Origin of the sequence: Levilactobacillus yiduensis (assembly GCF_024718525.1) — a bacterium.
Classification (GTDB): Bacteria; Bacillota; Bacilli; order Lactobacillales; family Lactobacillaceae; genus Levilactobacillus; species Levilactobacillus yiduensis.
The window spans coordinates 57,672-165,621 of sequence record NZ_JAMXAZ010000005.1; the positions used below are offsets into that span (position 1 = coordinate 57,672).

Annotated in this window: 92 protein-coding genes and 2 riboswitches (1 of these 94 running past the window's edge); of the genes, 26 read left to right on the forward strand and 66 right to left on the reverse strand. The window is 51.8% G+C overall.

Going from position 1 to position 107,950, the window contains the following annotated elements; genetic code table 11:
- Window positions 1-1,703, forward strand: partial view of a carbamoyl phosphate synthase preATP-grasp domain-containing protein gene (locus NGM66_RS04325; protein ID WP_208909680.1) — the 3' portion only. Its footprint begins 874 nt before the window's first position; only the last 1,703 of its 2,577 coding nucleotides appear in the window; its start codon lies off the left edge, out of view; its stop codon occupies window positions 1,701-1,703.
- Window positions 1,704-1,850: 147 nt separating this feature from the next.
- Here NGM66_RS04325 and NGM66_RS04330 read toward each other — a convergent pair whose 3' ends face one another.
- Window positions 1,851-3,557, reverse strand: a complete 1,707-nt coding sequence (locus tag NGM66_RS04330) for an NFACT RNA binding domain-containing protein (RefSeq protein WP_208909679.1) — start codon at window positions 3,555-3,557, stop codon at window positions 1,851-1,853.
- A gap of 208 nt (window positions 3,558-3,765) precedes the next feature.
- Between NGM66_RS04330 and NGM66_RS04335 the strand changes: the two genes are divergently transcribed.
- From NGM66_RS04335 to NGM66_RS04360, 6 genes are all read left to right on the forward strand, one after another.
- Entirely contained in the window at window positions 3,766-4,194 is a 429-nt protein-coding gene (locus tag NGM66_RS04335; protein ID WP_125576953.1) for a MarR family winged helix-turn-helix transcriptional regulator, read from the forward strand.
- Between the two features lie 77 nt (window positions 4,195-4,271).
- Complete coding sequence (locus NGM66_RS04340) at window positions 4,272-5,576, forward strand: alkaline phosphatase family protein (protein WP_258115415.1); 1,305 nt, start codon at window positions 4,272-4,274, stop codon at window positions 5,574-5,576.
- Entirely contained in the window at window positions 5,563-6,810 is a 1,248-nt protein-coding gene (locus NGM66_RS04345) for an MFS transporter (protein WP_258115405.1), read from the forward strand. The genes NGM66_RS04340 and NGM66_RS04345 overlap by 14 nt, the downstream gene beginning before the upstream one ends.
- A gap of 61 nt (window positions 6,811-6,871) precedes the next feature.
- Complete coding sequence (gene fakB, locus NGM66_RS04350; RefSeq protein WP_208909672.1) at window positions 6,872-7,738, forward strand: DegV family protein; 867 nt, start codon at window positions 6,872-6,874, stop codon at window positions 7,736-7,738.
- A 50-nt stretch (window positions 7,739-7,788) separates the two neighbouring features.
- Window positions 7,789-7,886, forward strand: a riboswitch (THF riboswitch).
- A gap of 24 nt (window positions 7,887-7,910) precedes the next feature.
- Window positions 7,911-8,453 (forward strand): folate family ECF transporter S component, encoded by a 543-nt coding sequence (locus tag NGM66_RS04355; protein ID WP_208909671.1) that lies wholly within the window; start codon window positions 7,911-7,913, stop codon window positions 8,451-8,453.
- Between the two features lie 273 nt (window positions 8,454-8,726).
- Complete coding sequence (locus tag NGM66_RS04360) at window positions 8,727-9,167, forward strand: GtrA family protein (RefSeq protein WP_208909670.1); 441 nt, start codon at window positions 8,727-8,729, stop codon at window positions 9,165-9,167.
- Window positions 9,168-9,262: 95 nt separating this feature from the next.
- On the opposite strand, the gene NGM66_RS04365 is transcribed toward NGM66_RS04360, so the two are convergent.
- The 3 genes from NGM66_RS04365 to tnpA all read right to left on the reverse strand — a co-directional run bounded on the left by NGM66_RS04365 (window position 9,263) and on the right by tnpA (window position 12,930).
- On the reverse strand, window positions 9,263-9,769 hold the full coding sequence (locus tag NGM66_RS04365; protein WP_208909669.1) for a VanZ family protein: 507 nt from the start codon (window positions 9,767-9,769) through the stop codon (window positions 9,263-9,265).
- A 982-nt stretch (window positions 9,770-10,751) separates the two neighbouring features.
- Window positions 10,752-11,900 (reverse strand): WxLIP family cell surface protein, encoded by a 1,149-nt coding sequence (locus NGM66_RS04370; RefSeq protein ID WP_208909668.1) that lies wholly within the window; start codon window positions 11,898-11,900, stop codon window positions 10,752-10,754.
- Window positions 11,901-12,465: 565 nt separating this feature from the next.
- The gene (gene tnpA, locus NGM66_RS04375) at window positions 12,466-12,930 is read right to left on the reverse strand and encodes an IS200/IS605 family transposase (RefSeq protein WP_208909667.1); all 465 of its coding nucleotides are present in this window, start codon (window positions 12,928-12,930) and stop codon (window positions 12,466-12,468) included.
- A 106-nt stretch (window positions 12,931-13,036) separates the two neighbouring features.
- Between tnpA and NGM66_RS04380 the strand changes: the two genes are divergently transcribed.
- From NGM66_RS04380 to NGM66_RS04395, 4 genes are all read left to right on the forward strand, one after another.
- Window positions 13,037-14,296 carry an RNA-guided endonuclease InsQ/TnpB family protein gene (locus NGM66_RS04380; RefSeq protein WP_208911031.1) on the forward strand — a complete coding sequence of 420 codons (1,260 nt, stop codon included), beginning with the start codon at window positions 13,037-13,039 and terminating at the stop codon, window positions 14,294-14,296.
- 158 nt (window positions 14,297-14,454) lie between these two features.
- On the forward strand, window positions 14,455-15,246 hold the full coding sequence (gene nudC / locus NGM66_RS04385) for an NAD(+) diphosphatase (protein WP_208909665.1): 792 nt from the start codon (window positions 14,455-14,457) through the stop codon (window positions 15,244-15,246).
- Window positions 15,247-15,418: 172 nt separating this feature from the next.
- Window positions 15,419-16,948 carry an endonuclease MutS2 gene (locus tag NGM66_RS04390; RefSeq protein ID WP_208909663.1) on the forward strand — a complete coding sequence of 510 codons (1,530 nt, stop codon included), beginning with the start codon at window positions 15,419-15,421 and terminating at the stop codon, window positions 16,946-16,948.
- Between the two features lie 178 nt (window positions 16,949-17,126).
- Window positions 17,127-17,975 carry an alpha/beta hydrolase gene (locus NGM66_RS04395; protein WP_208909661.1) on the forward strand — a complete coding sequence of 283 codons (849 nt, stop codon included), beginning with the start codon at window positions 17,127-17,129 and terminating at the stop codon, window positions 17,973-17,975.
- 72 nt (window positions 17,976-18,047) lie between these two features.
- Here NGM66_RS04395 and NGM66_RS04400 read toward each other — a convergent pair whose 3' ends face one another.
- Window positions 18,048-18,209, reverse strand: a complete 162-nt coding sequence (locus NGM66_RS04400; RefSeq protein ID WP_258115406.1) for a hypothetical protein — start codon at window positions 18,207-18,209, stop codon at window positions 18,048-18,050.
- Complete coding sequence (locus NGM66_RS04405) at window positions 18,206-18,628, reverse strand: SRPBCC family protein (protein WP_208909659.1); 423 nt, start codon at window positions 18,626-18,628, stop codon at window positions 18,206-18,208. Before NGM66_RS04405 ends, NGM66_RS04400 begins: the two co-directional genes overlap by 4 nt.
- 320 nt (window positions 18,629-18,948) lie before the next feature.
- On the opposite strand from NGM66_RS04405, the gene NGM66_RS04410 reads away from it, so the two are divergent.
- Window positions 18,949-19,599, forward strand: coding sequence for an endonuclease III domain-containing protein (locus NGM66_RS04410; protein WP_208909658.1), 651 nt, complete (start codon window positions 18,949-18,951; stop codon window positions 19,597-19,599).
- Here NGM66_RS04410 and NGM66_RS04415 read toward each other — a convergent pair whose 3' ends face one another.
- On the reverse strand, window positions 19,600-20,103 hold the full coding sequence (locus NGM66_RS04415; RefSeq protein ID WP_208909656.1) for an LURP-one-related/scramblase family protein: 504 nt from the start codon (window positions 20,101-20,103) through the stop codon (window positions 19,600-19,602).
- A gap of 167 nt (window positions 20,104-20,270) precedes the next feature.
- Here NGM66_RS04415 and NGM66_RS04420 point away from each other — a divergent pair, with 167 nt between their 5' ends.
- From NGM66_RS04420 to NGM66_RS04435, 4 genes are all read left to right on the forward strand, one after another.
- The gene (locus NGM66_RS04420; RefSeq protein ID WP_208909654.1) at window positions 20,271-21,071 is read left to right on the forward strand and encodes a metallophosphoesterase; all 801 of its coding nucleotides are present in this window, start codon (window positions 20,271-20,273) and stop codon (window positions 21,069-21,071) included.
- A gap of 326 nt (window positions 21,072-21,397) precedes the next feature.
- Window positions 21,398-21,673 (forward strand): type II toxin-antitoxin system Phd/YefM family antitoxin, encoded by a 276-nt coding sequence (locus NGM66_RS04425; protein ID WP_208909653.1) that lies wholly within the window; start codon window positions 21,398-21,400, stop codon window positions 21,671-21,673.
- Window positions 21,673-22,017 carry a type II toxin-antitoxin system YafQ family toxin gene (locus NGM66_RS04430; RefSeq protein ID WP_208909652.1) on the forward strand — a complete coding sequence of 115 codons (345 nt, stop codon included), beginning with the start codon at window positions 21,673-21,675 and terminating at the stop codon, window positions 22,015-22,017. Before NGM66_RS04425 ends, NGM66_RS04430 begins: the two co-directional genes overlap by 1 nt.
- Before the next feature lie 170 nt (window positions 22,018-22,187).
- On the forward strand, window positions 22,188-22,685 hold the full coding sequence (locus NGM66_RS04435) for a cysteine hydrolase family protein (RefSeq protein WP_208909651.1): 498 nt from the start codon (window positions 22,188-22,190) through the stop codon (window positions 22,683-22,685).
- 59 nt (window positions 22,686-22,744) lie between these two features.
- Here the strand turns inward: NGM66_RS04435 and NGM66_RS04440 are convergent, their stop codons facing one another.
- Complete coding sequence (locus NGM66_RS04440; protein WP_208909650.1) at window positions 22,745-23,278, reverse strand: TetR/AcrR family transcriptional regulator; 534 nt, start codon at window positions 23,276-23,278, stop codon at window positions 22,745-22,747.
- A gap of 95 nt (window positions 23,279-23,373) precedes the next feature.
- On the opposite strand from NGM66_RS04440, the gene NGM66_RS04445 reads away from it, so the two are divergent.
- The 6 genes from NGM66_RS04445 to NGM66_RS04470 all read left to right on the forward strand — a co-directional run bounded on the left by NGM66_RS04445 (window position 23,374) and on the right by NGM66_RS04470 (window position 27,622).
- Entirely contained in the window at window positions 23,374-25,098 is a 1,725-nt protein-coding gene (locus NGM66_RS04445; RefSeq protein WP_208909649.1) for an MFS transporter, read from the forward strand.
- Window positions 25,099-25,279: 181 nt separating this feature from the next.
- On the forward strand, window positions 25,280-25,594 hold the full coding sequence (locus tag NGM66_RS04450; protein ID WP_208909648.1) for a MazG nucleotide pyrophosphohydrolase domain-containing protein: 315 nt from the start codon (window positions 25,280-25,282) through the stop codon (window positions 25,592-25,594).
- On the forward strand, window positions 25,591-25,989 hold the full coding sequence (locus tag NGM66_RS04455; RefSeq protein ID WP_208909646.1) for a nucleoside 2-deoxyribosyltransferase: 399 nt from the start codon (window positions 25,591-25,593) through the stop codon (window positions 25,987-25,989). Before NGM66_RS04450 ends, NGM66_RS04455 begins: the two co-directional genes overlap by 4 nt.
- Window positions 25,990-26,062: 73 nt before the next feature.
- Window positions 26,063-26,341: a helix-turn-helix domain-containing protein gene (locus NGM66_RS04460; RefSeq protein ID WP_208909644.1), complete on the forward strand. Its 279-nt coding sequence runs from the start codon at window positions 26,063-26,065 to the stop codon at window positions 26,339-26,341.
- 337 nt (window positions 26,342-26,678) lie between these two features.
- Window positions 26,679-26,990: a PadR family transcriptional regulator gene (locus NGM66_RS04465; RefSeq protein WP_208909643.1), complete on the forward strand. Its 312-nt coding sequence runs from the start codon at window positions 26,679-26,681 to the stop codon at window positions 26,988-26,990.
- Window positions 26,991-27,007: 17 nt separating this feature from the next.
- The gene (locus NGM66_RS04470; RefSeq protein ID WP_208909642.1) at window positions 27,008-27,622 is read left to right on the forward strand and encodes a DUF2812 domain-containing protein; all 615 of its coding nucleotides are present in this window, start codon (window positions 27,008-27,010) and stop codon (window positions 27,620-27,622) included.
- Between the two features lie 70 nt (window positions 27,623-27,692).
- Here the strand turns inward: NGM66_RS04470 and NGM66_RS04475 are convergent, their stop codons facing one another.
- The gene (locus NGM66_RS04475) at window positions 27,693-28,670 is read right to left on the reverse strand and encodes an aldo/keto reductase (RefSeq protein WP_258115407.1); all 978 of its coding nucleotides are present in this window, start codon (window positions 28,668-28,670) and stop codon (window positions 27,693-27,695) included.
- Between the two features lie 78 nt (window positions 28,671-28,748).
- Complete coding sequence (gene xerS, locus NGM66_RS04480) at window positions 28,749-29,813, reverse strand: tyrosine recombinase XerS (RefSeq protein ID WP_208909640.1); 1,065 nt, start codon at window positions 29,811-29,813, stop codon at window positions 28,749-28,751.
- Window positions 29,814-29,996: 183 nt separating this feature from the next.
- On the opposite strand from xerS, the gene NGM66_RS04485 reads away from it, so the two are divergent.
- Complete coding sequence (locus tag NGM66_RS04485; RefSeq protein WP_208909639.1) at window positions 29,997-30,176, forward strand: hypothetical protein; 180 nt, start codon at window positions 29,997-29,999, stop codon at window positions 30,174-30,176.
- Between the two features lie 696 nt (window positions 30,177-30,872).
- On the opposite strand, the gene NGM66_RS04490 is transcribed toward NGM66_RS04485, so the two are convergent.
- The 8 genes from NGM66_RS04490 to parE all read right to left on the reverse strand — a co-directional run bounded on the left by NGM66_RS04490 (window position 30,873) and on the right by parE (window position 39,722).
- Complete coding sequence (locus NGM66_RS04490; RefSeq protein WP_208909638.1) at window positions 30,873-31,322, reverse strand: NUDIX hydrolase; 450 nt, start codon at window positions 31,320-31,322, stop codon at window positions 30,873-30,875.
- 47 nt (window positions 31,323-31,369) lie between these two features.
- Window positions 31,370-31,891: a peptide-methionine (S)-S-oxide reductase MsrA gene (gene msrA, locus NGM66_RS04495; RefSeq protein ID WP_258115408.1), complete on the reverse strand. Its 522-nt coding sequence runs from the start codon at window positions 31,889-31,891 to the stop codon at window positions 31,370-31,372.
- A 15-nt stretch (window positions 31,892-31,906) separates the two neighbouring features.
- On the reverse strand, window positions 31,907-32,350 hold the full coding sequence (msrB, locus tag NGM66_RS04500) for a peptide-methionine (R)-S-oxide reductase MsrB (RefSeq protein ID WP_208909635.1): 444 nt from the start codon (window positions 32,348-32,350) through the stop codon (window positions 31,907-31,909).
- A 152-nt stretch (window positions 32,351-32,502) separates the two neighbouring features.
- On the reverse strand, window positions 32,503-33,081 hold the full coding sequence (locus tag NGM66_RS04505; protein WP_208909634.1) for a matrixin family metalloprotease: 579 nt from the start codon (window positions 33,079-33,081) through the stop codon (window positions 32,503-32,505).
- 145 nt (window positions 33,082-33,226) lie between these two features.
- Window positions 33,227-34,156, reverse strand: coding sequence for a manganese-dependent inorganic pyrophosphatase (locus NGM66_RS04510; protein WP_208909633.1), 930 nt, complete (start codon window positions 34,154-34,156; stop codon window positions 33,227-33,229).
- A 33-nt stretch (window positions 34,157-34,189) separates the two neighbouring features.
- Window positions 34,190-35,149: a LysR family transcriptional regulator gene (locus NGM66_RS04515; protein WP_125576877.1), complete on the reverse strand. Its 960-nt coding sequence runs from the start codon at window positions 35,147-35,149 to the stop codon at window positions 34,190-34,192.
- Window positions 35,150-35,274: 125 nt separating this feature from the next.
- Entirely contained in the window at window positions 35,275-37,677 is a 2,403-nt protein-coding gene (gene parC / locus NGM66_RS04520) for a DNA topoisomerase IV subunit A (protein ID WP_245155347.1), read from the reverse strand.
- 71 nt (window positions 37,678-37,748) lie between these two features.
- The gene (gene parE, locus NGM66_RS04525) at window positions 37,749-39,722 is read right to left on the reverse strand and encodes a DNA topoisomerase IV subunit B (RefSeq protein WP_208909631.1); all 1,974 of its coding nucleotides are present in this window, start codon (window positions 39,720-39,722) and stop codon (window positions 37,749-37,751) included.
- 280 nt (window positions 39,723-40,002) lie between these two features.
- Between parE and plsY the strand changes: the two genes are divergently transcribed.
- The gene (gene plsY / locus NGM66_RS04530; RefSeq protein ID WP_208909629.1) at window positions 40,003-40,629 is read left to right on the forward strand and encodes a glycerol-3-phosphate 1-O-acyltransferase PlsY; all 627 of its coding nucleotides are present in this window, start codon (window positions 40,003-40,005) and stop codon (window positions 40,627-40,629) included.
- Between the two features lie 476 nt (window positions 40,630-41,105).
- Here the strand turns inward: plsY and NGM66_RS04535 are convergent, their stop codons facing one another.
- The 14 genes from NGM66_RS04535 to fakB (NGM66_RS04600) all read right to left on the reverse strand — a co-directional run bounded on the left by NGM66_RS04535 (window position 41,106) and on the right by fakB (NGM66_RS04600) (window position 57,638).
- On the reverse strand, window positions 41,106-41,981 hold the full coding sequence (locus NGM66_RS04535) for an aldose 1-epimerase family protein (RefSeq protein WP_208909627.1): 876 nt from the start codon (window positions 41,979-41,981) through the stop codon (window positions 41,106-41,108).
- A 129-nt stretch (window positions 41,982-42,110) separates the two neighbouring features.
- Window positions 42,111-43,523, reverse strand: a complete 1,413-nt coding sequence (gene hslU / locus NGM66_RS04540; protein WP_258115409.1) for an ATP-dependent protease ATPase subunit HslU — start codon at window positions 43,521-43,523, stop codon at window positions 42,111-42,113.
- A gap of 17 nt (window positions 43,524-43,540) precedes the next feature.
- Entirely contained in the window at window positions 43,541-44,083 is a 543-nt protein-coding gene (hslV, locus tag NGM66_RS04545; RefSeq protein WP_011667574.1) for an HslVU peptidase proteolytic subunit, read from the reverse strand.
- 16 nt (window positions 44,084-44,099) lie between these two features.
- Entirely contained in the window at window positions 44,100-45,035 is a 936-nt protein-coding gene (xerC, locus tag NGM66_RS04550) for a tyrosine recombinase XerC (RefSeq protein WP_208909623.1), read from the reverse strand.
- A 265-nt stretch (window positions 45,036-45,300) separates the two neighbouring features.
- Window positions 45,301-47,412 (reverse strand): type I DNA topoisomerase, encoded by a 2,112-nt coding sequence (topA, locus tag NGM66_RS04555; protein ID WP_208909621.1) that lies wholly within the window; start codon window positions 47,410-47,412, stop codon window positions 45,301-45,303.
- Window positions 47,413-47,545: 133 nt separating this feature from the next.
- Complete coding sequence (gene dprA / locus NGM66_RS04560; RefSeq protein ID WP_208909619.1) at window positions 47,546-48,439, reverse strand: DNA-processing protein DprA; 894 nt, start codon at window positions 48,437-48,439, stop codon at window positions 47,546-47,548.
- Between the two features lie 40 nt (window positions 48,440-48,479).
- Entirely contained in the window at window positions 48,480-49,253 is a 774-nt protein-coding gene (gene rnhB / locus NGM66_RS04565; RefSeq protein ID WP_258115410.1) for a ribonuclease HII, read from the reverse strand.
- Entirely contained in the window at window positions 49,246-50,109 is an 864-nt protein-coding gene (gene ylqF, locus NGM66_RS04570; protein ID WP_208909615.1) for a ribosome biogenesis GTPase YlqF, read from the reverse strand. The genes rnhB and ylqF overlap by 8 nt, the downstream gene beginning before the upstream one ends.
- An 821-nt stretch (window positions 50,110-50,930) precedes the next feature.
- Window positions 50,931-52,751, reverse strand: coding sequence for an ATP-binding cassette domain-containing protein (locus NGM66_RS04575; protein ID WP_208909608.1), 1,821 nt, complete (start codon window positions 52,749-52,751; stop codon window positions 50,931-50,933).
- Window position 52,752: 1 nt separating this feature from the next.
- Window positions 52,753-54,444 carry an ATP-binding cassette domain-containing protein gene (locus tag NGM66_RS04580; protein WP_258115412.1) on the reverse strand — a complete coding sequence of 564 codons (1,692 nt, stop codon included), beginning with the start codon at window positions 54,442-54,444 and terminating at the stop codon, window positions 52,753-52,755.
- A gap of 496 nt (window positions 54,445-54,940) precedes the next feature.
- Window positions 54,941-55,162, reverse strand: a complete 222-nt coding sequence (locus NGM66_RS04585) for a YozE family protein (protein ID WP_208909600.1) — start codon at window positions 55,160-55,162, stop codon at window positions 54,941-54,943.
- A gap of 10 nt (window positions 55,163-55,172) precedes the next feature.
- Window positions 55,173-55,772 carry a YpmS family protein gene (locus tag NGM66_RS04590; RefSeq protein ID WP_208909599.1) on the reverse strand — a complete coding sequence of 200 codons (600 nt, stop codon included), beginning with the start codon at window positions 55,770-55,772 and terminating at the stop codon, window positions 55,173-55,175.
- Window positions 55,773-55,785: 13 nt separating this feature from the next.
- Window positions 55,786-56,718 (reverse strand): GDSL-type esterase/lipase family protein, encoded by a 933-nt coding sequence (locus NGM66_RS04595; RefSeq protein ID WP_208909598.1) that lies wholly within the window; start codon window positions 56,716-56,718, stop codon window positions 55,786-55,788.
- Window positions 56,719-56,786: 68 nt separating this feature from the next.
- On the reverse strand, window positions 56,787-57,638 hold the full coding sequence (gene fakB / locus NGM66_RS04600; protein ID WP_208909597.1) for a DegV family protein: 852 nt from the start codon (window positions 57,636-57,638) through the stop codon (window positions 56,787-56,789).
- Window positions 57,639-57,880: 242 nt separating this feature from the next.
- Here fakB (NGM66_RS04600) and trhA point away from each other — a divergent pair, with 242 nt between their 5' ends.
- A complete protein-coding gene (trhA, locus tag NGM66_RS04605; RefSeq protein ID WP_208909596.1) occupies window positions 57,881-58,522 on the forward strand; it encodes a PAQR family membrane homeostasis protein TrhA in 642 nt (213 codons plus the stop codon).
- A gap of 94 nt (window positions 58,523-58,616) precedes the next feature.
- Here the strand turns inward: trhA and NGM66_RS04610 are convergent, their stop codons facing one another.
- Genes NGM66_RS04610 through NGM66_RS04625 form a run of 4 tightly spaced genes read right to left on the reverse strand, consistent with a single transcriptional unit; the run spans window position 58,617 to window position 63,207 of the window.
- Window positions 58,617-59,108 carry a dihydrofolate reductase gene (locus NGM66_RS04610; RefSeq protein WP_208909595.1) on the reverse strand — a complete coding sequence of 164 codons (492 nt, stop codon included), beginning with the start codon at window positions 59,106-59,108 and terminating at the stop codon, window positions 58,617-58,619.
- Window positions 59,109-59,125: 17 nt separating this feature from the next.
- Window positions 59,126-60,076 (reverse strand): thymidylate synthase, encoded by a 951-nt coding sequence (locus NGM66_RS04615; protein WP_208909594.1) that lies wholly within the window; start codon window positions 60,074-60,076, stop codon window positions 59,126-59,128.
- Window positions 60,077-60,088: 12 nt separating this feature from the next.
- On the reverse strand, window positions 60,089-61,984 hold the full coding sequence (locus NGM66_RS04620) for an ABC-F family ATP-binding cassette domain-containing protein (RefSeq protein WP_208909593.1): 1,896 nt from the start codon (window positions 61,982-61,984) through the stop codon (window positions 60,089-60,091).
- 23 nt (window positions 61,985-62,007) lie between these two features.
- Window positions 62,008-63,207 carry a CCA tRNA nucleotidyltransferase gene (locus NGM66_RS04625; protein ID WP_208909592.1) on the reverse strand — a complete coding sequence of 400 codons (1,200 nt, stop codon included), beginning with the start codon at window positions 63,205-63,207 and terminating at the stop codon, window positions 62,008-62,010.
- A 274-nt stretch (window positions 63,208-63,481) separates the two neighbouring features.
- On the opposite strand from NGM66_RS04625, the gene NGM66_RS04630 reads away from it, so the two are divergent.
- The gene (locus NGM66_RS04630) at window positions 63,482-64,372 is read left to right on the forward strand and encodes a YitT family protein (RefSeq protein WP_208909591.1); all 891 of its coding nucleotides are present in this window, start codon (window positions 63,482-63,484) and stop codon (window positions 64,370-64,372) included.
- 120 nt (window positions 64,373-64,492) lie between these two features.
- Here the strand turns inward: NGM66_RS04630 and NGM66_RS04635 are convergent, their stop codons facing one another.
- From NGM66_RS04635 to NGM66_RS04780, 30 genes are all read right to left on the reverse strand, one after another.
- Window positions 64,493-65,752 carry a tetratricopeptide repeat protein gene (locus NGM66_RS04635; RefSeq protein ID WP_208909590.1) on the reverse strand — a complete coding sequence of 420 codons (1,260 nt, stop codon included), beginning with the start codon at window positions 65,750-65,752 and terminating at the stop codon, window positions 64,493-64,495.
- A 196-nt stretch (window positions 65,753-65,948) separates the two neighbouring features.
- On the reverse strand, window positions 65,949-66,224 hold the full coding sequence (hbs, locus tag NGM66_RS04640) for a non-specific DNA-binding protein Hbs (protein ID WP_011667553.1): 276 nt from the start codon (window positions 66,222-66,224) through the stop codon (window positions 65,949-65,951).
- A gap of 238 nt (window positions 66,225-66,462) precedes the next feature.
- Window positions 66,463-67,770, reverse strand: a complete 1,308-nt coding sequence (der, locus tag NGM66_RS04645) for a ribosome biogenesis GTPase Der (protein WP_208909589.1) — start codon at window positions 67,768-67,770, stop codon at window positions 66,463-66,465.
- A 98-nt stretch (window positions 67,771-67,868) separates the two neighbouring features.
- Window positions 67,869-69,167 (reverse strand): 30S ribosomal protein S1, encoded by a 1,299-nt coding sequence (rpsA, locus tag NGM66_RS04650; protein WP_208909588.1) that lies wholly within the window; start codon window positions 69,165-69,167, stop codon window positions 67,869-67,871.
- A gap of 81 nt (window positions 69,168-69,248) precedes the next feature.
- The gene (gene cmk / locus NGM66_RS04655) at window positions 69,249-69,926 is read right to left on the reverse strand and encodes a (d)CMP kinase (protein WP_208909587.1); all 678 of its coding nucleotides are present in this window, start codon (window positions 69,924-69,926) and stop codon (window positions 69,249-69,251) included.
- 35 nt (window positions 69,927-69,961) lie between these two features.
- A complete protein-coding gene (locus tag NGM66_RS04660) occupies window positions 69,962-70,603 on the reverse strand; it encodes a LysM peptidoglycan-binding domain-containing protein (RefSeq protein WP_208911030.1) in 642 nt (213 codons plus the stop codon).
- A 182-nt stretch (window positions 70,604-70,785) separates the two neighbouring features.
- Complete coding sequence (locus NGM66_RS04665) at window positions 70,786-72,201, reverse strand: RecQ family ATP-dependent DNA helicase (RefSeq protein WP_208911029.1); 1,416 nt, start codon at window positions 72,199-72,201, stop codon at window positions 70,786-70,788.
- Entirely contained in the window at window positions 72,201-73,238 is a 1,038-nt protein-coding gene (locus NGM66_RS04670; RefSeq protein ID WP_208909586.1) for a helix-turn-helix domain-containing protein, read from the reverse strand. Before NGM66_RS04670 ends, NGM66_RS04665 begins: the two co-directional genes overlap by 1 nt.
- Window positions 73,239-73,652: 414 nt before the next feature.
- Window positions 73,653-74,246, reverse strand: a complete 594-nt coding sequence (locus tag NGM66_RS04675; protein ID WP_208909585.1) for an ECF transporter S component — start codon at window positions 74,244-74,246, stop codon at window positions 73,653-73,655.
- 112 nt (window positions 74,247-74,358) lie between these two features.
- Window positions 74,359-74,476: riboswitch (FMN riboswitch) on the reverse strand.
- A gap of 59 nt (window positions 74,477-74,535) precedes the next feature.
- Window positions 74,536-75,258 carry a pseudouridine synthase gene (locus NGM66_RS04680; protein WP_208909584.1) on the reverse strand — a complete coding sequence of 241 codons (723 nt, stop codon included), beginning with the start codon at window positions 75,256-75,258 and terminating at the stop codon, window positions 74,536-74,538.
- Window positions 75,259-75,260: 2 nt separating this feature from the next.
- Window positions 75,261-75,860, reverse strand: a complete 600-nt coding sequence (gene scpB, locus NGM66_RS04685; protein ID WP_208909583.1) for an SMC-Scp complex subunit ScpB — start codon at window positions 75,858-75,860, stop codon at window positions 75,261-75,263.
- Window positions 75,838-76,626 (reverse strand): segregation and condensation protein A, encoded by a 789-nt coding sequence (locus NGM66_RS04690; RefSeq protein WP_208909582.1) that lies wholly within the window; start codon window positions 76,624-76,626, stop codon window positions 75,838-75,840. The genes scpB and NGM66_RS04690 overlap by 23 nt, the downstream gene beginning before the upstream one ends.
- The gene (locus NGM66_RS04695; RefSeq protein ID WP_208909581.1) at window positions 76,580-76,975 is read right to left on the reverse strand and encodes an N-acetyltransferase; all 396 of its coding nucleotides are present in this window, start codon (window positions 76,973-76,975) and stop codon (window positions 76,580-76,582) included. The genes NGM66_RS04690 and NGM66_RS04695 overlap by 47 nt, the downstream gene beginning before the upstream one ends.
- Before the next feature lie 36 nt (window positions 76,976-77,011).
- A complete protein-coding gene (xerD, locus tag NGM66_RS04700) occupies window positions 77,012-77,908 on the reverse strand; it encodes a site-specific tyrosine recombinase XerD (protein WP_208909580.1) in 897 nt (298 codons plus the stop codon).
- A 244-nt stretch (window positions 77,909-78,152) separates the two neighbouring features.
- Window positions 78,153-79,052 (reverse strand): CvfB family protein, encoded by a 900-nt coding sequence (locus NGM66_RS04705; protein WP_208909579.1) that lies wholly within the window; start codon window positions 79,050-79,052, stop codon window positions 78,153-78,155.
- A 728-nt stretch (window positions 79,053-79,780) separates the two neighbouring features.
- Window positions 79,781-81,538: a pyruvate kinase gene (gene pyk / locus NGM66_RS04710; protein WP_208909578.1), complete on the reverse strand. Its 1,758-nt coding sequence runs from the start codon at window positions 81,536-81,538 to the stop codon at window positions 79,781-79,783.
- A gap of 342 nt (window positions 81,539-81,880) precedes the next feature.
- Complete coding sequence (locus NGM66_RS04715; RefSeq protein WP_208909577.1) at window positions 81,881-82,597, reverse strand: transaldolase; 717 nt, start codon at window positions 82,595-82,597, stop codon at window positions 81,881-81,883.
- A 93-nt stretch (window positions 82,598-82,690) separates the two neighbouring features.
- Window positions 82,691-86,041, reverse strand: coding sequence for a DNA polymerase III subunit alpha (gene dnaE / locus NGM66_RS04720; protein ID WP_208909576.1), 3,351 nt, complete (start codon window positions 86,039-86,041; stop codon window positions 82,691-82,693).
- A 159-nt stretch (window positions 86,042-86,200) separates the two neighbouring features.
- The gene (gene clpB, locus NGM66_RS04725) at window positions 86,201-88,813 is read right to left on the reverse strand and encodes an ATP-dependent chaperone ClpB (protein WP_208909575.1); all 2,613 of its coding nucleotides are present in this window, start codon (window positions 88,811-88,813) and stop codon (window positions 86,201-86,203) included.
- Between the two features lie 200 nt (window positions 88,814-89,013).
- Window positions 89,014-90,255 (reverse strand): peptidase T, encoded by a 1,242-nt coding sequence (gene pepT, locus NGM66_RS04730; protein ID WP_208909574.1) that lies wholly within the window; start codon window positions 90,253-90,255, stop codon window positions 89,014-89,016.
- 56 nt (window positions 90,256-90,311) lie between these two features.
- Window positions 90,312-91,118 (reverse strand): Nif3-like dinuclear metal center hexameric protein, encoded by an 807-nt coding sequence (locus NGM66_RS04735; RefSeq protein WP_208909573.1) that lies wholly within the window; start codon window positions 91,116-91,118, stop codon window positions 90,312-90,314.
- Window positions 91,105-91,812: a tRNA (adenine(22)-N(1))-methyltransferase gene (locus NGM66_RS04740; RefSeq protein WP_208909572.1), complete on the reverse strand. Its 708-nt coding sequence runs from the start codon at window positions 91,810-91,812 to the stop codon at window positions 91,105-91,107. Before NGM66_RS04740 ends, NGM66_RS04735 begins: the two co-directional genes overlap by 14 nt.
- 817 nt (window positions 91,813-92,629) lie before the next feature.
- Entirely contained in the window at window positions 92,630-95,902 is a 3,273-nt protein-coding gene (locus tag NGM66_RS04745) for an MMPL family transporter (RefSeq protein WP_245155345.1), read from the reverse strand.
- A gap of 52 nt (window positions 95,903-95,954) precedes the next feature.
- Window positions 95,955-96,476: an RrF2 family transcriptional regulator gene (locus NGM66_RS04750; RefSeq protein WP_208909570.1), complete on the reverse strand. Its 522-nt coding sequence runs from the start codon at window positions 96,474-96,476 to the stop codon at window positions 95,955-95,957.
- A 342-nt stretch (window positions 96,477-96,818) separates the two neighbouring features.
- A complete protein-coding gene (gene rpoD, locus NGM66_RS04755; protein ID WP_373418466.1) occupies window positions 96,819-97,949 on the reverse strand; it encodes an RNA polymerase sigma factor RpoD in 1,131 nt (376 codons plus the stop codon).
- A 10-nt stretch (window positions 97,950-97,959) separates the two neighbouring features.
- Window positions 97,960-99,807 (reverse strand): DNA primase, encoded by a 1,848-nt coding sequence (gene dnaG / locus NGM66_RS04760; protein WP_208909569.1) that lies wholly within the window; start codon window positions 99,805-99,807, stop codon window positions 97,960-97,962.
- An 803-nt stretch (window positions 99,808-100,610) separates the two neighbouring features.
- Window positions 100,611-102,686: a glycine--tRNA ligase subunit beta gene (gene glyS, locus NGM66_RS04765; RefSeq protein WP_258115413.1), complete on the reverse strand. Its 2,076-nt coding sequence runs from the start codon at window positions 102,684-102,686 to the stop codon at window positions 100,611-100,613.
- Window positions 102,686-103,615, reverse strand: coding sequence for a glycine--tRNA ligase subunit alpha (glyQ, locus tag NGM66_RS04770; protein WP_208909567.1), 930 nt, complete (start codon window positions 103,613-103,615; stop codon window positions 102,686-102,688). Before glyQ ends, glyS begins: the two co-directional genes overlap by 1 nt.
- 439 nt (window positions 103,616-104,054) lie before the next feature.
- Window positions 104,055-105,020, reverse strand: coding sequence for an aldo/keto reductase family protein (locus NGM66_RS04775; RefSeq protein WP_208909566.1), 966 nt, complete (start codon window positions 105,018-105,020; stop codon window positions 104,055-104,057).
- Between the two features lie 171 nt (window positions 105,021-105,191).
- The gene (locus NGM66_RS04780) at window positions 105,192-107,825 is read right to left on the reverse strand and encodes a leucine-rich repeat domain-containing protein (protein WP_208909565.1); all 2,634 of its coding nucleotides are present in this window, start codon (window positions 107,823-107,825) and stop codon (window positions 105,192-105,194) included.
- Between the last annotated feature and the right edge of the window lie 125 nt (window positions 107,826-107,950).

Genomic DNA, 107,950 nt, shown 5'->3' on the forward strand with positions numbered 1-107,950 from the left:
AACTCTTTTACATTACCAAGATTGCCCCGTACTTTTCTCGGGGCGTGGCGTTGGCGGCCCGGACGTCGGGTTACCCGATTGCACTGGTGACTGGGGCCTTATTGCTTGGGCAACGGCTAGTCGACGTGAAGTTGCCCAGTCGCTTCACCAAGCAAACGGCCATCATGGAACCCACGATTGACCACGTCAGCGTGCGGATTCCACTATGGCCGTTCCAGGAGGTTCCGGATGCCGATCAACACCTCGACACCGTGATGAAGGCGGTCGGCTCCACGGTCGGCATTGGCCGGTCCGTAGAAGAAGCCATGCTCAAGTCGGTCCGCAGCTCGCAGTTCTCACCACGAGACGTCTTGCCATCCGTCAGCAATTTAAGTGACGGCGAAATGATCCGCCAGCTGATCCACCCGTTGGCCAACCGCATCTTGGTCCTGATTGAAGCGCTACGCCGGGGATACGCGCCCGATGAATTAAGCGAATTGACCAAGATCGATAATTACTATTTCGTCAAATTACGCCACCTCTTGACGATTGAAAAACAGATTCAAAGCCATCCTATGGACGTCGAGGTGCTTCAACGCGCCCGTTACTTTGGTTTTGGGGATGGGATGATCGCCCGCATTTGGCAGACGGACACGGCCGCGATTCGGCAGCTCTCCGCCAGTGCCAAGATCATGCCGACTTATAAGATGATCGAACCGACTGCGGGTGAGTTCCCGGAAGACTTGAGCGGCTACTACAGTACCTTTGAGTACGAAAATGAAAGCCAGCCGTTAGGTGACCGGACCGCGTTGGTTCTGGGACGTGGCGGCAACCAGCTGGGGCCTAATTCCGCGGCAGAATATTTCACCACGGAAATGCTCAAACAGTTGAAACGGGCCGGGTACCACACCATCTTGATGAACACCAACCCCAACGCGGTGGGCGTGGCACCGGAATTCTCCGACAAGCAATACGTCGACCCGATTCAGCTAGGGGATGTCCTCAACGTGATTCAAGTCGAGCACCCAGACATCGTCATCGTACCCGGCAACCGGCACTACCTGACCCGCGAATTGGGCAAGCTCGACGACGTGAACCTCCACGTCTTACCGCCGGACCAGGAGACGGGCGAACCCGCCCCAGAAATGGCGACGATTGGCGTGAGCCTGTTCGTCCACGGCCAACAGAAGGTCGCAGCGGGGGTCATGGACATGATCGCCCCAGGCATGAACAAAGCGCTGTCACAGGTCACGGCCTTTCGGATGCCGGCGGAATTGCCCAAGGCCAAGCGGCAAAACTTGGTCGAAGCGGCGAAGCAGGCTGTGAGTGAGCGTCAGGTAACGGGGATGATTCAGGTCCTCTTTGCCCCTAAGAGCGCTGATTCCGCCCAACTAAAGGTGGTTGGCGTCCGGCCCACGCGGCTGACGGAGATGGCCTTCTTGAGTAAGGTCACCGGCGTCAACTGGGTCCGCATGTTGACGCGGCAACACATCGGCACGCTGGATGATGATGAGCTGGCGAAGATCACCATCGACATCAACAGTAACCGGGTTGCCTTGATGAACGCCGCCTTCCCATTCCGGCAGTTACACGTCTTGAACCGACCAGGGAGTACGGACCAAGAAGTCGGGGCGACGATTGCCTTTGGGTCGAGCGAGGCGCTAACGCTGACAAACCTGAGCGATACCGCCGAGTTGGACCAGATCATTAACCGGACGATTTAAACGTGAGTGTCAACGGGTATTTCCCGGTTGATTTGCGACTGGGTTTACCAATAAAACAAGTTGTTACTAACAAAAACGCGTCACACCAACATTCTGGTGTGACGCGTTTTTAGCTTTTAAAAGTAGTTGTATCTAGCAATTAACGGACTAATCTGCCAATTTTTCGACCAATTCGCTCTGCGGCGTCACGTAAACGGTCCGTTGCCCCGTGAAAATAACGTAGCCGGGTTTGGCCCCGTTGGGCTTGTGCAGCCGCTTGACGGGCAGGTAGTCGACGGGGACGTTACTGGATTCACGGCCCTTGGAGAAGTAAGCTGCCAAGTTGGCCGCTTCCATGATGGTGGCATCACTGGGGTGGTCGGCGTGAATGATCACGTGAGAGCCCGGCATGTCCTTGACGTGCAACCAGATGTCGGTACGCTTGGCCGTGTGCAGGCTCAGCTGATCATTTTGCAGGTTGTTTTTACCGACCGAGATCTTGGTGCCGTCGCTTGCCGTGAAGCGGTCAGGCTTGCTGACCTTTTGACGACGTTGCTTCTTACTCTTCTTTTGGTGGTCATGGTCGCGCAGGTAGCCGCCTTGTTGGAGTTCGAGGCGAATGTCGACCAGGTCCTTAGGGGCGGCCAGCTCGATTTGGGCCATGATGTTGGTGAAGTAATCCACGTCGGCCTGGGTGATCTTGAGCTGTTCATTCACATAGGTGACCGCGTTTTTCGCCTTCTGGTACCGCTTGAAGTACTTCTGGGCGTTTTGATTGGCGGACAACTGGTTGGACAGCTTGATCTTGAGGGGCTTGTTATCATCGTAGAAGTTGGGAAGAGAAACCTCGGTTTGGCCCCGCTGGACCTGATTGAGGTAGGTCGTCAGGATCTCGCCCTTGATGCGATACTCATCGGCGTTTTCGGTGGCGGCCAGGGTCTTTTCCAGCTTCTTGAGCTTGGTCCGATTCTTCTTGAGTTCGTTGCGGACCACCCGGATCAAGACACTCCCTTGTTGCTGGACGCGGTCCCGTTCGGCCTTGTCCTGATAGTAGGTGTCCAGTAGCTCGCTGAGGGTGTCACTGGCCTGTTGCGTCCCCGTAGTGGGGTATGGAAAGGCCGTGAAGCTGGTCTTGTTCTTGGACGAGATCTCTAGCGTCGGCCGTGGCTGATCGAAGCCAGCAAAGAAGGCGGCAAATTGGTCGGCGTGGGTGCCAGGTTCGTGGAGCTTAGCTGCCAAGGCCGCCGCCGTATCCTTGCCCAAACCTTGATACTGCTGCTGGAGGGTGTGGGCCAAGACCTCTTGGTTCGGAAATTCCCGAATCGTTTGGTCCAAGTCAGGCCGAGCACCGTCAAAGGGATTGGTGAGATCTTGCTTGGGTGGCTGAATGTACTGGGCGCCTGGCAACAGGAGTCGGTAGCGGTTTTGATCAGAGCCAACGTGCTTGATCGCGTCTAAGATCTTCATGGAGGCACTATCGACCAAGATGACGTTACTGTGCCGAGCCATGATCTCAATGATCAAGAGTAATTCTTGTTGGTCACCCAATTCGTTGCGAGACGTGAAGTGGAGGTGGACGACCCGGTCATTAGCGACCTGGCTGACCTCCTTGAGAATAGCGCCCTGCAGGTATTTACGCAGGATCATGGTAAAGTTCGTGGGAACCGGGGGATTCACGTACGGAATCTGGGTGACTTGGATCCGCGCGTAAGTCGGATTGGCCGACAACAAAATTGGGTAGTTGTGGCTATTGGCCCGAACCGTCAACACAATTTCGTTGGCGTAGGGTTGATTGATTTTACTGACCCGGCCGGTCGTGAGCGTTTGACTGAGCTCATGGACCATGGCGTGGGTGAAAGAACCATCAAATGACATCGCGGAACAACACCTTTCTATAAATGGATTTATTTTACGTTCAAAAAAGCAGTACAGGTTAAAGTATACCGGCCTGGCCGCTGAAGTGCAAAGAAGTTCCTCCGAAATGGCCAGAAATCCCGGATTAAATCCGTGAAATTCTTGGTTTTTTCACTTGTGGTCGACAACCAAATCGTTGTACAATACAACCAAAAGGAGTGAGGACCCCATGAAGTCAAGTTTAGCAGCCTTGATTGGCATTAGTAAGGTTCAACAAACGTTGCTCCAGCGCATGACTAAGCAACATCACCTGACCGTTTCTGAGTGGCAGCTTTTAGACCACATCGGGGGCGGTGAAAACACCCAAGAAATTTTAGCAGCTAAAACCAATTTAGACACGTCAACATTAAGTCGGCAACTCAAGGGGCTGGTGACCAAAAACATGGTCACGAAGAAAGCCATTGGCCGGGATAAAAGACAGTTGGTATATACAATAACGGACCAGGGCACGGCTACGGCCGAAGACATCAATTCGGCCTTTGAGTCGTTGTCCGATGACGTCTTTGAACACTGGTCGACCGACGAACGCAATTTATTGCAGATACTATTGAACCGGTTGGACAAGAGTATGGACCGGCAGCGCATGGTCAAGGGCTAACCCTGAGGCATTGTCCCGAGTTGGTCGGCCCCGGCCGTCACAGAGACGTCGGGGCGGAAGCAAAGGAGTGAGCACGTATTCAGCACAGACTAGTCATTATTTCGTTAGACGCGATGGGCAGTCGTGATCTCGATGAACACCTAGAGGAGTTACCGAATTTACGGCGACTGGTGGCGACCGGGTCGCGGGTCAAGCAGGTGCGCGGTATTTACCCGACGTTGACCTACCCGTCGCACACGACGATCATCACGGGGCAGTATCCGCGGGTACACGGCATCATCAATAACACCAAGCAACAGTCACAGCGGCCGTCACCCGATTGGTACTGGTACCAACGCGACGTGAAGGTCCCCACACTGTATGACCTGGTGCGGCAACACCACCAAAAAACGGCGGCCTTTCTGTGGCCCGTGACCGCCGGGAGTAAGATCACTTACAACCTAGCCGAGATCTTTCCCAACCGCATTTGGACCAACCAAGTCCTGGTCTCCTTAAAGGCCAGCAGTCCGGCTTTTCTCTTACGGATGAACCGGAAATACGGCCACTTGCGGCGCGGCATTCAACAGCCCGAGCTAGATGACTTCATCACGGCTTGTGCGGTGGATACCCTACAGAATCGCCAGCCGTGGCTCACGCTGATTCACCTGGTCGACATGGACAGTATGCGTCACCGCTACGGCGTGCGTTCTGCCGAGGCGATGGCCGCCTTGAAACGACTGGATGCTCGGGTGGGTCAACTGATCGACGCCACGATTGCGGCGGGCACCTTTGGTGAGACCAACTTTGCCATCTTGGGGGACCATTACCAGATAAACGTAGACCACATGATCCATTTGAATCAGGCCTTTGCCAAACGCGGGTGGTTGACGCCCACGGCCAACGGGACGGTCAAGGCCGACTGGCACGTTTGGGCCAAGTCCTGTGATGGCTGTACGTACATTTATACCCGTAACTTCGCCGACTCGCGGACGCTAAAGCAGCTATTGGCGGATACCGAGGGCGTGGAAAAGGTCATCGACGGTGCGGCTGCGGCCAAACGCGGGGCGGACCCCCACTGCCAGTTCATGGTGGAGGCTAAAGCCGGGTATTACTTCACCGACGAGACCAACCGCCCAGCCGTAGTTGAAGCCGTTGATCCCGCCAGTCTGGGCCAACCGGACCGCTACCACGGGGTCCACGGGTATGACCCTGACAAGCCCGATTACTTCACGACACTGGTCTTAAACGGACCGGACGTGGTGTCTGGGCAAACGCTTGCGTCGGCCCGTCTGATCGATGAGGCGCCGACATTTGCCAAGCTCTTAGGCGTTCAGTTCCCCGAACCACTACCGGGTCACGCGTTGACCGCGGCATTGAAGGGGGCTCCTCATGAAGTTGACTAAGGAACAGTGGAGTTGGGTCTTCTACGATTGGGCCAATTCCGGGTACGGTATCATCGTCACCACGGCGGTCTTGCCCATCTACTTCAAGGGCATCGCCGAAGCCAGTGGGGTCACCGCGGCCAACGCGACGGCTTACTGGGGCTACGCCAATAGTGTGGGCACGTTGCTGGTGGCCTTGTTGGCGCCATTTCTCGGAGCGTTAGCGGACTATCAGGGGTTTAAGAAACGCCTGTTGACGGGGTTTGCCTCGCTGGGGATGATCATGACCTTGGGGCTAGCCATCTTGCCTGCCAATCAATGGCAATGGCTGCTGGTGGTCTACATCTTGTCGGTGCTGGGCTATTCCGGCGGGAACCTCTTTTACGACAGCTTTTTGACCGACGTCAGTGATAACCGGCAAATGGATCGCTTATCCAGCGTCGGCTACGGCTTTGGCTACCTGGGCGGGGTGATTGCCTTTATCCTGTTCATGGTCCTCCAATTGACGCACGGGTTCGGTCAGCTATCGAGTACGGCCGTGGCGCGCTGGGGCTTTGTCCTGGCCGCCATTTGGTGGGTCGTCTTCTTTATTCCGATTCAAAGAAATGTCCACCAACGGCACGCCCTGACCGTGACCCAAGCCCCATTGAAACAAAGTTGGCAGCGGGTCTGGCACACGTTGGGCCACATTCGCCAGCACAAATACTTAGCCTGGTTCTTGATCGCCTACTTCTGTTACATCGATGGGGTCGATACCATCTTTACCATGGCAACGTCAATTGGCCTGGACATTGGGATCAGTAGTACCACGCTGATCGTAGTGTTACTGGTGGTCCAGCTGGTTGCCTTTCCGTTTTCGATTCTATACGGTTGGTTGGCGGACAAGACCAGTACCCGTTTCGGCATTTTATTAGCCATTATCATGTACCTCTTGATCTGTGTCGCCGCCTTGAACCTCAAGACGGTTGGCAGCTTTTGGGTATTGGCTGTGTTAGTCGGGACAAGTCAGGGAGGCATTCAGGCCCTGTCACGGTCCTACTTTGGCCGGTTGGTCCCTAAGGAACGGTCCAGTGAGTTCTTTGGCTTCTATAACATTTTAGGCAAATTTTCAGCGGTCTTAGGGCCAGTATTAGTCGGCCTGGTCACACAATGGACCGGGCAATCGCGGATCGGGGCAGCCTCGTTATCGCTCTTATTTGTGTTAGGTTTGGTTATTTTCTGGCGAATTCCCAAGTCCGCGGTGGACAATGCCTAGGCGTTCCGCCAGTTTTATGGTATCCTAGGTGAACGAATGAAAAGATAAAGTAGGTGTAAAAATGAAGATTGCTGTGGTCACCGATAGTACCAGCTATTTGTCCGCAGAAGAGGTTGAGCGGTATCACATTCACGTTGTCCCAATTCCGGTGATCATGGATGGTCGCTCCTACGATGAAGATGTTGATATTACCACCAGTGAATTCTACGAACGGTTAAGAAATTCCAAGTCGTTTCCCAGCACGTCCCAACCACCGCTGGGAGAAATGATCAATCTCTACAATGAATTGGCAGACGAAGGATACGATGCGGTGATCAGTATCCATTTGGCCAGTACCATTTCCGGCTTTGTGAATCAGTTGAAGAACATTGCCCCGACGATTGAAAACATCCGGGTGATCCCGTACGATTCCCAAATCACGGTCAAATTGATGGGTTATTTGGCCATTGAGGCCTCGCGGATGGCAGCCAAGGGTGCAGAGCCCGAAGCCATCCTTGCGCGCTTAGACGACTTGCGGTCGACGATTGGCGAATACTTCGTGGTCGACGATCTGCAAAACTTGGTCCGCGGCGGGCGGCTATCGAACGCTTCTGGCTTTATCGGCAGCGTGTTACGGATCAAGCCGTTACTGACCTTCGATGACGAGACCCACGAAATCGTGGCCTTTGAAAAGGTCCGTTCCCGTAAAAAGGCGTTGGCACGCGTCGAACAACTCTTTGTGGAGGCGCAAGCCAAGGTCGATTATCCACTAAGGGCATTGGTGATCAACGCCAATGATCCGGAGGGCGGCCAGAATTGGGCCAACAAGATTGCGGCACAGTATCCCGCGATTCCGGTCGAACAATCCTACTTTGGCCCAGTCATTGGGGCCCACTTGGGTGAAAAGGCGTTGGCCTTGGCCTGGATCAAAGATTTTGATCGCGCTTAACGCGTGCAAGTCGGCAGTGAGTATGGTATGCTATTTTCTGTAATTAAATTTACGGAGTAGGAAATAGGGCGTCAAGTGCTGGTGGAACGCAATGTGAACACCGGACGAAGGGAATGTGTCCCGCGATCTTATTTCCGCATTGACCGCAGCAATGTGGCAACTCCCTTAGGAGATGTCTGAATTGAAGACGATAGCAAGAACCCAGCTGCCCAAGCTGGATACGTTGAGTGTTGTGACGATGGGCCTGTTGATGGCCCTGCAGCTGGTGATCAGCCGCTTTTCAATCGGGAATAACTTCATCAAGTTTAGCTTTACCTTCCTGATCGTGGCGTTACTGGCCAAGTGGTTTGGCCCCTGGTGGGGGATGATGACCGCCGCCGTGGTCGACGTGGTGGGCACCCTGATGACTGGGGGACCTTACTTTGTGGGCTTTACGCTCTCGGCTATCTTGGGCTCGTTGATCTTCGCGCTGTTTTTGTACCGGCAAAAGGCGACCTGGGTGCGGGTCGCGTTAGCCGCCATCGTGATTGCGGTGGTGGTCAACGCCTTACTGAACACCTTGTGGGTCACCATCATGTATCAGACGCCGTTTTGGAGCCTGTTACCGATCCGGGTCCTCAAGCAGCTGATTGTCACGCCGATTCAAATTGTTTTGCTGTACTGGCTATTGAATAGCCGGGTGATCCAGCAAATTCAGGAACGTTTAAATCGTTAATGTGATGCGCACCGTTTCGGAGAAATCCGGGGCGGTGTTTTTAAATGACTTGTATTAGGCGATATTAAATTAATTACTTTAACTTATAGTGACTTAAAATATTCCCACACCAACTTTCCAACACAAACCAATCACTTCTAGTCAAACTGGTCCCCAGGGTAAGGGCAGTGGCCAAACCATTAACTTTTTCTTCGAAATCGGCCAATTGTCTTGCGTCCACGCTAATTTTCGCTTATAACGAGGAAAGATAAGTATCCAGGGAGGAACAAACACATGCAACGACTTATGCGATTATATAAAAAATATCAGGACATTTTGGCCTACCTGATTTTCGGGGGGCTGACCACAGTGGTGAACCTGGTGGTCTTCTACGTGACGGTGACCCTCTGGGGCTGGAACTATCAGGTCGGTAACGTGTGGGCGTGGTTTTTGTCCGTCCTGTTTGCGTACGTGACCAACCGGGTGTGGGTCTTTCATTCCCACTTCACGACATTCAAGGCGCTGGTCAACGAGGCCGTATCCTTCTTCTTGGCCCGGGGCGCCACGCTGATCATGGACATGGCCATCATGTGGATCGGGGTGTCTTTGCTTCAGCAAAACGAGATGTTAACGAAGCTGGTGGACCAGGTCGTCGTGGTCTTGGCAAACTACTTCTTCAGTAAATGGTTCGTGTTTAAAAAGAATAAAGCCACATCGGCGGACGAGCAGGATTAAACGATCGTCTGGCCGACACAAAACTCCCAGTACAACCTCAGCCTTTAGGGCAGGTCGTGCTGGGAGTTTTGTTATTGCTGGGTGCTAATCAGACTTTATGCCGTCACGCGATTGGCGTGCTGCTTATTGGTGAGCCAGTAGTAGGCGGCGACCGCTAAGCCACCGACGAGGATACCAATGGCATTGGCCAAGACGTCGTTGATGTCACTGCTGCGGTTGATCAGCCAGTGATGGGAAAGGATGTACTGAATCGTTTCCACGCTACTGCCGACGAAGAGGCCACTTAGTCCGACGCCCACGAGGGACAGCTTGGGCAGTGCCCATTTGATCAGGAGTCCCAACGGAATTGTCAGGACGATATTTTCTAAGAAACCGAGGTTGAAGACGTCTAAATTCGTCAGATTCACGCGGCCAATGCCTACGGGCATGATGTAGATGGCCGTGCCGTCAAATGAGATCGGCGTGAAGAGGATAGCGGCTAGGCCAGTGAAGTAGCCCAGCACCAAGAGGGCCAGCCAGCGGCGTTTACCGCCAGTCGCAACGATGAGCAGGCCACTTAGTCCCGCCATTAAGATAATCAGTAATAAGGGTTCCCAACGCATCGAACCACCTCCAGTAGTGTGTGATCAGTTGTTCTGTCGCTTAACATGTTTCTAGACTACACCCAAAATCCCGGTCATGGGGGATTTTGCCGTGAGCTTTAAGGTTTCTTGGCGGCTTTAGGAAAACCCTAAGAACTTCATCGCAAAATCGTCACACTTTGACGGGGAAATGACTTAATCAGATTTTCAAGATTTAACTAAATATTGCAAGACGAAAACCGGTCAGAATCACTGTCACTATACGGTTCATAGCGTTAAAATTAGTTGCTTACAGCTTCGTAGTAGAAGCTGTCCGCCTACCGTCTGCCAAATATGGGTCGGAACGCGGTGGGCGGACCGGACCGAGCCTGAAAAGCGGTCTCGGCCTCGCTTTGAGCCGTGGGTCGCGTCTCAAAGACGCCAGTTTCCTAACCGGCATGAATCGCGCCGCTAAGGAAATTCCCACGGCTGAACCCATATTTGGCAGACTCTCGGCTACAAGAGTACTTGCCAGTAACAATTGGTGTAGCCCCAGGTAGTAGCCACTTTGCCAACTAACGCTACTGGGTCCAACATGGGATTACTGATAAGCAGTAACTTGCTGGAGACAGCCAGGGTGTAGCCAGCGGTGTTGACGGTGTTGGCTGAGGTGCTTTCTCAGCCTACAGCGTGGGACGACTTGGAAGACTGACTGGTTCTGTCAGGCCTTCAAGCGAACCGGAAGACCGTTTTTCAGGCTGGAGGTGTTCCCCATAGCAGGCGGAACCCTGGCTGCCGCAGGCTCCTGGTTTCGCTAATCTTAATGGACAGAACACTGTCGTTCTGGGAATCAACGCGTTAAGTCTACTTTCAATTTTTGGTTTTAATCTAAGGCAAAACCAAGCGACCAGCTAAGTGAATCATCATCTTACTTGGTCGCTTGGTAGTTCCTGATTGTTTTCTAAATATTGGCAACTCGCTCATCTGAGCGCATTGCTTAGCTAGTTGAGAATGGTACGCACTGTTAGGATTTTGGTGGTGTCGGCTTTTCATCCGTTGGCTTGGACGCAGTCGCATCGGGCGTTGTGGTCGTTGCTGACGGCGTTGTCGTTTGATCATCATCAGTGTCATCATCATCGTCATCGGAGCCCCGCTTGCCTAACCAGTAGGCCAGTAGAAGCAGCAGAATGACTAATACGATGGCGAGTAATAACCAGATCCACCAGTAGTTAGGCTTCTTGGAATGAATCGTGGCGTTGTGCGTCCGGACCGTTTTGCCCGATAGACTGAAGTCACGACTAAAGTTCCAAACCCGCTTGCCACTAGTCGCGTGCAGCTTCAAGACGTATTGGCCGGCACTCAATGATTTCTTACCTAGGCCAATCTCAAAGTTGAACCAACTGTTGGGCGCCATGGAACCGTTCTTTAAGGTGTTTGTCAAGACCTGTTGGCCATTGCTTCTACGCAAGACTCTGGCCTGTACGTTAAACTTACCGAAGAGCGTTGGCGACACGTTACGCAATTTAGCCAAGATTTGTGGTTGCCCATTTTGCTTTTTTACCGTAACGTTGGCTAATTTAAGATCAATCGGTAAGATCTGGTTGGGGTGACACCACAAGGACACGGCAACGACTTCGGCATAACGGTTTTCCAGCGTAAAGGCACTGCTGGAAGATGAGCGCCGTGCCTTGGGATCCGTCACGAAGAGGCCACCTAAGACTTGGCCGGTGAAGCCAGATGCGGGAATCCGAGTCGCAAACGTGATGGTCTTGCCTTGGTGCGCCGCCAAATGGACGGTGACCGCGCCAGAAGTCATTTTCGTAAAGGTTGTTTGTGCGGAAGGGTCCGTCCGGTTAGACGGAATGTATACGGCCTGACCGGCATCAGAAGTCGTGGCGTTGACAGGCATGACCTTTAGCGTTTTCGACGACTTGGTTGGATTGATCACAGATACCTTAAGCGATTGATTATCACCGGGCGTTACCTTGAGGTCAAAGTAACTGACCTTAGTTGACAGCTGATTCTTAGGTAACAGTGGGGTTATCGTGAAGTCTGAAGCTGGCGTTGGTGCAGCCTTGGTTGCGGCGCTCGCGGAGATCAGCGAGCCACTACCCAAGAGGCCAATGACTGCCAGAAGTGCGATACACCACCCTTTAAGCTTATTCAAATTCATTGTAAGCACCACCCTTAATTTTAAAAATGTGAAACTGTTCGTGCAGTTGGGAGATTGGCCAAGCTAGTTGCGCTTTCGTTTCAGTAAGCACGCCAACCGCAAAACTACTTTAAAGTTAATTAATTTAACCGTTACCCGCTTCACAACTCTATAGTAGCAGGTCTTTTCGATGAGATAGACCGTTTAGCTTGTTTGATGATGTCTGTATACTAACTGCAAATAGTGAGATTTCTAAATTGACTTAACCACTGGGATGTTACCACTGGTGTGGCGGCTCACTGATTTGGTGGGTCGAGTGGTCCGACAGATTGGCTGGTGGTGTCTATTAGCTGCGCCAGCCTCAATGGCCACCTCGCTCCGTGTCTGTGATACTCATAGGTAAGGAGCTTGGCTTGTATTTCGACGACTCCCCGATTATGATAAAATTTATATGACAAAAAATTAGCTGTCTGCCTGAGTATAGGCGGGCAGTTTTTCCGTGAACATTAAGAAGGGAAGGCAACTCATGATTCAAGACATTGCGCCTCGTATATTCAATGATAGCTAAGGCAGGAATCTTCTGATTTCAATCAGGAGAGGAATGCCGGTCACTGTTTTTTCGAAGGTTCTTGGTAGGTTGGTTTTTGATATATTTTTCGACGATTTCTTTACTCATATTACCTAAGGTGCTCATGTAATAACTATTTGACCAGAGATGGCCGCCCCAAAGTTGTTGTTTGGTTTCAGGATGTTTCTCGAAAAACATCCGCGCAGAAGCGCCCTTAAAGGCCTTGACGATATTTGTAGGTGCGTATTTAGGTTTGAAACTGATTAGTAGGTGAACATGATCTGGCATAATTGCCATTGTTTCCACGGTGACTTCATTTAGTTGGGCAATTCGTGTCAAAATTTTCTTCATGTCAGACACCAACGTTGGTGTCGTAAAAATAGGCTTTCGGTATTTTGTGACCCAAATTAGGTGAAAATGGAAATTGTAGACATAACCTCGTTCGTAAATTGCATCCAGTAACCGACTATCTTCTTTACTCATCTGCATTCTCCTATGAATTTATTTATAAGTGTATTCAGTATGCTCTAATTAACTTATATGATATCATAATTTCATAGTGAAAGGAGGAAGTGACTTGCGTAAAACGATGGCCCAGTTACCGTATCATTACGGTGTAAAATTAAGAGTTTTTCCGTCTAATGAGCAGCAACGCTTGATCAAGCTGAACAGTGATGCTAGTCGATTCATTTACAACGAGATGAACGGCATGAACCGAGAGTTATTTGCGTTGCGCCAAGTTAAAACGCCCATTAAGCTAGTTCAGACACGGATTGAGACGTTGAAGCAACGATTAAAGCACCCGGCTATTAATATTTCTAATATTCACGGCTGGTTGAACGATCAAGCGCTCGACAGCGACATGAAGGCGAATGCCATCAAGAATTATCGCACCGCCTGGAAGAATTTTCGGAAAGTTCATCAAGTAGGGACGCCCGTGTTCCACAAGAAACGAACCGAACAAAAATATCAGACTTCCAATCACTATGCCAGTAAGGTTGAGACGCCCAACATGCTTAATGGGAGTGTTCGCCTATTAGATCATAAACATATCCAGCTATCCAAGCTGGGAAGATTACGATTTAAAGGCATGCCAGCTAAGTTAATTACACGTAAGTCCGAAATCCGTATTGGTACAACAACTATTTCAATGGACGCGACGGGCCGCTACTACGTTTCCTTGCAGTTGGCATCCGACCAGCCATTTGTTAACTTAGTAACGTCCAAGTCTGGGGCAGCCATTGGCATTGATTTAAACACGGATAATTTTCTGACGGATTCTAGCGCTAATGTGATTGCTAATCCTAGATTCTACCGGTCAATCAAGGGTAAGTTGGCTAAGGCCCAGCGGACACTATCTCGACGGGCGTTACGTGCCAAGAAGGCTCATCGGCCCTTGCGCGAATCTAAAAACTATCAGAAACAACGGCAACGGGTAGCCACTATCCAACGCAAAATAGCCAATCGACGGAAAAACTTCTTACATCTTGTTTCGACAGCACTGATCAAGAACCACGATTTGGTTGTCGCCGAAGAGCTAAGAAGCAAAAATCTTTTGCGCAACCATGCCCTGGCCATGAGTATTGCCGATGTTGGGTGGCGGACACTCCTAGGTATGCTTGCATATAAGGCTGATTTGTATAAACGCCATTTTGTGATCGTGGACCCACGAAATACTACACAAACGTGTAGTACTTGTGGCTTCGTCATGGGCACTGAGGCAACACAAAAGTTGACTCTGGCCAATCGACAATGGACCTGTCCGCGATGTGCAGCTTACCACGTTCGTGACCATAACGCAGCTAAAAATATTTTAGCTAAGGGATTAGCAGACTTAGAAGAACAGTAAGAAACATCAGTCCGTCTGGCAACCTGCGGACACTAAAGGCTTTGGTAATTAGCCCGTAAGACCTGCATGCAGGCAATCGCTGTATCTAAGCAAATTGTGGTCGTAACATTTTAGGATGTTGTTCCCACAAACCTCTGACTTTTAGTCAGGGGTGGTTGATGAACCAATTCGATCAGCAACGTGCCCCGCGGCCTACTGATGTGGTGTTTAGCTACCACGACGGCCAGATTCTCGTGGTTGATCAGCAAACCATCCCCCGTGTCAGTGACCTGACCCAGTGGGGCTTCGCAACCAGCCAGTTGATCTATTTATTTACGATCGACGAAACGGCCTATTACTTGACCCTAGAAACCGTTGCGCCAACGACTCGTCGCCAGTATCAACCCGTTAACACACTGCGACACCTACAACCGCAGTCACTGGCCTTCGCCAGCGCTACAGCCGCGCATTTGGGCCACTGGTATGCCAGTAACCAATTTTGCGGGCGTTGTGGCCACCGATTGACGGCTAGTGACACGGCGCGAAAACTGGTTTGCGATAATTGTGGCAATCAGCTGTTTCCCACCATTTCGTCAGCCATCATCGTGGGCGTGACCCATGGTGAGCAGCTCCTCTTGACGAAATTTTTAATGGGCTATGACCGCTATGCCTTGCTGTCAGGATATGTTGAAATCGGTGAGATGCTGGCGGATACGGTGCGACGCGAGGTCCACGAAGAGGTTGGTCTGAGCGTCCACAACATCCGCTACTATGGCAGCCAGCCCTGGGGCTTTTCGGGGTCGTTGCTGGTCGGCTTCTTTGCGGATCTGGATCAGGTCCATGCGATTGACCTAGAAGAAGACGAACTGGCTCAGGCCAAGTGGTTTGACCGCCACGCCATCCCCCACGATGACACGACCACGAGTCTGAGCTGGCAAATGATCGAGGCATTTCGCCGCGGTGACGCATAGTTGGCCGGTCTTGCACCAGGCACGAGCGTTGTGGTAGAGTGGATTTTACGAGGAGTGACGTTAATGAGTGTAAACCATTGCCGTGGATTGTCCGGCACGTATCAGTGCAAGTATTAGCCAGCAGCAGGACTCCCACCAACGGGGATTCCGGGCTGTTGACGCAAGGAGAAAAATGGATTTAAAAGAAATTACGCAATTAGATCAAATCTTGGCTACCGTCGCAACCTACACCCATAGTCAGCGCGCGGCCGATGACTTGCAGGCTGCGCCTAACCAGACGGACCTGTCGACGGTCAAACGCAACCTGACGCTCACCGCAGAGGCCCACCGGCTGTTAGCGCACAACGTCTTGTTCACGTACTTTGACCTGGACCAGCTGACGGCTTTGCAGACCAAGCTCGACCAAGGGCTGCTGTTGAATGCGGCGCAACTGGGCCTCATCAGTGAGTTTTTGACCAACTTGCAGCGGTTAAAGACTACGCTACACACGCACCAAACGCTGGCGCCACAACTGGATGAGTTGCTACAACCAGCGAGTCAACTCGGTGATTTGCAAGGGCGTTTAGCCCACGTTATCGTCCACGGCAAAGTCGCCGACGATGCGACCCCCAAGCTAGCGGATATTCGCCGGCAGATGGCCAAGCAACGGAAACAGGTCCAAGCCGCATTGACGCAGTTTGTCCAAAAACATGCCCATTCCGTTCGCAGTACGCGGTTGATTACGCGCAATGACCGGGTGACCGTGCAGCTCAAGGCCAGTGAAAAGCACCGCTTCAGTGGACAGGTCATTGACCAGTCATCGACCGGGTCCACGGTTTTCTTTGAACCGGCCACAGTCGCCAAGAAGAGTGCCGTGTTAGCGGGTTTGGTCGCCGACGAGAGTGCCGAGGTCTATCAATTACTGGTCACCTTGACGGGCGACGTGTTGAACAGCTGGGACGACTTGACCAAGAACCAGGAACTGTTGAGCCACTTTGACCAGATCATGGCCCGCGGGCAATACGGGCTGGAGACTGACAGTCGTTTACCAGAATTGAATACGGATCAGCACGTCAAAATCGTGGCGGGACGTCACCCGCTCTTGAAAGATGCCGTGCCATTGGACATTGAACTGGCCCCGCAACAGGGACTCATGATCACCGGGGCTAATTCCGGTGGGAAGACCGTGGTCTTGAAGACCATCGCATTGTTTGCCCTGATGGTTCAGGTGGGCTTGGAACTGCCGGCCGCGGCTGGGACGCAAATGGCCGTCTTCAGTCAGTTCTGGATCGATATCGGTGATAACCAAAGCATCACGGCCCAGCTGAGTACGTTCGCTGCCGAGATGACGACGCTGGTCGACATGACCGACCACATCCAGGCCAACGCATTGGTTTTACTGGATGAAATCGGGAGCGGGACGGACCCAGAAGAAGGCTCGGCCTTAAGTATTGCCATCATTGAATACCTGCGACAGCAGCACGCCACCATCATTGCCACGACCCACTTCAGTGCAATCAAGGAATACGCGGTGGACTGTCCGACCTTCATGACGGCCACCATGGCCTTTGACCCCAAGACGCTGCAGCCAACGTATCGCTTGTTGTTGCATCAAGTTGGGGCCAGCGAGGCCATTTGGCTGGCTGAACGGTTGGGATTGTCGCAGTCGATCATCGCCGCCGCACGACACCGGTTGGCAGATCAGACGACATCTACTGAGTAAAACGAAAAGAGTGGGACCGGCTGACTTTTGGGCCCAGGCTTCAGCAAGTTAAATTCACAGATACCAAAGAGTTTGGGCATTTGTTCCAAACTCTTTTATTTTGGCGAGCGTTTTACTTGCCTTAGGGCTACCCGAAGCTAGTATGATGAAGGCATCATCGATACTGGGGGGAGCACATATGCAAGTTAAATCAAGCAAGTTGTTAGTCGTACTCTTATTACTTACAGGGCTGTTGACGGGGTGTACGCACCGGGTGGCCACGCATAAATACGTGCAGTCGGCGACACCGACATTGTTTTTCCACGGTGGTGGGAGTAGCTACCGAGCCGAGGAGCACATGGCGCAGGCGGCAAAGAAGGCCGGCGTTACGAATACGATCATTCGGGCCATGGTCGACCGGCGTGGGCAGGTCCGACTGGCTGGCCAGATCAAGTCAGGGGCCGTCAATCCCATCGTGGAGGTCAACTACGCGGACAATCGCCAGCTGAATTACCACAAGCATGGCATCTGGGCGACGCACGTGGTCCAAGCCCTGCAGCAGCAGTATCACATCAAATCAATCAATATGGTCGGTCATTCATTGGGCAACATTTCACTGATTTATTATTCATTGGAAAACAGTGGGTCGCAGAAATTGCCAAAACTGCGTAAACAAGTCGATATCGCCGGCCACTTTGCGGGTCTGAACTTCCGGGACGTCCCGGCGGCGGTCAGACAACCAGCAGGTCTCAAGCTTAACGCGGCGGGAAAGCCCAATCACATGAACGCCACCTACCGTGAGATGACGCGGTTGCGCCAGGTACTGCCGAAAGATCAGGTTCGAGTGCTCAACTTATACGGCAACATTGGCCATCACACGGACGGCACCGTGCCCAACGTGTCCAGTCTGTCGCTCAAGTATTTGGTGGCGCCCCGCGCCAAGTCCTACCGAGAACATGAATTCACAGGCAAACTAGCGCGCCACAGTAAGCTCCATGATAATCCGCAGGTGGACCGGGTACTGATCCACTTCTTGTGGAGCCGGTAAACGTTCACTAAAATCACTGAAAAATGCGTGCGGGATAAACTTACCCTGAACGCATTTTTAATCGGTTACGGTTTAACGCAAATGCTTACGCCAGAACCAATAGGCGCCACCCAGTATTAGGCCCATGAGAACCGCGCGCAGGCCCCAACCGATGGCCCACAAGATCACTAGCTGATGCAAAATCTGTTGCCAGTCGGTCGCTGAGTCAAGGGTCAGACTGAGAAGCATCGTCACTTCACCTCCTGGGGCGTGTCCTGCGCAACTAATAGCGCCAGGTTGCGGGCAAATGCGGCTTGCGCAACGGGTGCTAGTAACCGTAGTGGGATGGTTAAGGCGGTCGGTTCAATCACCGTTAAGGTTTCTGTAATTTGGGTACCCGTTGTCATGACGGTGAGCGTGAACGTCAGCGTGTACGTCAGTCGGTCGCCCGTACTGTGATAGTCGACCTGCGAAGCCGTCGCTGTGACGGTAACGTCTTCACTGAGGTTCAAAGCCGGTTGCTGGCGGGTGAGGTGCACACCAGTCTCAGTGGGTGTGACCTGCGTGATGGCCGGGTTCCAGCGGGGGAGATCGGTTAGATCCAGTAGGCGGGTGCGTACCTGAGTTGGTGTCAGAGTTGTGTACAGGGTGTTTTGAAATAGTGGTGTGTTCATCTAGTTTGCCTTCCTTCATTGGGATGGCTTGAGCATACCCTGGATGCGGGGTTACGGGTAATCAATATCTTGATAATTCATGGTTAAGTGCCTGAATGGGTAAAGGAGCCGATACGATTTTTCGCTAACAGGGGGTGACAAATTCCCGGTGGATTTCGTTAGTAAGGGTAGAGGGAGATTTTTAACGACTAGCTAAAAAACGACTAACGGCTGTCTTCGGGGCAGCTGCTAGTCGCATTTAGGGATAACGTCAATTTTTTGCCCATTTTGGCACCAACTCGGGTATCATAAGGGTAACGACACTAACGGAGGCGGAAACGATGTTAAAAGACGAGCAGATTGTTTGGGCGATTCATCAGATGGAAGCAGAAATGGGACCGGTGGGGCCGTCACTGGACTCACGGACGCCATTTCAGTATTTGGTTTCGGTGATTTTGAGTGCTCAGGCCACGGACGTTTCCGTCAATAAGGTCACGCCGATGTTATTTACCAAATACCCGACGCCCAAGGACCTGATGGCGGCTGAGGTTACCGACGTGGAGGCCATCATCAAGAGCGTGGGTCTCTTTCACAACAAGGCCCGCAACATCATCAAGACGGCCCGCATCGTTCACGAGGAACTCGATGACGTGGTGCCTACCGACCGTAAAGGCATCATGGCCTTGCCGGGCGCGGGGCGGAAGACAGCCAATGTCGTCTTGAGTGACGTCTTTGCCCAACCGACGTTTGCGGTGGACACTCACGTTTCAGCAATCTCTAAACGACTACACTTCGTCGACCAGGCGGCATCCCCGCTACAGGTCGAAAAGCGCATCGTCGGCGTCCTAAAACCGGCAGAACTGCACCAGGCGCACCACACGATGATTGAATTTGGCCGGAAGTATTCCATGAAATTGACACCGGAAAAGGAAGTTTGTCAGTTGATCAAGGATTGTGACCAACTGAATGAGGAAAATGAGGCGTTGGGCTAACTAGTTGCCCGTATTTGATGAGTTGGCGGCCGCTTGAGCTTGGCGTTTGACGTAATCAATGGCCAGCACCAGACCCACTAACAGAAGACTGTCGGTCTCATCTTGAATCGTGATCTCGTACTTGTCGCCCACGCTGAACCAGCGCTTGTCCACGGTACCAACGACTTGACCGTTGCGTGAGACAGAGAAATTCATATCCCAAAAGTCACCGGTTACCGTGAGTCCAGCCGCAACCAACTCATAACGCGGTTTAACCAAACTGAATTGTTTTTGAATCGTCGCCACCGACTGGCCGCCGATTGCTAGGTCAAAGCTGGCTAGCCAGTGCAACGGTCGTTTGGTCACGCTGGCGACCACGTGATCCTGTAAGTCGAAGATATCAAAGCGCTTGGGAATCTTAAATAGGCTACCTTGAGCGCGGTAGACCGGCTGTTCGCGGTCGTCATAGATGGTGAATTTTTCGCGAACGGACCAGACTTTTTGATCCAAATAGAGTTTACGCATGTCTCGTTCTCCAATCTTGTTGCGGTATTGGTTTCTATGATACCGGAGTTTTGACCAACTGGATAGCCTTCGTGCTAAAAATTGCTGGCGATTCAGGTTTGGTGCATTGAACGTGGTTAGTAACAGGTAGCACTTAGACAATCTACTTTTAAAGGGGCGTGTGAGAATTGCAGTACACATTTATCGGTGACATTCATTCAGCGGCCGACGATCTGGCGGTGCTTCTACAGGCCGATGCGCTACAGGATAGTCGTCTGATTTTCCTAGGCGATTACATCGATGGCCACGCGATGCGGATGGGGGCAGACCAGCCGAGTCCTATCGTGCCACTTGCGGTGCTGGATATGATTATGGACCGTGTACAAAATCATGGCGATTGCGCTCTGCTAGGTAATCACGATGACTTTTGGGTCCAAACGTCGCGCGGTGACGACCTGAGTTATCAGACTTGGCGGCTTAACGGCGGTGCAAAAACTTGGCATCAATTGGGGATTCATTCCAGTAATCCGCGGGCAGTCGCCGCAGCGTTAAACCATGAGCCGCTCCAACGCTATACACAGTTTTTGACCGGACTCCCGATTGCTTGGAAGAAGCCCCACATCCTTGCTGTGCATGCGGGAATCGACTGGGAACGCCCGCTTAACCAACAGTTACGTGACGACTTGCTCTGGATCCGTGATGATTACTATTTTGATCAAAACCGGTCGTGGCATCGCAATCTGACGGACAAGGTTATCGTGACCGGGCATACACCGGTCCAGACGTTGACGGCGTCGGGCTACGGGTTCATTAAGATGCAGGCAGATGCGCAGGACATACCGCGGTACCTCATTGATGCGGGCAGTCGTTCGGGCGCTCGCAACGGCGGGATTTTTGCCCTCACGTTGACTGAACAGGGTGAGGTCGTCGCGATGAATTGGGTGATTAAGGGCCAACTCTATGATGGTGCGGAGGCACATTTGATGTGATGCTGAATTAGTGTTTGGTTACGATGCCAACCACACAAAACGACAATTAAAGCTGGTGCTCGGCCGGTCAAAATGGTTGTTAAGCATGGGGTTTTTATGTTGAATGCAATTACATTAGCCTTGAGTTGAAGACAGTGATTAGGAGTGGTGGCATATGGAAACGACTATTCAAAAAATTGGTCATTCAGTCGGTCAAGAAATTTGCGAAAGAAGTTCACCACAAAGAGATCTGGAATTCATTTGAAAAGATTGCCATAGAACAAGCAGATTTGTCGCTTTTTCGTACGTAATCGCGTACAATATGAGTACGAAATGAGGTGCTAAAAATGGCTTTAGCTGCGACACAAAGTGCATTTAGAACACATATGAAAGACTATTTGGATCAAATCAACGATGAAGACGAGACGGTTTATGTCGCCCGCTCTAATAATCGCGCTGTGGCAATTATTTCACAGGAGAAGATGGACTGGATGGAACGGGCACTAAAAGCGAAAGAAGACTCCCTGGAATATGCAGTTGCCCGTGACCAGCTGATTCGGCGGGGAGTCTTACCCGATGATGAGGTCGTCACAGCAGACGATCACTACTGGAGCCAGTTTTAATGGTGGAGCGAAAGTTAAGATTTAAACCCAGAAAAACGTTTAATGCCGATCTTAAGCACTTAGCAACAATTGACCATCAGATTGTTGATGAAGTTCGTGCGGCTATCGAAGTCTTACTAACAGGACATGCGTTACCAGCTGAGTTTGGTGATCACCAATTACAACGCCGTTTGGCGGGCTACCATGAATTTCACTTACGCGATACGCCAAAAGGACAACAGCCCAATGAACGCAACGATATCGTGGTTATTTACGCGGTAGACGAAGATGACCTCATCCTAATTGGGATTCGAATAGGCACGCATGATAAGCTGTTTTTTAAACAGAATCACGCTAATAAGTGAGTTGTAAAAAGGCGTTGTGTGATTAAGGCAGCGTGATCTAGACAAAGTCGTCGGCATCCCCTTGAACTAGAAGTCGGTCAACGTCAGCATATTTTTTAGTAATAGGTTCCATAAATAGGGTATGATATGATAGGAACTGAGCTAAAAGATTCCTGAAGGAGGCCATCAACATGGCAGACGTTTTACTAGTCATTGATCTTCAAAACGGGGTTTGTTACGGTGAACAGACCGCCGCAAACATGTCCCACGTCCTTACCGGCATCAATGCCCGGATTGCGGCGTATCGCAAGGCGAAAAAGCCGATTGTTTTTATCCAGCATTCGGATGAAGACCTGGTCCAAGGCACGCACGATTGGGAATTGATTCCCGACCTGGATTATCGCGACACGGACCCCTTAGTCTCAAAGCACCATGCTAACGCCTTTTACCATACTAATTTACGGCGGGTACTGACGAGTTTCGCTGCTGAATCATTGGAAATCTGTGGTGCCCAGGTTGAATACTGTGTGGACACCACGACTAAGGTCGCTCATGGTATCGGTTACGACCTACAAATGACCCGCGGGTTAACGACCACAGTGGATAACAAATTCATGACGGCTGACCAAACCATTGCCTTTTTCGAGGGTATTTGGGATCATCGATTTGTCACAATGCTAGAGGCTTAATGCAAGCAAATTCAGAAGAATCGGCATGCTTTTCCCAATCTGGGAGGCATGCCGATTTTTTATGGTCGATTTGCTGAGGCAAAGCGGGCCACTAAGTCTCCCAGATATCGCGGTGATTCCACGAAACCGTGGGTGACCCAGGTGACGGCCACGTTGATGACAGCTCCGGAAAAGAATTCCAGGTAGTACGGTTCATTGATTCGTGAGCCGTGGAGCCGATGCTGCTTCTTCAGGAGCTGGAAAACGGTTTGAAAGGTTTGCAGCAAGACAGCCAACTGACCATTTTTAATCAGTAGCTGATAGGTACCAGCTTCAGACTGGACCAACTCGAAGTAGTGCGTCATTAGGTCGGCCAGACTAACCTGTGCGGACCGCGGCAGTCGCCGGAGGTAGCGCAACATGTTCTGCGTTTGATAGCGCGTGATGATTTGATTGAAGTCTTGATAGTTGCGGTAGAAATAAGTTCGTGAGACCTGGGCGTGCTGACACAACTCGGTGATGGAAATTGTGGCCAGTGGTTTTCGGGCCATTAGCGTTAGCAAGGCATGGTAGATGGCTGCTAAGTTTTGTTGCTTACGGACTTGTGGGTTCATGGGTCACAACATCCCCCTTTCTGTAACCTAAAGCTAGTGTATCTGAATGACAATCGATAAACTAGCGATAACACTTGAGGAGGGGATCTTTGATTATGAAGCGAGCAACAAAACTAGTGGGGACCATGGCCATCGGCATTTTTCTGTGTATGTTAGACACCACGGTCATGAACATTGCGCTACCGGCAATTCAAACGGGGCTGGGCACCGACTTGACACAGTTATCTTGGGCCCTTAACCTGTACACCATTCTATTTGCAACACTGACGATTCCACTGGGACGGCTAGCCGATATTTATGGGCGGCACCGGGTATACCTGTTGGGATTGGGGCTGTTTTTAGCGGGCTCATTGGTCTCGGGATTGGCCAGTAATGTCGCGTGGCTAATCGGTGGTCGGGGCATTCAGAGCTTGGGAGCGGCAATCGTTTTTCCGGCTAGCATGACGATTGGCATCAACAGCGTCCCTTTGGCTAAACGAACGCGGGTCATCGCCACGTTGGGCATTACGCAGGGGCTGGCCGCGGCGTTGGGACCAACGATTGGGGGTATGGTGACCCAGTTTCTGGGCTGGCGCGGGATTTTCCTGATGAATGTGCCATTGACGCTGTTGTCAGTGGGCGTGGGCCTTTGTTGGCAGCTATTTGACCTGCACGAACGGCGCCGTGCGTCTGAACGTTTAGACCTGGGTGGCGCGGTTCTGTCGATGACGCTGCTCTTTAGCTTGACGCTATTGCTAGTTAAGGGCAACGACTGGGGGTGGACGAGTCTGCGTTGTCTAGGGTTAGGCGGGCTGAGCAGCTTGGCACTGGCAAGTTTTCTTCTCGTCGAAGCCCATGCGAAACACCCCATGGTCCCTTTGGTGCTTTTCAAAGATCGGCAGTTTGTAGGGGCAGCCATTATGACCGTGATGTCGGGAATCTTTCTAGTCGCCTTGCTGGTGTTGATGCCGAGCTTCTTTACAAGGGTACAACTAAAAGGCACATTGTTGGCCGCGATGATGGTAACGCCAGCCTCAGTCATGATCTTTGTCTGGTCGCCGCTCAGTGGCTTACTATTGGCTAGACTGGGACCGCGGTTGGTGATTTTGACAGGGAGCCTGACCATGATTGGCGGATACATTGTATTGGCTCGCATGAACCCCAATCAGTATTGGCAAGTCTTCGTGGCGACAGTTCTGATTGGGGCGGGTTACGGCATCATCATTGGCCCAATCACGGTACTGGCGGCTGGCGAGTTCACCGGTAAGCTCCTAACGGCATCGCAGAGCGTGATTGGGGTCTTTCGCCAAATTGGGACATCGCTAGCGGTCGCCATCTTCGTCTCTGCGCTGTCGGCGAATTTAGCGGTTGCCAAAACTAATGTATGGACATTTGCGCAAAATGAAATTGCCATGCTGCCAGTGACCGCGCAAGTCAAGCGAGAGGCGCTTGCTCAGGCCAACAACCAGTTAGCTACAGGCTCGCTGCCGCAGCACCCGCAAACGACCTTCATTGGTCAAGCAAAAGCCAACCAGTTGAGCCAACGTTATTACCAGCAGGCACTCGTCCAGCACGGGTTGACACAGGCACCAGTGCCGACTAAACGGGCGATCTACCAACGCGTTAAACAAACCGTCACGCAACAAGTAGCTCATGACAATCGTGTCTTAGCGAGACTGGCAGCGACCATTTACCGCAAAACGAAGCGTCAACTGATCAGGGCCTTTATACGGCCATATCGAGTTGCGATGCCGTTTACGTTGGTCATGCTGCTGCCGATTTTTCTGTTTAGAAAACAGCGAGATTATCTGGAACGTGAATGTATTGAAAACAATGAGTGATTGACGACGGGTGAAAAATTTTAAAAATAGCAAAAGCACGGATTGCTGTCTCCGGTCTGTGGTTTTTTGAACGCTGGTTAAATTCGCAGTTCTACTTCGCGAATTTTGTAAGCGGAGTTGGTTGCGTCATTAAGCGAATCTGGTAAAGTTGTACTAACGAGATAATGAGGAGGCAGTGTCAGTGACAATTACAGCGCATCAAGATTGGTTGGTCAATTTCTACCAGCAACGAAATTGGTATCAATATTCGCCCTTTGTTCACTTAAATTTTCTGACTGAAGAGACGGGTGAAGTTTCTCGAGCAATTCGGGCGATTGAGATAGGTCGTGACCATCCGGGAGAGAAGACGACGACCCCTGAAGAGTTACGGGCAAATCTGAAGGAAGAATTAGCGGATACTTTGGATCAGGTGTTAGTCATTAGTAGTCTCTATGATATTGATGCGAAAGACCTCTTGCAAGCAAGCGAACAGAAGTTGAAGCGGCGATTTAAATGACAGGGACAAAAAAATTTTACGTGGCCGGTTCCTTTAAAAGGATGTCACTAGTCAATGGGATTGCAACGCAACTTGAAACTTCTGGCTTCAAGCAAACCTATGATTGGACTAAGCATGTAGCAGAACCTAGCCTAGCAGATCTTCGGAAAATTGCTCAAGCTGAATATGCTGGCATCGTCGACTGTGACTTCTTTGTTTTCGTTTTTCCTGGTGGCAAAGGGGCCAATGTTGAATTTGGAATTGCAACCGCGTTACATAAGCCAATCTACGTTTTGGATACAATTAACCAGATTAAGAATCCAGCAGAGACGAGTACCTTTTACCTCATGGATCACGTTCATGCGTTTCACGGAACAGTTGCTGAGTTTAAAGTGTTTATTCTGAGTCGTGAATGATTTGTTAATTCGGTGATCTACAATCATGGTTTGTTTGTCCTATGAATGGCTTAGTCAGTGGGAGGTAAGTAGTATGGCAAAGAACATTCTTTTCGATGATTATCTTGCTGAGCAACTTAAAGACCCCAAGTTCAAGGTAGGATTCGATGCTGGATCCGCCAGGCTAGAGAACGCAGTGGCCTTAATGAATGAGCGTGAACGCGCTGGCTTAACGCAACGTGAGTTAGCCAAGCGTGCAAATGTTCCGCAATCAACTGTCGCGCGAATTGAACGTGGGCAAAATACCAGCTTTGATACAATGAGTAAGATTGCCTTTGCACTTGAAAAGAAACTTAAGGTCGAATTTACCTAAGATAGCGCCTTTCATGCAAGTGAGAGCCAGTCCCAAGTTGATTTAGATAACACGCAAAAGCGTTCAGAACTAGGATTCTGGGCGCTTTTTGTCGTGTATGTAGGTTGATATGACCATTGAAGATTATTAAAACAAAAAAATAAGTTGCCCATCAATTTGCTTAGTGACTAGAGACGAAAATGTTGGTTAAGCCAATTTGCTCGTGATAAGTTTAAAGGACAGGTAAGACCACCATCAGAAACCCAAACGACCTCCGGCTTGCAAAATGATCACTATACAGTTATTCTATATATAGTTGGACTGTATAGTGTACGATTGCTAACCACTGGAGGAAAAAATGAAACGAGATAAAAATTTGCCCTTAACCGAGACCACCTACTATATTTTACTGGTCTTAACCCAGCCGCTACACGGTTATGGCGCGATTCAAGAGATTGCCCGCATCAGTCAGGGGACAGTAAAGGTGGCCGCGGGGACCATGTATGGGGCGACTGAGAATCTGCTGAAATTAAAATGGATCAAAGAAGTGCCGGGGCCGGATAAGCGACGGCGCGTCTATCAAATTACACCCGCTGGCCGAAAAATCATGACGTTGGAAACGGCGCGGCTGCGCCAACTGGGGACGTTAGCGCAGTCATTTGGGTATTAATTGGGGAGGATGATGACATGAAAAAATTTCGCGTATTTTTAAATCTTGACGAAGAAGAAAATTGGATTAATGGCGTGCAGGCTGCGGGCTACCGCTTGACGTTTGTGAATCATATCTTGCATAGCTATACCTTTGTACCGTTGACAGTTGCAGATGAATTTACACCGACAGTGCGGTTGGACTTTCGCGATCACGGGCTGAGCTGGCGGAACTATCAGGATTATCGGCAACTCTTTAACGATAGCGGTTGGCGTTTGATTGGCGGCAGTCGTCACGGTGGTGTACAATACTTTCAGCAACGCAGGGACTCGGTCGACAACGCCATCTTTTCGGATGAACGATCAAAGCAGGACAGTCGTCGCCGTTACAGTCGGATGGGTTATTTCTATGGTGTCTTGTTTCTCACCGTGTTTTTCGGTTTGACTCACCTCAGCTCAGGTGTGAATGTTTTTAATTTTCAGAGTTGGTATTTAACACCCGGATTGTGGCAAATGCAGGGTAACCGGTTTTGGCAAGCCTTTTGGTTCGAGACGCCTTGGGCACTACTGCGGGTCATCCCCGTCTATGCGTTTGGCGTGGCCAGTTTCGTGTACTTGGGACGAGCCTATTATGGTGCTGGGACACGCAATTAAATCTCTGTCTAAAAAGCTCTCAAGACTACGCAAACTAGCCTTGAGAGCCTTTTAATTTAAAATCTACCGATTACCACAAATAGTCAACTGGATTCTTAATATACTGATCATAAACATCCTGCACGACCGCCATTTGATCCGCCGTCAATGGTGCTAGGTCAGCGGCTGCGGTGTTGCGTTCAATTTGAGTCGGGTTGCTGGCGCCGGGAATCACGGCGGAAACGGCATCGTACATTAAGATGTAGCGTAAAGCCGTGGCTGCTAATTGGTCTGTCCCCAGGCGTTGCTTGAGTTCGTTCGCTGCCTTGACGCCGGTGAGGTAATCCACACCAGAGAAGGTTTCACCTTTATCAAAATGTTGGCCATCGCGATTGTTTGTCCGGTGGTCTTCGGGTGCGAACTTGGTATCAGCCGTGTATTTGCCGCTCAATAGGCCACTAGCCAGCGGTACCCGGGCCAAGATGCCGACATCATGTTGTTGGGCCAGTTCAAAGAATAACTTGGCTGGGCGTAACCGGAACATGTTGAAGATGATCTCGATACCAGCCACGTTGTAATCAAGAGTCTTGATGCCTTCTTCAACTTTTTCCACACTGACGCCGTAGTTGCGGATCTTACCTTGTTGCTGCAGGCGGTCGAGCTCAAAGAACGTTTCGGGTTGGTAGAGCACTTGGGTTGGTGGGCAATGGAGCAGCACCATATCCAATGTATCGAGTCCCATATTCTTCAAGGACTCTTCGACATACCTGTCAATGCTAGCGGGCGTAAAGTGGTCGGCCGTTAGCGGTTCTTCTTTGCGGCCGATTTTAGTGGTGAAATGAACGTCGGGGTGGGTCTTAATAAATTGTCCCACGGCACGTTCGCTGGCCCCGTTTTGATAGCCGTCAGCGGTATCAAAGAAATTGACGCCCTGTCCGTAGGCCTCGGCTAACGTTGCTTCGGCGTCCTGTTGACTAAAAGGCAGTCCCCATTTGCCGCCAAGTTGCCAAGTGCCAAGCGAGACCTCGCTGATGTTAAAGCCAGTTTTACCAAATTTACGATAGTTCATCTGTTCGTTAACTCCTTTAATGGGTGATTAATGATTGTCATGTATCTATAGTGTACTACTTTACTTTAATGACCTGAACTACATTTTCTCCAGTCCATGGCGCTGTTCTTCGTCAATGATATGCGTGTACAGCCCCGTGGCACTAGTCGAGTTCTGACCGAGTTGGGTGGCCACTAGCTGTTCGTTTTTGGTGGCCAGGTAGAGTTTTGAGGCTAAGGTGTGCCGCAGCTTGTGGGGCGTGATACGGACCTTAAACGCGGCCGAATACTTAGCCACCATTTTTTCCATCGAATTGGCCTGCATCCGTGAGGCCTGACCGCGATAACTACTGAGAAAGAGGGCGCGGTCGGCGCTGGTCGCATGATAGATGGCTTCACGGTGATCAACGTAGGCCTGGATGTATGGCAGCGTCCAGGGGGCAATGGGCACGGTATCACGCTGACCACCCTTACGGACAACACCGATCGTACCGGTCTTGAGGTTCAGATGCCGCAGGTCGGCGTTGGCTGCCTCGGATACCCGCAGGCCACTGCCTAGCAGCAAGGCGTTGATGGCCAGATCCCGGCGTTTGTCCCGATGAAAGTAGCGTTTCTTGGCTGGCGACAAGAGAGCCTCGTATTTCTGGTCAATGAAGTCTAGGTACTCATGGTCGGTGTTGCCCAGCATCAGCTTGGTCTTGAGGTTGGCCGCCCGGGTGGCATAGGTCTCGCTGGTGCGGACCAGGGCAATCTTATGCATGACGTTGCGGTCGAAATACGCCTCACCGTTGTCGTCCTCGGTATCTTCAGTCAGGTACTTGAACAACGAGGACAGGGCGTTTAGCGAGCGATTGATGGTCGGATGAGTCCGGCTACCGGGAGCGCCAGTTAATTTGGTCTGGTTCAGCAGGGCGGACTTGTACAGTTCTACGGTTTCCTTCTTTAATGTCGCTAAGACCTGAATGTCAATATCGGCGGGGCGTGTAGCAGAGGTCAACCCCTCACTGATCAGCCAATTAAAGAAGCGGCGGAACTCCGTCAAGTATTGGTATAGGGTAGCGGGTGACAAGGGAATGGTCGCTTTAGCCTGGTAGTATTCCTGCACGTACCAGGGCGCAGTGGCCAATTCTTCGTTGATGAGTTTTAGGTAATGCTGCTTTTCCATAGAAGTGGCCTCCAAACGTATGTTCTCATATGACTCTATGATACCGGTGAACGCCAAAATTAGCAAGCCCCCCGCCTGTTTTTCTGTATACTACTATCTTTAAAATATTTGTTTTAATGAAAGTAATCAGCTAAAGATCGATGGTACTACTGGAGACAGCTAGCCAACTACTGGATTTCAGCAATGCCATTGCAAGTCATTAAGTCCGCTAAAACGCTGTTGTTTCGCGGTTTGACGGATAATTTGTTGTTTAACGTGGGCAGCTGCTGGCACAATTCAATGATAATTGTGCAATCTGACTTTCCAGGAACTGAAAACGGCTTGATCACTGATGTGACGGCATTTATCAGCATTTTGGACTAGGAATATTTAGCTACAATTTGACCTGATCCGTAGCGCATCTGTCAGCGTCAGCAACTGAATACCACAGCCGTCAAAACCAGCTATCCGCTAAGCACTTAACGATAAGTCCAATCAGAGCGGCCTCGGCAAGTTCACCAGCAATCTAAATTATCGGTGTATCTCGGCCAAGGCTATTTCAACTGATGCGAGTCATAGAACCAGCCAGCACCAGCAGTAAATCGCAATACCCGCAAAAACGACGTTGATTCTGAGCACACGTTCAGGTGTTAGCTGATCAAGTGTATCATGAAAATTCCGTAGAATCCGCCTGCAAATTGGCGTTTTTGACGAGCCAATGGCTGATAGGTTATTGACGCTGACTGACAGCTTGAACCTGACTAGCAGTGCTGTTGAATCTAATGAACGTCGCGGTCAGCAGTTCGTTGGCATTTGTCAGAGCACTTGTCGAACGGTTGGCGTTTGCTGGCGATGCTATTGAAAAGTTAAAGAACTCGCTGACGAACCGAACCAGTCAACTGAATTGCTAACAACGGTAGCAACAGGGAACCGGCACTTTTCAGGTCAAAAGCTTTTCTCTATTCTACTTTACATAATATATATTATCGAAAGTAGTAGTGCAATCGTCACCAGCCCCGAATTCAAGCCAATTAAAAACCAGTTCCCAAGTTTTTAACAACTCAAGAACTGGTTTTTAATTTAGTTCAGTTGACCCACGCCCAACGCGGTTAAAATCTTTCGCGTTAACGGCGTCAGTTCTGTTGGCAACTGATCCAGCGGAAAAAATTTGGCGGCGTTGGTTTCGTCATTATCGCCATTGGGTTCACCAGTCGCGGCAACTTCGTAAACCACCGTGACCGAATCAATCTGATCACCATTGGGATATTGATATTGCATGCCAGCGCCACTTACGACCGTCAGCAATTTGGCGGTTTGTGCCGTCATGCCGGTTTCCTCATGAAGTTCGCGTTTGGCCGTCGCAACCGTACTTTCGTTGAGTTCCTTTGATCCCGCCGGCAAGCCCCAGAAATGGTTGTCCGTGCGGTGCACCAATAAGAGCGCTGATTGCCGGTAAACTACCGTTGCAGCGCCCACGACGATTAGCGGTGCGGCGCCAACTTGCTGACGTAAATTTAGGACATAGCCCATGTGCGTTCACCCGTCTTTTCCTATGATTGTATCATACAGAATGGGTATTAACGCCATTTATTCTGAATGAAGTCTTGACGACCGCCCATCTCTTCGATTTGATAACGAAATGGGTTCTTGCGGTAAAAGTCCTGGTGTTCAGTTTCTGCCGGATAAAATGGTTGGGCGTCTTCAATGGTCGTCACGATGGGCTCATCAAATCGGCCACTGGCAGCCAATGCGGCCTTGGATTTCTCCGCTGCGGCCCGTTGTGCGGGACTGTTCACGAAGATGACCGGCCGATAACTGTCACCGCGGTCCTGGAACTGGCCACTGGCATCAGTAGGATCCGTTTGCCGCCAGTAGATTTCGACCAACTGGGCATAGCTGATGATGCTGGGGTCAAAGGTGATTTTAACGGCTTCTGTGTGACCCGTGGTATGGCTGGCGACTTCCGCATACGTCGGATTGACTGTGTGACCACCGGTGTAGCCGGAAACGACCGATTCGATGCCGGGCTGCGTATCAAAGGGCTGAACCATGCACCAGAAGCAGCCGCCCGCAAAAATCGCTGTATCTTTCTCTGTCATGCGGTGCCCCTCCTTTTACTTGTCGAAAAGTTGTTCGAAGTCGTGATAGCCATTTTCTTCAAGCTTGTCAGCGGGAATAAACTTTAATGCCGCTGAATTGATGCAGTAGCGCAAGCCACCCTGGTCTTGTGGACCGTCAGTAAAGACGTGGCCCAAGTGAGACCCGCCGTCCGTGCTCCGGACTTCCTGGCGAACCATGCCAAAGGAGTGATCCGTGTTTTCCTTAACGTTGGCGGCATCAATGGGTTTGGTAAAGGATGGCCACCCACAGCCCGCGTCGTATTTGTCGGTTGAACTGAATAGTGGTTGGCCGCTCACCACGTCCACGTAGATACCGTCTTCGTAAAAGGCATCGTACTTACCGGTGAACGCGGCTTCTGTGGCCGCATGCTGGGTGACAGCGTATTCCTCCGCCGTCAGCCGTTGCTTCAAGTCTTCCTGGTTTTCTTGCTGCTTCATGCTAATTCCTCCAATCAGTTGTACGCAACTTAATCGTTACTACTCTTAGTGTAAAACTTTTCGGCGGAAACACAAGGAATTTGGCAGCTCCAACCGAAAAAACTGATTCGCCACGACACAGCGAACCAGTTCTTTCAAACGGTACATACCTTCTATTTTGCTGATTGCCCAGCGGGTGTGCGATACCGCAATTGAACGCCTTCAATATCCACCTTCTGAATACCAACGGCCCGGTTCCGGTAATACATCACACTTTGCTTGGCTGGGTTGTGCGCCAATCCCATTGTGTGGCCCAATTCGTGTTCTGCCACGTGCAGGTCATCGGAATGAGAGTAGCCGTACGTCTGCAGCAGACTGGGATTCAACATTGCGGTAACCTTGGTCAAATAATCGTTTTGCGCGGTGTATTCGGTCAAGCCAACGTCTTCGCCTAATCTTGCTGCCTGAGATTTAGAGGCCGTTTCCAAATCAATCTGAGCATCTCGCTTAGTGCCCGCCTTGAAGTGAAAGGCCCCCGTCTTATTCCAGGCTGAAATGGCTGACTGCCAGATCTGACGATAATACCGAGACTTGGTCGTAATCACGTATGTGGCATGGGCGTGGGCAAAGCGTTCTGGCCCAAATGGGGTCACGCCTGCTGCTGCCAACGCCGCACTGCCACCAACCTGTGTAAAGAACAAAACCAACGTTGTAATAATGGTTAAAATCCCTCGGTACCAACCTTTAATCATGCAAAGTCCCTCTCTCTCGAAGGAGGATGCCCGACGGCTACCATCGTTCCGTATTATACGGGAACCCGTATTCAGAAGCGACAAAAAACGCCCAGCACACTAGAAAAACTAGCAGTTGGACGTTGATCATCGTAAATTTAGCTAATTAAGCCTCGAAAGCAGCGGTCAATGGTGGCACCACTTGCTTCTTCCGGGAAACGACGCCAGGTAAACTAGCGCGGTTGTTTTCCAGCTTGGTGTTGAAGGCCTTTTCGACGGCGCTCTTTGGTTCACCGGCAACGATGAGTTCGGAGTCGCTGTTCAAGACGTTGGTGGCTAAGGTAATGAACAAGTCGTAGCCATCAGCGGCCATTTCAGCTTGCATTTCCTTTTCCAAACCAGCTTGACGGTCCAACACTTCGTTCAAGTCGACCGTGTTGATTTGGCCGATCCGAACGCTCTTGCCAGCCATGTCAAAGGACTTTGCGTCACCGTCGATCAATTCCTTGTCGCTCTTAGCGGCCAGGTTCGTCCCGGCTTTTAACATCGCAATGCCGTAGCTTTGAACGTCGATGTCGGCGATTTCAGCCAAGGCGCGAACGGCTTCCTTGTCGGCATCGGTCGTGGTTGGGCTTTGGAGTAAAAGCGTGTCAGAGATGATGGCAGATAGCATCAATCCAGCCAACTTAGCTGGGATTTCAATCTTAGCTTCGTCAAACATTTCCGTTAAGATCGTGCTCGTGCAACCCACTGGTTCTGCCCGGTAGTACAGGGGTGAATCGGTGTGGAAGTTGGCAATTCGGTGATGATCAACCACGTGGCTGACCGTGACCTTGTCCAAGTCAGCGACACTTTGTTGGGCTTCGTTGTGGTCGACTAACATGACCGTGTCGACTTCGTTAGCCACCGTCTTAACGACCCGTGGTGCTGGTTCGTCAAAATGGTTCAAAACGTAGTTGGTCTCCATGTTTGGTTCGCCTAAAGCAACGGCTTCAACGTCGTAACCTTCTTGTGTTTGGAAGTAAGCGTAAGCCTTTGCGGCAACGATTGCGTCCGTATCAGGATTTTGGTGACCAAAGATTAATGCTTTACTCATGTGGTAGAACTCCTTTAACAAAAAATTTTAAGTTTATTGGTTCCGTAGTTGCTTGAGCCGCGAGATATAATCGTCGGTATGCAGGTAACGGTCGAACTGTGCCAAGAAGTGACTGATCCGCGGAATCTCTGCCTTACCTTTACGGAAGACGAAGGCCAGATCGAAGCGAATGTTGGGATCGAAATGGGCCGTCCACGTATTCGGCAGGTCATCCTGTCCTATCATAAAGGAATTTGGCAACGCTGTCGAGGCCTGCGTCTGCATTGAAAAATGTAACAACTGGGTGGGCGTCGTAAAGTTCGCGACGCTCTTAGGAAAATCAGCCAGTTGGTTCTTGTAGGCTTCGTGCAGCGTCTGGTTCAGGTAGTAGCCATCGGGATACATCGCCCAAACGCCCGCCGTCGTATCCTTGAACTTGATGCGGCGTTTCTTCGCTAGCTGTTCATCGTGGTGGATGAACAACAGGTCATCTGAAATGATCTTCTTGGATTCATAAGGCTTCCAGTTCTTGATGGAATCGTCCGGCAGATACATGATGGCCAGGTCGATCTTGTTGTTTTCCAAGCGTTCCCAAATTTCCTTCCGCGTTAACATGTGAAAGGAAATCTTGAGCTCAGGATTGTTCTGGTAAGACAGAATGGCAAAATCCTCAAAGACCGCATCTTCCATCGAGGCCAGAAGCCCAATGTTGATCTCACCTTGCGTTGCACTGGTCGACTGCTGGATTTCGTCTGTCGCCGTGTTTAAAATGCCATAGATCTTGTGAGTGGCGTCGAGCATCGTGTAGCCTGCGTCGGACAACCGCAACTTCTTCCCCACTGAATAAAAGAGCGGGGCGCCCACCGTGCGTTCCAGCTTCTTGATCTGTTGGGTCAAGGCTGGCTGGGTAATCCCCAGAATTTGCGCGGCTTGGGTGTAGTTCATGGTTTCCGCTAATTGTAAGAAATACGTCAGGGTTTTGGAAGAAAAGATACTTTCCTGTTTCGTCTTCATCCGTTTTTTCTCCTTATGATTGGCCTAGTGGTTAAAATTACCAGGTCTACCTAATGGTTACTATTAATCTATATAATAGGCCGTTTACGGTAAAAGCGCAACGATTTCTCCTCGCAAATTCCTGATTAGTCGAGAACCAGTTCGGTTGGCTTGACCCGCAGTTGGACGGGTTGCCCTTCAGCGTCGACGTCGACCACGAACGAGCCGTTGGAGTAACGTCCGCTCAACGGGTGTTCCGTTGGCATGACGTCATGGGTCCGTTCGCGACTGGTGATGATCTCTAGGGCTGGGTTACCTGCTGGAATCGTTAAGAAATCAACGATACGGTGTGGATCGCGTTTCAATTCTCGCAGAACGATGACCCCACGCCGGGCACGACTGGTAACGGACAATTCCTTCATCGCTAGGCGTTTGAAGGCCCCACGTTGGGTCACCAGTGCAATGGTATCACTGTCGGTGACCAGGGCTAGGTTAACCACCTCATCGTCGTCACGAAGGTCCATCGCACGGACACCCGTCGTTCGTGCGCCGTTGATGGAGACTTCGTCAACCGGATAACGCAGTGCGTAGCCGTTCTTGGAAAGCAAAAGAATCCCTTGTTCGATCGGTTCAGTCAAGTAATGGACAGAGACGACATGGGCCTCCGGATTCTTCAGTTTTTCGTAAGTGGCCGCGCGACTCTTGTAGGTCCGGCCTGGCGTCAAGTCAGCAAAGGCTGTCTGCTTGATGTAGCCGTCGCTCGTCGCAATCAAGAAGCGTCCTGGTTCCTTGAGCGTCTTGAACGCATAGGTCGCCACGATTTCTTCATCAGGTGCGAGCCCAATGGTTTGTGAAATGTGTTCGCCGGTTTCCTTCCACTTCACGTCGCTGATTTCGTGGACCGGCCGGTAGATGAGGTTCCCCTTGTTGGTAAACATCATCAGGTGATCCAGTGTGCTCAGCTTCTTCATGAAGATCGGGTAATCCTCATCCTTCAGACCGTTGTCATCGGGATCAGACGCCGTGTATGAGCGAACGCCGGAACGCTTGAGGTACCCGTCGTGACTGACCAAAACGACCACGTCTTCGTCGGCCACGGTCACGGTGGTCTTGATCTTAAGGTCTTCGATTTGGTCTTGAATCTCGGTCCGTCGGGGATTGCGGTAATCCTTGGCAACGGCCTTCAATTCCTTACGCAAGACCGCATTCAACGTCTTGGGTTCATCCAAGATCTTATGGTATTCAGCGATGTCCGCGGATAATTTAGCGGATTCCGCTTCCAGTTGGGTCACGTCGGTGTTGGTCAATCGGTACAGTTGTAAGGCAACGATGGCGTCGGCCTGCTTTTCGGAAAAGTCGTAGGTCTTGACCAGGTTGTCACGGGCATCACGCCGATTTTGACTGGCCCGAATCGTCTGAATGACTTGGTCCAAAATGGACAGTGCCTTGATCAACCCGACCACGATGTGTTGCCGGTCTAACGCCTTTTGGAGGTTGTATTTCGTCCGGCGAGTGATGACATCGCGTTGATGCTCCAGGTAGGCGCTGAGAATCGTCTTCAGCCCCACGTGTTCTGGGCGCATATGGTTGATGGCCACCATGTTGAAGTTGTAGGTGATCTGTAATTCCGTATTCTTAAATAAGTAGTTCAAGACGCCTTGGGCATCCGCGTCGCGCTTCAGCTCAATGGCGATCCGTAACCCGTCACGGTCGGTTTCGTCCCGTACTTCAGCCAGGCCTTCAACCTTCTTGGTCAACCGAATCTCATCGATCTTCTTGACCAGTTGGGCCTTGTTGACTTCGTAGGGAATCTCCGTGACCGTGATCTGACTCTTGTTGCCGCGAAGGGGTTCGATGGCCGTCTTGGAACGAACGACCACGCGGCCGCGACCGGTTTGGTAAGCCTTGACGATGCCGTCTTTCCCCTGAATGATGCCACCGGTTGGGAAATCGGGGCCTTGGACAAAGCCCATCAATTCCTCTAGGGTCGCCTTGGGGTGGCTTAGCAGGTAGACCAAGGCATCGACCACTTCACCTAAGTTGTGCGGTGGAATCTCCGTGGCGTAACCGGCAGAAATCCCTGTGGCCCCGTTGACCAGTAGGTTGGGAATCCGGGCGGGCAAGACGGTCGGTTCGTATTCGGTGTCATCAAAGTTGAGCACCATGTCGACCGTGTCCTTGTCGATGTCTCGGAGCATTTCCCCCGCTAGCTTGCTCAGCCGGGCTTCGGTATACCGCATGGCAGCGGCCGGGTCACCATCCATGGACCCGTTGTTCCCGTGCATTTCGACCAGGGGTTCGCGGACCTTCCAGTCCTGGCTCATCCGGGTCAGGGCTTCGTAGATGGAGCTATCGCCGTGGGGGTGAAAGTTCCCCATGACGTTTCCGACCGACTTGGCGGATTTCCGGAAGCCCTTGTCGTAGGTGTTGCCGTCCTTGTTCATTGAGAACAGAATTCGGCGTTGAACGGGTTTTAAGCCGTCGCGGATGTCGGGCAAGGCCCGTTCTTGAATGATTGACTTGGAGTAGCGGCCAAACCGGTCGCCCATGACTTCTTCCAAAGTCAGCTCTTGAATCTTTTGTCCTTCACTCACAAATGTTTACTCCTTTCGCCAGGCTCCTAGTCGTGGGACTCGGAAGCTTTCTCGTTTTCTAGCAGGCTCGCATCGTCGTCTTCCAACGTAAACTGGACGTTGTTTTCAATCCATTTCCGTCGGGGTTCGACCTTGTCGCCCATTAACGTCGTCACGCGGCGTTCAGCCAAAGCGGCGTCGTCGATCTGCACGCGAATCAGCGTCCGGTTGTCGGGATCCATGGTCGTGGCCCAGAGTTGTTCCGCGTCCATTTCCCCCAACCCCTTGAACCGTTGTAAATGGTAACCGCGGTTCGGAATCAGCTTCGTCTTGCGACTGAGTTCGTCGTTGGTCCAAGCGTAATCGGTCGTGGCCTTTTTACCGGTCGTCTTGATCTGATACAGCGGTGGTAAGGCGATGTAGACGCGCCCAGCGTCGATCATGGGCCGCATGTACTTGTAGAAGAAGGTCAACAGTAAGATCTGAATGTGGGCCCCATCATCATCGGCATCGGTCATGATAATGATTTTATCGTAATTGGCGTCTTCGATGTTGAACTCGGCACCGACACCGGCCCCAATTGTGTAGATCATGGTACTGATTTCTTCGTTTTTCATGATATCAGGTAGCTTGGCTTTTTCGGTGTTCAGCACCTTCCCCCGGAGTGGCAGGATGGCCTGAAATTTCCGGTTACGGCCCTGCTTGGCAGAACCACCGGCGGAATCCCCTTCGACTAAGAACAGCTCGTTTTTGGCCGAATTCTTGGATTGCGCGGGGGTCAGCTTCCCGGATAATAGGCGTTCATGCTTCTTGTGACGCTTGCCATTCCGGCTTTCGTCCCGGGCCTTACGTGCGGCCTCTCTGGCGGAACGGGCTTGGGTCGACTTTTTGATCAACATCTTCCCAAAGTCCCCGTTTTCCATCAGGTAGTAGCCCAGTTGCTCACTGATGATGCTGTCGACAATGGTCCGAGCTTCTGGCGTGCCCAATTTTTCCTTGGTCTGCCCCTCGAACTGCAACAGGTTTTCGGGTACCCGCAGTGAAATAACGGCAGACAACCCTTCCCGGACATCGGTGCCTTCCAGGTTCTTGTCGCGTTCCTTGAGGAGACCAACCTTACGTGCGTATTCGTTGAATGCCTTGGTCCAGCCACTACGCATACCGGCTTCATGGGTCCCACCATCTTTGGTACGGACATTGTTGACGAAGGACAGGAGGTTTTCCGTGTAGCCGTCGTTGTACTGAGCGGCGACCTCGACCTCAATGCCATCCTTCTTGCCGTCAAAGTACATGACGTCGCCTAAGGTATCCTTATCTTCGTTCAGGTAGCCGACGAATTCCTTGATACCGTCTTCAAAATGGTATTCTTCAGCGCGTTCTTGGCCCTCGCGTTCGTCGGTCAACGTGATCTTCACGCCCTTTAGCAGGAAGGCCGATTCACGTAACCGTTCGGCCAGGGTCCCAAAGTTGTAGACCGTGGTCGTGAAGATGGTACTGTCAGGTTTGAAGTTAATGGTCGTCCCGTTGTGTGCCCGGGTATTGCCCAATTTCTTGAGGGTTCCCTGGGGATGACCACCCTTGACAAATTTTTCTTGGTAACGGACGCCGTCACGCACGATGGTGACCGTTAAGGCACTCGACAGGGCGTTGACGACAGAAGCGCCGACCCCGTGCAGCCCACCGGACGTCTTGTAGCCGCCCTGGCCGAATTTCCCCCCGGCATGGAGCACCGTCAAGATCACTTCTGGCGTGGGAATCCCGGACGCGTGCATACCGACTGGCATACCCCGCCCGTGATCGACAACGGTAATGCTGTTGTCCTGGTGGATGGTAACGTTGATTTCCTTACCGTAGCCGGCCAATGCTTCATCGACGGCGTTGTCCACGATTTCGTAGACCAAGTGATGCAGCCCGCGGCCATCGGTTGACCCGATATACATACCAGGACGTTTACGAACAGCTTCCAACCCCTCCAACACTTGGATGGAGGAATCGTCATATTTTGGTTTTGCTTTCGCCATGCGTAAATCCCCTTTACTTTTACGATTTTTAACAAAAAATGTGTACGTGCAGAATACCCTTATTCTACCGCAAAGCGAACGTATGTTCAAATAAACAGTCAAATACGCTTGGGCTGGGTATCCAGTAACTTCATAATCATACCACAGGAAGCCAAAACCTGGCTAGAATTCTCTAGATAATTGGCGTTCTCGTGAAAACATGCTAAAATATAGACCAGCTTATCTGCGGTGAGCGCCAGTTTGGCGGTTCCCGCTGCGAGAAAGAGCGGAGGAATAACTTGTGAAATTATTTGGTTTACTCATCGTGGCGTACCTCTTGGGGGCCATTCCGAACGGCGTCTGGGTCGGCAAAGCCTTCTTCCAGACGGATATTCGCCAATCAGGGTCCGGTAATATCGGCACGACGAACACGTACCGGGTGCTGGGGCCTTACGCTGGAACGGCGGTCATGGTCTTAGACATTGCCAAAGGCTCGGTGGCCACGCTCCTACCCACCCTGTTCCATGTGACCACGATTCTAGGAAGCGCAACCCCCTTGTTATTTGGGTTATTTGCGATTCTAGGGCACACGGTCTCGGTCTTTGACCACTTTAAGGGTGGCAAGGCCGTGGCTACCTCAGCGGGGATGCTACTGGCCTACAACCCGTTGATGTTTGTCATCGCGGCCGGTCTGTGGGTCAGCTTGATCTACTGGACCAGCATGGTCAGCTTGGCCAGCATGATTGCGTTTAGCCTGATCACGTTGATCTCGCTGGCGTTTCAGGATTGGTATTTGACCGGCATTGCGCTGGTCTTGACCATCTTCGTGTTTTACCGGCATCGCAGCAATATCCAACGCATTCGTCAAGGAACGGAATCCATGGTCCCGTTCGGCCGCGGCTACAAGCGGCGTCAGGCACAGAAATAGCACTTATTTTTAAAATTTAGAGACACCGAGGGCTCTCAATGACTATAGGTCGTTGGGAGCCCTTTTGGTTAGATAATTAAAGCTTGCAAGTACAAAAACACCTGATAATACTCAGCTGACAAGGATTGTGAACATTAAATGAATCCACACCGCCATCTGCGGCTGTCAGAGATTACCCGCAAAATTTACAGGAAAATCACTGAAATAGCAACGTACATCTACATTAGTGGACAACCTGTCACGTAGCCGAGAGTGAGCTAAATTTGGACTCAGCCGTGGGAGTTTTCAAGTGGTCTTCTTGGAAACTGGCGTCTTCGAGACGTGATTTTCGGCTCGAAGCGAGGTTGAAGACCGACTTTTGGCTTCGACCGGTCCTTCCCACAGCGTCACGGTCCAAATTTGGCGAACGGTAAGGCGACCAGCACCGATCGCATGACATTCAAAGACTAATTTTATCCCTGTAAGCTCTAGTATCATCAGAAATAAGTAATCTGATAACTTGCCTGGAAACTGTCGTGGGCGGCCAGCTGGTGGATAGCCACCTTGGTCTCCAGATCACCGGTCGCCTCGACGTCGTCAGCTAGTCCCCACCAAGGTTCGAAGCACACGAATGGCGCTTGCTTGGGATATGGTGACCAGATGCCCACGTATGGTGCGCTGAGCGTTAAAGCAACACCGTGGTCGTTGACGCCACTGCTTAGCATCAGCGTCGTTTCCTGGTTGTCCAGGGTCAAGACCTTGGCGTCGTGGTCGAATAAATCGTGGTCCAAGACCATGGGTTGGGTGAGATCCATGGGTACGCTGTGTTGGGTATCACTGTACGGCCCCACTAACGGCACGCGTTGGTAGACCTTCTTGGGTGACACGGTGACTTGATAATCGCTGAAGTCGGCGGTTGGATCGCCCAGTGGCACGTTGAAGCCGGGATGGGCGCCAAATGAGAAGGTCAACGGCGTCTCTGCGGGATTATCAACGGTCGCCGCAAATTGTAGCTGGTGGTCCTCTAAGGCATAGTGCACCGTCAAGACGAAGTCAGATGGAAACAGCGCCTTGGTCTGGTCGTCAGCGGTCAGCTGTAAGGTCACGCTGGTTGCCGTCTGGTCCAACACCGTGAATTCACGGTCGCGGGCGAAGCCGTGTTGCGTCATGTGATACGTCGTGCCGTTGAGGCGGTACTGATTGTCCTGTAAGCGGCCGACGATGGGAAACAGTAGCGGTGCGTGACGGCCCCAGTAGGCTTTGTTCGCCTGCCACATGTATTCCATACCACTGTCATTGTCCTTTACACTGCTGAGTTCTGCGCCCAATGAGTTGATTTGGACTGTGAGATAGTCATTTTTTAACGTTAACATTTGCCGTGCCTCCAACTTTTACAGAAAATTCTGGGTCAGACAATTCTCAAGTTGTCTAGGCCATTTCCTCTATCATACCCTAATTCACCAAAAAGGACCAAGACAAATCGTCTCGGTCCCGCGAATCATTTATAGGATGTAGCGTGATAAATCCTTGTTTTGAACGATATCGCCAATCTTATCGTTGACGTAGTTTTCGGTGATCGTCACGTCACCAGACCCCATGTCAGGGCCTTCGTACAGCAGGTCTTCCAGGAGCTTTTCCAAGACCGTCTGTAACCGCCGTGCGCCAATGTTTTGGTTCTCGTGGTTCAATTCAAAGGCCAGTTCAGCAATGCGTTCGATGGCTTCCATGGTGAAGGTCACCTTGACGTTGTCCGTCCCAATCAAGGCAATGTATTGCTTGATCAGCGCGTTGTTGGGTTCCGTTAAGATCCGCACGAAGTCTTCCTTGCTCAGATCGTTTAACTCGACCCGAATTGGAAAACGCCCTTGCAATTCAGCAATCAGGTCGCTTGGCTTGGATTCTGCGAAGGCCCCGGCCGCGATGAATAGGATGTGGTCGGTGTCGATCGACCCGTACTTGGTCTTGACCTGGATTCCTTCGACGATTGGTAAGATATCGCGTTGGACCCCTTCACGGGAAACGTCGCCGCTATTTTGGCTACTGCCCTTAGCAATCTTATCAATTTCGTCCAGGAAGATGATCCCGGTATTTTCGGCACGCTTGATGGCATCGTGGTTGATGTCGGCGTTGTTGACCAGCTTTTCGGATTCTTCAGCGACCAAGATTTCGCGCGCTTCCGTTACCGTGACGGTCCGCTTGATACGCTTCTTGGGCATGATGGCGCCCAGGGTGTCGTTCAAGTCGATGCCCATTTGGCCCATCATGTTGTTGTCCGTGGCGTTGGCTTGTTGTGGATCATCCATTTCGATTTCGACCATGTGGTTTTCTAGCAAGCCCTTGTCCAGTTGGTCGGCAATCGAAAGCCGTTCGTTGCGGATCTCGTCAGTAACTTCTTCGGTGTCGCTTGGTGCAGTCGGCGTCTGGCCGTTTTGCATCTGCGTGAACATGTTCATCATGTTGGCGAAGTCGTTGTTGTTCTTGTTTTCCTTCTTCTTCGCTGGTGCCAGCAGTTTGACTAATCGTTTGTTGGCCGCTTGAATCGCGTCGTTACGGACGTTTTTAAATTGGTCCTGTTTTTCCATGTTCACGGACACTTCGACCAGATCGCGGACCATGGATTCTACATCACGACCAACGTAGCCAACTTCGGTGAACTTGCTGGCTTCGACCTTGGTAAAGGGTGCGTGCACGATCTTAGCCAACCGACGGGCGATTTCCGTCTTCCCGACCCCAGTCGGTCCGATCATCAGCATGTTCTTTGGTGAGATTTCTTCTTGCATCGCGGCATCGAGTTGCATGCGGCGGTAACGGTTGCGCAGGGCAATCGCAATGGCTTTCTTGGCGTCGTCTTGGCCGATCACGTATTGATCAAGTAAGCCGACGATTTCTTTAGGCGTTTTATTAATGGCGTCCATAGGATTCCTCCGTTCGATTAAAGTTCTTCTGAAATGACGTTTTCGTTGGTAAAGATGTCGATGCCCCCAGCAATGTGGATGGCGCTTTCGGCAATTTCCTTGGCGCTCATGTCCGTGGCGTGGTGGTGCAAGGCCGTGGCAGCGGCTAACGCGAAGTTCCCACCAGAACCGATGGCTAAGATGTCGTCATCGGGGGCAATCACTTCACCGGAACCGGAGACCAGCAGCATTTCGTCCTTGTCCATGACAATCAGTAAGGCTTCAAGCTTTTGTAAAGCCTGGTCGGAACGCCACTGTTTGGCGAGTTCAACGGCAGCCCGTTGCAGGTTCCCGCTGTATTCGTTGAGTTGGGCTTCGAATTTTTCTTCCAAATTAAAGGCGTCGGCCACACTCCCGGCAAAGCCAACAACGACTTGGTTGTTGTAGATCCGCCGAATCTTGTGGGCGGTCCCTTTCATGATGACCTTTTCGCCCATGGTGACTTGACCGTCGCCGGCCATGGCGTTATGACCGTTGTGCCGAACTGCACAGATGGTCGTGGCTTCAAATTTTACTGGCATAATTTCATCATTCTCCTTACGATGTTGGGTTGCGTTTCGTTTTATCTTCGGTTGCCCGCGGGAAAAACTGGCGGTAGTCCCGTTGCAGATGTTCGCGGGTCACGTGGGTGTAAATTTGGGTGGTCGACAGACTGCTGTGGCCCAGGAGTTCCTGAACTGACCGCAAGTCAGCGCCGTGATTCAAGAGGTGCGTGGCAAAGGTGTGCCGCAGCATGTGGGGATGGATATCCGTGGTCAACGTGCTGCGCTTGATGATCTGATTCAACAGGTAGGTCACCCCCGCTGGTGTTAACTGTTGCCCGCGGTGATTAACGAACACGTAGGTGTGGGTCAGCTGGTATTTCGCCAGCAGTGGCGTCCTGGCAGCGGTAAAGTACTGTTGCAAGGCGTCACTGGCGTAATGGCCAAACGGCACATAGCGTTCCTTGTTGCCCTTCCCGTGAATCAGCATGATGCGGTTGTCAAAGTCAATGTCTGGCAGCGTCAAGTTCACGCACTCGCTGACCCGGATGCCGGTGCCATACAAGACTTCCAGCAAGGCCGAGTCCCGGGTGGCAAGTTGGTCATTGGGATTGGCCGCCGCAGCCGCAAACAGCGCGGTCATTTCCCGCTCATAAAAGAAGCGTGGCAAATGATTCTGGTGGTGCTTGAGCTGAACGTAGGCAAAGGGATCATCCTTGGCCTGGCCGTTACTCATCAAGAAGCTATACAGTGATCGCAACGTGGACAGCTTGCGGGCAATGGTCGTCCGCGCATAGTGGCGGTCGTACAACTCGCTGAGGTAGACCTCCACGTCCAACTGGTCAATGGCCGTCCAGGCTTTGGTGCCGCCGTTATTGGCCAAAAACTGCGTAAACTCCTCGAGGTCTTCACGATAGGCCTTGACCGTTTCCGGAGAATACTGCCGCTCACCGCTTAGATACGTCATAAACGCTGTAATCGCTGCGTCCACGTGAATCCCTCCTTTGTACCTGTTCTCAATGCTAGCAAACGGACCGAAAAAACACAACTAACTCATCAAATATTGTGGACTGGTCGAGGCTGGCCGCCTTACCGGTCGTCGAAGCATGGTGGGCAGATTAGGTTGCGCCTAAAAAGCGGTTGCGGCCGTGCTCTGACCGGCAAGGCGACCGGCCAAGCCCCGATTTCTGAAAACAGCAAACAGGTTTGCCCAGCCATCCAACGATGACCGCGCAAACCTGTTTTGCTGATAAGTTTTATTTTTGTGGTGCTTCTTCGTAATCGCCGTTCGGGCAGACGATTTGCACGCCGCCACGAATCTTCTTGGCGACCAAGTAATGGCCGTCCTTCGGGCAATCACGGCCGACTGGCTTGTCCCATGAAACAAAGTCACAATCGGGATAGCGTGAACAGCCGTAGAAGATCCGGTTCTTCTTGGACTTGCGTTCGATGACCTCACCCTTGTGACAAACCGGGCAGGTCACGCCGATTTCCTTCACGATTGGCTTGGTGTTGCGGCAATCTGGGAACCGGGAGCAGGCGTAGAACTTGCCGTAGCGGCCCATCTTGATGACCATGGGTGCGCCACAGATGTCACAGTCAAAGCCGGCGGGTTCGTCGCGAATCTGAATCTTTTCGATGGCGTCTTCCGCGTGAGCGACTTCGGTCGAGAATGGCTTGTAGAAGGTGTCAATGACCTTGACCCAATCCTGCTTGCCCTCTTCGATACCGTCCAACTCGTGTTCCAAGTTGGCCGTGAAGTCAACGTTGACCACGTCAGGGAAGTATTCATTAATGATGCCATCAACGATTTCGCCCAGCTCAGTCGGTTCAAACCGCCGCCCGACCAACTTGACGTAGTAGCGCCGTTGAATCGTATCCAGCGTTGGCGCATAGGTCGATGGCCGACCCACACCGTTTTCTTCCAGCGCCTTGATCAGGTTGGCTTCGGAATACCGTGCAGGCGGCTGGGTAAAGTGTTGGGCCGGATCGGTCTTGGCCAAGTTGACTTGGTCGCCGATTTCTAGGTCAGGCAACAGGTTATCCTTTTCCTTACTGTCGTTATAGATCTTCAAGAACCCATCGAACTTCATCTTGGAACCGTTGGCCCGGAATGTCACGCCGTTTTGTTCCAGCGTCACGGCCATGGTATCCATGATGGCGTTGGTCATTTGACTGGCCACAAACCGGTTCCAGATCAATTGGTACAACCGGAATTGGTCGCGGTTTAACCGGTCCTTTAAGCTCGCGGGCGTCCGGAACACAGAGGTTGGCCGGATGGCTTCGTGGGCATCTTGGGCCCCTTCTGGCAACTTGCCCTTGATGGGCTTCGTTGCTGCGTATTCGGCACCGTACTTTTCGTGTAAGAACGTTGATGCTTCGTGCTTGGCAATGCTTGAGATCCGCGTGGAGTCGGTCCGCATATAGGTGATTAGCCCTTGCGTCCCTTCCTTGCCCAGGTTGATCCCTTCATAAAGCTGTTGGGCGGCCATCATGGTCTTCCGTGTCCGGAAGTTCAGCTTCCGGTTGGCGTCTTGTTGCATGGAACTGGTGGTAAATGGTGGTTGTGGCGAGCGCTTACGTTCCTTACGTACCACGTTGGTGATGTCAAATTTACCCTTGCGGTCCAGCTTGCCCAAGACGTCTTGCACAGCCGCGTTGTCCTTCAACCCGGCCTTCTTGCCGTTGAGGCCATAGAAGCTGGCCTTGAATGCGTGGCGGGCCTTCTTGAAGTCAGCGTCAATAGTCCAGTATTCCTCGGGGATGAAGGCCTTAATTTCCTTTTCTCGTTGAATGATCAAGGACAAGGCAATGGATTGGACCCGGCCGGCGCTCAGGCCCTTCTTGACCTTTTTCCAAAGTAATGGCGAGATGGAATAGCCCACCAACCGGTCTAAGATCCGCCGCGCCTGTTGGGCGTTGACCAGATCCATGTCGATGGTCCGTGGCGTCTTAAAGGCTTCCTTGACGGCGTCCTTGGTAATTTCGTTAAACGTGACCCGGTTCTTGTCAGTTACGTCTAGGTTTAAGACGTGGGCCAAATGCCAGGCAATGGATTCCCCTTCACGGTCGGGGTCAGATGCCAGGTAGACGGCTTTGGCCTTCTTGGCCTCTGAACGCAGGCCCTTGATGACGTCACCCTTACCACGGATGGAAATGTAGTGCGGATCGTAGTGGTTCTCCGTGTCGACCCCCATCGAACTTTTCGGTAGATCCCGTACGTGACCCAGACTAGGCATCACTTTGTAGGTGCGGCCTAAATATTTTTCAATCGTCTTGGCCTTGGCCGGTGATTCCACGATGACTAACTTTTTTTGTGGTTTACGCCGCTTTTTGGCTGGCGCTTTGGTTTTTGCTTTCGTCGGCAACTCACATTACTCCCTCATTTGACGACCAGCCGGCCCCCAAATATCGGGGATTCGGCCGCCGTCGATTTAATTTTTACGACGAACCAGTAGTTCGCTAATTTTTTCACTATAATCTCCCACATCTTATTTCAACTTAGGGCAGCTTGTCAACTAAAACTTCTTCTATTATATGTTCCGGCTGCAAGATCGGTTTGGCACCGGCAAGGATCAATTCGTTGGTACCAACCGAGTTTGGACTGTCGACGCGCCCCGGAATTGCCAAAACATTACGATTTTCTTGCAGGGCAATGTTCGCGGTGATCAGGCTCCCCGAATGATGGGCGGCCTCAACCACTAAAGTACTGGTGGTTAGCCCGGCAATGATGCGGTTGCGCTCCGGAAAATGGTGACGGGCCCCGCTAGTCCCCCAGGGGTATTCGGATAGGACCAAATGGTGCTGGGTCAGCTCGGCCATTAGGTCGCGGTTGGCCGCGGGGTAGCAATGATCCAGCCCGGTGCCGATGACGGCGATGGTCGGTCCACGATAGGCCAAGGCCACCTGATGTGCCAAGGTGTCGACGCCCTGCGCTAACCCAGAGACGATGCCGATGTGGTGTTGGACCACCCGCGGCAATAGCAGGCGCATGGCATGTAAGGCGTAGGTACTAGGCTGCCGGGAGCCAACGACCGCTAGTAGCGGGACTTGTAGTAAACGTAAGTCGCCGAGAAAAAATAACGCCACGGGCGGCGCGTAAGTCTCCTTCAAAGCTACCGGATAGGCCGCGTCGGCGATGGTGAGACATCCACTGTGGGTCAGGTTGGTCTGGAGTCGCTGCGTGACGGCCGCCGAGAAGAGTTGTGTCTGGAGCGCGGCGGTCCGGTTGGCGGGGATGGCCATTTCCAAGCACAACTGGTCTAAAATAGCCGGGGTCACCGCGGTTAGGTCGTTATGTTGCTCAAGCCAATGCCAGCAGGCCGTGGTCGTCTGTAGGCCGATGCCGGAGAGTAGTGGTAAACGCATGAAAAAATCACGAAGTGTCAGTTGCAAGTCTGCAACCTCCTTTGCCCTTTTAGGGTCAACTCCGTGATTAAGCGTTGATTATTTTTTGAACCGGTGAAAAAGTTTTGCGGTGAATCGGGGTGACGCCCCTGTCAGCCAAGCCCGCCAAGTGTTCAGCGGTCCCGTAACCGGCGTTTTGCGCAAAGCCGTAGCCTGGGTACAGTTGGTCATAGGTAGCCATCAAATGGTCGCGGTAGACCTTGGCCACGATACTGGCCGCCGCCACACTGGCCGATTTGGCATCGCCCTTGATCAACCGCGTCTGTGGCAGGTTAACCGGAATCTGCATGGCGTCGACGATCAGCTGTTGCGGGGCGACCCCCAGGCCCAGCACCGCCCGCTGCATGGCGACGCGGGTGGCTTGATAAATGTTGATCTGGTCAATCAATTGCGGACTACCGACACCAATGCTGACGGCGGTCGCCTGGGCTAAGATCAAGGGGTACAGGCGCTCGCGTTCCTTGGGGGTCAGCTGTTTGGAATCGTTGACCAGGGGGATGTCAAAGCTCTCGGGTAAGATGACTGCGCTGGTGACAACGGGTCCAGCTAATGGGCCACGCCCCACTTCATCAATGCCGGCGACCAATTTCCCCTGTTGCCAGAATTGGCGTTCGTAGTGCAAACGGTGTTGAAAGGCCCGTTCTGCCGCCTCAGCCTTTGCTAGCCGGCGTTTGATCTGGGTCAGGAGTAATTGGGCCCCCTTCCGCGAATCGGCGGCTAAAGACGCTAAACGGGGGTCGTCGACCGTGGTGACGTTTGCAAGGTCGGCTTTTAAACTGGCTAGACTGGGTGCCTTAGTCATGGGGAGTCGCCTCAGCTTGAGGTGCGCGGTCCAGGGTGAAGCCCCCCATCTTCTTGCGTCGGGCATCGAGGATGACGCGCTCGCTGGCCCGTTCGTAATCGTCGCGCATGCCAACCTTTTGGGTGATTTTGAGTAAGAGATCCACGTCGCTCAAGTCGAGGTCGCCGTCAGCCAAGTGGTAGCGGTCGATCAAGGCGTCGCGGTGGTACTGCCGGAAGAAGTTCAAGGCAAACAACGCCACGTCATCGCTGGCGTAGAGCTTTTCTTTGATGGCACCGGTCAGTGCTAACTTTTGAGCAGTCTCTTGGTCCTTGAACTTGGGCCACAAGATACCTGGCGTGTCGAGCAATTCCAAATGTTTACTGGAATGTAACCACTGTTGTCCCTTGGTGACCCCGGGGGTATCGCCGACTTGGGCGGCCTTGCGTTGGACCAAGTGATTGAGCAGTGTGGACTTCCCCACGTTAGGCACACCAACAGTCATGGCACGCATTGGCCGTTCTTTGAGGCCCTTGGCCTTCTCGGCGGCCAGCTTGTCAGCTAAAATACCCATCGCAATCTTGGTGATCTGCTTGGGGGTGACGTTGGCCCGGGAATCGATGGCAATAGCCGGCTGCTGTTGGGACCGGTAGTAGGTCAGCCATGCGGCGGTCTGTTGCGGATCGGCCAGGTCTTTCTTAGTCATGATGATCAAATGTGGCTTGTCCTTAGCAATCCGCTTGACCTCGGGATTGCGGGATGCGGCGGGAATCCGCGCATCGACTAATTCAAAAACAATGTCGACCAGGTGAATATTTTCCTCCATCTGCCGAATGGCCTTGGCCATGTGACCTGGGAACCATTGAATAGTTGCCATAGTGCTCTCTCCTTTGTTATATCAACGTTTGTAGCGTGTCGAAAATTTAAATTCACTAGAATGTGCCCATTTTGTGCCCTGTGTCCTGTATGAATTACGGCAAATTCTAATTCCAGTGTCTTCAGCGAAGCTCTCAATTGCCCGTTAGGATTGAAATATGAATATACCGAAAGCTGTGTGGGACTGCATTCTAGTCCACTTAAGGCCGTATTTTTGTTGGCCGTGTTTACGCAGGCTGATGTTGACTCGGCTCAGAATCGGCCTTCCGTTTCTCTTGCGTCTGATTTAGATCAGAAAGAATAGTGGTAATAGCCCATAAAGAATTCAGAATCAACCTTTTTCTTTCGATTTTCGAAATGCATGATTTTACCATTACTCGTTTTAGAAAGAAAAAAGATAAAATGGAATTCCAATTAACGAATTCCATTTTACCATTTTCTCTACTGTTTTAGATAGACTTGTTGCTTTCGAAGCAGAAATTCGCTAAATGCTGCGAGGTTGATTCAGACCAGCTTATGCGTGAGAATCCATCTTTTAATCTTTAAGAATATCACGGGCACGTTGCTGATAATTTGCACTTAATTGTGCAACGTCCAACTTATTCAGATAATATTTTGAAATGCCAACGTCCTTAGCCTCACTGGTTGTAAAGTTTGCGTTTAATTTGAAGAGCCTTGAAATCAGTGACTCAACTCTCAATCTTTACACCTCATACAATATTTTTTAATTGTTATAGTACGAGGTGTAAAAAATCGTTCAGGATTAGCACCTTTTTTGGCGAGGCCCGGTTAAACCAATTATTTTTTGAAGCCAACTGACTATCAATGATAAAGTGAAGCTTGGCTATCCCAGAGTTTTCTAAAATACGCAGAGCTCCTGAGTAGGTCTTCTTTGGTCCCGACTCCGACAATCTTTCCTTTTTTTAACAAAATGATGGTATTTGCCAGTCCCACTACCCCAATACGATGGGTAATGAAAAGTGATGGCGTTTTATTCGAGAGCGCTGCTATTTTTGAAAAGACCGCAACCTCTTGGATGGGATCTAGCTTAGACGAGGGTTCATCTAAAATTTGATAAATGCCGTTTTTAAAATTGGCACGGGCGATGGCCATTTGTTGCTTCTGACCGCCACTGGGCTGCAGATTATGCTCACTGTACATACCCACTGAGGCGTCTTCATGCTTTGGCAAAGCGGCGATCCACGCGCTTAGGTTTTGGTCAGAAACAGCGCTTTTCATTCGTTCATGATCATACTTGACTGATGCCGCAATATTTTCGCCAATTGTGATGTCGAAGACTTGAAAATCTTGAAAGACGACTTTGAACAAATCAAAGTACTCGTTAGGGCGGATTTTTCGTATATCCTGTCCATTCAAAGAAATACGTCCGCGGGTTGGTTGTAATAACCCCAGCATCAACTTTACCAGAGTCGTCTTGCCACTCCCGTTCTCGCCAATAATTGCACTAATTCCGGAAAATTCAAAATTAAAAGATAGGTCATGAATGACGTCATTATCAGAATCGTAGCCAAAACTCACATGGTCAAAGCTAATGACATTATGCTCTTTGAGTACTGGGGGTTCTTTTCCAAAATCTTCTTGGGAACCAGAAATTGGGTTTTCGTTCAAAATATCATTAACGTACGTCATTTGGTTTTGAAACCTTAATGCCCTTTGCCAAGTTGACGCAATCGTTGCTATTGCCGCTGAAATTTGAACGATTCCACCAAATAAGGTATTTAATTGTCCCACAGGTAAAAGTCCCGTATGGATTTTTAAAAGCACGAGACCAAACAGCCAGAGCACAATGTTTGCGGTCATTAGGGCAGAGACAATCTGGGAAACGTAATCGTTCCAGACCAACTTATGATTGTATTTTCTCTCTCGTTTCCAAGATGCCAAGTATCTTTCTTGTATTAATTCAGCCGTCCCCCACATCTTGACAGATTTCAGTATTTCATATTTGTTGATGATACTCATCAAAAAATAATTCATTTTACGCTCGATAATCATTAGGCTGCCAAACAACGTTATATTGCGACTGGTTAAATGCTGAAACACTTTTAGTAGAAATATCTCGAATACGAGCAACAAGAGTAATGTCGTCATTGTTGCGACTGTCATTAGTGATGATGAAAGAAACCCAATCGTAGATAACCAAACTAAAAGTCCCAGGCTACCCAAGACAGTCACCAGTCCATTGACCAGACTTTGCATTTGATGACAGAACACCGTAATCCCCCCGGAATACCGAAATGAAGACTCACTCTTCATCATTTTGCTGAAATAGTCTGCTGTAACCAAGGATTGGAAGCTCACTTTTTCCCAGGCCTCATGAATTGATATTCTTAACATTTCGTTGGCTCTGACGGCATGCGTATTGCTAACTTTTTGGATCAGAGACGAGATGATATACAAGCAAATTGAAACGGCATAGATGGTAATCGTAATGGACTTTGCATGCGGTAGTCTCCCCTGGACGATGGCATTGATAATTGCCGTATTTCCCAGCACAAGTACCAAAGGGACTACGGCGTTGATCACACTTACAATAAGTGAGGCTGGCAGAACAATCTTATCAAGGTGCGCAACCAATTTTGTTGTTTTTACTATGTCACTAACGTTTCCTTTTAAGTTGTCCATATTAATCACCTACAGTATACAGTGAGCGTTGTGCTTGCCACATTTCCCTATAGAGCTCGCAATTTACTAATAAATCGTCGTGCGTCCCGATTGCGATGATTTTTCCCTTGCTCATGACAGCAATTTTCCCCTTCTTAACAAAAGATCCTAATCTATGGGTGACAAAAATCACGGTTTTTGTGGCTAGTTCATTTTGGATCAACTGATAAAAGTTCTTCTCACTTATTGGATCTAATGCCGCCGTTGGCTCATCTAAAATAGTCAAGTCGGCTTGCTTATAAAGGACTCTGGCGAATAATAGTCGTTGCTTCTGTCCCCCTGATACCAGTACGCCATTTGCGCTTAACTCGTTGCCAACATAGGTTTCAATGCCATTGGGTAATGCGTTGACGAATTCAAGTAAATGGACTTGCCGTAAAACTTCATTAACCTTTTGATAATTGGTCCTTTTTAGATCCGTGCAGGAAATGTTTTCTGCAATTGTAAAATGTAACAGGATATCATCCTGAAATTGAACCGTCATCTGCGCTTGCAACGATTGGGGATTAATTGAGTTTAACGCGATGCCATTTAGTTTGGCTGTCCCACGCGTTGGACCATACAGACCACTTAAGACTTTCACCAGCGATGACTTGCCGGCACCGTTCTCGCCGACGACAATAAGGTGGTCGCCCTTACTAACTGATAGGTTAATAGATTTTAAGATGGTGTTGTTTTCAAGCTTCAAAAAAACACGGTTAAGCGTTAATTGCTTAAAACCACCTATCACATTTTGTTTATTCTCAGTGGCCAGGTCTAATTCTGTGTCCATGAATTTTCTGAAGTTGGGGACAAAAGTTAGATTCTTACTGGTCAAGGTGTAGGCATTTCTTAAGTTGGCAAAGTTTGTATTCATTACCTGAATTGCGGTCAGGAAAAAAATACAGTTGGCGATGGTTAGGCTTTTCTCGCTAATTAAGAATAGCAGCGTAAACATAATACCCGCTAAGTTGAACAGTTGCTGCAAGATATTAACACCAGCAAGGACTGTCGAATAATGACCTTCCCAACGGACCAACCTTTTCGCTAAATTTTTCTGGTAGTGATGAAACAAAGGCACCATGCCAAATAGCCGAATATCCTTGCCGTTCTCACGTGCCATTAGCGTTCTAGAAAAGTATTCTTGGTAACTGGTAATCCTATTTTGTGCATTCTTATGGTTTGCGTACCAGCGATTCCCTAGGCTTTGCATTAAATAACCGAATATATTTAAAGAAAGGACAACAATCGCTGGCCAAATACTGAGAAGTCCCATTAATACTAATAGAGAAATGATTTGTAGCGAATATCTTAAAACTAATATGGTTTGATCAATAACTGCTTCGATCCCAACGTTTGCACCGTTATAGATAGACTCGTAAGCTTGATCAATGATCATCTTTCCCTCGACAGAGTCAATCTTCTGCTGGGGCCAAGAAAAAATTCTTTTTGAAAAAATAGGAACATAATCAAAGCGAAAGTCAAAAGTCAGTTGGGCAATCTTCCCCTGAAAATAAATTCCGACAACGTGAGCCCCATAAATAAGCAAGCTTAAAATCGCTATGGTGGTTAGAACCCTTACGATACTAGAGCCTGGGTGAACAACGATCCTTGCAGCGTATGCTGGTAGTGTTGTAATGCCAATTGTGTATAGAATATCAGTAATGATTACCACTAGAAATAAGGCATAAAAGCTTCGAGAAAACCTCTTTAAAAAATAGTTAAAATGAATTTCCAATTATCTGTTTTCTTCATGACATCACCCTATTTGGCAAGGAAGTTTTGTAGGATACTATTCCAATTTTTTTAGAACTTGATTTTCACGCAGGTTACCAGTCTCCGTTCACCCATAATTAAATCAGATTGTTTCCCTTCAAAATAAAAGAAATTAACAGTAAAATCTACAAATATCATCAGATATAAAAGCACTGTTAACTAACGATGTCAGTCCCTAGTAACTAACCAGATTGAAATATAGCTCAAAAAGAAGATGACATCCTCGTTTTTTTCAGGACGTCATCTTCTTTTCGTGACGAATGCGTCTGTTACCTAACCCTACTATCCCGCCAATTAAATAACCACACAATCTTCCGCAGCTTTGAATTTTTCGTACTCCGGCCCCAAACAAAAAACAGGCACCCGCAGCTCATCACCACGGATTCCTGTCTCAGTTAAGCCAATGAAGCCAAGTACATCTGCCAAGCGTCATCGAAAATCGTCATCGATGGCAGATATGGCGCGTTTTCTTCCAAGTACTTGGACAACGGATCAAAGTTCGTTTCCTGCTTGGGAAAGGCGCTGTCCAGAAAGGCGTTGTTGGCGAAGGTTGCCACCGGATCGTAGCTTTCTGGGTTGCGTTGGGTCATTAAAAATTGATAAAACGTTTTGGGCATTAGTTGCCTCCTAATCCTTGGGGATGCGGGCCTGGAACACGAACTTCCCGGCGCCGGATAAGTCAATCTTCTTGGCCGCAAAGGATAGCTTCTTGCCATTGCCGATGGCGGTCAAATGTAAGGTGATGGTCTCTTGCTTGGTGTCCATGGCGACCCAATTAGGCAGCGGGTAATTCTTGGCGATGTAGCCCATTACGAAGCTAATCGGTACGGGTAAGGCCCCCACTGATAATTTCTCCGCCTTTAATTGGACGTCTCCTGAGGATAACACGGTCGGCTTCAAGAGTAAAACGAAGTTCACGTTGGCGCCCAAGACTTTCGTCGAGCCGGAGATCAAGGCGTGATCCGTGACCTGAAAACGGTACTTGACCGCTGAGTTTTGTAGCGACTTATTGACGTAGTAGTCTGCCAAGGCGTTGACCTGTTTCTTGTTCAGGCTCACGTTGATGTTGGTCGTGTTCTTGGTCACCTTCGCTGTGGATGGGACCTGTGTCGGCATCAGGGCCTTGACCCCGACGGTAACGGTCGTGACCAATAAGACGGCCACGAGCGCGATGAACCCCCATTTCCACCAGTTACGGGTAGGCTTTGGGGCTGAGTGACGTTGCATAGTTTGTTCCTCCTTATTTCAGTAACCACTGTTGCTGGTGCGCTTGCATTTGCTTGAAGGCGTAGCGGGTCATTAACCGGTAGCCCTTGGCGTTCGGGTGAAAATGGTCGGCCGGGGACAAGTAGTTGTTGAGCTCGTCACTGGCATTGCTGGCCAAGATCAATTCCTGCAAGCTAGCACTTGAAATCTTACCGTCATTAGATTTTTGCGCATTACGCTTAAGCTGGGCCTGTTGGGTCACGGACTTGTACTGGCCGTCCGACAACGCCTGGTTGATGTCGACCATGTGAAGTCGTTTGAAACTCGTCGCAGTATGCGTCGTGGCGCGGTTCCAATTGTCCACGGCTGACGTGATCTGGTCCAGGTTGGCGAAGTACACGTAAACGGGATTGTAAATGCTGTAGAGGAAGATCGGTGCTTGCGGGTTGTACTGGCGAATCGTCTGAATCAAGTGCTTGAGCTTCTGTTGGTAGGCCGCTTCAGCCGTGTCCAACTGGCTGTCCAACTTGGTTTGCTGGTTGATGGTGACGTTTTTGGTCAGCGTCTGCAGTAAATCGTTTCCCCCGACCGTCAACGTGATGGCCTGAGCGCGCTTCACTTGCGCTTGTTGGGTCTTACTGTCGACCAGGCGTTGTTCGATCTGGTCGCTTCGGTCGCCGGATTTACCGAAATTGTGCATGACGACCTTGACGCGGTCACGCCGGTGAATCATGGTCTTGAGTCGCCCGGTGTAGCCGCCTTGCTTGGCCTTTTGCGGGTCACCGACGCCTTCCGTCAATGAATCTCCCAGAGCCACGATGCGCACGGTCGAGCGGCGATTGCTGGGCATCTCCTTAGTCGACAGTGTCGTTCGCGCACCTGGATGCCAGTACGTCAGTGCCGCTAGAACGATCAATGCAAGAAGTAAGGTTACCCCAATAATCTTACTGATATTTTTGAATTTCATTTTAAAAGTTCCCCCTCGGGATAAAGAAAAAGCGGTGGCGTGCGGCCACCTCTTCCTCGATTAGCAATTTATTTGGTTGGGTCCGTGTAATACATTAAGGCAAATGCCCCAGGGCCCCCATGCGTCGCAATAATGGGGACCGTCTCGCGAACCAGGACGTCTTGACCCGGCAACAGTTCCTTGAGGTGACTTTGAATCTTGTCGACGGAGTCAAACGCCTCAACATGGGAGATTCCAATGGCTTTGATGTTGGGTGTTTGTTTGATCTGGTCGTAAACCTTGTCAAAGTAACGGTCGATGGTCTTCATGCCCCGGCCCTTGGCCCGAATCTTCAGCTCGCCACCGGTGACCTGCAGCACGATCTTAATGTTCAAGAGCGAGGTCAACATGCCTGCCGCGCGACTTAAGCGGCCGCCCTTGAGGATGTTTTCCAAAGTCACGATGCCCATGAACAACTTGGTGTGGTCCCGGACGGCTTCGGCCCGTTTCAAGATGGCATCTTTGTCGGCACCTTCGGCCGCTAGCTTTGCCGCCTCGACGACTTGGAAAGCCAGTGCTTGGTCGGTATATTGGCTATCGACTACGGTCACGTCCGTTTTGGACAGCTGTGCGGCTTGTTCAGCCGTGTGGACCGTTCCGCTGATAGCGGCTAACATGTTGAAGCAAATGACGCTACTACCGTCTTCGCCCAGCTTGTCAAAGGTTTCCACAAATTTACCCAGTGGTGGCTGGCTCGTCTTAGGCAACGTCTTTGCCGTTTTCATTTTATCAATAAATTCTTTATTTGTGATGGATTCCCGTTCAACGTAAATCGTGTCATTAATCATGACCGTTAACGGGATAATGGTGATGTCATAATCCTGAATCTGCTGCTCGGTAAGGCCGGCAGATGAATCCGTGACAATCTTAATTTTCGCCATGGTTATCCCACTCTTTCTGACCAGAAATTTTGGTTTGTGCTGCAAAGTGCGTAATGAAACATACGGTAATAGTATAGCAGAATTGCCAGTATTTTTCAGTAAATGTTGTTGAAGTCGCACGGGCTTTTAAAGAAAACTAAACTTGCCACCGCAAAAATTGGGCGCCGTCACTGGCAATCACCACTTGCGGCGGGCCGCGCCAACGTGGTACGCTAACTAAAAAGTCGAAGGAGACATGTTGTGTGATTAAAGAACGAAGCCACACCTACCAAATCGTCAATGAAGTCCTCAACGCCGCCACCCACGGCATCGGCGCGGCACTGAGCATCGCCGGCTTGGTGATCTTGTTGCTACAGGCTCACGCCAAGGGCGGTGCGCTGCGGATGACGACCTTTGCCATCTATGGCGCCATCTTGGTGCTCTTCTACCTGGCGTCTACCCTCTTCCACAGTTTGTACTTTACCCGCGGGCGCCACGTATTTCAAATATTTGACCATTGTGCCATCTACTTGTTGATTACTGGTACCTATACGCCCTTTAGCCTCTTGGTCGTGGGTGGTGCCCTGGGATGGACCATGTTCGGCATCATCTGGGCCATGGCCGTCTGTGGCATCATCTACAAGGCCATCTGGCTGGGGAAAATGCAAAAGCTATCCACCGTCATCTACGTCATCATGGGCTGGATGTGCCTGATGGGCATCAAGCCGCTGTACGTGGGCTTAGGGCCAGTGGGGTTCACCCTCTTGTTCTTCGGCGGAGTCGCCTTTACCGTTGGCGCCGTGATCTACAGTTTCAAGGGCGTACCGTTTGGCCACGTCATTTGGCACCTGTTTGTCATGCTGGGCACCGCTTTAATGTACTTTTCCATCTTGTTTTACGCTTAAAACGGAATCGCAAACTAAACGACGTCACAATCCCAACTGGTATAGGATTGTGACGTCGTTTTATTGTCCGCAGCCAACGTCTGTGACGGATAGCTTACAGACGTTGGTACTGTTCAAACGTAAAGTCGTACGGGTTCTTCTCGTTGCGACGCCCAGGTTGGCGGTCGATCAGCTGAAACTTGCCGTAGTCGATAGCCGGCATCCAGGTGTCGCCGTCAAAGCCAGCATCGATGTCCGTGCGGTACAGGTAGTCAACGTCATCGACCAGTCCCGCAAAGATCTGTGCCCCACCCACGACGAAGATTTTTTCCGTCGGTCGTTCAGCGGCGTATTGCCGTACGGCGTCTAGTGAATTTAAGACGACCGCATCGGCCGGAAAATTACTGGCTGGTCGGTGGCTGACGATGACGTTGGTCCGGTTGGGCAATAAGCCCGGGAAGGACGCAAACGTCTTCGCGCCCGCCACAATCGTATTGCCCGTCGTGACAGTCTTGAAGTAGTGCATGTCGGCTGGTAAATGCCAGGGCAGATTTCCCTGAAACCCAATAACGCGGCCGCGACTCTCGGCCCATAAAAAGATTAACATCGTGACGCCTCCTTCAGCTAAACGGCCACGGGGGCCTTGATTGCGGGTGCCGGATTGTATCCCGTCACCTTAATATCCTGCATGTCGTAATCAAAGATACTGGACTTTTCCGGATTCAACCACAGCTGTGGGGCCGCACTAGGCGTCCGTGACAGCTGTGTCTTCACCTGAGCAATGTGGTTCTTGTAAATGTGCGCATCACCTAGCGTATGCACGAAGTCACCCACTTCTAGGCCGACCTCTTTGGCAATCAGTGACGTCAACAGGGCATAGCTGGCGATGTTGAACGGCACTCCTAAGAAGATGTCGCCACTGCGTTGGTACAGCTGGCAGCTCAGCTTACCGTCATTGACGTAGAACTGATACAGTGTGTGGCACGGTGGCAGCGCCATGGATGGCACGTCGGCTGGGTTCCAAGCCGAAACGATCATCCGCCGAGAATCTGGGTGGGTCCGCAACGTGTCGATGACGTTGGCCAGTTGATCGATCGTTTCGCCGTTGTGGCCCTGCCAAGCGCGCCACTGACTTCCGTAGACCAGGCCGAGGTCACCGTAGTGTTCAGCGAATGCCTGGTCATTGACGATCTTGTCACAGAAGGCTGTCTTCTCGGCTTGATACTGCTGATTAAAGTCCGCATCGACCAAAGAACGCCGCCCAAAGTCCGTCATGTCAGGCCCGTGATAATCGGGGCTCTCAACGTAGCGTTGGAAGGCCCACTCGTCCCAAATGTGGTTGTGGTGTTGCAGGAGAAACCGAATATTCGTATTCCCACGCAAGAACCACAATAGTTCAGATTTGATTAGACCGAAGGGCACCTTCTTCGTGGTCAGTAACGGGAACCCTTCCTGCAGGTTGAACCGCATTTGGTAGCCAAACAGGCTGATGGTCCCCGTGCCAGTGCGGTCCGTTTTTTCGTGGCCCTCAGTCAACACGGTTTTTGCTAAATTCAAATAAGCCTCTTCTAACACGCCATTGCCTCCCTATTCTGCGTACTCACTGAGGTATTCCCAGCGAGTCATCTTGTCATCAAGTTGGTGGTCCAGGTCATCGAGTTGTGCCTGGAGATCGGCCAGCTTATCATAGTTGGCGCCGTTGGCGTTCATGTCGGCTTGGACCTTAGATTTCTTGTCCTCTAGGCCGTCAATTTCGCCTTCAATGCCTTCCCATTCTTTTTGTTCCGCGTAGGTCAGCTTGACCTTCTTCTTCGGGGCGTCGGCCTTCTCCGCCGGTTTTTCGGCTGGCTTCGGCTTCTCCGCCTTGGTCGCGTGCTTGCTTTGCGCTTGCGCGTCGGCCAGGTAGCTACTGAAGCGCCCGGAATACCGTTTGATCTGCCCGTTGCCGGTAAAGATCAACAGCCGGTCGGCCACCTTATCCAGGAAGTACCGGTCATGAGAAACCGTGATCACGGTGCCGGCAAACTGAGAAATGTAGTCTTCCAACACGGTCAGTGTGCTAATGTCTAAGTCGTTGGTTGGTTCATCCAGCAATAAAACGTTGGGCTGTTCCATTAGGAGCTTCAAGAGGTAGAGCCGCCGCTTTTCCCCACCGGAGAGCTTGCGAATCAGCGTACCGTGCATGAACCGGGGGAACAGGAATTGTTCCAGCAGTTCGGTAACACTCACGGAATTGCCAGCCTTATCGGTCACGTTTTGGCCGACTTCGGACAGATAATTGATCATGCGCTTGTCTTCAGGGATTGGCTCAATCTGCTGGGTGTAGTAGGCCACTTTAACGGTCTCACCCACCGTCACGATGCCGGAATCCAGTGGCAGGCGTTGGGCAATCACGTTGAGTAGGCTGGACTTGCCGGCCCCGTTTTCCCCACTAATTCCGATGCGCTCGCCACCCTGAATCAGGTCATTGAAGTCCTTTAAAATGACGTGGTCGCCTAACTTGAGGTTCGCGTCCTTGAGTTCGATGACCTTCTTGCCCAGCCGTTGTTGGCCCAGCGAGATGGAGACGTTGCTTTGGGTCTGCCGGGTGCCCACGTTGCTAGCGAGGTCGTTGAACCGGTTGATCCGGGCCTGTTGCTTGGTGGACCGGGCCTTGGCCCCCGCCTTCATCCAGGCCAGCTCTTTTTTGTACAGCTGTTGTTGCTTCTGGTCAGCTTCGGCCTCTTGGCTAACGCGTTCGGCCTTTTCTTGAACGTAGGCTTGGTAGTTGCCGGGGTATTGGTAGAGCTTACCGAAGTCCAGTTCCCAGATTTGGTTGGCAATTTGGTCCAGGAAGTACCGGTCATGGGTCACGACCAGTAAGGCCCCCTTGTAGTTGGCCAGATACTGCTGGAGCCAAGCAATAGAGTCGAAGTCCAAATGGTTGGTAGGTTCGTCCAGCAAAAGGAGGTCTGGCGATTGAATTAAGACTTGGGCCAAGCCCACCCGCTTGATTTGTCCCCCAGACATGGTCTTGATGGACTGGGACAGGTCGGTGATCTTCAACTGCGTCAGAATGGTCTTAACATCGCTTTCGGCAGTCCAGGCCTCTTCTTCATTCATCTGCGCTTCGGCGTCCAAATACCGCTGTTGCGCCTTGGCATCATCCGGGTGCGCCCCGTAAGCCGCCAGCGCTGCTTCGTACCGGCGAATCGTCACGAAGACCTTTTGATCTCCTGAGAATACAGCATCCATGACGGTCAGGTTTTGGTCGAGGTCAGGGGCCTGCGTCAGGTAGCCAATCGTATAGTCCTTGGGGGTATTGATCTCCCCAGATTGTTCATTGCTGACGCCGGCTAAGGTATTCAGCAGCGAGGTTTTCCCACTGCCGTTGACCCCAATCAGACCGATGCGGTCGTGTTCGTTAATAATAAAATTCAAATTATCAAATAGCGTTTTTTCACCGTAAGTTCGGTGTAGATTTTCCGCGCGTAAGGTTTGCATAGCTTCACTCTCTTATTCTAAAATTACTGTTTGGCGTTGATGTGTGCCACTAGGGTCGCTGTTTCGTTGGGCAGCTCGCCGGTCACCACGCGATATTCTAAGTCGCCTAAGATGGCGCCCAACTGCGGTCCCGGCTGCACACCAGCCTGCATCAGGTCGCGACCCGTGGCGGCCAGTTCCTTCTTCTGATGAATTGGCAATGCCGCCAGCGCCGCCTGTAACTGCTGGTGGCGGTCTGGGGCGCCCAAGATGACGGCGACCTCGTTGGCCACAGGAGCCAGGTCAGCGCCACATTGATAGAGCTGCCAGGCATTTAACTCACCCGCCAGTAGTAATGTGGCGGCGCGACTCGCCGTCTGCACGGCTGTGATCGTCTGGTTGGCAGTCTTCCAATGTTTCAAGAACGACGTGATGGCGGTACTCGTCAGTCCAAATTTTGTCGCCAACAGCGTCCACGCAGCCGTTTCACTAGAGACGCCCCGTGTCAATTGCTGCGTGAGCTCTCGTAACGCCGCCTCATGATCCGCAAAGTCTGGACAATGTTGCCACAGACCTGTATCCATGAAGTCCGCCAAGCCGCGTTGTGGTGCGCGGCCCATCAGCATCTTTAACAATTCTACCTGAGTGCGTTCAACCGCGATTTTGGCCAACAGCTGCGCGTGATCTGTAATGGCGTCGCGGGTTGCTGGCACGATTTGAAAGTCTAACTGACTGGCAAAGCGGACCGCTCGCATCATGCGCAAAGCGTCTTCGTGGAATCGCTCTTGGGCGTCACCCACGGCGCGAATCTGGTGGTGTTCCAGGTCAGCCAGACCGTCAAATAGGTCAATGACCTCGCCGTCTTCCTTCATGGCCAAGGCGTTGATGGTAAAGTCCCGCCGCTTCAGGTCCTCACTTAACGAGCGGACAAACGTCACCTGGTCCGGCCGCCGGAAATCGGTATAGGTCGACTCTGAACGAAACGTCGTGGTCTCGTAGCCGGTGCCGTGGTCAAGGATCATGACCGTGCCGTGTTCAATACCAGTATCAACGGTCCGTTTGAATAGGCCTTTAATCTCATTAGGATACGCGCTGGTGGCGATGTCCACGTCATGGATGTCTTTACCCAAGATGGTGTCACGAACGCTGCCACCGACGAAATAGGCCTCATAGCCGGCCTGCTCAATGGTCTGGAGAACCGGCCGGGCCAATTCAAATTCATGTGGTAACTGATTTAGCTTCAATTTGCTCACCCTTCTGCCAGTTATTTTCGATTTTTACTCACTATGCCAGTCTAACAGATTCTACGGTGAAATTGAATTGCATTGGCTCTTTTGCCAGGTGACCAGACAAAATTTTACCGAATCTAGATTGCTGGCGATAATCTGCTAGCCACCACCGCTCTGAGCGGTAGACACTCCGGCTAAATTGTCTAGTTGTGGTCAAGAGTTTTGTCACATCGCGGCGAGCCGCTGTGCTATGATGATGACAGTACTTTTACCGTTGGGAGTGAGTCTTATGGCATCACAAGACGAGTCAGTTCGTCTACTTGATTTATGCATGATCGGTTTAGGGTGTGCGATGTTTGCTTTCGGGTTGGTCTTTTTTAACATCGCAAACCATTTGGCCGATGGCGGGATTTCGGGGATCACCCTGATTTTCCGCGCGTTATTTGGGATTGACCCCGCCTACTCTACGATTTTGATCAACGTCCCCCTCATCTTGATTGGCTGGCGGTTTCTCGGTCGGCAATCGCTGATCTACACGATTTACGGGACCATTATGTTGTCGCTGTTTTTGTGGATCTGGCAACGCGTCCCCTTCGTCATTCAGCTGCACGGCGATCTCCTGCTATCGGCGCTAGGTGCCGGCATCATTGGTGGCTTTGGCTCCGGCCTGCTATACCGTTATGGCGGGACGACTGGCGGCACGGATATCATTGCCAGAATCTTCGAGCGGTTCCGCGGCGTGCCTATGGGAAAAACACTCCTCTATCTGGATGTCGTCGTCCTGCTGGTCTCATTGGTCTACATTGACGTGCAGCACATGGCCTACACGCTGATTTATTCCTACATCTTCGCGCGCATCGTCAACTTCACTCAGGAAGGCGCGTATGCGGCCCGCGGGGTCATCGTGATCTCGCCGAACCATCAAGAAATTGCGGACGACATCATGGCACGACTAGAACGCGGCGTGAGCCTGATCGATGGCGAAGGTGGCTATTCCCATCAAAAACGCAAGATGCTGTACGTGGTCGTGGCGCCCAGTGAGCTCCACCGACTCCGGCAGATCATTGAGCATCATGACCCTAAGGCCTTCGTGTCAGTCATCAATGTGAATGAAGCGTTGGGCGAAGGCTTCTCGTTCCAGGTACCGAAAAAAGGTTGGCTGGGCAAACTAAAACATTAAGGACTGGGTTGGCAACCGCGGGTTTTGCGGTTGCTTTTGTTTGTTTGTCCTAAGTTAAAGTAATTATTGTGTCGTTGCTCTAACAAAAAGAAGGTCCCGTTTGAGACCTTCTTCGTCCGTTTAATCTTCATAACCTTCCAGCAGCAACGCCATTTCATCATCGTCTGGAACGACCTGTAAATAAGCGTGTAGCAGCTTGATGACCTGGTCGCTGGCCCCTTCTTCGCGGTAGAAGTAAATGGCCGGCTTCAAGAAGTCCGCCTGGTCCATGAAGAATGGTTGGGCCGCGTCGTAGTATTTCCGAGCCGCCGCAAAGTCCTCTTGGTGCTCCGCGGAAATGGCCAGGTTCCAGTACAACTGCGGATCAGCGTCGTCACTCTTCACGTATGGTTGGACCAAGTCCACGTTTTCTTGCCAACGCTCCTGCTTAACGTACAGGTTACTCAGCTGAATCACGGCACTGAGGTCGTCGCTATCCAGTTGATGGCCGTGCGTCAGGTATTTCTCAGCCAACGCCTCATCGTCCAGTCGCGTCGCCACGTGGGCCGCCTGTAGCCAGAGCTTCTCGTTGTATTGATCCACGCCCAGGCCCTCCTGTAGCGCCTTGAGCGCCTCAGGTAACCGGTTCTCGGCCTCTAACGCCTGTCCCAGGTACGGGTACAGCGAGGTGTAGTGCGCGTCGCTGTCTTTCAACTCCTCAAAGAGGCGAATGGCGGTCGGCCGTTCCTTGAGCTGCAGGTAAGTGAACGCTGTTTCAAACTTCACATCCGGCGTCATGTCCCCCGGATGAATCTGCTTGAGGTAGCCGATGGCCTGTTCAAAGCGCCCAGCGTTGGCATAGGCAACACCCAGCCGTTCCACTAGGTTGACCCTGGACATCTCGGTGGTACCGGCCGTAATCAGGTCTAAATACAGCGGAATGGCCTTTCTAAACTCCCGCATGGTGAAATATAATTCCGCCAAGGCAAACGTGATGACTGGCTCGTCAGGGGCCAATTTTTTCGCCGTCAGGAGCTTTTGTTCACTGACCTCGAACAACTCCTGGGTCTGATACAAGTCGGCCGCCACCATCAAGGATTCCACGTAGGCTGGTGAATCCGGCTTGACCTGGTTCAGGTAATCCAGGGCCTCGTCGTTCTTATCTTCGTCAATGGCGATGTCGGCCAAGTTTGTACGTAACTCATCTTCATCGGGATATTTCTTCAATAATTTTTCGTAAATCCGGCGAGACTGATTGAGAAAGCCCAGGGAGTACAGTTCCTCGCCCAAGCTAAACAGGGTATCGTCATCGTCGTGGCGCAAGGACAACGCGTATTGCTTCTTGAACGCCTCTAGTTGTCCCTTTTCCAATTGGTCCAGTGCCGTTTCTGCGTAACTCATAACCCGCCTCCAATTTTTCTGTGTATCATAATGCGACTTAACCAGCACTCACCATCTTACCACCATTCACACAGAAGTGGGGCTTAACGGTTCGCCGACATTGCAGTTGACCCATCAAAATGGTTAAGCACCACAAAAAAGCCAGCCCGGCAAACACCGCACTGACTCTTTTTAGGCGTCAAATAATTAAGCGTAATTACTTAACAGCATCCTTTAAAGCTTTACCTGGCTTGAATGCAGGTACTTTGCTTGCAGGAATTTGGATTTCTTGTCCAGTTTGTGGGTTACGGCCCTTACGAGCTGCACGTTCACGAACTTCAAAGTTACCAAAGCCGATCAATTGAACCTTTTCGCCTTTAGCTAAAGTTGCTTGGACAGAATCGAACACTGCATCAACTGCAGCAGTTGCGTCCTTTTTAGTTAAGCCAGTTGCAGTTGCAACATCGCTAACCAATTGTGCTTTGTTTGCCATTTTGAATTCACCTCCTGAATAGAAGATTAGATGAATGCCATCTAGTGATCATTTTTGAGTGGTCCAAAAATGATGAAACAAATACGGTCAACCGCATCATTTCTTTATCAAAGATAGCACAGGAAGCCTTATATGACAAGGGATAACGCCATTTTTTAGTAAGAAAACTTGTAGAAACGCTGTTTTTACTAAGAAATCATTAAAATATGGCGAAAATGCTGGCACAAAGCCCGTTTCCCTACTTCCGTGCCCGCTCGATCAAGTGGATCGGTGTCCCCTCAAAATCGAAGTGTTCCCGGATCTGATTTTCCAAGAATCGCTCGTAAGAGAAGTGCATCATCTTCGGATCGTTGACGAAGACCACGAAGGTTGGCGGCGCAACCGCTACCTGTGTCCCATAGTAGACCCGAAGCCGCTTGCCATTGTCGGACGGCGTTGGGTTCAGCGCAATGGCGTCCATGATGACGTCGTTCAGCGTTGCGGATTGGACCCGCTTGTTGTGGTTTTCAGAGACCCGTTTGATCATCGCTGGGAGTTGATCTAGCCGTTGCCCCGTCTTGGCCGAAACGAAGACGATTGGCGCGTAGCTCAGGTATTGGAACTCTTGACGAATCAGGTTCTGGAAGTCCGTCAGCGTGTGGTTGTCCTTCTTCAAGGTGTCCCACTTGTTGACCAAGATAATGATTCCCCGGCCCGCCTCATGGGCGTAGCCGGCAACGCGCTTATCCTGTTCCCGAATGCCTTCTTCGGCGTTCAAGACGACCAAGACCACGTCTGAATCATCAATGGCGCGCATGGCCCGCATGACACTGTAACGCTCGGTGTTTTCGTAGACCTTTCCACGCTTACGAATCCCGGCCGTATCGACCATCGTAAACTTGGTATCGTCGGCCGTGAACTTGGTATCGATTGCGTCACGCGTGGTACCGGCAATGTTAGAGACAATGACCCGGTCTTCCCCCAACATGGCGTTGACCAGTGAGGACTTCCCCACGTTTGGCCGACCAATCAGACTGAAGCGAATGGAGTCGTCCTTAGGCGCCCCATCGTCTTCTGGGAATTCCTTGACCACGGCGTCCAACAGATCCCCCAGGCCAAGCCCATGAACCCCAGAAACAGGGTATGGATCGCCAAAACCCAGTGAATAAAAGTCATAGACCGTTTCTCGGGTCTCGGGATTATCCGCCTTGTTAACGGCTAAAATAACCGGCTTGTCGGCCCGATATAAGATCTTAGCGACCTTTTCATCAGCATCCGTCACGCCTTCAGGTGCACTCACGATAAAGACGATGACGTCCGCCTCATCGATCGCGATTTCGGCCTGTTGGGTAATTTGCGTTAAAAATGGTTCATCGCCGAGGTCAATTCCCCCGGTATCGATCATCCGAAATTCGGTTCCCAGCCATTCGGCATGGGTGTAGATCCGATCACGAGTGACCCCAGGCGTATCTTCAACGATGGAGATCCGTTCGCCGGCGATACGATTGAACAACGTTGATTTACCCACGTTTGGCCGGCCAACAATGGCAACAATTGGAAATGCCACAATAAATCCCTCCTTTTCAAAATAACGTCAGGTGACATGAAAAGGGTTCAGAACGAAACCAACAAAGTTCCGTTCCAAACCCTCTTCAACCAAACGTATTAGTTGTTTTCGTTATCTTCCATATCTTTCTTCAAGCTGTCCCCAATGAGGTCACCTAAAGAGAAACCGGTGCTTTCTTCTGGGGCGTTAGCCGTTGAAGTTTCCGCACTGTTCCGGTTGTTACGACGACGGTTGTTACCGCCATTGTTCCGGCTCCGGTTGTTGTTGCTGTGGTTTTCAGAAGAATCGTCAGCTGATTGTGGCTTTTCTTCCAAAGCCTTGATGGACAATGCCAAACGGTGATCGTCTGGACGAACATCTAAGACCTTAACCTTGATTTCTTGACCAACCTTCAAAACGTCAGCAGGCGTTGCGATGTGTTGGTGAGAAATTTGAGAAATGTGAACCAAACCTTCAACACCTGGGAAGACTTCAACGAAGGCACCAAAACTAGTCAGGCGCTTAACAGTCCCGTCCAAGACACTGCCTTGAGGGGCCTTTTCTTCGATACCGTCCCAAGGTTCTGGTAAGGTTTGCTTGATGGAAAGGGAAATCCGGTCACGGTCTGGGTCTACAGATAAGACCTTAACCTTAACTTCTTGGCCCACCTTCAAGACATCGCTAGGCTTTTCAACCCGTTCAAAGGCGATTTCTGAAACGTGAACTAACCCATCAACGCCACCAAGGTCAACGAAGGCACCAAAGTTGGTCAAACGCGCAACTTTACCTTCAACGATGTCCCCAGCAGTTAACTTAGACATGATCTCTTCCTTTTGGGCAGCGCGTTGCTTTTCAACAATGGCCCGGTGAGACAAGATCAGACGGTTTTCACTAGGTTCGATTTCGACAATCTTGAATTCCAGGGTTTGACCCTTGAATTGAGATAAGTCTTCAACGAAGTGATCAGAAGCCATGGATGCAGGAACGAATCCACGCACACCAGCGTCAACCACTAAACCACCCTTAACCACTTGGGTAACAGGGGCAGTCAACGTGTGACCTGCTTCAAATTCCTTTTGGATGTCGTCCCAAACCTTACGGGCTTCCAAACGACGTTGTGACAGTAAGTAACTGCCGCCTTCCTTATCGGAACCGATCTTAGAAATTACGACGAGGTCCATAACGTCCCCGACTTTAATTACTTCTTTAATATCGTCAACTGGCTTAGTTGAGAGTTCCTTCTTGGGAACAACCCCTTCAACGCCAGTATCAGCAATCCCAACGATTGCTTGTTGGTCATCATCGATTGCTAAGACTTCACCCTTAACAACGTCACCAACTTTAACGGTGTCGATGCTGTTTAAAGCATCTAACAGATCGTTATTTTCATTGTTTTGACTCGTGCCATTTTCACTCATGCGAATTTTTCCTCCTTGCGACAACTCTATATACTATTTTAGCTGATTATGCTAGTAAAAGCTAGTAAAATGCCTATTTCTCTAGGATTCTTTTTTCTGGATGATTTCTGCGATCTTATCTGCGACCTGTTCGATGCTCATAGACGTGGTATCCAAGCGGATTGCGTCTGCCGCTTGGGTCAATGGTGAGACCTTCCGGGTGGAGTCTTTGCGGTCGCGTTCTTCGATTTCATGCTTAAGCGTCGCGAGTGGCGTATCGATTCCTTTAGCGGCGTTATCCTTCAACCGTCGTTGGGCCCGTTCGTCAACACTAGCCACCAAGAAGATCTTCACTTCAGCCTTAGGCAAGACCGTCGAGCCAATATCGCGACCGTCCATGACGATGCCACCGGCGTCAGCGATTTGCCGTTGCCGTTCCGTTAATTCGGCCCGCACCGCTGGTAAAGCAGAAACGGCAGAAACGGAATTGGTCACATCTGGTTGGCGAATCGCCAAGGTGACCTCGGTGTCGTCAACGAACACCTTTTGTTCTGGTGTCCCTGGCTCAAAGCGAATCGTGATCTGGTCTAACAGGCGCTTCACAGCAGCCTCGTCAGTCAGACCGACCCCTTCTTGTAAGACTTTCCAGGTAATCGCCCGGTACATTGCCCCCGTGTCACAATAAATGTAGTGAAAACGTTGGGCCACGATCTTCGCAACCGTGCTCTTACCGGCCGATGCGGGGCCATCAATGGCTACTTGCAAACCTTGTTTCTCCATGAAAACCAAACTCCTATCAAAAAAATTTTAAACGCTTAGCGAACCCGTAACTTCTGTCCTGGATGTAGCGAGGCACCGGAAGACAGACCGTTCAATGCCAACAACTTATCCACGGAGATACCCGCATTGGTGGCGACACGGTAGACGCCTTGGCCAGATTCGACCGTGGCGTACTTGGAACCGGTCGTTGAACTGCTGGTCGTGCTGCTAGCCTGACTACTGCTGGTACTCGTGGTCGTGCTACTTTGTGCTGCTGCGCTAGTGGTAGCCGAAGAACTGCTAGTCGTTTGTGCTGAACTAGCAGTTGTGGTTGACGTCGTAGATTTCTTAGGTGAACTGGCCACAGTCGAAGAAGACTGCTTTGAGGCAGACTTTTTCTTCTTGTGACTCGAACTTTTGGCCTTACTGGATGAGCTGGAGGAACTAGCCGCCACCTTTTCCGTATTTTGTGGCCGATTGACTGCGCTTTGACGCGCCAAGCCGTAAACCAATGATGCTGCAGCAATCACAATGATAATCGCAACTAAAATGACCGTAACCATCGTATTGCTGTGATTTTGCCGCCGCATTTTCGTTCGTGACAGGTTACCCTGATCGTCGCGATCATCGGCAAACGATTGATCCCACGGGTGGGACTCTTGTTCCTTCGACGTTTGATCGTCACGCTTCTGACTCATCATCTAACCTCCCTGAAAAACTTTCACCCGTAATTGTACCACGAGCACAGTTTTTTAGGTAGTTATAATTACCTAAAATGGTGCCATGCCGGGATTTCTTAGAATATCTTAACAATATCTCTCCATGCTTATCTAAAATTTGTGGGACTTCTGTGGGAGATTTTGTGGGACAAATGGCATTGTTAAAACAACCGTGCCAACCGTGTCTGCCAAGGGACGGTCTCGGGTGTGGGTGCTGGTTGTTGCCGCGTCAGGCCCAGCGCCGTCAAGTCCAACGCCACATTGCCCGGCGCACAGCACCTAGCCGTATGTTCTGGACTGGTCTCGTCGAATGCCTGCAGCCAGGTGGCCCGCAAACAGGTTTCGGTCCGCACGTACGCCAGCATTTGAGCCAACGCGTGATTGCGTTCCTTTTCACGACTGGCAAATAGCCGGATCACGGCGTCTTCGCTGATGCCATGATCCCGGTAAAAAGCCAGCAGTTGGATCTGCGGGTCATCGGCTGCAAAATTCTTCGGGTGGGCATAGTACCGCTGAATCGTGTCCACCTCTGGCCGATTGGACTGACCCAACGCTAACGGCAACTGCTCATCACCCGGCGCATACAGCAAGATGGCCACACTCGGTTGCCCGTCACGGCCCGCGCGACCGATCTCTTGGGCGTAACTTTCCAGGTCGGCCGGCAAATGATAATGAATCACAAAACGCACGTCATCTTTATCGATGCCCATGCCAAAAGCACTGGTCGCACAGATGACGTCCAACTGTCCTGCCATGAACTGCTGCTGGATCTTGAACCGGTCCTCGGCGTCTAAGCCGGCGTGGTAGGCAGCGGCGGTCACCCCGGTCGTGTCACGTAGCCACAGTGCTGTGTCGCTGGCCTGCTGTTTGCTGGAAAAATACACCACGCCCGGTCGCCGTAAATGCGCCACCAGGTCCTGTAACCGTGACTGCTTAGTCGCCTCGTCCGCCACGTTTTCGACATCTAAGTAGATGTTCGGCCGATTGACCGACTCCGTGACGACCTGGGGGTGGCTACGCAACTGCTTGGCAATTTCTGCACGCGTCTGCTGGCCCGCCGTTGCCGTCAACATCAGCGTCAATGGGTGTTGGAGTTTTTCCCGAATGGCGCCCAACAACAAGTATTCCGGACGAAAATCCGGTCCCCATTGCACGATACAGTGGGCCTCGTCGACTACCAGTAAGCTGAGCGTGATTTGTTGTAGGCGTGCGAGCATTTGGGGTTGCGCCAACATTTCTGGCGATAAGAATAGGAACTGCAATTGGTTTAAATGATTCAAAATGCTTAGCCGCTCACCAAACGGCGTCTGTGAGGTAATGGCCGCCGCTCGTTTGAACCCACTCATGCGCATCCGATTGACCTGGTCATTCATCAGCGACAATAGCGGGGAGACAATCAGCACGCACCCCGGATGGCGATAACCGTAGAGTTGATAAATCAACGTTTTTCCGGCCCCAGTTGGCAGGATGGCCAAGGTGTCGTGACCGGCCTCCAAGCTGGTCAGGGCCTGTTCCTGTCCCGAACGAAAGTGGTCAAAACCAAAGACCCGTTTCAAACTGGTCATCAACGGTTCCATCACGCGGTCGCCTCCTTGATCTGCCAGATAGCAAATAGTCGAAAATAAAAGAAATCATATTTAGCCTGTAAGTCCGCCGGCAAATTTGTGTACTGCCAATCGTCCACGGACCCCTGCAGTGCGGCCGCTAAATCCTGACGAACCGCAACGGGCAACACGCGGTCGTAGGGAAAATCCTGCAGTGGCGACATGATGGCTGCTTCCAGTAAATGTTCACGGACCGTGCTTAGCTTGATCTTTCGAATCGTCGCCACACGGGCTAGGTCCCCACCCGATTCAACGGCGGCTAAGGTCGCTTGGGCACTGCGGGAAATCGGCACCTGCCATAATGGTCCCAGCAATGTATGTAGCGGATGATCAGCTTGCCGCGCGTCCAGGGCGATTTGAACCACCCCATCGGTCTGCATCAGCCGGACTTCCCAAGTCGTCCACTGATTGGCCACTGCCAACTGTTCGCTAGTCAATCCCGGCTGGCCAAAGCCCGTAAATTGGTCAGTCACCACACCGGCTGTTTGGTTGGGTAGCTGTTGCAGACTGGCCGTCAACGCCGCGCCCAATTGTGGCGCTAGCGTGGGACTCTTCAGTCGGTGAAACCACTGTCGCACGGCCCGCCGCGTTTCCTGATCCGTTGCCAAGGGGTAATAGCGCGCCGTGCTGTGGGCAAATTGCGAGGTCACCTGGACGGCCAACAGGAGCCGTTGCCGCGCCGCCACCAGGTCCAAATTGACCCATTGTTGTGTTGTCACGGGCCGATAATACGGCTGGTCGGCCAGCTGTTGGTCGCCTTCTCCCGTCAAGCGCAGCGTCGACTGCTCAGTATCAACGGTGACCCAGCCACGGTGTTGCAGCTCTTGAATCGCATCGTCCAGTCCGCCACGCTGCAGGTGCTTATCCAGATTCAGCAACGGCAATAGCCGGTAGCGTTGCCCCCAATACAGGGTCGACACCGTTTTCTTACCCCGCAAGAGATTTTCGATCACCCGAATCCGGCGATTCTGCTGTGCACTTAATAATTGGCCTAAATCCACGGCGTCCACGGTGTTGCCCCCTTTCGTTTTTTGACATTTGAGATTGCAAGTTTGATTAAATTTAACTACTGGCTAGGATAGCAGGCCACCTGCTGTAAAAAATGAGTCATCAATCAGTAACCACCGCTGTAGCCGGAAGTTCGCCAAATATGAGCTCAGCCGTGGGCGTTCCCTTAGTGGCGCGGTTCATGCCGGTTAGGGAACTGGCGACTTTGAGACACGGTCCTCGGCTCAAAGTCGAGGAGACGAGACCGCCTTTCGGCTCGTCCCGCCGCCCACCGCGTTCCAGCTCATATTTGGCGAACAGGAGGCGGCCAGTCCGTGCCGTGTGGCTATGCATAAAATGTCTGCTCCCAGTTTACCATAGAAAAAGGACCGGCATAGTGCCAGCCCCTGATTCACGAAAATTCATGATAATTTAACTTATGACAACGTATGCTTAGCCAACCAAGGCGCCATCCGCCGACTCAGCAGGATGAAAAGAATGCCCAAGATGACACCCTTTAAGAGGTTAAATGGAATAACCCCTAACAAGATGAGCTTGTTGACCGGTAAGCCCAGCGACATGCCCCAGACCTTCAGGTACAATGGCGTAATGACCCACCAATTGGCCAGTGATAGGACCACCGTCAATGTCAGTGTCCCGGCGACCACGGCCCAAACTTGCCGTTTAAAACTAGGCTGGGCCCCCGCCTGCTTACGTTTCAGCACGTAGCTGATCGGTAAAATGTAAGCAATGTCTGCGATGAACGCCGTCAAGACGCCGATGAAGTTCACGATATCCATACCGGTCGACACAAAGTACAGCAATTCCTTAACAGCCGCAATCATTACCGCACCGGCTGGACCAAACAGGCTCATGCCCAGTAAGACTACCAGATCACTGAGATCCAGCTTCATGTACGGCACGATGGGAATGATGGGGACCGACACGAACATTAAGACGTAGGCACACCCTGCAAACAGCGCCATTTCTACCATTGATCGAACCTTTAACCCGCTGTGACTATTCTCCATGATACTTGTTCCTCCTTGCGGTCATCTCGTGATAAAACCACAGAAAAAGGCCTTACCACAGAAGGGCAAGACCTTGGGATTTACGTAAAAAATGTTTGCGCAAAAAGCAACGTCTCATCTTCTGCATACCAGACTATACTGTCGGTTTCGGAGTTTCACCGAATCCACCGCTCGCGCGGGTCGCGGACTTTACCGCCGGTCGGGAATTCCACCCTGCCCTGAAGATGAACCAAATTTTTTATTACAATCATAATATACTAAGAAATGCACAGGCTGTCAACCGCTTACTTTAGGCCAATCCGGTCAATCTGCGCAATTCTTTTACTTCTTCAGGCTTCAATGGTCGGTAATCACCGGCGTTTAAGCCCTTTAACGTTAAGAAACCATACTGTTCCCGCTTTAATTTCTCTACAGGAAGATTCATGGCAGCTAACATCTTTTTAACTTGATGATTCTTGCCCTCATGAATTGTTAACGACACGATCGCCGTTTTCTTCTTCGGGTCTGAACTGATAATTTTCCCCTTAGCTGGCGCATAAGTCTCGCCATCGACCGTGATGCCTTGGCGCAAGGTCTTCATTGCATCGTTGGTGGGTGTTCCCGTGACCTTGGCAATATAAGTCTTCTCGACTTCGTACTTGGGGTGCGTCAACCGGTTGGCCAGTTCCCCGTCGTTCGTCAACAACAGTAACCCTGACGTGTCATAATCCAGCCGTCCCACAGGATAGATCCGTTGGCTCACATTTTCAATGAGATCGACCACCGTCTTACGACCCTTGTCATCGTTTGCTGTGGAGACCACACTCCGCGGCTTGTACAACATGATGTACACGGGGGCTTCGCTGGTGACCGGGACCCCGTCGACGACAATTTTATCGTGGACGCCGACCTTGGTGCCAAGTTCCGTGACCACGGTGCCGTTGACGCGCACCCGGCCACTCATGATTAATTTTTCCGACTGGCGCCGTGAAGCGACCCCGTCGTGGGCTAAGACTTTTTGTAAACGTTCCATAATTAGCTTTCATCTCCTGATTGGTTGAGCTGTTGGTTAAAGGCCTGTAAGAATAAATCGCCGCCTTCGTCGGTCGTTGCATCGCTAGGTGTCGCTGCGGCGGGCAACGGTGGTAAATCGGCCAGCTGCTGCAACCCAAAGTAGTCGAGAAAATAATCGCTGGTTCGATACAACTTCGGCCGCCCAGGTTCATCCAGCCGCCCCGCGTCTTCGATCAAGCGGCGCAAGACCAATTTCTGCACGGTCGAGGCGCTCTGGACGCCGCGAATCTCGTCGACTTCGATCCGTGTGATGGGCTGGCGATACGCAATAATGGCCAGCACCTCTAGTGACGCCGGCGACAGGCTCGTACTTAACGGATTTTCAAAGTAGTGCTTGATCACCGGTGCCACACCCGCCTTGGTCACTAAACGATAGGTAGTGTCATTGACCATTAATTCCAACGCCGAGTCTGTGTCAGCCGCGTATTTTTGCGCCAACTTTTCCAGACTCGCCAAAATGGCCGGCCGCATCAATCCCGTGGCCGCAGCCAGGTCAGCGACGGTAATCCCCTCATCACCGCTGACGAACAGGAGACTTTCAATCTGTGCTAGAGGTGACATCGGGGGTATAACTTCCTTCCATTTTTAGAAAATTCACTTGCAACGGTGCCAACCGCCCCGCCTGTTGCAGACGGACCTGCCGTTGACGGGCCAGTTCGAGGACGGCCAAAAATGTGGTCACGATTTCTTCCATGACCGGCTGTTTGGCGAGCAGGCCGTCGAAATCGATTGGCCCCGCCGCTTGTTGCAGGCGCTGGAGCACCGTTTGCATTTGGTTCTTGATGGTAAAGTGCTCCTGGTGAATGCTCTGTGTGACCGGCTTGGCCACCATTGCCCGGTGGACCAGCCGCTGTAAGGCACTCTGCAAGTCTGCTGGCCGAATCCCAGGCGCGACGGTCAACGCCACCGTATCTGGCACGGCCATCGCCGGTCGGGTGAAATGCTGTTGACGGTCGGCGGCGCGTTGCTTCAATTCCTGAGCCGCTTGCTTATAGCGCTGGTATTCCAGCAACTGATTGACCAATTCTTCGCGGGGATCGCCGGGATCGTCTTCATCAACGGGATCGACCGTCTGTGGCTTGGGCAACAACAGCTTGGCCTTAATGGCCATCAAGTTCGCCGCCATCACAAAGTATTCCCCCGCAATGTCCAACCGCAGCGTCTGCATCTGGTGCAGGTAGGTCAGGTATTGGCTGGTAATCGTAGAGATGCGGATATCATAAATATCCATTTCATTGGTTTTAATTAAATGTAACAGTAGATCCAGCGGGCCTTCAAAGTCACTGACCTGAATCAGTGGCTGCCCGTTCTGCGTGGCTTTGTCCATGGTGATACTCCCATTTTGCAATAATCTTGGCGGTCGTTAAAGTCCCCATCAACCGCTTGGTCGGCACCGCCGTCGCCAATTGGTCCAACATTTGCCACGTGTTGCGGGTCAGTTGTTTATCCGGCATTAAGGTGATCAACCGCACGATCAAAAAATCGCCCTGCGTTTCGGTCCCCAAGACACCGGCAAAGTCGTCGTGTTCATCCTTCCACAGGTACAGGGTCCGGTCCGGCCCGTCTTGATACCAGGCCAGCTCACGTTGCAACCGGTCCCAGTCCTTGAAAGTCGGTAACAAACTGAGCAGGCCCATCGCAATTTTTTGATAATCACTACGATATTTGAGTAACATTGGTCCGCCTCCGTTCAATTCTGCTATACTACCACATTACGCGCGCGGATGGTACTGGTCATAGACGTTTCGCAACCGCTTCTTGGAAATGTGGGTGTAGATCTGCGTGGTCGTGATATCCGCGTGGCCCAGCAGTTCTTGCACCACCCGCAGGTCCGCCCCGTTTTCCAAAATGTGGGTGGCAAACGAATGCCGCAACGTGTGGGGCGTCACGTCTTTTTGAATATCCGCAAGTGCTACGTAATGCTTGATTTTTTGCCAAATGGCTTGGCGGGAAAGGCCGCCACCGTGGGCATTTAAAAATAAATAAGGACTGGTGCGTTGTTTTAACAACACCGGTCGGCTCTGCCGCAAATACCGGTCGATCCAGTCCGCCGCCACGTCACCGATGGGAATAATGCGCTCCTTGTCACCCTTACCCAACGTTTGGATCAGCCCCATCTCCAGGTGCAGGTCCGCTAGCTTCAAGTGCACCAATTCACTGACCCGCAAGCCCGTTGCATACATGACCTCTAAGATGGCCCGGTCGCGAATCCCGTACTTATTACTAGTATCGGGCGTCGCTAACAAGCGGTCGACCTCGGCCACCGTTAAGACCGCCGGCAAATGCTGTGCGTGCTTGGGGGCGGCCACATTAGCCATGGGATTTTCCGTCAGCTGATGGGTCTGAATCAGGTAGCGATAAAATTTTCGCAAGGCCGAGACCGCATGGATCACGGAATTTCGTGATTTTCCCGCTGCCGTTTGTTGGCTCAGATAAGCCATGATCTGCAGGCGGTCCACCTTTTTAAAATCTGTGACCTGTTGGGGGACCAGGTACTGCGCAAAGTTGTGCAATTCTTGGCGATAACTCGCAACCGAGTTTGCGGCCAGCCCCTGTTCCACTGTCAGGTAATGGGCAAAGTCCGCCGTTTGGTTATCCAGTTCGGTCATGACTTTCCCTCCTCACTACCGCCTGCCTTTGCGCGAAATCCAGGTTGGAACGCTGGGGAAGGCCGGTCCGAGCTAAAGTACGGTCTCGAACCTTGCTTTGAGCCGTAACTTACGTCTCAAAGACACCAATTTAGTAGCGACAAGCACGACTAAATTTCCCGGCTGAACCTGGATTTCGCTTCACTCTCGGCTATGACAGTGGCTATCAGAAACGACTGTCATAACCCTAACTGACGCATTTACGCTATTCCGCCGATTCGTCAGTCGTTTCCGTCGTGGCCTCACTGGTATTCAACCAGAGCGCGCCGTCGTGTTGCGTGATTTGCCGGTCCTTTAACAAGTGGCCGATAGCGCGCTTGAATTGGCCCTTGCTGATACCAAAGTAAGCCTTGATTGCCGCTGGGTCTGACTTGTCGCTGAAGTCCAATTTACCATCCGCCGAATGTTGTAGCGCAGCCAGTAACATGGCAGCATCATCGTCAATGGCTTCGTAGGTCCGTGGCCGTAGTGACAAATTCAACGTACCATCCTCATGCACGCCGATGACCCGCGCCTTCAGCTCTTCGCCCAAGCGTGGTTCGCGTTCCCGTTCGGATGGGTGGATGAAGCCTAATTCAAAGCGATCCGTGATGACCCGCGTCCCAACCAGCTTGAGTTGGTAAGCCGTGGCGACCACGTTGGCATTTTGCATGTGTTTCTTCGCGGGTTGGGCAATGGCTTGATAAATTTCACCATCGGCCAACACGCCCCACAACCGGTGCTTGGCGTCCTCACGCAGGGCAATCATCAACCGGTCGCCTTGTTGTGGCCACAGCTCCATGATGTCTGGAAGGTCATCCAATGACACCACAATATCCTTGTTCGGTAGACCAATATTGACAAACACACCCAGTGTCCGTTGACTCCGAACGACCGTCCCCATGCCGTAGTGGTCAACCTGAACTGTCGGTGCATTCCGCGTAATCTGCAGGTCATGGCCTTCATTTTCGTAAGCAAAGCCTTTGAAATTGGCACCCAGCTTCAGTGGCTTCTTGATTTCTGCTTTGTCGAGTCGAAAGGTGGTGCCGTCGACCTGGACAAAGTAATCCTGTTCGTTTTCATCAGTGACTTTTCCCGTGATGATGCGGCCTAATAGTTCTTCCATAATCTCCTCAATTCTACTGGGGTGACCCAGTCTGTCCGTTCAAAAGTGTCTACCCCTTATTTTACACGGAAACGGCAAAACTAGCGACCTTTTCCTGGAAATATTGTGAAACTCCTGTCTGCCATACGAATTAAGACCATTCGCCTGCCGCTTATATTAAATGTTAACCAGTTGCCTACGGCTGCCAGGGGTTCCACCTGCTATGGGGGACGCCTCCAGCCTGAGAAACGGGCTTCCGGTTCGCTTGGCAGCCTGGCACAACCCGCCAGTCTCCCAAGTCGCCCCACGCTGTAGGCAGAGACAAAACCTCTGCCAACACCGTCGACACAGCTGGTTCCACCCCTGGCCTCCTCCGGCAAGGTGAGTTGGTCCCAACAAGGTTAGTAATTTTCTGGCTACGAGCAATCGTTGCCAGGCATCGGTTCAGTTGTGTTTACCATTGTGGCTGATCAACGCTACCGTAGCCGAGAGTGAAGCGAAAATGGGCTCAGCCGTGGGAGTTTGCTTAGCGGCGGTCTGTGTCGCTTAGGAAACTGGCGTCTTTGAGACGCGGGTCATCGGCTCAAAGCGAGGTCGAGACCGCCCCTTGGCTCGACCGGTCCGCCCACAGCGTTCCAGCCCATTTTCGCGCAACGGCAGGCGAACAGCATACCACACCAACACTTTTTGGCCCAACAAAAAACGGACCCCCGACAGAGGGTCCGTTTTCATAACAGGTTTATCTCTTATTAAAGCGCGTTGGAAGCACCGTGGTAAACGATCCCGCGACGTGAGTCAACAGTGATCAATTCGCCATCGGAGATCTTGTCGCTGGCACCGGTAGCACCAACGATAACAGGAATCCCCATGGAAATCCCAACAACAGCAGCATGAGAAGTCAACCCACCGTTTTCAACGATAACGGCGCTAGACTTTTCGATAGCTGGCAGGTAGTCCTTGTCGGTGTTCTTAGCAATTAAGATACCACCTTCAACGACTTTAGCGTTGGCTTCGGCAGCGGTGTTGGCAATGATTGCCTTACCGATAACCGTGTCATCGCCGACACCTTGGCCTTGAACTAACTTGGAACCGATCAATTGAATCTTCATCAAGTTGGTCGTCCCGCGTTCGCCGACTGGTACACCAGCGGTGATCAAGATCAAGTCGCCTTCCTTAGCTAAGCCCGTTTCAACGGCCTTGGCTGCAGCCAGGTCAAACATTTCATCAGTGTTTGAAGGCTTTTCGGTAACGATTGGGTAAACGCCCCAGTTGACCATCAACCCACGACGGGTCCGATCGTCAAAGGTAACAGCTAAGATATCAGCATCTGGCCGGTACTTAGAAATCATCTTGGCAGTGTAGCCACTTTCAGTAGCAGCAACAATCGTCTTCACACCCAATTGGTTCGCAACCCGGGCAACAGAAGCACCGATAGATTCCGTAACGTCACCGTTGTCGAAGTCTAGGTTGTCACGACCAAAGTCCTTCAAAGCATTTTCAGCCTTGATGTCGATCCGGTTCATGGTAGCAACGGCTTCAACAGGGTATTCACCGTTAGCACTTTCACCAGAAAGCATGGTAGCGTCAGTCCCGTCGAATACGGCGTTGGCAACGTCAGATGCTTCGGCACGCGTAGGACGTGGGTTTTCTTGCATGGAGTCCAACATTTGGGTAGCGGTGATAACTGGCTTGCCTAAAGCGTTGCACTTCTTGATCAAAGCCTTTTGTACCAAAGGCACGTTTTCCGTTGGAATTTCGACACCCATGTCACCACGAGCGACCATTAACCCATCGGAAACCTTGATGATGTCATCAAAGTTGTTGATCCCTTCTTGGGATTCGATCTTAGGGAAGATTTGAACGTGTTCCATGTGCTTTTCTTCAAGGAGTTCACGGATGTCCATGACATCTTGTGGCTTCCGAACGAATGAAGCAGCGATGAAGTTGATTTCGTGGTCCAAACCAAAACGAATATCATCGGAATCCTTTTCAGTGATCCCAGGTAAGTTGATGGAAACGCCAGGAGCGTTAACACCCTTACGAGAACCCAGAACACCATCGTTTTGAACAGTGACAACTAATTCTTTGGTTGCTTCGTCCTTCTTATCAACGACAGTATCTAATAAACCATCATCGAATAAGACGTGGCCGCCTTCGTGAACGTCATCGTATAAGCCAGGGTAAGTCACAGCGATCTTATCCTTGGTTCCTTCGAGTGAAGCGTCCATGGAAATCCGGAATACGTCGCCAGTCTTGAAGTTCAGCTTACCGCCTTGTTCAACAGTGGTCCGGATTTCGGCACCCTTCGTATCCAACATGATACCAACCGTCTTACCGGTAATCTTTTCAGCCTTGTGAACGTTCTCCAAGCGGCCGAGGTGTTCCTCATGGTCACCATGTGAGAAGTTGAACCGGAAGATGTTGGCGCCAGATTCGATCAACTTAACAATCGTATCAACGTCAGTACTTGCAGGACCAAGGGTACTTACGATCTTGGTTTTCTTCATTAGAAAAATCTCTCCTTTAGAATTGGCACGAAACAAATTGGGTTGCTTGGTCAAAATAGACCACACAAAAAGTTCCGGCACAAATTTGATTCCAAAATTATTCTATCACTTTTGAAAATTAATGTCGCCTTTGTTTACCGATTTTTCGTAGATTGTTTAGATTTTATCAAAGTAAGCGCTTTCCCACCCCGCCGGGCATCAGAGAAGATTAAAACCCACTAATTTCATAATTAGCAGGTTTTATGTTAGATAAGTTAACGTTTATATTAACACGAATCGCCGTTTCCCGACCATATCGTAAAAATTTCTTAAGTTCGGCGGATCATGGGTCACAAATGGGTATTACCCTTCTACAGGAATCGTGAAACCCAGACTGGCAATATCGGCGTCAAACGTCTTGACCGTGTCGATGGAGACTTGTAAGGCTGGCGTGCCAAATTTGCTCAGCTTGGCCAAAATCTTGGGTGGCACGGTGATGATGTCACAGCCGGTCTGTTCGGCTTGGACCACGTTGAACACTTCTCGGGTGCTGGCCCACAACAGTTCCACGTTATCCTTGGTGTGGCACAATTCGGCAGCCTGACGCATCAGTGGCAGTGGATCCACGCCGGTATCGGCTACCCGCCCAGCGAAGACAGACACGATGCCACCCACGGCTGGGTTCAGCGCATCCACGGCTAATTTGACCTGCGTCAGCGTCGTGATAGCAGTCACGTTGACCTGCACACCCGCATCGGATAACTCACGAATGACCGCGGCGTTATCATCCCCGCTAGCCCGAATCACCGGCACCTTGACCGCCACGTGCTTCCCGAGGCTCGCCAAGACCTTGGCTTCGGCTAGCATCCGCTCCGGCGTATTGCCGAAAACCTCAAAACTGATGGATTGGTCTGGGAAGGTGGCCACCGCCTCTTTCGCAAACGCCAGGTAATCCGTGATCCCGGCCGCCTTCATCAGGCTCGGGTTGGTCGTGAAGCCGCTGACTAGGCCTTGGGCCGCCACAGCCTTCATCGCATTGAGTTCCGCACCATCTGCATAAATCTTCACGTTCAAAGTCATCTAAAAAACCTCCAGATTCTGATTTGTTAAGCATTGGTATAATCATACTAAAGCCTACACAAATAGTCCAGAGGTATTTTTATTGAAATTGGTCTATCCGTTTTGTAAGACGACATTGCCGCTGCCCATCAGTGCTTCTAATGGCGCTTGCAAGCTAGCATCCCCGCGCAGCCATTGCGTCTGGGGCAAGACGCGCTTGGTATCCGTCTGCGGTTGATAGACGATGACAGGCACCGTGCCGTGGTGTTGCGTCAGAAATTGGGCAAGTTGGGTCGCCACGGGCCGCTCATCGTGATTCACATCGACACGGATGAACCACCGTGCGCCCTGCGGCAGACTAGGCGTCGCTGATTTGACCGGGATGTTTTTCGCTAAGGTGACCTGGTCGGCGACGATCTGCAAGCCGCGTTGCTGTTCGACCTTCCCGCGCACGACGATGACTTGGTCGGTCTTCAACCAGGTGCTGGCCTGGCGGAATTGGTTGGGAAAGATGGTGACACTCACGTCGGCGGTCTCGTCACTCCCGGTCACAAAGGCCATCGGTTCACCACGCTTGGTCCGAATTGTGCGGATCTTAGTGACGTACAGGATGACACTGACCCGCGCATTGACCGTCAAGTCACTCACGGTCGTGGCGTGTAATTGACTGGCGAGGGCGTGGTATTGCGCCACTGGGTGCCCGGACAAGTAGGCCCCAAGTACGGCTTCCTCTTGGGTTAATTTAGTCATCAAGTCCAGGTCGGGCTTAGCCGTGATCTTTGGCGCCAGCGCCGCAAACAGCTCCACATTGTCCCCGGACAGCTCCACACTACTGATAAATTCCGGCAGTGCGGCAATCAGTTCCGCGCGGTTATGGCCGAAGTGGTCAAACGCCCCGGCATACACCAGCGCATTGAGCAGGTCGGCCTTACGATACTTGGGGTCGATCCGTTGGAGAAATTGATGCAAGTCCTGATACGGCCCGTGGTCGTGGCGGTCGGCCAAGACTTCCCGTAAGAAATCACGCCGCACGCCCTTGATACTGCTCAGGCCAAAGATGACCGCATCCCCCTGCAGGTTGAAGTAAGCCGTCGACTGATTGATGTCCGGCGGCAAGACACTGACGCCATGACGCTTGGCTTCCGTCAAGTAGGCCTTGGTCTTGACCGGGACATTGACGACCGAATTCATCAAGGCCGCGTAGAAGGGTGCCGGGTAATGGGCCTTCAAATAGGCCAGTTGAAACGCCAATTTGCTATAGGCCACCGCATGGGAACGGTTGAACCCGTAGTTGGCGAAACGGTCCATGTAGGCAAAGACCTGCTCGGCGGTCGTCGCGGGATACCCCAACTGTTGGGCCCCGGCCACGAACTTCTTTTGCATGGCATCCATGGTTTGCTTTTTCTTCTTACTCATGGCGCGCCGCAACAAGTCGGCCTCACCTAGCGTAAAGCCCCCCATGACGGACGCCACCTGCATGACTTGTTCTTGATAGACCAAAACCCCATAGGTTGGCCCCAGGATAGGCTTTAGCGCTTCAGCCGCATAGGTGACCGGCTCCTTGCCCTCCTTCCGCCGAATGAAGGTGTCGATGTTTTCCATCGGGCCCGGCCGATACAGTGCGTTGACCGCAGCGACTAGTTCAAAGCTATCCGGTTGTAACTGGCGCAAGACCCGTTTGATCCCGGCCGATTCGAACTGAAAGACGCCGTTGGTCTCCCCCTGGGCAAATAACCGTAGCGTCGCCGGGTCATTTAAGTCAATCTGATTCAAGTCGAGTGCCTGGCCGGTCTGCTTTTTCATCAGCGTTAAGGCATTGGCGAGGATGCTCAAGTTACGCAGCCCCAAGAAGTCCATCTTCAACAGCCCCACGGCTTCAACGGTATCCTTAGGGTACTGCGTCATCAGCAGGTCTTCGCTCCCTGGCTGCAGGGGCACCAGATCCGTCAACGGCCCCTGGCTCAACACGATACCGGCCGCATGGGTCGAGTAATGCCGTGGCAAGCCCTCGAGCTTTTGCGCCGTTTCAAATAACAAGCGGTTCTTCTCGCTGTCCGCCACCAGGTTCCGTAACCGTTGCGACTGTTCATAGGCGCTCTTCAAGGTGATGTGTAACTGAGACGGAATGGCCGCGCTCCACTCACTGAGGGCGTACGGCGGCATCCCCAAGACCCGCCCAACGTCGCGTAAGGCCGCCTTGGTGGCCAGTGTCCCAAAGGTAATGATCTGGGCCACCCGCGTATGGCCGTACTTGTCATGGACGTACTGCAAGACCTGTTCCCGCCGGTTATCCGGAATATCCAGGTCGATATCGGGCATCTGCGCGCGTTCCTCGTTCAAGAACCGTTCGAATAACAGGTTATAGGCCAAGGGGTCGACCTCGGTGATGGCCAGCACATAAGCGACCAGTGAACCCGCCGCGGATCCCCGGCCCGGTCCTGTTTGAATCTTCGCTCGGTGCGCAAAGTTCATGACATCCCAGACGATCAGAAAGTAGTCGTCAAACCCCATTCGGTGAATGACGCCTAATTCGCGTTCTAAGCGTTCCTGGTAGGGCTGTGGCTCACTGATGCCATTTTGGGTTAGTCGTCGTTGTAGGCCAGCTTGGCAGAGCTCACGCAGGTAATCTTTCGAGGGCTGCTGGTTAGGCGTGGGAAATTGCGGCAATTGTGGTTGTTGGAATTTCAAGGTCACGCTGGTCTGGTCCGCTAGCGTGGCGGTCGCCTGCACGGCTGCGGTCAAGTCTGCCGCCGCAAACCGTTGGGCTTCTTCGGCCGCCGGGCGTAACCAGTGCGTGCCCAGCGTTTGTTGTTCCGCAGTGGGATCAGACAACGTGGCCCCCGCGGCGATTGCCCGTAAGACGGTCACGGCAAAATGGTCATCGCGGTCCAGGTACTCGACCGGCGCCAAAGCGACTAACGGCACCTGCGTGGCTTGACTCAAATTGCGTAGCGCATCCCTGGTGGCGACCGGTGTTTCCGGACTGATGCCTAGAGACATCCCCGCTGGGTTGAGTGCCAAGACTTGACGGGTCACGCGCTCGGCTGCGGTAACGTCACCGCTAGTTAGGAGCTGATGGAGCTCGCTATCCAAGGGGGCAATCACCTGTAAATGACTGAGGTTGTCCGCCTGCTGCGTTAGATCCACCGGTGTTCCGGCGACCTGGTAAGCCGTCGACAGCTGCATCAACTGTTGGTAACCGGTAAAGTCCTGGGCGATCAGGACCCACTCGTGGGCTTGGGGCGCATCACTCACCCCCTGCGTCGTCAGTGTGAGTCCCAGTAGCGGTTTGATGCCCGCGCGTTGACAGGCATTGTAGAAGGCGACCACGCCGTACATGACATTTTTATCCGTCAGTGCCAGCGCGGTATAGCCCCGGTCCTTGGCCGTTTGGACCAGTTGTTCGATACGGTTGGTGCTCTGTAATAGGCTATAGGTACTTAAGACTTGTAAGGGTACAAACATCCCGGAGTCTCCCTTCTCTTCGAATTCGTTACCGTTATTATACCAGAAAAAATGCCCTTTTCACGACCAGCGAACAAATGTTCTGCCGTCGTAAAAGGGGCACTTCTTGATAAAGTCAATTTGGCTAACCGGCCAGGCGCTGTTGCCGCCATGGCGCGCTTACTTGCCGATGGTCTCGGTCTGTAAGGCGTGCGTAAACGTCAACCCGTCGTCGGCCACGTCGATGGTGATCAGGCTGTTGACCGGAATCTGGCCACCGATCAATTGCCGCGCCAGGGGTGTTTCCACGTGCGTCGTGATGAAGCGTTGCAGTGGCCGCGCCCCGTAAGCCGGCAGGTACCCCTTTTGGGCGATCCAGGACTGGGCCGCCGGGGTGATGGTTAGGTCTAACTGCTGCTCGTGTAGCCGCGTAGCCAGATGGGCGATCAGCTTGACCACGATCTGCTGCACGTCGGCTAGGGACAGTGGCGTGAACATGATGGTCTCGTCGATCCGGTTCAAAAATTCCGGCCGGAAATGACTCTGCAGGAGCTGGGCCACTTGCTTTTGCGCATCGGGATTGATGTGCCCTTGGTCGTCCGTTCCCTGCAATAAGATATCGGATCCCAGGTTAGACGTCATGATCAAGATGGTGTTCTTGAAGTCCACGGTCCGACCCTGACTATCCGTTAGGCGCCCGTCGTCTAAGACCTGCAACAACAGGTTGAAGACGTCCGGGTGGGCCTTTTCCACCTCATCGAATAAGACGATGGTATACGGGTTACGCCGAACGGCCTCGGTCAATTGGCCGCCTTCTTCATAGCCAACGTACCCCGGTGCGGCCCCGACCAGTCGCGACACGGATTCCTTTTCCATGTACTCAGACATGTCGATACGCACCATGTGGTCCTCGCTATCGAAGAGATTCTCGGCCAGCGCCTTGGCTAACTCGGTCTTGCCGACCCCGGTCGGTCCCAAAAACAGGAAGGAGCCCAACGGTTTGGTCGGGTCTTGAAGCCCGGCGCGGGAACGCAAGACGGCATCGGCCACGGCTGACACGGCTTGGTCTTGGCCCACGACGCGGTCATGTAACCGATCAGCTAACTTCAAGAGCTTCTCGCGTTCACCCTGGACCAGCTTGGTCACGGGGATGCCGGTCATGCGGCTGACGACCGTTGCGATTTCATTTTCCGTGACGGATTCGGAGACCAACCAGTTTTGGTTTTGTTCTTGTTTCTCCAGCTCCGCCAATTCCTTTTCCAGACGTGGAATGGTCCCGTGTTGGAGTTCGGCGGCCTTATTCAAGTCGTAGGCGGATTCGGCGTTGGCCAGGTCGCGTTTGGCCCGGTCCAGTTCCGTCTTCTTATCGCCGACGTGCTTGATGGCCGTCTTCTCTTGGTTCCAACGGGCACTGAGCTTGTCGACCTTTTCCTTGGTATCGACTAGTTCCTTGGTCAACTCGGTCAGGCGCTTTTGGGAGGCCTCATCGGTTTCTTGTTTCAACGCGGTCTGTTCGACCTGCATGCGCATCAATTGCCGCCGAGATTGGTCCAGTTCCGTGGGGGCCGAGTTCATTTCCACCCGAATGGACGCGGAAGCCTCATCGACCAGGTCAATGGCCTTGTCGGGTAAGAAGCGGTCCGTCAAATACCGGTCAGACAACTTAGCGGCCGCAATCAGGGCGTTGTCGTGGATCTTGACCCCGTGGTGGATCTCAAAGCGTTCCCGCAAGCCCCGCAAGATGGTCACGGTGTCATCCACGCTGGGTTCATTGACCAACACCCGTTGGAACCGTCGAGCCAGAGCCTTGTCTTGTTCCAAATACTGCCGGTATTCATCTAGCGTCGTGGCCCCGATCAAATGCAGTTCGCCTCGTGCCAGCATCGGTTTCAAGAGGTTCCCGGCGTCCATGCTGCCTTCGGCCTTACCGGCGCCCACGATGTTGTGGATCTCATCGATGAACATGATGATCTGGCCCTCACTCTTGGTCACTTCTTTAAGAACGGCCTTCAACCGTTCCTCAAATTCACCCCGGTACTTGGCCCCGGCAATCAGGGCACCCATGTCCAGGGAAAAAATCGTCTTATCCTTCAGATTGTCCGGGACATCCCCACGCACGATGCGTTGGGCCAGGCCTTCGACGATCGCCGTCTTACCGACCCCGGCTTCCCCGATCAAGACGGGGTTGTTCTTGGTCTTGCGTGACAGGATCCGAATCACAGATAAGATCTCGTCATCACGGCCAATGATCGGGTCGATCTTGCCGCTGCGCATGGCCTTGACCAAGTCGATACCGTACTTCTCTAAGGCCTTGTACTGGTCTTCTTGATTCTTTGAGGTGACCCGTTCACCGCTGCGCATCTTATCGACGGCATTTTTGACCATCTGTTCCGTGAGACCCTGTTGCTTCAGGTAGTCGGTCAGCGTCTCACCGTGTAGCTGCATCAGCGCAATGACCACCGTGTCGACGGCCATGAAGTCGTCGTGGTAGCTGTCCTTGATGACATCGGCGCGCTGCAGCAGGTCCGTCAGATTGCGGGAAAATTCTTGGCCGTACTGCACCCCACTCCCGGTCACCGTACTGATGGCATCGAGTTCGCGGTCCAACTCACTGTCCAAGGCCGTGATGTCCACGCCGGCAGCCGCCAAGATCTCTCTGCCGAGTTCTCCCGGTTGAATCATAAATTTAAAGAGATGGGCCACCGTGACCGCCTGGTGCTTACGGGTCATGGCGATGTGTTGGGCCTCCGTCAAGGCGTCGGTCAACGCCTGCGTCATTTTTTCTGGGTTCATCCAAACTCCTCCTCGTTTTGGTTAAGTGTTTTGATTGCGTTCAGGTGACCGCTAGCGCTAACGCCGAACGAAACGTTCCGTCCGGGATAACCAGCGGTCGAAAAAAGAGGCAACCCTTAGGTTAACCTCCATTTTTCACTCATATTCTAACTGATTTTAACGCAAAAGCAAAATAATTTGACCTAATTTGACCAATTAATTTATGCCTGCTGTTCCGCCAATTGGGCGATCTTGATAATCACGTCCGTGGCCTTTTCCATGGTCTGTTCGGAGACGTATTCGAAGCGACCGTGCATGTTTTCACCACCGGCAAACAGGTTCGGTGTTGGCAGGCCCATAAAGGAGATCTTGGAGCCGTCAGTCCCCCCACGAACAGGGAAGATCAGTGGCTTGATATCCAGGTCTTCTAAGGCTTGTTTAGCCAGGTCAACGACGGTCATGTCCTTTTCGATGACTTCACGCATGTTGTAGTACTGATCCTTGATGGTCACGTCGACCCGCTGCGAACCATATTGCTTGTTCAATTGGTCAGCGACGCCTTGGAACAGCTTCTTGCGGTCTTCAAAGATCTGCCGGTCGTGGTCGCGGATGATGTAGCTCAAGTGAGCAGAATCGACCGTGCCGTTCATGCTGTACAGGTGGAAGAAGCCTTCGCGCCCTTCCGTGTTTTCTGGCCGATCATGTTCTGGCAAAGCCGCGTGGAAGTCCATGGCAACTTGCGAAGCGTTGACCATGACGCCCTTGGCCTCGGCCGGGTGCACGTTGGTCCCAGTGATTTCGACCTGAGCGTCGGCGGCGTTAAAGGTTTCGTATTCCAATTGACCCAGTGGCCCACCATCGACGGTGTAGGCAATGTCGGCCCCAAAGTCCTTGACGTCGAAGTGATCCGCGCCGGTCCCAATTTCTTCATCAGGGCCTAAGCCGATTTCAATTTCGCCGTGCTTGATCTCTGGGTGCGCCAATAAGTATTCGGCGGCGGCCATGATTTCAGCGACCCCGGACTTGTCGTCGGCCCCTAACAGGGTACTGCCGTCCGTGGTGATCAGCGTGTCGCCCTTGTAATTCTTCAAATTAGGGAAGACGGCTGGGTCCAACGTGTACTTACCCGCGTCGTCCAACTTGATAACGGACTGGCCATCGTAGTTTTCAACAAACTGGGGGTTGATGTTTTCACTGTTGAAATCAGCCGTGTCAAAGTGGGAAATGAACCCGAGTTTTTTGACGGCCTTGTCCGTGTTGGCGGGTAAGGTCGCGTAAACGTAGCTGGATTGCGCGTTGATGTGGACGTTGTCCAAACCAATGGCTTTCAGGTCTGCCACCAAGCCCTCGGCGAATTTGGTCAACCGTTCGTTAGACGGAACAGTCGTTGCATTCGGGGTCGAGCGGGTGTTGATCTTCACGTATTTCAGAAACCGGGGAATCAAATTTTCATACTTTGCCAAAATAAATCACTCCTCAATTAAGATAACTTACAAACTCAGTGTACGCGTTTTCGCGATTAAAGAAAAGTAAACGGGTCAGTATTTAACGTCGACGCCTGGACCGTGATCGGCCAATCATTTTCCTGCGCCCACTGCTGGAAAAGTTGGGTCAGATGCGGCTTACAGATGCTTTCGATGTGATGACCAGGGTCGATGACGCTGAGCCCCGCCGCAATCATATCGTGGCCGGGATGGTACGAAATGTCGCCGGTCACGTACACGTCGGCGTGCTGGGCAATGGCCGCCTGGTAAAAGGGTCCCCCGGAACCACCCAACACGGCCACCCGGGTAACGGGTGCATCCGGTGTATGACTGATCAGCCGCAAGCCGCCAACGTGAAAGATCGTCTTACACCGCAGCGCAAAGGCCTGGACCGTGGTCGGCTTCTTCAAGTCACCCACCCGGCCCATCATGATGGCTGGGGTGGCCGTGGCCCCGTTACTGGGTACCAGACCCGTGGTGTGTTGCAGTCCCAGTGCAGCGGCCAACCAATCATTCATGCCATTGGGCGCACTGTCCAGGTTGGTGTGGGCCCCATACACCGTGATGTGGTGCTGCAGCAGCGTCGCGTACATCTGATTCTGCGGCACGGCCAGGTCTAGGTTCTTGGCCGGGTGAAACATCATGGGGTGGTGGGCAAAGATAAAGTCGGCGCCCACGTCAATGGCCTCGGCCACCACTTCGGGTCGAACATCTAAAGTGACCAGCACCTTGTGGACGGGGGCATCCAGACTCCCCAGCTGTAAGCCGACTGGGTCTCCCGGTTCCGCCCACCCCCGTGGGGCAAACTGTTCAAAACGTTCTACCAATTCACGCACTAACACGTTGTAAGACCTCCTTGATCTCCGTGATCTTTTCTGTCAATTCAGCGACCTTACCGGCGGGCACCTCATGGGCGGACTGGACCTGGTGTAAGACCACTTGCGCACGGTCCAATTCACGTTGCCATTTGGCAATAAAGGTCGCGTTGTGTTCCGCCAACAAATACGGGCCAAAGCGCAATTCTTCTGTGGTGTACTGTTGCGGGGTGGCGTTGCGGTCGGCGACCAAAATCTCATAGTCGTGGCCGTCTTCACTGACGATTTGCTCCGTCACCAGCTGAAAACCGTGCGTCATCAAAAATTGCCGCACGTTGGCCTCGCCCACGTTGGGCTGCAAGATGAGGCGCTGAACGCCCGCTAGCCGGTCAAAGTCTTGCGTCAAGATTTGGGTGATCAACGTTCCACCCATGCCGGCAATGGCAACGGTGTCGATCTGATCAGTCGGTTCGATGGCTTGAAGTCCGTTGGCCAAGCGCGCCGTGATCTGGTCGCTGAGGCCCTCCTGGTTGATTTCGTGTTGGGCATTCTTAAAGGGTCCAGGGACCACTTCGCCGGCAACCCCGCCCGTAATGATGCCACGTTTGGCAAGGTTCACGGGTAAATAGGCGTGGTCGGTCCCAATATCGGCCAACCGTGCCCCCTGTGGCACGTAACTGGCGACGGTGGCCAGTCGTTGTGAGAGATGGTCTGCATCCATGCTAAATCTTCCTTTCTGCACTGCGAGTTGGGTATTTTGGCCCAAACTCATTTTCATTCTTTAGTATAAGCTACCAGCTGGCAATTGGATAGCGTGAATTCACCGCTGACAAGGATTATGAACATTAGATTAGCGAAACCAGGAGCCTACATCAGCCAGGGTTCCGCCTGCTCTGGGGAACACCGCCAGCCTGAGAAACGGTCTTCCGGTTCGCTTGAAAGCCTGGTAAGAACCACCAGTCTCTCAAGTCGTCCCACGTTGTAGGCTGAGACAAAACCCCAGCCAACACCGTCGACACAGCTGGCTACACCCTGGCTGCCTCCGGCAAGTTAGTGCTTATCAGTAACCCTGTGTTGAACCTCATAGAGTTAGTTGGTAAAGCAGCCGCTGCCTGGGGCTAAACCAATTGTTACTAGCAAGAACTCTTGTAGCCGAGAGTTCGCCAAATATGGGTTCAGCCGTTGAAAAAGAGTGTGACAACAAGCGGAACCAGTTGCCTGTTGGCGCACGTTTCGGCTATGAGGCCATTTTGAGACGCGACCTTCGGCTCAAAGCGAGGCCGAGACCGCTCTTCAGGCTCGGTCCGGTCCGCCGCGTTCCACCCCCCATTTGGCGAACGGTAAGGCGGCCAGCACCGACCGCATGACATTCAAAGACTAATTATGTCACCATGAATTCAGCTACTTCTGTCCTTGCAACCTTTAGTGACACCACCAAAAAAGATGCGCATCCCCACCACACCGGTGAGCATACGCATCTCATTTTGCATTGACAACAACCAACTAATAAGTCTGTCGCCTGTGCGAATTATTTTCAGTTATTTCTGTTGATTCCGCCGCGTTGGTTGCGCGCCATCTTCATGATTGACGGGCGCCTCACGCATATTGGAATACGGGTACGGGTACGTGATCTTCATGACGGCTGGCATCACGATTGGTAACAGGATGACCAGCAGGATGATTCCAATGATCACGGCCAACGCGATTTGGATCAGCGTCATCACGCCAGACGGAATCAAGGCGGCAAATGTCCCACTCAAGATGATTCCGGCAGAGATGACGACCGTCCCGATCACCGTGGCTGCCCGCAACATCTTGTCGCTGGTAGCGCCTGGCTCGTGGAGGAATTCACGGTACTTCCGCATCAGGAAGATCGAGTAATCGACCCCTAGCGAGATCAACATGACAAACGTGAAGAATGGTGTGTTCCACGTCAACATGTCCGTGCCCAAGACGGGATCCACTAACCAGTGAACAATGGTCAAGGCCCCGGAGTAAGCGACCAGCAAGATACCTTCGATGACGATCGGTTGAACCAGCGAACGGGTCACGACCATCAGGGCAATAAAGATACCGGCTAACATGATGATGACCGTCCGGGTGAAGTCACTCGACGCCATTTCATTGATATCGTTGGTCTGTGACGTGTTCCCGCCAAAGGCGATTTTGGCACCGCTCAGGCTAGTGCCTTTAAGCGAACCGCTGACTACCTTTTCAAGCTTTGGTAACCGCGCCATGGCAGCGGCGGAGCTTGGGTCATCGTTTAAGACGACCGTTAATTTGGTCAGCTTGCGGTTCGGCGACATGTAGGTGTCCATGGATTGCTTGAACGACCCGCTTTGGATCGATTTCGCCGGAATGTAGAACGTCTCAGCCGCCGCGGACTTCTGTAAGCCCTTGAGGTAGCTGTTGGCCGTGCCGACCCCCGCCGAAACCTGTGTCAAACCAGTCGTCGCTGAGCCTAAGCCCTTCCGCAGGGCCGTCAGTTGCTTACTCATGGCGGCTAATTTCTCTGCCATGGTCTGGTTCCCAGCAGCGACTTGACTCGCACCGGAGACCAGCGTTGGCATCTTGCCGTTGATGGTAAACATCGCACTGGACAATTGGCTAGTGGCATTGGCTAACTGCGCACTCTGCGAACTAGCCGATTGCAGGGCCGTAGTGGCACCAGGCAAGACGATGTTAGACTTTTGGGCCAACGTTGCCACGGCACTTTGGAGGGTTGCAGTCGAGCCTTGTAAGGATTGTAACTGGCTGGCAACACCCTGGTCGGCGGAACCAATCGCACTGGCGTCACTGCCAATCTGGGTCAATGCCCCGCTCAAGCTCGACTTCAGTTGCGATTGTGCGGCTGTTTGCTTCTGTAAGACACCCGCTAAGACTTGTTTCTGGGCGGCAGACAGTGGCACCCCTTGGGCACTGAAAGCGGCGGCCACGGAACTGGCACTCACGCTTGGCAAATTGCCCATGGCACTCTTGATGCTTTGGAGCTGCGTGGCAATGTCTTGTGTCTTGGTCCCAATGGTCGACAACGAACTTGTCACGCCACTGGTGCTAGTTGAACTAGCCGACACCTGACTGTTCAGCTGTTGAATGGCAGCGTTCAATTGTGGCAAGGCCGTTTCCAACTGGGCCAACTGAGCGGCTTGTTGGCCACCAGAAGCCGAGGAGACCTGGCTATTCAAGGAATTGACTCCGGTGGAAACTTGCGAGATGGCAGATTGTAATTGCGATGTGCCATCGCTGACTTGCTTGGCACCGGAAGCTAATTTGTTCGCATCCTTGACCGCACCAGAGACGTTTTGCTTACTGAGCTGACTGTCCGCAGACTTTAAGCCCTTGTTGACCTTGTTGACACCCTTTTGGGCCTTGACCAAGCCACTCGTGACCGAACTCATTTGGTTGCGGACGTAGAGCTTCTTGATGGCCTTGCCCCCGGGTTGGGTGACGGACGCCACGGTCTTGACGCCGGTCGAGGCCTGGAGTTGCTTGGTCAACCGGTCGATCAACAGTAAGGATTTTTCGTTATCTAGCTTGTGATTGCTTTGCAGGTAAATCGTGGTCGGTTCGGCAGTCCCCTTGGAGAAATGGGTCTGCACGATCTTGAACCCTTGCTTGGCTGGCACGTTGTCGCCAATTTCGACCAAGTTATCGTAGTCCAGCGTCCCGTGAGACGTCAGGGCCAGCGGGATAAAGACGATTCCCGTGATGATTAGGGTGATGATGGGCCGGATCATGGCGTGCTTGGCCATGCCGTGCCACAGGCGACTGTCGCCTTCACCTTGGAACTTCTTGATGGGCCAGAACATGTGCCGACCGCAGATGGCCATGAAAAATGGGTTCAGCGTCAGGAGCACGGCCAATAAGACCACGACCCCGACGGCAATGCCGACCGCTGACTTGTACAGCGAGAAGTTGGCAAAGCCCAGAACACTCATCCCAATTAAAACGGATAACCCGGAGTATAGCACCGTTCGGCCACCGATCTTGATGGCTTCCTTGGTGGCCGTGTACCTGTCCTTGCCATTCGCAAGTCGCTCACGGAACTCGTTATACAGTAGGATGTTGTAGTCGGTCCCAATCCCAAACAACACGATGACGATGAAGACTTGCGTGAAGTTGGAAAAAGGAAAATTGAAACGATCCACTAAGTTGGCCACCACCGAAATCGAGGTGATGACGGATACGCCCACCGTTAACAGGGAGAACAGCGGCGTCACTGGGGACCGGAAGACTAACCAGAGAACCAGGAAGATAAAGATGGCCGCAATGATTTCAGTCTTTTGGACCCCGGCCTGCGTGGCATCGGAGAAGTCTTGGTTCAAGACATCCGCCCCGGTCACGTAGGTCTTCACGCCACTAGTCTGGGCCAGCTTGGTGATCTGCGACCGAATCGACGTGATGGAATGGCTCGAACTCTTATGCACGTTTAGCTGTAAGAGCTGTGTGCTCTTGTCCTTGGAAATCAATTGGGACGCGGCCGTGGAACTATCACTCGCTGCGGTCAGTGAGCGAATCTGGTATTGGTCCTCATGATTCTTGATTCGTTGGATGGTCTTATCGATATGGGTATTTTGCGCGTTGGTTAGCGCCGAATCCCCGTTGTTAAAGACCACCACGACTGCCGTGGTGCCGCGTTGGGAGCGACCCCACTGCTTTTGCATATTGGTTGCGCGAGTACTTTGGTAGCTGCTAGGCACAGTGATCTGCCCCTTGTCAGCGACCAGTTGACTCATGTTGGGAATCGTGACGACGGCTAAGATGACGATCAGTAGCCAGCCAATCACGTTCCAGATGTAATGTTTATTCATCCAGCGCACGGGAAAACCTCCTAAATAAATTCTACTCACTTTGCTCTAACTTCTATTCTGTCGTCGGGTGCTGGGTCAACCATTTGGTCCAATCCAACAGTAACGGCTGGTCGGCCGTGGTCGGTAAAATGTCACCGATACTCAGCGTGGCCAGCTGTTGCCGGTAACGCTGCTCGGCATCGGCGAAGACGGCCAAGACGTTGGCGACCGGCTGTTGGTCCTTGAGGTCGGTCAACGCATACGTCCGCATGAAGGCCTGCTTTTGGTTGAACCCAAAGACCTTCTTGACCAACCCCGTATTCTTCACAAATGACGTGGCCCCTTCGATTGCATCGAACACGTCAAGCAGAGTAATCTGATGCGGATCACGGGTCAAGACCACCCCACCGTCACGACCGGATACGGTCTTCACAATGTCGGCGCCAGCCAGCTTCTGGATGATTTTTTTCAAATAGCTGGTCGAAATTCCCAGACGCTCGGCGACTAAATGGCTATGTAGCGGAATCTCGCGGTCTTGGATCCCGAGTAGCGCGACAATGCACAAGGCCTGTTCCAGGCTTGGTTTAGCTTTCACAACGCACCTCCCTTTCACAAAAAAATCTTAAGCAATTCTGAAAACTTAAACGAGATACATTATATCCCCTTTAAGCATTTTTTCAAGGCTTTTGACTCAATAAATGACGTTTGACCTGATTATTTTTTTGTGTAAACGATTTCATGTTAACTACAGTCGCTAAACGTTGGGATACCAGCCTTGGCGACTGATTCGGCAGGGGTATTTGTTGCATTAGTTGGGTCTAATTTAGAGGGGATTGACCGGTGCTTCCTTCTGCTCTTGGCCAAGTCATCCGCCACAACGCAAAAAATCCCCACCATGACCAGCACATGCCAGCCACGGCGAGGATCTCATATTGTGTTATTCCAAAAAGTCTTTCAACTGCTTACTACGTGATGGGTGGCGTAACTTCCGCAGCGCCTTGGCTTCGATCTGCCGAATCCGTTCACGGGTAACACCGAAGACCTTGCCGACTTCTTCCAAAGTCCGCGTCCGGCCATCATCCAACCCGAACCGTAACCGCAAGACGTTTTCTTCCCGGTCAGTCAGCGTGTCCAAGACACTTTCCAACTGTTCCTTCAGTAATTCGTAAGCGGCATGGTCGGCAGGACTCGTGGCATCTTGGTCTTCAATGAAGTCACCCAAGTGAGAATCGTCCTCTTCACCAATTGGCGTTTCCAAGGAAACAGGTTCTTGCGCAATCTTCAAGATCTCGCGAACCTTTTCCGTTGGCATGTCCATTTCGGCCCCAATTTCTTCAGGCGTTGGTTCCCGCCCTAAGTCTTGGAGTAATTGCCGTTGAATCCGAATCAGCTTGTTGATGGTTTCAACCATGTGCACAGGAATCCGAATCGTCCGCGCTTGGTCGGCGATGGCCCGTGTAATGGCTTGACGAATCCACCAAGTGGCGTACGTGGAGAACTTGAACCCTTTACGGTAGTCGAACTTTTCGACGGCCTTCATCAAGCCCATGTTCCCTTCTTGGATCAGGTCCAAGAATTGCATCCCCCGACCCACATAACGCTTAGCGATGGAAACGACTAACCGCAAGTTGGCTTCGGCTAATTCTTGCTTGGCAGCTTCTTCACCGTTTTCAATCCGTAAGGCTAAGGCGACTTCTTCGTCCGCCGTTAACAGGTTGACTCGGCCAATTTCTTTCAAATACATCCGCACTGGGTCGTTGATCTTGACCCCAGTGGTCGTGGAGGCTTCCTTCAATTCTTTCTTGGAAACGGCCTTTTGTGCTTTAACGGCCCGTGCATCTGGCTCACCCTTAGCATCAACCACGCTGATTCCGGCATCGGAAATCGTTTCAAGTAACTTATCCATCTGCTTAGCATCCAGCGTGTAAGGCGTGGCCACCTTGTCAGTCAGGTCATCGTACGTGATGTGACCGGCCTTCTTGGTGTTCTTGATTAAAGCTCGCACCGTCTTGTTGTATGCCTTTTGGTCAAACATTGGTTGATCCGTGGTCTTTTTTGCCATTAAAATACCCCCTAGACTAAAGTTGCTTGTTCGCCTGGCGTTGTTGCTCCAGCTGAACAATCTCAATGACTAATTGCCGTTGTTGTTCGGCATTCCCGAGGCGGGAAGCTTCCGCCAGTTGATTCTTCTTCTGACGGAGTTGTTCATCGATTGGCGCCTCGTCCATAATGATTGTTAAATAGTCATCGATCTCACGCGGGGTGACCGCCGCGTAAGTTGCCGTCTCTAACTCGATGACGATCTGCTGCAGACGGTCTTCCTTTAAGAAGTCCGTAAACTGCGCAGTACGGTAGGTTTGATGCGTTTGAAAATAACCTTGGGCCAAGGTATAAATCACTTGATAATCGTCGTGGACAAAGCTAAAGCCATCAATACTGGTGACCTTTGCCCAGACATTGCGGTCATGTAACAGGCGAATCAACAAGCCGCGTTCGGCCCGCTCAAGGCGGGTCAGTGGGCGCTGCTGCTGATGGACCGTGACCGCTGGTTGTGCCGGCGGTGGGGTCTGCGCCACGGATTGCCGTGGCCGTGCCCGCTCCTGCTTGGCGGCGGTATCTCGCTGCGTTTGCTTCAGCTGTGCCTGTAAGGCCGCCTTGTCGATGTGAAACTCGTTGGCTAACTGGTTCAAATACATGTCCAGTTCCACGGGTTCTTGGACCTGCGCCAACAGTGGCATGACCTGATTGACGTAATCGAGTTGCTCACTGTCGGTATCTAACGACTTATTGCGCCGTAAGAAACGCAGGTTGAACTGTAACGGTGGCTCCTTAGCGGTCGTGAGCATTTGCCGAAAGGCTTCATCCCCGTGGGCCCGCCGATATTCATCGGGGTCTTGGCCCTCGGGCAGCTGAATCACACTGAGGTTCAGGTGACTGTGCTGCCCCAGTAGCGTCAATGCCCGGGAAATGGCTCGCTGGCCAGGTTCATCTCCATCATAACAGACATTGAGCTTATCTGTCGTCCGTTCGATGGCATAAATCTGTTCCGTGGTCAGGCTGGTCCCCATGGAGGCAATCCCGTTGTGCACGCCCGCTTGGGTCGCCGAGATAACATCCATGTAGCCTTCAAACAAAGTGACTTCTCCCGCCTGACGAATCGCCGGTCGGGCCAGGTCAAAGTTGAACAATAACCGACTCTTGTTGAACAAGGCCGTTTCCGGACTGTTCAGGTACTTGGGTTGGTCATCGGCCTTCTTGATCAGCCGGCCGGAAAACGCCGCCACGTGCCCGCTGGCATTGCGCAACGGAAACATCACCCGTTCGGTGAACCGATCACGCAGCTCGCCTTGCGCATTTTCAATGAACAACCCCGACTGCCGTAACAGTTGGTAGTCGCTTTGGCGTTGTTCAAAGAATGGCTTCAACAGGCGCTGTCCCGGCGCAAACCCCAGTTGGTAGGTCTCGATGGTCTCGTCAGTGAGCCCGCGATCATGCAGGTAATCCAGCGCCGGTTGTCCGACCGCCGTGTTGACTAACACGTGGTGGTAAAGTTTGGCCGCTTGTTCCTGCAGATCGATCAGCTGACTGGTCTTGGAGTCCATCTTGGGACCACTGGCATCTTGCCGGTATTCGCTGTCCAGATCGACGTGGCTAAAGTCAGCGACCTTGACCACGGCTTCCGGAAAGCTCACGTGCTCCAGTTCCATTAGAAACTTGAAGACGTTACCGCCCCGACCACAACTGAAGCAGTGAAAAATTTGTTTATCTTCCGACACGGAAAATGACGGCGTCCGTTCCTCATGAAAGGGGCACAGACCAAACAAATTTTTACCGGACTTTTTCAGCTGGACATATTGTCCCACCACGTCCGCGATGTTTGTTGCCGTCCGAACCGTTTCAATCACGTCTTCGGGTATCTTCGCCACACCATCACTCCCTTACCGTGGATCCGTGCGCCATAGCCTTGAAAAGTCGCACCCCGGAAACCCGAAAAGTGCGACTCTTTAATTGGAATTCGCGCGTAAAACTACAAGTTATATGATAGCATAAGGGCAATTTTTGTCAATCTTTTACGCTTGGCCGGTTGGCAAGGACACCACTGAATGCTGCATTGTGTGTCGTTAGTGACATAATCTGTGCTGGCCGCCTTACCGTTCGCCAAATTTGGACCGTGACGCTGTGGGAAGGACCGGTCGAAGCCAAAGGGCGGTCTTCAACCTCGCTTCGAGCCGAAAGTCACGTCTCGAAGACGCCAGTTTCCAAGAAGACCACTTGAAAACTCCCACGGCTGAGTCCAAATTTAGCTCACTCTCGGCTACGTGGCAGTCACCCACTAATGTAGATGAACATTGCCATTCCAGCAATACTCCTTACTAACTTTATGGGTAATCCCTGATGTAACCGGAGGCAGCCAGAGATGTAGGTTGCTGTGACAACGGTGTTAGCTGAGCGTTTTTTCTCAGCTTACAGCGTGGGACGTGTTGGGAGATTGACGGTGTCAAGCTTCAAACCGAGTCGGCGGACCGCTCCTTAGGCCGCCGATGTTCCCCCAAAGCTATCGGCATCTCTGGTAGCTATAGCTATTAACAGACTAATTTAATGTTCATGAAACTTGTCAGCTAAGTATCCTCAGGTGTCCCTGCAACCTTCAGTAAACCAGATATATGTAAAAGGAGGCCCCCGGCTTTACGGCCACGGACCCCCTTCTTGGTCATCAGTTAGATGACACTTATTTTACGATTAATTGATCCAAGTCGCCTAAGGTCAGTGCTAAGTTGGCCAGGTGGCTCAGTTCCGTCAAGCGGTTATTCCGCACGGCGTCGTCCTTGGCCATGACCATCGTGGCTTCAAAGTAAGCCGCAATCGTTGGTTGGATGGCTGCCAGGCTGGCGTACAGTGCGCTCAGCCCCTTATCAGCGGCCGCCGCAACGTCAGCGACACCTTGGTGCAAGGCACCTTCACTGTCATTTTCAAACAGGTCGGCGTTGACCGTGGCAGAAGCCAATTCAGCCGGTGCTTTTTGGGCCAACCGAATGACCCGCGTCAAGGATTCGATGACATCCTTGAAGTTGGCATCATCGGCGTGGTCGGCTAAGAGCTGAGCGGCCGTGAAGATCTGTAAGACGTCGCTGCTGGAGCCGGCCGTGACGGCATCGATGATGTCATGACGTTGCTTAGCAGAACGCAAGATCTTCCGGATCCGGTCCTTGATAAAGGAAACCATGGCATCGATTTGGCTGGCTTGGTCCAGTTGTGGGGCCACGTTTGCCGCATCTTCAGCCGTGATGAAGTCACTTGCCAGTTCTGCGACTGGTAAGGACCATTGTTGGTCTTGGGCGATGCGCACGATTCCAGTTGCTTGCCGCCGTAATGCGTACGGATCGTTGGACCCGCTAGGAATCATCCCCGCAGCGAAGAACGTCAGGATACTGTCGAACTTGTCGGCCAATGCCAGGATAGCACCGGGAACGGACGTTGGCAGTGCCCCATCGGCTGAGATTGGTTCGTAGTGTTCGCGAATGGCTTGGGCAACGGCAGGATCTTCGCCTTGCAGCAAGGCGTATTTCTCACCCATGACCCCTTGCAATTCGGCGAACTCGCCGACCATACCAGTGACCAGGTCAAACTTGTAGATCTCACTGGCCCGTAGCGCAGCCTTGGTTTGGGCATCGTTTAAGTTAAAATGCTTGGCCAAGACGCCCACGATAGCCGTGACCCGGGCCATCTTTTCGGCCATGGTGCTGATCTTATCATGGAAGCTAACGGACTTGAGCCGTTCCACGTAATCGGCAATGGTCTTCTTTTGGTCTTCCGTGTAGAAGAACATGGCGTCTTCCAATCGCGCCGTCAAGACCTTTTCGTTACCGGCAACCACGTTTTGTAAGTCGTGGTCGGTCCCGTTACGAACGGAAATGAAGTTCGGCAAGAGTTCACCTTGGGCATCGCGCGCATAGAAGAAACGTTGGTGGTCACGCATGGAGGTAATCAGGACTTCTTCGGGGATGGTCAAGTACTTCTTGTCGAAGCTACCTTCAAAGGCGGTCGGCCATTCGACCAGGTTGTTGACTTCCTCTAATAACCCAGCGTCAATGTTGACGGTCCAGTTATGGTCACTGGCAATCTTTTCGATTTGCTTTTTGATCAAGGCCTTACGTTTGTCGGCGTCGGCGATGACAAATTGGGTGGTCAGGTCGGCTTCGTAGTCGGCGGCCGTTGCAATGTCAATGTCTGTGCCTAAGAAGCGGTGCCCCCGGGTGTTGCGGCCAGTCGTGACATCCAGAATGCTAAAGGGAATCACGTCGGCATCCAGCAGCGCCACTAACCAGCGAATTGGCCGGATGTATTCGAAGTGGTGCGTGCTCCATTTCATCATGGTTGGGAACGTCATGGCCGTGACGATGTCCTTCAAGCCAGCCAAGACTTCAGCCACCGGTTCGCCGGCAATAAACTTGTCGACGTAGACGTATTCAGTGCCTTTGATTTCTTTAAAGGTGATGTCGTCTGGCGTCAAGCCTTGACCACGGGTAAACCCAATGGCGGCCTTGGTCCAGTTGCCATCGGCGTCTTGAGCGATCTTCTTGGCAGGACCCTTCACGGATTCACTGATGTCCGCTTGCTTGTCGGCCAGGCCGGTGATCTGAATAGCCAAGCGACGAGGCGTCGAAAACGGCTTGATATCAGCGTATTCGATTCGTTGTTCCTTCAAATAATCCGCCGTCCGTTTGACCAGTTGCTTGATGGCTGGCGTCACCACGTGGGCGGGCATTTCTTCTAGTCCAATTTCCAGTAAAAATGTGTGTGCCATTATTTTTTGGCCTCCTCGTCGTCTGCTAATAATTTTGCACGTAAGGCTTCGTCCTTAACCAACGGGAACCCACGCTTCTTCCGTTCTGCCACGAAAGCCCGTGCCACGGCCCGCGCCATGTTCCGGATGCGTGACAGGTAGCCGGCCCGTTCGGTAACGGAAACGGCCCCCCGCGCGTCTAACAGGTTAAAGGTGTGACTGCACTTTAAGATGTAATCGTAGGCTGGGTGAACCAGACCATTAGCGATTTGCTTCTTCGCTTCGGTTTCGTATTCATCGAAGTGCCGCAGTAACATGTCCTGGTCGCTTTCTTCAAAGCTGTACTTGGAGTGTTCGTATTCGGGTTCCTTGAAGATGTCGCCGTACTTGACGCCATCGGCCCATTCCAAATCAAAGACGGAGTTGACGTCTTGGACGTAGGAAGCCAACCGTTCCAGACCATAAGTCACTTCAGAGGTCACGGGATCAACTTCCATCCCCCCAACGACTTGGAAGTACGTGAACTGGGTGATTTCCATCCCGTCCAACCAAACTTCCCAACCAACACCGGCACAACCCATGGATGGGTTTTCCCAGTTGTCTTCCACGAACCGAATATCATGTTCCAACGGGTTGATGCCCAGTTCCTTCAAGCTGTTCAGGTAAAGTTCCTGAATGTTATCGGGAGATGGCTTCATGATCACTTGGAATTGGTGGTGTTGGTACAACCGGTTCGGGTTCTCCCCGTAACGACCATCGGCTGGTCGGCGGGAAGGTTCAACGTAAGCGGCGTTCCAAGGTTCTGGCCCGATCGCCCGTAAGAAGGTGTAAGGACTCATGGTCCCGGCCCCTTTTTCCGTATCGTAAGCTTGCATCAACATGCAGCCCTGTGCGGACCAGTACTGTTGTAACTTTAAAATGATTGCTTGCATGGACAGTTTTTCTGTCATGGGTACTGTTTCCTCCTTGTTTGGTTGCCAGTGGTCAAATGACGAACTGATCGACCGATTAAACAAATAAGCGCGCAAAAAATCCCTACGAGAATTCACCGAGGCAAATTCACGTAGGGACGAATTTTTATTTTCGCGGTTCCACCCTACTTCTAGTCAATGACTAGCAGCTTACTTGGAAACGACTCCGAATGTGCCAACTCACACCGTCTTGGATTCGGCTCACACTCTCCCGAACTCGCTAGACCAATCACGCTGTGACTCTCATTCATCATAATCGACTTATTTAACTGTGTTTTATGATAGCTGTCTGGGGCGGGGTTGTCAACTGGCTTAGTGGAAACGCTGAGGCAAACTGCCATCCTTGTCAGTACCTGAAAAGTTTCAGCTACTCTGGAAAACGGCTAGTTATTGGCTCCGTTACGCCATTCTTTGTTACCTAAATTTCACGAGAAAATTTTTTAAAGCCAAACAACTTGTCGATTCGAGGCTCAAACGCGGCCGGAATCTCCAGGTCAACGGCTTTCAAATTGTTCTGTAGCTGTTCTGGCTTGCTGGCGCCAATAATCAAACTGGAAATCCGGGGATCGCGCTTATCCCAAGCTAAGGCAAAGGTTGCCAGGTCCGTATGCAGTTCTGCGGCCATCTTTTCCAGCGCCGTAATTTTGGCGAAGTTTTCCGGAATCAACTGCGCCTGCAGATCCGGTTGGAACGTACCCCGAGAGCCAGCTGGTGCGGGCTGTCCCTCATGGTATTTCCCAGTCAACAGCCCTTGAGCTAACGGAGAAAACGGGACAATGCCTAGTCCGAGCTCTCCACACAGGTCCACGAGTTCGTGTTCAATGTAGCGGTCGAACAGATTGTACTCTGGCTGGACCACGGTAATCGGGTGCAAGCCCCGTTCTTGAATGATCAGCTCAGCCTTTAGAATCTGTACCGGCGTCCATTCACTGACTCCGTAATACAAAATCTTACCTTGGTCGACCAGACCACTCAACGTCGTCAGGGTCTCTGCCAAGGGCGTTTGTGTGTCAAACCGGTGACAGAAATACAGGTCTAAGTAGTCCGTCTGCAGATTGGCCAACGATTGGTCGATGGATTCCGTGATGTGCTTTCGGGAAAGCCCCCGGTCATTGACGCCCCGGTCTGACGGGAAGAAGACCTTGCTGGAAATGACCAACTCTTTGCGCGGAAACTGCTGCAAGGCCTTGCCTAAAAACCGTTCCGCGGCGCCGCGACTGTATACATCCGCGCAGTCAAAATAGTTGATGCCACTTTCATAAGCCAACTGAATACTCTGTGCTGCCAAATCCTGTTTAGCGGTGTCACTAACGTCCGTTAACCAGCTTCCCAGTGCCAGTTCACTGACGCGTAAGCCTGATTGTCCTAATTGCCGATATTTCATAAATGACTAACCCCTTTTATGTCAAATTGATGATAATTAGATTAGAAAACGATATGAAGTTAGTTTACCACGGTCGCCAGCATTGGCCCACTGATTTGTTTGTCATGGCCAGGTTAGCTTGTTAACTAATCGAATAGCCAATAAATTTTAGTAGTTGGTGAAAAATGCCAATTACCACCGGAAATGGCCGCCGTGACGCCGAACCCATTGGCCGAACCAACTCAAGCTCAGCAACAAGCCCAGCCCAAGAACTTGCCACACTGACTGGTGCTCACTGGTCTGGGGAAGTCGGTTGGCTGCGACTCGTCCAGTGGCAGTCCCCCGATCCTTCGTTAGGATCAATGGTTGCTTGCTAGAACGATACTGCCAATTAACCGCTTGTCCAGTAACTGGATCACGCAACGAAAATCTTTGCGTTAGACGCCAAGCGGACTGACGCACGATTTGACGTTGGCGACTAGTAGCTTCCCGGTGGTCTGTTTGCTGTAATTGCCCAGTCTTAGCTGACCCGGGGAATTTTCGTGATGATTTTTTATCGGTTGACGTTTGCTGAGATTGCTGTGGCTTGTCATGCGGCCGCGTTGGCTTGCTCGGCTGAATCGGTCGTGTTGGCTGTTGCGGATTGACTGGATTCGTGTTCGTCGGCGTGGACGTTGGTCCAACCGATTCCGACCCAGAGCCGTTGTTAGGCAACGTCCAGATCAAGGTGAGGCTGTTGGTGCTGTAATTGCCGGAGTGATCGGTTGCCTTTCCCGTTGTTCCGGAAGAAGCCAGAACGACCGTTAGTCGATCTTGGGCAGAATCAAAGCCAGCCGGCAACGTCAGTCGATCCGTTTTATCATCATAAGTCAGCCGCTGGTTCCAGGTGAAGACCAGCGGCTGGCCTAATGTCAATTTATCTTCGGGTACAGCAGCAATCACCTTCTCTATCGCCGCTCTTACCCCCGTTAACGTACGTCCAGAAATACCGATTGCTACGGTCAAGGGCGCTTCTTGCCCACTGTAAGCATCATCGCCTAACTGTCCTGCTGTCACACTAACATGAATCTTATCGACAGATAATTTATTGTTAGAAAATGCCAAATTATCAACGGTGTCAACCGTCCCTTTAGATGTGATACCCGTTAAGCGATTAGACAGAAAGGCACTGTCACCAATGTAGGTCACGGAATCTGGAATCGTTAATTCGCCAGCTAACTGGTTACCATTAGTACTGCCAACAAAAGCGGAATTGCCAATCGTTTCAACACCGGTTCCCAAATCTAGATGCGTTAGCTGATTCCCCGCAAAAGCAGAATCGTTGATATTACTAATACCATTTGAGATCGTTAAATCCGTCAATCGATTATTGGCAAAAGCTGACTTGCCAATGGTCCCAGTGCTTTTACCCAGGTTCAATCCAGTCAGCGCATCATTAGCAAACGCCGCCTCATTGACGAAGTTAACCGAATCCGGAATCGACAAAGTACCCGTCAATCCCTTATTATTGGCAAAAGCTGACTTGCCTATTCTCTCTAGTTGAGAATTTTGATCACCCAAGGTTAGCGTCTGAATGGGATTGCCCGTAAAAGCAAAATCACCAATTGTTTTCACGAGATTGGGAATTGCAACAGACGTTAACGCATTATTTTTAAAAGCTGCATCGCCAATTGACGTCAGTTTTTGGTCCAGCGAAAGCGTTGCCACTTGATTATTTGCAAAGGCTGAGGTACCAATCGTATTAGTATCCGCTGGCAAGGTAACACTTGTCAAAGCATTATTCGCAAAAGCACTCGCGTAGATATCTAAGTTTCTGCTAGCAGTACCAGCATCTTCTGCAAATTTTATCCCCGTCAATTGATTACCAGTGCCATCACCTAACCCATTGCCAATAAAAGCACTGTCACCAATCGCTGTGACTGAAGCCGGCAGTGTCAATGTCTCGGTTAGCTGATTTCCAGCAAACGCTGACGCCCCAATTTTCCATAGCGATGAGCCTTCTGAAGGAAACTTAATTGTTTTTAATTGGTCATTTTCAAAGGCATAGCTGCCAATAGTCGACAGGTTTTTGCCAATAGTCAGTGACGTAATCCCCTTATTGGCAAATACACTATCCGCAATACCGACCACCCATTTTGCACCTGAAGCGTTCGCACTATTCGGGTTAAACGTATCGGGGATCACAATATCACTCTGCGTCCCGGTATAGCCGGAAATCACATAGCCCGTGCCGCCATCGTTCAACGTATATTCAAACCCATTGTCATCTGTATAGTTAGTCGTTGGTCCGGCTGCCGCGACTTCCGCCACAGCCCGCTTGGACATCCGCACAGACGGCGCTACCAGTCTGTTCATGCGCAGGCCACCCGCACGATACCAATTTTTAGCAATCACTGCAGAGGCAGCGGCTGCCATAGAAGCGCTTGACGTAGCCGGTTGCTGCGCCGCTGCGGACGACACCGAGTCAGCCGACGATGGCGCTTGCGACTGGGCCGCTTGATTGGTTGCAATCGATGATGCCGTTGCATCTGCCTCACTGGCGACCGAACTGGCCACCGCTGCCACTGAGCTAGTCTCACCAGCCGCTGAACTTGCTGGTGCGGCTACAGAAACTTCACCCCTTGTAACCGATGATGCAAACGTTGCCTTACGTGATACCGATGCTTGACTAGCCGCTGATGCCACGGTGGCCATCGAACTAGCCGGCGTCCCGGCGGCTGCTTGGGCCGGGTGTGCCGGCAAGAGTCCCGTTCCTAGAGCCGCCACCGTGACACCCGCTACTAATATTTTTTCTGGCGTCTGATTCACCCTTTGACCCTTACGCATAACCTTTCGTCTCCCTTACGTCCGAATTTTATACAAATCTATTAATAACCTGAATTATTCATCAACAAGGTTTCAGCAAAAAATGACGAGTTCTAAATCGGAAAATACCGATTTAGAACTCGTCA

Excerpts from the sequence above, each read along its gene's own strand:
- NGM66_RS04330 (WP_208909679.1), bottom strand. The coding sequence starts at position 3,557 with ATGTCATTTGATGGTTCTTTCACCCACGCCATGGTCCATGAGCTCAGT.
- NGM66_RS04335 (WP_125576953.1), top strand. The coding sequence starts at position 3,766 with ATGAAGTCAAGTTTAGCAGCCTTGATTGGCATTAGTAAGGTTCAACAA.
- NGM66_RS04345 (WP_258115405.1), top strand. The coding sequence starts at position 5,563 with ATGAAGTTGACTAAGGAACAGTGGAGTTGGGTCTTCTACGATTGGGCC.
- fakB (WP_208909672.1), top strand. The coding sequence starts at position 6,872 with ATGAAGATTGCTGTGGTCACCGATAGTACCAGCTATTTGTCCGCAGAA.
- NGM66_RS04355 (WP_208909671.1), top strand. The coding sequence starts at position 7,911 with ATGTCTGAATTGAAGACGATAGCAAGAACCCAGCTGCCCAAGCTGGAT.
- NGM66_RS04360 (WP_208909670.1), top strand. The coding sequence starts at position 8,727 with ATGCAACGACTTATGCGATTATATAAAAAATATCAGGACATTTTGGCC.
- NGM66_RS04365 (WP_208909669.1), bottom strand. The coding sequence starts at position 9,769 with ATGCGTTGGGAACCCTTATTACTGATTATCTTAATGGCGGGACTAAGT.
- NGM66_RS04370 (WP_208909668.1), bottom strand. The coding sequence starts at position 11,900 with ATGAATTTGAATAAGCTTAAAGGGTGGTGTATCGCACTTCTGGCAGTC.
- tnpA (WP_208909667.1), bottom strand. The coding sequence starts at position 12,930 with ATGAGTAAAGAAGATAGTCGGTTACTGGATGCAATTTACGAACGAGGT.
- NGM66_RS04380 (WP_208911031.1), top strand. The coding sequence starts at position 13,037 with ATGGCCCAGTTACCGTATCATTACGGTGTAAAATTAAGAGTTTTTCCG.
- nudC (WP_208909665.1), top strand. The coding sequence starts at position 14,455 with ATGAACCAATTCGATCAGCAACGTGCCCCGCGGCCTACTGATGTGGTG.
- NGM66_RS04390 (WP_208909663.1), top strand. The coding sequence starts at position 15,419 with ATGGATTTAAAAGAAATTACGCAATTAGATCAAATCTTGGCTACCGTC.
- NGM66_RS04395 (WP_208909661.1), top strand. The coding sequence starts at position 17,127 with ATGCAAGTTAAATCAAGCAAGTTGTTAGTCGTACTCTTATTACTTACA.
- NGM66_RS04405 (WP_208909659.1), bottom strand. The coding sequence starts at position 18,628 with ATGAACACACCACTATTTCAAAACACCCTGTACACAACTCTGACACCA.
- NGM66_RS04410 (WP_208909658.1), top strand. The coding sequence starts at position 18,949 with ATGTTAAAAGACGAGCAGATTGTTTGGGCGATTCATCAGATGGAAGCA.
- NGM66_RS04415 (WP_208909656.1), bottom strand. The coding sequence starts at position 20,103 with ATGCGTAAACTCTATTTGGATCAAAAAGTCTGGTCCGTTCGCGAAAAA.
- NGM66_RS04425 (WP_208909653.1), top strand. The coding sequence starts at position 21,398 with ATGGCTTTAGCTGCGACACAAAGTGCATTTAGAACACATATGAAAGAC.
- NGM66_RS04430 (WP_208909652.1), top strand. The coding sequence starts at position 21,673 with ATGGTGGAGCGAAAGTTAAGATTTAAACCCAGAAAAACGTTTAATGCC.
- NGM66_RS04435 (WP_208909651.1), top strand. The coding sequence starts at position 22,188 with ATGGCAGACGTTTTACTAGTCATTGATCTTCAAAACGGGGTTTGTTAC.
- NGM66_RS04440 (WP_208909650.1), bottom strand. The coding sequence starts at position 23,278 with ATGAACCCACAAGTCCGTAAGCAACAAAACTTAGCAGCCATCTACCAT.
- NGM66_RS04445 (WP_208909649.1), top strand. The coding sequence starts at position 23,374 with ATGAAGCGAGCAACAAAACTAGTGGGGACCATGGCCATCGGCATTTTT.
- NGM66_RS04455 (WP_208909646.1), top strand. The coding sequence starts at position 25,591 with ATGACAGGGACAAAAAAATTTTACGTGGCCGGTTCCTTTAAAAGGATG.
- NGM66_RS04460 (WP_208909644.1), top strand. The coding sequence starts at position 26,063 with ATGGCAAAGAACATTCTTTTCGATGATTATCTTGCTGAGCAACTTAAA.
- NGM66_RS04465 (WP_208909643.1), top strand. The coding sequence starts at position 26,679 with ATGAAACGAGATAAAAATTTGCCCTTAACCGAGACCACCTACTATATT.
- NGM66_RS04470 (WP_208909642.1), top strand. The coding sequence starts at position 27,008 with ATGAAAAAATTTCGCGTATTTTTAAATCTTGACGAAGAAGAAAATTGG.
- NGM66_RS04475 (WP_258115407.1), bottom strand. The coding sequence starts at position 28,670 with ATGAACTATCGTAAATTTGGTAAAACTGGCTTTAACATCAGCGAGGTC.
- xerS (WP_208909640.1), bottom strand. The coding sequence starts at position 29,813 with ATGGAAAAGCAGCATTACCTAAAACTCATCAACGAAGAATTGGCCACT.
- NGM66_RS04485 (WP_208909639.1), top strand. The coding sequence starts at position 29,997 with ATGCCATTGCAAGTCATTAAGTCCGCTAAAACGCTGTTGTTTCGCGGT.
- NGM66_RS04490 (WP_208909638.1), bottom strand. The coding sequence starts at position 31,322 with ATGGGCTATGTCCTAAATTTACGTCAGCAAGTTGGCGCCGCACCGCTA.
- msrA (WP_258115408.1), bottom strand. The coding sequence starts at position 31,891 with ATGACAGAGAAAGATACAGCGATTTTTGCGGGCGGCTGCTTCTGGTGC.
- msrB (WP_208909635.1), bottom strand. The coding sequence starts at position 32,350 with ATGAAGCAGCAAGAAAACCAGGAAGACTTGAAGCAACGGCTGACGGCG.
- NGM66_RS04505 (WP_208909634.1), bottom strand. The coding sequence starts at position 33,081 with ATGATTAAAGGTTGGTACCGAGGGATTTTAACCATTATTACAACGTTG.
- NGM66_RS04510 (WP_208909633.1), bottom strand. The coding sequence starts at position 34,156 with ATGAGTAAAGCATTAATCTTTGGTCACCAAAATCCTGATACGGACGCA.
- NGM66_RS04515 (WP_125576877.1), bottom strand. The coding sequence starts at position 35,149 with ATGAAGACGAAACAGGAAAGTATCTTTTCTTCCAAAACCCTGACGTAT.
- parC (WP_245155347.1), bottom strand. The coding sequence starts at position 37,677 with ATGGGCGACCGGTTTGGCCGCTACTCCAAGTCAATCATTCAAGAACGG.
- parE (WP_208909631.1), bottom strand. The coding sequence starts at position 39,722 with ATGGCGAAAGCAAAACCAAAATATGACGATTCCTCCATCCAAGTGTTG.
- NGM66_RS04535 (WP_208909627.1), bottom strand. The coding sequence starts at position 41,981 with ATGTTAACGTTAAAAAATGACTATCTCACAGTCCAAATCAACTCATTG.
- hslU (WP_258115409.1), bottom strand. The coding sequence starts at position 43,523 with ATGGACGCCATTAATAAAACGCCTAAAGAAATCGTCGGCTTACTTGAT.
- hslV (WP_011667574.1), bottom strand. The coding sequence starts at position 44,083 with ATGCCAGTAAAATTTGAAGCCACGACCATCTGTGCAGTTCGGCACAAC.
- rnhB (WP_258115410.1), bottom strand. The coding sequence starts at position 49,253 with ATGACTAAGGCACCCAGTCTAGCCAGTTTAAAAGCCGACCTTGCAAAC.
- ylqF (WP_208909615.1), bottom strand. The coding sequence starts at position 50,109 with ATGGCAACTATTCAATGGTTCCCAGGTCACATGGCCAAGGCCATTCGG.
- NGM66_RS04575 (WP_208909608.1), bottom strand. The coding sequence starts at position 52,751 with ATGGACAACTTAAAAGGAAACGTTAGTGACATAGTAAAAACAACAAAA.
- NGM66_RS04585 (WP_208909600.1), bottom strand. The coding sequence starts at position 55,162 with ATGCCCAAAACGTTTTATCAATTTTTAATGACCCAACGCAACCCAGAA.
- NGM66_RS04590 (WP_208909599.1), bottom strand. The coding sequence starts at position 55,772 with ATGCAACGTCACTCAGCCCCAAAGCCTACCCGTAACTGGTGGAAATGG.
- NGM66_RS04595 (WP_208909598.1), bottom strand. The coding sequence starts at position 56,718 with ATGAAATTCAAAAATATCAGTAAGATTATTGGGGTAACCTTACTTCTT.
- fakB (WP_208909597.1), bottom strand. The coding sequence starts at position 57,638 with ATGGCGAAAATTAAGATTGTCACGGATTCATCTGCCGGCCTTACCGAG.
- NGM66_RS04610 (WP_208909595.1), bottom strand. The coding sequence starts at position 59,108 with ATGTTAATCTTTTTATGGGCCGAGAGTCGCGGCCGCGTTATTGGGTTT.
- NGM66_RS04620 (WP_208909593.1), bottom strand. The coding sequence starts at position 61,984 with ATGCAAACCTTACGCGCGGAAAATCTACACCGAACTTACGGTGAAAAA.
- NGM66_RS04630 (WP_208909591.1), top strand. The coding sequence starts at position 63,482 with ATGGCATCACAAGACGAGTCAGTTCGTCTACTTGATTTATGCATGATC.
- NGM66_RS04635 (WP_208909590.1), bottom strand. The coding sequence starts at position 65,752 with ATGAGTTACGCAGAAACGGCACTGGACCAATTGGAAAAGGGACAACTA.
- hbs (WP_011667553.1), bottom strand. The coding sequence starts at position 66,224 with ATGGCAAACAAAGCACAATTGGTTAGCGATGTTGCAACTGCAACTGGC.
- rpsA (WP_208909588.1), bottom strand. The coding sequence starts at position 69,167 with ATGAGTGAAAATGGCACGAGTCAAAACAATGAAAATAACGATCTGTTA.
- cmk (WP_208909587.1), bottom strand. The coding sequence starts at position 69,926 with ATGGAGAAACAAGGTTTGCAAGTAGCCATTGATGGCCCCGCATCGGCC.
- NGM66_RS04660 (WP_208911030.1), bottom strand. The coding sequence starts at position 70,603 with ATGAGTCAGAAGCGTGACGATCAAACGTCGAAGGAACAAGAGTCCCAC.
- NGM66_RS04665 (WP_208911029.1), bottom strand. The coding sequence starts at position 72,201 with ATGGAACCGTTGATGACCAGTTTGAAACGGGTCTTTGGTTTTGACCAC.
- NGM66_RS04675 (WP_208909585.1), bottom strand. The coding sequence starts at position 74,246 with ATGGAGAATAGTCACAGCGGGTTAAAGGTTCGATCAATGGTAGAAATG.
- NGM66_RS04680 (WP_208909584.1), bottom strand. The coding sequence starts at position 75,258 with ATGGAACGTTTACAAAAAGTCTTAGCCCACGACGGGGTCGCTTCACGG.
- scpB (WP_208909583.1), bottom strand. The coding sequence starts at position 75,860 with ATGTCACCTCTAGCACAGATTGAAAGTCTCCTGTTCGTCAGCGGTGAT.
- NGM66_RS04690 (WP_208909582.1), bottom strand. The coding sequence starts at position 76,626 with ATGGACAAAGCCACGCAGAACGGGCAGCCACTGATTCAGGTCAGTGAC.
- NGM66_RS04695 (WP_208909581.1), bottom strand. The coding sequence starts at position 76,975 with ATGTTACTCAAATATCGTAGTGATTATCAAAAAATTGCGATGGGCCTG.
- xerD (WP_208909580.1), bottom strand. The coding sequence starts at position 77,908 with ATGACCGAACTGGATAACCAAACGGCGGACTTTGCCCATTACCTGACA.
- NGM66_RS04705 (WP_208909579.1), bottom strand. The coding sequence starts at position 79,052 with ATGGAAGAACTATTAGGCCGCATCATCACGGGAAAAGTCACTGATGAA.
- pyk (WP_208909578.1), bottom strand. The coding sequence starts at position 81,538 with ATGAAGAAAACCAAGATCGTAAGTACCCTTGGTCCTGCAAGTACTGAC.
- NGM66_RS04715 (WP_208909577.1), bottom strand. The coding sequence starts at position 82,597 with ATGACTTTGAACGTGAAGATTTATGCAGATGGTGCGGAACTCAATGCG.
- dnaE (WP_208909576.1), bottom strand. The coding sequence starts at position 86,041 with ATGTTTGTACCCTTACAAGTCTTAAGTACCTATAGCCTATTACAGAGC.
- clpB (WP_208909575.1), bottom strand. The coding sequence starts at position 88,813 with ATGAACCCAGAAAAAATGACGCAGGCGTTGACCGACGCCTTGACGGAG.
- NGM66_RS04740 (WP_208909572.1), bottom strand. The coding sequence starts at position 91,812 with ATGGATGCAGACCATCTCTCACAACGACTGGCCACCGTCGCCAGTTAC.
- NGM66_RS04745 (WP_245155345.1), bottom strand. The coding sequence starts at position 95,902 with ATGAATAAACATTACATCTGGAACGTGATTGGCTGGCTACTGATCGTC.
- glyS (WP_258115413.1), bottom strand. The coding sequence starts at position 102,686 with ATGGCACACACATTTTTACTGGAAATTGGACTAGAAGAAATGCCCGCC.
- glyQ (WP_208909567.1), bottom strand. The coding sequence starts at position 103,615 with ATGACAGAAAAACTGTCCATGCAAGCAATCATTTTAAAGTTACAACAG.
- NGM66_RS04775 (WP_208909566.1), bottom strand. The coding sequence starts at position 105,020 with ATGAAATATCGGCAATTAGGACAATCAGGCTTACGCGTCAGTGAACTG.
- NGM66_RS04780 (WP_208909565.1), bottom strand. The coding sequence starts at position 107,825 with ATGCGTAAGGGTCAAAGGGTGAATCAGACGCCAGAAAAAATATTAGTA.